This is a genomic window from Aquimarina atlantica, from assembly GCF_000626715.1.
Taxonomy (GTDB): Bacteria; Bacteroidota; Bacteroidia; order Flavobacteriales; family Flavobacteriaceae; genus Aquimarina; species Aquimarina atlantica.
Map to the genome: position 1 here is coordinate 403026 of NZ_AQRA01000002.1, position 115343 is coordinate 518368.

Genomic DNA, 115343 nt, shown 5'->3' on the forward strand with positions numbered 1-115343 from the left:
TAACGAAGCCACTAAAAATCTGCTAAGATGTTTCATATTCAATAATTTAATTTTTAAGTGTTAATTAGAGCAAATGTAATATGTTAAAAATAACTGTCAAAGATAAATCTAATAAATTTTTCTTAACAGGCCAGCATATATCGCAGCTTTGGAGAGTGTAGTTGTTTTTTCTTACAGTTTTCAAGCCCCAAAAAAAGCAATAATTTTAACCTTATTAGAGAAAAATTAAAGTATTTATCTCAGCAATTACGTTACAATTATAAGATAAAAATACCTTTTATCCTTAAATTTCTTTTAGTAATTATAAAAATGATAGTTTATTTATACGTGTTTTAAGGTGATATTATCATTAAAATAAATTAGAATTTTATCTTTTATAGTGTGTCCTATTTTTTCAAGAAGTGATGCGTATCCCTGTATTTGCAGAGTGTGAGAAGCATTATGAACTCCAGTTTTATAATCTATTATAGTGGTCCGATTATTTTTATCGACTACTATTCTATCTGGTCGAAATAATCTTCCATTAGAAATTATATCTCTTTCATTATATACTATATTATCTAAAGAAAAGTATTGAGAAAGCTCTGGATGGTCTACAATACCTTTTATTTCATCATAAAGTATTTCTTTTTCAGAAATAGTAATTTCTCCTGTTTTATGAGCTTCTTCAACAACTCTTTTTACATCCTTATATGTATCTACAGAAGCCATAAGATCATGTATCAAATTTCCTTTTTCAATTGCATTCTGTTGAGACGTATCCCATAGTTTACCAGAATTAGTTACAATATTTACTTTATATTTCCTTGAGGAATCCTCGAATCGAGAAAGTTTAATCACTTTTGGCTTATCTTCTATATCTGTATTTAAAATCTCTGGTTTTAAAGGGTGACCAAAAGTGTACACGGTTTTTTCAGGATTCCATTGATCTAGATGTTTTAGATATGCAATTAATTTCCCAGAAAAAGTATTGGGGTTGCTTTCTCCTTTAGAATTTAATTTCAAATTAGAAACAATATATAGTTGTTCTTTTGCACGAGTAAGTACTACATATAATAGATTAAACGCATCTAACTCTAATTGAGCTTGCCTGTGTAATACAATTTCTTCTGCATCTTTACCATATTCAGATATTCCTTTATTATAGTTAATAAACACTTCTTCAAAATTGCCATATTTTTCACTATCTACTGCCAGCCAAGTTTTGGGTTCTATTTCTTCATAGATATCTATATTAGCATATGGATAAATAACGCAAGGAAACTCTAGTCCTTTTGCTTTATGTATAGTCATGATCTTAATTGCCTGCTCTGTTTCTGGGGCAACAATGCTTAATTTATCTTTTTTGACATGCCAATATGCTAAAAAGCCTACAATACCTTCTGTGTGTTTTTGAGTAAATGCAAACACAACATCCAGAAAAAACTGTATATACGCTGTAGTACTATCGGCAAGAGAAAAACTGGCTATAATATATTCTACTGCATCATAAAGAGGTTTTATAGCTACTTTGGCAAGGTCAAAATCAAGCCCTAGAGTTTTAAGTTCGGAAGAAAATGTATTCTTAGTACTCTTGATCATTTTTTCCAGAAACAAATGTTTTTCCTGTATTGAAAACTTCTCGGTCAAGAAATGTAATACATTAATTTTTGATTGAAGATGATCGGGTTGTATACACCAGGTAAGCAGATCAATAATAAATACAACTTGTGGGGCATTATTAATTAATAATGTTTCTGAAGAAATTATAGACAACCCTTTTTGGGTAAGAAGATCTGCTATAACAGCTCCTTCTTTTTGTTTTCTTACGATTACACATATTTCATTAAGTGGATATCCTTTTTTGTTTAGTTCGAGTACAGCTTCATACACTTTCTCGGGATATAGGTCATTCTCTTGAGCTACATTTTTTGCTTCAACAAATGATAGATTAACGTATCCGTTTTTTTTGGAGTTAACTTCTTGTTTATTGCCCAGTACATATAATTCTCGATGTTTTTCATTTTTAAAATCACCCGATAAAAAAGTAAATAAACTATTATTGAATTTAATAATTTCTTCGTGACTACGATAATTCCTGGGGAGATTAAGAACCTGTTTTTCCTGTATTGAAAAAGGGTTTTCATCAGACGATAAATTAATAAATTGTTCTGCTTTCCCTCCTCTCCACCGATAAATTGCTTGTTTTGCATCTCCCACTATAGTAACCTGTCCTCTTTTGCCTGTTAATGTTTCTGTTGAAACCGCATTATCGATAAGAGGAATCAGATTATTCCACTGTAATTCTGAAGTGTCCTGAAATTCATCAATAAAATAATCTCTATAACGCTCTCCTAAACGTTCGTATATAAATGGAGCTGGCTGATCCTTAATTGCTTTACTTATAATTGTATTAAATTCTGATATCAATAGAATCTTTCTTTCTTTTTTGATTCCAATTAATTCTTTATTAATTGCGTTTAATACCGAAAGAGGTGTAAGGTTTTTGATAATATTCTGAAAAAAACCAATTTGTATTAATAATTGCTTTGTTGTTAGAAAAGCATCTTCTACAGAAGATCTCACATTATCGATTAGTTCTTTTTTATGAGGGTCTAACTTGGCGTTATATAAAGAGGCTTCTTGTATATTTTGTTTCCACGCTGCTTTAAAATCAGCTTTTACCTCGCCTTCTGCAAGTTTCAAAAAATGATTAGGAATTGAGCTCCGAGTAAAATCTGTATATTCTAACCCCTTGTTTTTAATTAATTGTAAAACTGTATTTGACTTAGAAATAATATCTTTTTTACATTCGGTAACCTTTTGGTTCAATTGTTTTTTTAGCACCTCAAAGTCGGCAATTGTTTTATGCGAAAGTTTATTAAGGTGTTCTCTGTCATTTTCACTAAATAACAATCTGGCTATCTTGTTAAGTTCTATAGTGATATCCCAACTTTTATCATCCTCGAGCTTGCTAATCGCAAAATCAACAATCAATCTGGTTAGTTCTTCGTTTAGTCCTATTTTGGCAACTACAGCATCTACGGCTTCTTCAATTAAAGCATCTGTATCCATTTCGATCTCAAAATTCATAGGAATCTCTAAATCATGTGCAAATGTCCTGATAACTCTATGTGTAAATGTATCAATAGTAACAACATCAAATGCCGCATAATTATGAAGAATACTTCTAAGAATTCGTTTTGCTTTTTGTTTAAGTTCGGATTCTGGAATTTTGATCTCTGTACTTAATTCACTTAACAAACCCTGATATTTTGATGGAGTATCAAGAGCGCTAATAGCAACTAAGTTCTCTAATATTCTGGATTTCATCTCGGCTACAGCTTTATTTGTAAAAGTAATCGCCAAGATATTTTTGTAACTATCTCTATACTCTCCTTTTAACAGAGCAATTAAATATGTTTTTACCAAAGTATAGGTTTTACCAGCACCAGCAGCAGCATTATAAACAACAAAAGCAGTAGTAGAATTCAATTCTTTTTTTTACTAAAATACTAAAACCCGAAATTCTTATACCCATCAAATTCTATAAAATTATAGCAACAAAAAAGGTTGTTTTTATGATCCTATAGGATTTAATCAATTTATAACAATTATAAATTTTTATTCATCATTCTAATTGTTAAATTTGATGTCGCTTTTATTTTTTATTAATTAAAATAATAACATATGTCATTCGAATTACCAAAATTAAACTACGCTTTTGATGCGTTAGAACCTCATATAGATGCTCGTACCATGGAAATTCATCATGATAAACATCATGCTGGATATACTAGCAAATTAAATGCTGCAATTGAAGGGACTGATCTTGAGGGTAAAACCATTGAAAACATTCTTATTAATCTAGATATGTCTAATGGAGCTGTTAGAAATAATGGTGGTGGATATTACAATCATAATTTATTTTGGGAGATCATGTCACCCAATGGAGGAGGAAAACCATCTGGTGAAATTGCAGATGCAATTAATGCCGCGTATGGATCTTTTGATGCTTTTAAAGAAGCATTCTCAAAAGCAGCTGGTACAAGATTTGGATCTGGATGGGCCTGGTTATGTGTACATCAGGGAGGGAAAGTAGAAATTTGTTCTACTCCTAATCAAGACAATCCTTTAATGCCTGGTGTTGGATGCGGAGGAACTCCTATCCTTGCATTAGATGTTTGGGAACATGCATACTATTTAAACTACCAAAATCGTCGTCCGGATTATGTCGCAGCATTTTTTAATGTAATTGACTGGAACGAAGTAGCTAGTCGATATGCGCAAGGAAAATAAGTATCTATATATATTAAAAAAAGAGTTACAGTATTGTGGCTCTTTTTTTATGTGAAAGTATTACGAAATGCCAGAAAATAAAAAAAGGTGGAAGAACCACCTTTTTTTGCCCCAAATCTACCATGAACTTAACCTACTTATGCTATGGCTTTGCTAATATAGAACGTTATTTCATAGTGAAAAAATGTTTTAGACGAAAGGTCAAAATACTTGTTGAAATACACAAATTAACCCTTTTTAACAACAAACATTTTTGTTTTTTTAGTAAGCTCTTTCATTTTTACCTTCAAAGAAGTTTATAAAAGCCTTATTTACAACTCTATTTCCTCCTATAGTTGGATAATCTCCTGTAAAATACCAATCCCCAAGATTCTTAGGACAAGCTTTATGAAGATTATCGACAGTCTGATAAATAATCTTTACATCAGCTTTTACCGATTTATCACTTAACAATTCTGATATTTTATCACTTATTTCCTGATCAGAGAATCCACTATAGATTTCTTTTACAAAATTTTGCACTTCTGAGTCTACCAAATTTTCCTGGGCTTTACATTTTTCATAAACCTGCTCTACCAAGTCATAATTTCCATTTTCTTTTAAAAGCTCTAATGCTGCCTGAAATGCAACTAGACCTTCTAATCTTGCCATATCGATTCCGTAACAATCTGGATAACGAATTTGTGGTGCCGAAGAAACAACAACAATTTTCTTTGGTTTCAATCTATCCATCATCTTAATAATACTCTTTTTAAGTGTAGTTCCTCTTACGATACTATCATCGATTATGACTAAATTATCTTCTTGTTTTACTACGCCATAAGTCACATCATAGACATGCGCTACCAAATCATCCCTACTACTATCTTCTGTAATAAAAGTACGAAGCTTAGCATCTTTGATTGCAATTTTCTCTGTTCTTAATCTGTATGAGAGAATTTCTGATAAACGTTCATCTGTTAATGTCTCTTTTTCTGAAAGTATAGTTTCGTTCTTCTGTTTATTTAATTCATCCTGAGCCGCTTCAACCATACCATAAAAAGAGGTTTCAGCTGTATTCGGAATAAAAGAAAATACGGTATTTACTGTATCATGATCAATTTCTTCTAAAACCTGAGGCATAAGCAATCTTCCTAAGCTCTTTCTTTCTTCATAAATCTCGGCATCACTTCCTCGTGAAAAATAAATACGCTCAAAAGAACATGCTTTTCTCTCTAATGGATCAATAATTCTATTTATCGATGTATCCCCATTCTTTTTGACGATAATTGCTTTTCCAGGATCAAGTTCTAATACATCATCAAAAGCAACATCAAATACCGTTTGAATAACAGGTCTTTCTGAAGCAACCACCACCACTTCATCATCTTTATAATAGTATGCTGGCCTAATTCCTGCTGGGTCTCTTAAAACAAAAGCATCGCCATGCCCAAGCATTCCTGCCATGGCATAACCTCCATCCCAATCTCTCGATGACTTTTTAAGGATTTTTGCGACGTTTAATCGTTCTGCAATTTGAGGAGAAGCTTCATTTTTATTAAATCCTTCTTTCTTTAGTTTTTTATATAACTTAGCTACTTCAGAATCCAAAAAGTGGCCTATTTTTTCCATTACAGTAATGGTATCTACCTTATCTTTTGGATGCTGCCCTAATCTCACAAGATTATTAAACAACACATCATTGTTAGTCATATTAAAGTTACCTGCTACGATAAGATTACGATGCATCCAATTATTTTGTCTTAAAAAAGGATGAACACTCTCTACGCTATTTTTACCAAATGTCCCATAGCGAACATGTCCCAATAGTACTTCTCCTATGTAGGGAATATTTTTTTTCTGTAGCTCGACATCGTCAGCATATTCTGGATGCTCTACCAATTCTCTATTAATTCTATCATTAATCTGAGAAAAAATATCTTGTATTGGCTGCGATTCACTAGATCGAACTCTACTTATATATCGTTCGCCAGGAGCCGTATCTAATTTAATACTTGCAAATCCCGCACCGTCCTGACCGCGATTATGTTGTTTTTCCATCATTAGATACATTTTATTTACTCCATAAAATGCACTACCGTATTTCTCCTTATAATACTCTAATGGTTTTAGTAATCTGATAAATGCTATACCGCATTCGTGTTTTAACGCATCACTCATTGTATTCCAAAATTCTAAATGTTGTTGTGTTAATCATAATCAAAAAAGCCCTAAATAATTACTTTAGGGCTATACTTTATATCAAGACAATTCTATTTCGAATTGTGTTAACTCTCTAAACTGCTGAAGTCGCCTCTGAACCTCATCTCGATTCAAATTCTCCATTCGCTCTGTACCAAATTTTTCTACACAAAAAGATGCGAGGTTTGAAGCATGAATAATTGCTTTTTTCATATTCTCGAATGAAATATCATCTGTCTTGGTCAGGTATCCCGAAAAACCTCCTGCAAATGTATCTCCTGCACCAGTAGGATCAAAAACTTCTTCTAGTGGTAGTGCAGGGGCAAAGAAAATCTGTTCTTTATGAAACAACAAAGCCCCATGTTCTCCTTTTTTAATCACAACATATTTTGGCCCCATCTTTTCGATTGCTCTGGCGGCTTTTACCAAAGAATATTCTCCACTTAATTGCCTAGCCTCTTCATCATTGATAGTAATTACATCTACTTTTGAAATTACTTTTAAAAGATCTCCTAAAAAAGCATCTTCCATCCAGAAATTCATAGTATCTAATATCGTAAGTTTTGGCTTCGTAGTAAGTTGCTCTATTACACCTAGTTGTACTAAAGGATTTAGATTTCCCAGCATTACAATATCTGCATCTTTATAATTATCAGGAACCACAGGATTAAAATCAGCAAGTACATTAAGTTGTGTATCTAATGTATCTCTAGAATTTAAATCATTATGATATCGACCACTCCAGAAAAAAGTCTTTCCTCCTTTTACAATCTCAACAGCAGAAGTGTCAATATTTTTTTCCTGAAGCATAGAAAGATAATCCAAAGGAAAATCTTCTCCAACTACAGAAACAATGGATGACGAAATGTTGAAATTCGAGGCAGAAAGCGCAATATAAGGGGCTGCTCCTCCTAATATTTTATCAGTTTTACCAAAAGGCGTTTCAATAGCATCAAAGGCAATAGAACCTACAATAAGTAATTTACTCATACAACTAGCGTAATATTTTTTTTGCAAATATACGTTTTACTTTTAAGTAGTAAGAAGATTAATAAAAGGTTATTTTCTGTTAGAATTTACAAGTATTTTTCTATAGAATATCATTCGCTATTTGATAGATCGAAGTTAAAACACCTAAAATTTTATCACTTATTTAAGAATAGTAAACAAACAATACTCTTTTTATTGATTGGCATACAACTTTAGGCTTTACCACTTTAACAATAACACACTCTAAATCAAAATTTTAACTCTATATTTTATGTATTGAAAATAATGTTGAATTACGCCCGATAATTTATGAAAATGGCAACTTTTTGGTGTGAAAATTTCAAAAAAACTATAATTTCTGAAAAAAAAATTTAAAAAATGCTAAAATAATCTTAAAAAAATACCGTTCTTTACACCAATACAAACTCAAACTTTCAATTAATTATGAAAAAATTAAATTTAGCTAAACTCGTTTTAGCTACTTCGCTGTCGGTTTTATTCTTCAATTGCGAAAAAGATTCTGAAGACATTATTGAAACTAATCAGTATGCAGATGCAAAAGCAGCTCATGTGTGTATCGAAAAATGGGATGCTAACGAGAATAACTCAAAAGCTGCCAGTGTTAAATCAAAGGAATGGCAAGCTGGTCAGACTATCCGTGTAAAATTTTTAAATGGTAATAATTTTGTACAGTCTAAAGTAAGACAATATGCTGTAGAATGGGAAAAGTATGCAAACATTAAATTTGAATGGGTATCTTCAAACAGCAGTGCAAACATCAAAATTGGTTTTAAAGAAGGTCAATTTGCAAACGAAGGTGGATCTTGGTCTTATTTAGGAACCGATTCTAATGATCATGCACATAGTATGCATTTTGGATGGTTTAATAATAATACCTCTGATACAGAGTTTAGAAGAACCACAATTCACGAATTCGGACATGCTCTTGGTTTAATTCACGAACATCAAAATCCTGTAGCAGGAATTAACTGGGATAAAGAAGCAGTTTATGCTTACTATGCTGGACCGCCAAATAACTGGAGTAGAGCACAAGTAGATCATAATCTATTCAGACGTTATGAAGCAAATATTTCTAACTATAGTACATACGATCCATTATCAATAATGCACTATCCTATTCCTGCAGAACACACTACAGATGGTGTTGCAGTTGGAAGAAATACTCAATTATCTGCTACAGATAAATCTTTTATTGCAAGAATTTATCCTGGTTCTAATACTGGTGGTGGTAACTGTGATGGTGTTGCAGAATATAATAGTAATACTTCTTATTCTGTTGGAGATAAAGTAACGTATAGAGGAACTTTATACCAAAGAACAGCTAGCGGATGGAATAATCTTGGTGCATGTGATAGCACTCCTAATAATGATATTTGTGCTGGTGTAGCAGAATATAATAGTAATACTTCTTATTCTGTTGGAGATAAAGTAACCTATAACGGAACTTTATACCAAAGAACAGCTAGCGGATGGAATAATCTTGGTGCATGTGGTAACTAAGAAAAAAGAAATCAAATAATCTAATTTATTTGCTACATTAGATTAAAGTCTTATTATATAAAAATGCTCCGGAAAAACACCGGAGCATTTTGTATTATACATCATTGTTATCTAGAGAATACGTCTTAAAACTACTTTCTGCCAAAATCTGCAGGTATTTCTCCCCACGCTTTGGTTTCCCATTTTACAATTGTAGTTGTATATGTATTGTCTTTGAGCCATTGCGTAGCACGATCTACCAAATCAAAGACTTCTTTGTTTTTAGCAGTTCGTTGTAGTTTTGTTTTACAGGTCTTTTGCTTTACCCATCCTATCGCTATTTTAGAATCAGAATAAATAATACGGTCACTATTTTTCTTTTTAAGATACGCGAGACCATGTACAAGTGCCAAAAATTCTCCTATATTATTTGTGCCTTGTCTAAAAGGCCCCTGGTGAAAAAGTTGTTTTTCGGTTTGAGTGTCTACTCCTCGATATTCCATCTTACCAGGATTACCACTAGAAGCAGCATCTACTGCTATTGAATACAAATTAGGTTCTCCAATTTTTGATAACTGTGCAGCAGTAAGTGTTTTTTTGGGTTTACTTTTTCCTTTATAATCTTCATAATCCCCATTATATGCTTTTTTTGCAATATCAAAAGAATCAAACGATTTATACTTTGCATTGGGATATCCCTTAACCGCCGCTTTACAATCATCCCACTTGGTATAAATCCCTGGCCTGTGTCCTTCCCAAACCACATAAAATTTTTCTTTCTTAGCCATTTTTATTCGTTGATTGTTCCTCGTTACTTATTATTCCATTTGATATCATTAACGATATTTTGGAATTCACATTGAGCTTGTTAAAATGCTTTTGTCCTACAAATTTATTTCGATAGATTCAACATGATACTTACTTTTCTTACTAAACAACTTTAGTCGTAACATTTTCAAACTACTTTTTTTCAGCAAACAGAAGTTCTTCTATAACGGTTGGAAAATGTTTATATTCTAATTGATGGATTGCCTGTGCTACATCTTCGGCAGAATCTTCTTCAGAAATTGATGTTTTAGCCTGAAAAATAATCGCTCCTTCGTCATAATGCTCGTTTACATAATGGATCGTAATCCCGCTTTCTTTTTCTTTATTTCTTACTACAGCCTCATGTACATGATGGCCATACATTCCTTTTCCACCATATTTTGGTAATAATGCAGGATGAACATTTATCACTTTATCAGGAAAAGATTCAATGATTTTTTTAGGAAAAATCCATAAGAACCCAGCTAGTACAATGATGTCAGGTTTGGCATCTTTTAAGATATTAAGTACTTCATTTGTGTCATAAAATGACTCTTTGTCAAAGTGTAACGCCTTTACTTTCAAGGCATGAGCTCTTTTTAACACTTTGGCACGCAGGTTGTTAGAGAACACATGTGTAACCTCGGCAATTTTTCGCTCATGGAAGTACTTAATTATATTTTCGGCATTGGTACCTGAGCCGGAAGCAAAAATTATAATACGCTTCATAGTATGATAAAGTTGTTAATTAGAGAGCACAAAAAAAATAATTATTATTCAATTTTAGGTAGCAAAAAGGCAATACTTCGCTATATTTGATAAAATACAAATACATTTTTATGGGATTGTGGGGTTTTAAAATAAAGTTTTTTATTTTTGCCACCTAATTAAAAAATTAAAATTAAACATTATGTCAGACATTGCATCAAGAGTAAAAGCGATAATCGTTGACAAATTAGGAGTAGACGAAAACGAAGTTGTAAATGAAGCTAGTTTCACAAACGATTTAGGCGCTGATTCATTAGACACTGTAGAATTGATTATGGAATTCGAAAAAGAATTCGATATTCAGATTCCAGACGATCAAGCTGAAAACATTGCAACAGTAGGTCAAGCAATATCTTATATTGAAGACGCAAAGTAATAACTTCACAACAAAATATGAATCTTAAGCGAGTTGTAGTCACAGGACTAGGTGCATTAACACCTATAGGTAACAATATCGATGAATATTGGGACGGATTAGTAAATGGAAAAAGCGGTTGCGCTCCTATTACATATTTCGATACCGAAAATTTCAAGACTAAATTTGCTTGCGAAGTCAAAAATTATTCTCCCACAGACTATTTTGATAGAAAAGAAGCACGAAAACTTGATAAATTCGCCCAGTATGCTATTGTATCTTCTGAAGAAGCTATAAAAGATGCTGCTATTGACCTGGAAAAAGTTGATAAATTTAGAGTTGGTGTGATCTGGGGTGCAGGAATTGGCGGAATAGAGACTTTTCAGGAAGAAGTAGTTGGCTATGCCAACGGAAATGGAACACCTCGTTTCAATCCTTTCTTTATCCCAAAAATGATCGCCGATATTGCTCCTGGTCATATTTCTATACGAAATGGCTTTATGGGACCTAACTATACCACAGTTTCTGCTTGCGCTTCTTCTGCAAATGCAATGATCGATGCACTAAACTATATCCGTTTGGGTCATTGTGATATTATCATTACAGGAGGAAGTGAAGCTGCAGTTACTATAGCTGGTATGGGAGGATTTAATGCGATGCACGCTTTATCTACAAGAAATGAAAGCCCTGAGACTGCCTCCAGACCATTTGACGCAACCAGAGATGGTTTCGTTCTGGGAGAAGGTAGTGGAGCTCTTATTCTTGAAGAATATGAACACGCAAAAGCACGAGGTGCTAAAATCTATGCTGAAGTAGTTGGTGGTGGAATGTCTAGTGATGCATATCACATGACAGCTCCGCATCCCGATGGAATAGGGGTAGAACGCGTGATGCTTAATTGTTTAAGAGATGCTGGTGTAGCTCCAGAACAAGTAGATGCTATAAACACTCATGGCACATCCACTCCATTAGGAGATGTTGCAGAATTGAAAGCTATTACTAAGGTTTTTGGAGATCATGCATCTAACATCAATATCAATTCAACAAAATCTATGACAGGACACTTACTTGGTGCAGCTGGAGCTATAGAGGCTATTGCTTCTATTTTGGCTATGCAAAAAAGTACAGTACCGCCTACTATCAATCACACTACAGTGGATGAGAACATAGATTCTTCATTGAATTTGACATTAAACAAAGCTCAAAAACGTGACATCACATATGCAATGAGTAATACTTTTGGTTTCGGAGGTCATAATGCTTGTGTGTTATTTAAAAAATTGAACGAATAAATGAATGTTATTCGAAACATACTAAATTCCCGCTCTGAAAAGAACGGGAATTTTTTTTCTAAAATTCAGAAAATAGTAAATTTTAAGCCCAAAAACATTGAACCTTATGAAAAAGCATTTACGCATAGGTCATTAAATTTAAAGGACAAAAAAGGAAATGCTGTTAATTTTGAAAGGTTAGAATTTCTAGGTGATGCTATGTTAAGTAGTGTTATCGCAGCTCACTTATTTAAAGAAGTACCAGAAGGTAATGAAGGATATTTAACCAAAATGAGGGCTAAAGTAGTAAGTAGAAAACATCTTAACGAATTAGGTAAAGACCTTAAACTAATTGAACTGGTTCGAACCAATATTCCTAAATCTCAATTTGGAATAAATATACACGGAAACCTTTTTGAAGCACTAATAGGCGCTATTTACCTGGATCGTGGTTTTGTATATTGCGAACGGTTTATAAAAGAAGCTGTAATCGATCCATATGTTGATATCGAAAGTCTCGAAGGGCAAATCATTAGTTATAAAAGCTTATTGATAGAATGGTGTCAAAAAGAGAAAAAAGTATTTAGTTACGAAGTATATGAAGATACTGGTAAAGATGAAATGAAGCATTTTGCTGTAAAACTTTGGATAGATGATAAAGTAGTTGCAAAAGCAAGAGCTACTTCAAAAAAGAAAGCAGAAGAAAAAGCTTCAAAAAGAGCTTATTTTGCATTTCAATCTAAAATAAATATCTAAATACCATTAGATTCTTTCTTATTAAATTAATCAAAATATAGGCATCCCAGAAAAACTATATTTTTTAAAAGTTAAAAGATACTAACTCAATCGTTTTCGTAAAATAACTTTATCTTTTAATTAAACTTGTTAGGTGAATTTATTTGTATATTTCGGGTTGAATCGGAAACAAAAAAAATCAAAGTGGCTGTTCAGCGGTTAGTATTAGATGCCTTTACCGATGATGATTATGAACTCATTGCCATTCATTGTTCATTAGCTTCATATCGGTTGGCCTTTTTATTGAATAAAAACCTGAATTTAAAGCTCTATAGAAAAAAAGAAGATATTAATTTTGAGTATAATGATCTTACTGCAAATTTTCCATTATATCAGTATGATGATCATTTTCAATATAGTACATATAGTCTTATCGGAAATAAATTTCAATCCAAAATAAAATCAGAAAATCAGATTTCTGATGGTCTATTTACTACTATAGAGAATACATATACTACAAAATATTTAATTCCTGAATTAAAAAATGTAGATTATTTTCTAAAAATTGAGACCGAAGCATCAAATTTTTCAAGTAAGTCTTTGCTTATAGACATGCTTACCATTTCGCAAATTATAACAGCATATCCTTTGGAATATGCTACACTTAAATCAAAGAACAACTTAATATTCGAATAATGCCAAAACGTAAAAGAACTAAAATAGTCGCTACTCTTGGACCCGCAACAAGTAGTGAAGAGATATTAAAAAAAATGTTGGAAGCAGGGGTAAATGTTTTCAGAATAAATTTCTCTCATGCTGATTATAATGATGTCAAAGAGCGTATAAAAATTATACGAAAACTAAGTGCAGAATATGGTTATAATGCATCTATACTTGGAGATTTACAGGGTCCTAAGCTACGTGTAGGTGTTATGAAAAGAGATATCATCGTCAATGATGGTGATACGATCAATTTTGTGACTGGTAAACCTTTTGAAGGCACTTCTAAAGAGGTTTATATGAATTATGAAAGTTTCCCAAAAGATGTAAAAGCAGGTGAAAGAATACTATTAGATGATGGGAAATTAATTTTTGAAGTTATCTCTTCTAACAAAAAAGATACAGTTAAGACCAAAGTAATACAAGGAGGGCCTCTAAAATCTAAAAAAGGAGTAAATCTTCCTAATACTAATATTTCTTTACCCGCACTAACAGAAAAAGATGTAAAGGATGCGATTTTTGCATGCGAACAAGGGGTGGATTGGATTGCGTTATCTTTTGTGCGTCATGCTCAGGATTTGATAGAATTACAAGATCTTATAAAAGAACATAGCGAGCACAAAATTCCGATTATTGCCAAAATAGAGAAACCCGAAGGAGTAGAAAATATTGATAAGATTGTGGCATACTGTGATGGCTTGATGGTAGCAAGAGGAGATCTCGGAGTAGAAATTCCTGCCCAGGAGGTACCACTAATTCAGAAAAAATTGGTGCTTAAAGCTAAAACTGCCAGAATACCTGTGATTATTGCTACACAAATGATGGAAACAATGATCGATAGTCTTACACCAACACGTGCCGAAGTAAATGATGTCGCTAATTCTGTAATGGATGGAGCCGATGCCGTTATGCTATCTGGTGAAACTTCTGTAGGAAAATACCCTGTGCAGGTAATCGAAACTATGTCTAACATTATAAAAAGCGTAGAACATTCTGATTTAATAAAGGTTCCTCAGAACCCTCCTCATATTCGAACCAATAGATTTATTACAAAATCTATTTGTTACCATGCTGCACACATGGCAAATGATATTGATGCCAAAGCTATCTGTACTCTTACCAATAGTGGCTATACGGCATTTCAAATTTCTGCATGGAGGCCCGATGCTCATATCCTGGTCTTTACCAGTAATCATAGAATCTTATCTCAGCTTAGCCTCTTATGGGGAGTAAAAGCTTTTTATTATGATAAGTTCGTAAGTACCGATGAAACTGTCGAGGATATTAATAAAATTGCATTAGACCGTAAATTTGTAGAACAAGGAGATATGTTAATCAATTTGGCTGCAATGCCAATTACTGCAAAAGGAATGGTAAACACACTTAGGGTTTCGCAAATCTAAAGAATTCTTGTAATACAATATTGTAGCAAAAAGCTTCTCTATATGAGAAGCTTTTTGCTATAAAGTTTTCTTTAAAAAGATAGCTTCTAAGTCCTCTATCGTAACTGGTTTTATAAGATAATCCTTTACCGTATTAATACTTTTTGCCCTCTCTATATCTACCGGATTAATTGAGGAGCTTACAATGTATAGTGTGATTGTTTTTCCGAGTTTATTTTTGATTTTAGTGAAGTTATCCAAAAATTCCCATCCATCCATTACTGGCATGTTTAAGTCAAGAAATATGATTTCGGGAATTGTCTTTTTATTTAAATTAGTCAAAATAGCCTCAAAATAATTAAGAGCATCCTTACCATTTTGAAATACCATTAGGTTATTACAAAGGTTTTTTGCTTCTACAATCCTTTTTACAAGATTTACATACATATTGTCGTCGTCAATAATACAAGCTAATCCTATTTTATGACTCATGATTTATGAGGGGTTTTTATTATTAAAATTCAATTATAAAAGTTGTTCCTTTATCTACTTCACTTTCTACAGTAATTTTTCCATCGAGTGATTCTACCTGGTTTTTTGTTAAAAACAGTCCTATTCCTACTGCATCCTTATTGTAATGAAATGTTTTATACATGCCAAATATTTTATCTTTAAATAGTTTCATATCAATTCCCCTGCCATTATCTGTAACCTTTAAGTATGCCTTGCTACCTTTAGAATAGCTTTTGATTTTTATTACCGGATCTCTATTCTCGTGCTTATATTTTATAGCATTCGTTATTAAATTTAACAGGATGCTTTCTAAATATGCAGGAATATAATTAATTGTATTTAATTCTTTAAAATCAGTCTTGATTTTGGTTTTGCTCATAGAAATCATTTGCCCGATTCCACTTGCAACCAAATTAAAAGCATCCTGAAATTTGACTGGTTTTTTTTCCTGATCCTTATTTGTATGTATGGCTACAATCTCATTAAGATGCTCGATGGTTGTATTTAAACTATATGATATTTGTTTAATTTCTTTAACCAACCCAATCTTTTCCTTAGGATCATCTATATCTTCGATCAACTGTACTAATAAAGATAGATTGCTGGTATGAGATCTAAGGTTATGAGATACGATATGAGCAAAATTGAATAATCTAGAGTTCTGAGATGCTATAATATCAATCGATTTTTGCAGACTTAATTCTTTTTTTTTGATTTCATCTATATCCTGAAAAACACCTCTAATCCCAATTATTTCTTTATTTTCATTATATACAGGCTTTCCTATGGCTCGCACCCAAAATTCTCTTTTGTTGGCCGTTACCATTTTAATTTCGGTATTAAAAGGAGTACCTACCATGGCACAATTAAAAAATAAATCTGCCGCCTGTTGCCTTGAATCTTCTGCATAGTAGTTGGCAGAATCTTTAAGTGAAGGAATATAGTCGTCGGCATATTCTAAAATTCTTCTGGTTTCAAAATCCCAGAAACTTTTCCTTTCCTGAAAATCTACATACCAACTCCCGGTAGCTGTCATTTGAGCAGTTTCTTTATAGTAGAAATTATCTTTTGTAATATCCTGCTCTGGCTCTAGTTTGATTTCAATGAAAAAGACAAGGCTAATCTTAGATTTTATATTTACCGGTAATTCATCATTAGTTGCACATCTAAATAGTTTATAGTTTCCTTTTTTATCGAGGATTTTTATATGCTGTTTAAAATTTATAGCATTACGTCGATAGCTAAAAAAATTATCCCTGAATAACTCAACATCTTCCTGATGTATCAGGTGTTCTAAAAAATAGTCTATTTTTGGCTCTAGTTCATTTTTTGTATACCCTAAACTATCATAAAACTTTTCTGACCAAACCTCTCTTTCTGGACCATCATATAGCTCCCAATATCCAGCATTGAAATCTTGAATTACATTATTAAAAAGTTCATTTTGAAGCATTCAGTAGTATTTATCATAACAAGATAAGGATTTCTTAGGTATTCTCTTCGATTCTATTAAGCCTAATAGCTAGTGCCTTGGTAGAGATCTGAACTTCTATAAATGATAAAAAAAGTGAAATCATAAGTAAAAAAAGACTAATCCCAAATACAATATTAGCCCAGGATATCTTTTCTACATATAATAAAAACATGGTAATCACACTGGTGAGAAAACTAGCAATAGCGATAGCTTGCATATTCCTAATCAACCATAATCGCTTTCTTAAGTTTTTGATTTGCAATACCGTGTTTTTTGATCGCGAAGTCAAATATTCCTCATGTAATTGCCGTATCAATGCTGCAATAGCTAAATACCTGGCATTATAGGCGAGCATAGTTAATGATATTGCAGGAAACAACAAGGCCGGAATACTCATAGTAAGCGTCATAAAAAAAGAATTTAGAACTACTAATTTAGATTAAAAAAACAGGACAGCAAATTATAGATGATCTCATCATTGGGATACATCATTTAACTTTTCGGGCGTATATATTTAACAAAAAAATAGTGAGCAATGCCCTTTGCATTGCTCACTATACATAATCCAAATTAACAATTGGGTATAGAGATTATTCTGGGATATTAAACAACGTTATAATTTCTTCATACGACATCTTGGTATAGTCTATCGCTGATTTTGTGGCTGAATTTGTATTTGTGGGTGCTGCAACTCCCCCAGGAATAATTACATATCTAAAATCATCAAAAAAGGTGAATATATTAGTCGACCCATCTAATGTAGCTACTTCAATTCTTAGTGAACTTCCTCCAACAAAATTTGCAACTTCAAAACTGTAAAATTCACTTTGAGAAGCATGTATAAAAGGAAGTTGTTTGATTTCAGAAACTAAGATATTTACTTCACGTCGTCCGTAGACTAATACTACATCTTCATTCAAATTAAATTCATTAAGATCAAAGGTTGTAAGAAGTTGTTCGTTAGTTTCAGCCGCCACATTAGTTTCAAAATCCCTTGCAATCCAGTCTGAATAAATTACATTAGCAGTTCCCGGTTGCCCATCTGCTCCATCTTGCCCATCGGCACCGTCGGCCCCATCATTACCGTCTGCTCCACTAGTGCCATCAACCCCGTTAACTCCATCCTGACCTGCAGGCCCAATTGCTCCATCTTCTCCATCAGAACACGAAAAGATCAATAGTGATACCATCACTATCATCATTCCCTTTACTACATTTGTTATTGCTTTCATTTTTATAATTTTTTAAAAGTTAATGGCACAAACCTAATATGGGTATGAATATGTACTATCCGAAAAGTTTGAATTTCAAAGAATCCGGACACTTTTTAAGGGGTTTCACTGTATTTATGAAGCTAAATACCTGTTGTACATTGATCAAAAAAATAGCGAATAATACTTTTTATATATTATTCGCTATATGTAATCTAAATTAATGATTGGTTATAAAGATTATTCTGGGATATTAAATAAAGATATAGCTTCTCGATATGACATCGTTGCATAATCCTTTGCTGATTTTGTTCCTACACTTTGGTTAACAGGTATTCCTCCGGGAATAAGTATATATCTGTATTCTTCGAAAAAAGGATCTCCAATAATATCACCATCAAGAGACCTGATTCGTAACTCTAACTGTCCTGCCGCTTCTGCCGTAAAAAAATGTGTATTGGTAAGAACCACAGGAATTGCATAGGTATCTTCATCGTTTAAATTTCCTATGTTTTTACCATATACCAAAATAGCTCCCGATTCTATAATGGCATCTGTCATATCTGGTGCATTAATAGTAAAATCAGCATTACTATTATTAATAAAATTTTCAAAACCAGTGGGTATCCAGTCAGAATATATCACATTAGCAGTTCCCGGTTGACCATCGGTACCATCTTGGCCATCCTGCCCATTAATACCATCTATACCATTTTGCCCTGCCGGCCCTATTGCGCCATCTTCCCCATCAGAACATGAAAAAATTATTACCGATAAAAATAGCATTATTATGCCTCTTACTATACTTGTCATTGCCTTCATTTTAGTATGTTTTAATATTGATTATGACAAACCTAGTATGAGTGAAAAAATAAAATATCCGAAAAGTTTGAATTTCAAAGAATTCGGACATTTTTTAAGAGGTTTCCCTTGTGTTTCCGAAATGAAAACAGCTGTCTCTTAAACACGATGGTTTTTCTGTATGATTGGAAAATTTATATTGAAATATAATGTATGGTAATTGATGTAGTAAAAACTCTTACATTCTTTACTATTTGTCTCTCATCTCTTTACATTCGATAACTTGTTTTACCTCTGCCTCTAAACCATGTTCTTTCCACAAAGTCATATCTTTTTTGAGCTCTAATGCATTTTGACCAGATAGGATATATCTTTTTATAGACTTTAAAATGGGGTCATCATTTCCTTTTATTTTTAACATCGACTTTCCTCCCGGAATACTATAATTATCCTCATATTCATAACAAAAAACAAGTACCCGATCTCCTTCTTTTACATCTTGCTCATAGAAGTAATCTGAAACAAAGAACTTTTGTTTATCATACCTGTTTTTTTTAAGGATCTTTGAGGTTAATACCTCATCGATATCAATAATTCCTCGTTGAGAAGTATAGAGCATATCATCATTCTCAACCGGATCATCAATATGTCGTATAGTTCCTAAAAAAACTAATGCATATGTATCACCACAATGACCAATAAAAGGACCTGATTGTGGCCACCAATATGTATATCCCACTTTAAGGGTGTCTAACGAATATATTGGTGTATTTGCTTCTTTTTTTTGTGCATAACCAGTACTAAAAAAAAGAAGAACAAAAATTACTATAGCAACTAATTTATGATACATCTGGTTCTTAATTTAATTCGTAATCACTCTCCTATTATACGTTTAAATAGTATTCCTTCTTTTTGATATACAATCGCAATTGTATTACTATTTTCTCTTTTATAGACTTGTGGTTTAGATTTTATCTGCCAATTTTGACTTCTATGAGCAATTAAATTAATTGCCCAATCTATAGGGTATTCTTTTGCATCAACTTTTATAAAATCTACTATCCAATTCTTAATCTCTGATGGTTCTACTTTAATAGCAACTTGGTAATCCCAGGATGATGATCCGGGAATTGTTGTACCTCTCGACTGGGTAAATCCGTTAACATTAAATAGCAAAAATTCTGCATCTTGAAAATCTGATTTACTAATGATTTCTCTTTTAAGAATAGCTATTCTGTCCCGAACGTCTTCTATATCCATACTGTTAAGTGTATTCTTATGAGAAGTTGCACAAGAAGTCAAAACAATACATAAAATTAGAACACTATATACTACACGCATAAGTACTATTTTAATTCTTCTATCAAAGATACGTACTCTACACTAATACTGTATTTTCTTTCGCTATACCACGGTTATAAATCTATTCTAAAACAAAGGTTACTGTTATGTAATGCTTTTGTAGTTCTTGTGATTTGTTCACATTATAATATTGTTGCTTGTAATTGGTGTCTTCTATTCTTTGTATACTTCCCACCTTTTTATTGATACTGCCTGCAATTCGATTAGCTTTATCTCTGGCATCCTGGATAGCTTTTTTATTCAACACTGTCATTTCTTCATTTGTCTTTTCTTGGGCAATAACATCTACCCAAGTAATTGTTACTCCTTTCATTTTTTGAGCATGTATTTTTTTTACTTCATCAAGGGATTTTGTTACATAAAAATAATAGGCCTGTGCTCCATAACTCGTAGAAGTAATTTTGTATAAAACATTTTCCTTAAACTTTTCAAAATCCAGGCCTATAGTATTCAATTTATTTTTATAATCTTCTTTAAGTTGTGATATACTTTTGGATTCAATATTTTGATATCCATCTGCCATAACCTCTCTGAATTCGACATTAATAATATATTTTTCGATATCAATTTTTTTAGAACATTCTCCTATTACACTTATTGTGTTATTTTGTTGCTGCCCAAACATAGGGACAGTACCTATTAGCAGAATTAGAATTAGTTTTTTCATTTGTTTTTATTTTTTTTGAATTTATTAAGTAAGCTTCTATTTCGTTTTTAATTCTAGTATCTCTTTAATGTCATATGAGATGTTGGAAGTTTTTATCATATTATTTCAATGAGAAAAACAAATAATATGGCATTCTCTTAACTCTGCCATGTATAAAAACTCCTGCCATTCTTTAAAGATTTGCCAACATGATTCTGTAGTATAAAAGCGTTTCCCGTATACAGAACTCTCTTTATAATCTTCTTTTATTTTTATAAAATCTTTGATTGTTATCTCTTTTAATCTCGAAATTAAAGTGTTGAGACGACTATGGTCTATGTATCTAAATTCAAACCCCGTAACAGTCATTGCCTTTGGGTTTATATCCTTTTCTCCAAATATGGCTTGCTCGTGTATATCATAGGGCTCTTTGCTTTCTTCAGATCTTCTTTGTTCTGAAATATGAAAAAAAATTGAATCCCAGCTTTTATTAAACTCAAAACGTTTCCCTGCAAAAGGATTCATTTTGTAAGCCTCTTTCATATCTTTTATATATTCGGTCTCAATCTTTTTTATGTTTTCATCTTCATTAAGCCATACAAATTCAAAGCATTCACAATAGGTTGTATTTAGTTTAGCTTTATCTAATATTTTTGTGTTTTTTGGTAAAGCCCATTGATCATGCAAAATCCCCATGTTTTATCTATCATTAAATTCATATTTTAGCTAGGCCCTTTTTCCCTTCTAAACATAATTTTATGTTACAAAAAAGCTAAACACTCCTCTTGGTATTTGTACATTACCATCGCTATCCAAACCTCTACCCCATACTCCTTTAAGAGAAGAGCGGGTTCCGTTTGTGATAAATCCAACCATTATCAATTCATCTGGTGCTGATTCTGTAGTTTCATATCGAATAGATAGGTTAGGACCATCTGATTGCCAGGTTCCGGTCCCCGAAAAACCCGGATCATCGGGTTTGGATAACGATAAAGTTCCATTCTCAAAAAATTGAATGTAAAATTCAAAATCGATATTAGAATAATCCGGTTCATCAGAGGTGTCATCGTTAAAACCTCCAAAAAAAACACCTTCTTTAAAAACCGTATTAATAACAACTTTTACCATGGTAGTATGAGAAGAATTAGCGGCCTTAATATCGATTTCTACTTCTCCCAGAGGTATAGATCTCTCCCATGAAATTACTCCCGTATCTTTATCAATTTTCACATCTCCTCTCGTGACCACTTCACTAGATGAACTGAAAGTTCCTTTCTCACCATCCCAGTCAACTGTAGGAGGAAGCGTGGCTCCTTCTTCAAAAAAAGTATTTTCGATTTTTGTTTCGTTATATACTACACTTATACCGGTTATGGTTAATACATTATCATCATCATTACTACAAGCTCCTATTATAAAAATCAGGAGTATAGCTATACTTATGTTTATTATCTTCCTTTTCATTTTTTTACATTTTTATTCAAAAGACCAGATATCATTATAAAAATCATCAGGGTTTCCGTTGTTCATTGCGTACCCATTAATGATCCATAATTTTTTATCAAAATACACTGATGTATGCTGAGTTCTCTCATGAAACTTTTTAACTAGATTCGCTTTTTCCCAATCTATACCGTTGGTACTATACCAGAAATCATTATAATACGTGAAGTCGTTATTCTTTGTTCCGGCAGTTAACCACATACCATTTTTATCTACTGTTACGGCATGATTTCTTCTGGGTAAAAAATCTGCATCTGGAGTAGCGAGAAACCATTGAAAACCATTTGGGGAATACCATACATCATTTAAAAAGTTATTATTGATATCATAACCGCCTATAACCCATATTTTATTATCATACACTACAGAGGCATGATCTCTTCTTGCTCCAAATGGTGCGAGGTTGGAAACTAAATTCCATTTAACTCCATCGCTACTTACCCAAATATCACCTTTTTCAACTCCATTTTCCTGACCTCCAATTACAAACATTCTTCCATGTAAATCGACCATGGTATGTCCTGATCTTGGTGAAAAAGCGGCATTACTTGTAGCTTCTTTCCAGGTTTCTCCGTCTGTACTATACCAGACATCATTCATTTCATTAACAAACCTACCACCTGTTATCCACATTTTATCTTGAGAAACGGTTGCAGCATGACTTGTTCTGGATGAAAAAGCAGCTTTTTTTATGGCTGCCATCCATGTTGTACCATCCTTACTATACCATGCATCATTATAATAGATCCCCGGACCGTTACCAGCTATCACCCACATTCTATTATCAAATACTAAGGAAGTATGACTAGCCCGACCACCAAAAGGTGTTTCTTTAAGAACTTTTTTAGGAGTTAAACTAAGGGTTTTGGTGACGAATACTTTGGTACTATTGTCTTCTATTTGCGTTTCTTCAATATCACATGATAGTACAGTCAAAAACGATAGCATCAAAATTATATAGCGATTCTTTTTCATATGCTTTATTTTAATTATTCAAAAAAATTATGAGTACAAACCTAATTGTGATCGAGAATCAGAATATCCGAAAAGTTTGAATTTCAAAGAATCCGGACGTTTTTTAGGGGATTTACCTATCGATTAAAAAAAAGGATCCCCATTATCTTTGTTAGGTTAGGTAATGAGGATCCAGGTAATGAAAAGCATGGACAAAAAAACCTAATCATTACAAACTATTTTTATCGTGTACAGGTGGTTATTCTAGTTTTACTACCCAGTAATCCCACTTACCTTTGCCAGCGCCACTAATATCTCCTCCCGGAGCATAAACATAACCGGCTACGATGTAACCATTATTGGTTTGTTGAATTGCATTTGCATAATCAGGTTCTGGGCCACCAAAGCTAGTTTCCCATGACAATTCACCAAGAGGACTTAGTTTTACCGCCCAAAAATCTGCATATCCTCCGTTATTAGTACTTGCATCAAAGTCGCTTGCTCCCGAGTTACCAGCAAAGACATATCCTCCATCTGTAGTTTGTTGAATAGAACGGGCGACATCACTCTCTGAACTACCAATGTTAACCTCCCATATCAATTCTCCCGAAGTATTTAATTTTACAATCCAGCAATCTTTTTTTCCATTATTACTGCTTACATCAAAATCTGAGGATTCTGAATATCCAGCTACGATATAGCCCTGATCTGTTGTTTGATGAACATCATATGCATAATCATCCAGTGTTCCTCCAAGGTTTGTTTCCCAAACCAGGTTTCCTAAAGCATCTAATTTTACAATCCAATAATCTTTTCCTCCATAATTTCCTCCTACATTACCATCTGAGGATTCTGAATACCCTCCAACAATATAACCTCCATCAATAGTTTGCTCAACCGATTCCGGAATGTCAAATCCAGAACCTCCAAGATTTGTTTCCCATACTAAAGCTCCCATAGTATCTAGTTTTATTACCCAATAATCTAAACCTCCATAATTTCCTCCAATATCCCCACTTGAAAAACCTGCAGAGCCAACCACAACATAACCTCCATCTGATGTTTGTTGGATGCTTCTTGCTCCATCATTTCCGCTTCCACCATAGCTCACCTCCCAAATCAAATTTCCGAATTCATCCAGTTTTACAATCCAATAATCAGAAGAAGAAGTATCACCACTAATATCCTGATCATTAGAATCGGTTGCTCCTGCCACTATATATCCGCCATCTGATGTTTGTTGTATACTTCTTCCTGAATCATCACTAGATCCTCCCAGGTTTGTTTCCCATATCAAATCGCCCGAACTACTTAGTTTAATTACCCAGTAATCTCCTCCTATATATCCATCTGCATCGTTATTACCACCTACGTCTCCATCATCAGAATTTGCAGTACCCGCAACAATATAGCCTCCATCTACTGTTAGTTGCAGCGCATTAGCAACATCAATCTCAGAACCTCCATAAGATTTTTCCCATGCTATTGATACTTCTTCGCTAATTACTAATCCTTCTTCGGTATCAAAGGCAAATGTGTTTTCTGATGTTCCTCCTTTTCCATCAGAAGCTACTACTTTACCATTGTAAGTGGTTTGGGCATCAAGTCCTTCTAACAAAAATTCTGCGGCTTGTACATCTGATTGTACTGGATTATCTCCTAAAAAAACAGTATAGGACACTTCATCATCATCTGGATCGACCGCCGGAGTCCATTCTAATAATGCGCTATTTGCTGTTATCTCATTCACCTGTATCGTAAAATCTCCTGGCACCTGATTCTCGGCAAGTGTAGGTGGTACAACTCTGTCATCATCATCTTTGCATCCTACAATCAATATGCAAAAGATGATCAAACGATATAAAAATTGTTTCTTTTTCATTTGTTTATGTTTTTGTGATTTGTTTATAAAAAACTATCCCTATTCTTAGCATACCAAAGAGCACCTAACTGCTTGAGCTAAAAACAAATATCTAGTTTGTACCTGTGCAGTACTTCGATGATAAAATTAATTAGGGTGAAGTGCACGAATGTCCAGAAAGTTTGAATTTCAAAGAATTCGGACTTTTTTAGGAGTTTTTTCTATATTCTTTTGGCGAAATACCGGTTAGTTTTTTAAATGCGCTATAAAAAGTAGATTTCGAATTAAACCCGGATTCTAAAGCGATCGATATAATAGTGTAGTTTATAAAATTAGGATTCCTTAATTTAAATTTTGCATCCTCTATTCTATATCTATTGATATAATCGGTAAAATTATGCCCGCTTAATTTATTAACCAATTGTGACAGGTAGTTACCACTTATATTTAATTTTTTGGCCATACTATCTAATCCCAAATTTGGGTCACGGTATATTTTGGCTTCTTTCATCAAAAAATCAAGTTCTTTAAAATACACATTATCATCTGTAATATGAGATTCATTTTTTGTATGAATTTGTTTTAGTTTTTTTCCGGTTAGCCTGGCAATTAACTGAAATAAAAATATATGGTCTTTATTGAAAAAATCTTTTTGAGAATGCTCAGAATCCAGAACACCTACTACCTCATCATCTATTAAAATAGGAACAGACAATTCAGACATTCTACGATCGTCATCTATGATATATCTGTGGTCATTGGTCAAATCAGGCACATACTCAAATATTCCCGATTGGGCTACTCTCCCAACAATACCTTCACCTAACGAAATTTGAATAGGACTTATAACTTTTCTTTCTCCATTATTTTTATGGCCAAATGCTGCTTTTTGTATCAAAACCTTATTTTGAGTATCCAACATATAGATTACACAGTCCTCTAGTTTAAGTTTCGAAATACAATTCTCTACAATATCCCACAACACCTCTTCAAGTTTATTTTTTTCGAACAGCGATGATGCAAAATAGGTTAGTATTCCTATGGTTTCATTTGATGCATTTTGATGTTGTACCTGGTCTTTTTCAGAAAAAATCTGATACAAGCTATCTGTGCTAAAATTTGATACTGAACTTCGCATCACATCTTTTTTAGTATTCACTTGATCAAACTTTGGTGTTAATTGTTTTGTGGTGGTAAAAACACCATCATGTGCTACTTCAAATACTTTATTAAAAAGAAGAGGGATCTTAACATAAAAATTAGAGAAATTTTTCAGGACGATACTCGAAAAGAAAAAAGTAAATACCGTAATGAGCAATACCAGGTTTAATACTATCAGCATTGCAAACATGTGCCTTGTATTAAAACCTGTACTTAGCATCTTATAACACACAGTATATATCAAGAAAAATACAACTCCACATATTAAAATTGTAGAAATCTTCACTACTAGTTTATCACCTATGTATTTCTTAATATTCATGATGATTGATTTTTTTGTCCAATCCAAATATATAATGACAATACCCTTGAAAACAAGCGAAATATCTCGATATTCTGAGAATTTCGAGATTGATTTTAAACATCAATTAATTGATTATCAATTATTTACAATGAACACACTCCAAGACATTACAAAAACAGAAAATAGTATCTTTATAGCTAGATAAATAGATCAAAAAAACCCTTGAAAGTAAAAAAAACATATCTCCTTTTCACTTCCTTTTACAAAAGGATGATTATCGTTTTTTTGCTATGTTGTGTACAAATTACTACCGGACAGGAAGAAGATTTTATAATTCCTGATTCTTTAAAAGCTTTGGATTATGAGGATTTATATAATCATTATCTAAAAGCTTACAGAGATACTTTGTCTGCAAAGATTTACCTTAATACTTATCTAAAAAAAGCAATTCTAGAAAATGATAAGATAAAAATGGCTAATGCGTATAGTCGATTATCCTATTATATTGAAGAAGAATCAGAAAAAATAGCTTTATTAGATCGTTCTATTACTTTGAGTACAGGTTTAAATCAGAATATCATAATTAGATCATACTCTTTTAAAGGAGGGTATTATTTTCGTAAAGGTAATTACACTCTTGCACTTGACAATTACTTACAAGCTCTGATGCTTGCAGAACAGGTTCAAAATATTGAATACATCTATATCACCAAGCATAATATTGCCTGTATCAAAACGGAAATAGGAAAGCATGAAGAAGCTCTACCTCTTTTTAAAGAATATTATACCTATATAACAACAAAACATACTACCGATACAATCCGATATTTAAAAGCAACTGTTCCTTTAGCAGAATCTTATCGCTATAATAATCTCCTGGATTCTGCATCAATATATCATCATAAAGCAATTAAACGATCACAAAAGTCAGAGCATTATTATAATAGGTTTTACAGCTTGATTATCATTAATGAAGGTATCAATCTCTTTTATAAAGAGAAATTTAAGGATGCTTATGATAGTATTGCTAAAGGTTTGCCTATTCTCGATAAAACCAGATCCGAAAACAAAAAAGCTTACATTTTGGGTGAGTTTTATTTGGGAAAACTACAATTATTAAAACAAGATATCTTATCTGCCAAAAAACACTTTCTTACCGTAGATTCGATTCTTCAGTACGAAAAAATTACTCCTATTGAGATTCGGGAAGGTTATGAATTTATGATCAATTTTTATAAAGCGAATGATAAAAAGGAACAACAACTCGAATATATCAATAAACTACTGCGATTTGACAGTATTATTAACCAGGAAACCTCTTCTTTATCTAATCGTTTATTTAAAGAGTTCGATACTCCCTTACTATTAAAAGAAAAAGAAAACTTGATCAATGAACTAAAAGGCAATAATAAAAACCTAAACTCATTAGTGATTTTTCTCTCATTACTTACTCTTGTAGCTATTGTTTTTTTATATCGCCAATATCAAAAGAGAAAAACCTATCAGCAAAAATTTGAGCAATTAATTGCTCAAAACAGAACGGTCGAAGCCCCTAAAGAAAAACTTCAAAGTGATATTGGGGTACCTAATGATATCGTTGAAGAAATCCTAAGTAAACTAGCTCTATTCGAGCAAAATCATCATTATCTAAAAAAAAATATTAGTACTACCTCTTTGGCCAAAGACATTAAAACCAATACAAAGTATTTGTCAAAGGTCATTAATCATCACAAGCAAAAGAATTTTGCCAATTATATCAACGATCTTAGGATTGCATATGCGGTGACCCAGTTAAAAGAAAACAAAACACTTAGGAACTATACCATACAAGGTATTGCAGAAGAAATGGGGTTTAATACTGCCGAGTCTTTTTCGTCTGCCTTTAAAAAGAGTACAGGGATCAAAACTTCTTATTTCATTAAGAAATTAGATGACTTAGATACTACGTAATTTATCGAAATTCTGTGAATTTCGACTAATAACCACCTCATTTGTAACATGTTTACTGTTTTTTATCCTATATTTATTCCTGGAATTCAAAAAAAAGTAACTTACATATCCTTTTTATACTGTTAGGCATTTTTTATCGTCACTTTGTGTGTGTTTTGATAAGAAATTGTATTGATAATATTTTGATACTGGTAGAGAAGATATATGTATAATAATCTTTAAAAACTAAAAATTATGAGAAAAGCAAAGGGGAAAAAATTAGGTCTTTCAAAATTAAAAATTACAAAACTAGAGAATCCATCATCTATAAAAGGTGGCCACGTAGATAGTAAAAATCCTTCTAGATGTCCTATATTCTATAAGCCAAAATTTACTATTATTACTTGTCCAACTAATTTTGGATGGGATTAAGAATTTTTACAAAAAAATTAATAACCCCTCAAACTATACTAAGGGAAAATATAGTTTGAGGGGTTTTTGTTTCTTCTCATAATTAAGATAATGTTTAGTTATATTTCTTTTTATACATTGGGGATTCATACAGAATAATGCGTCCTGATTTCTTGAATATCAAGAAATCAGGATAATCGTGAATTATAGATGTTGTTTTTTTAAGCAAAATTTAAATTCACATAAATAATGAAAATCAAATCACTTTTTAGGAACAAGCCTGCAATCGTTCTAATTATGGGTTGCTTAGCATTTAATTCATGCTCAGAAGATGAAAGTCTCATGCAACAACCTATTCCTGACGCAACAGTAGAACAAGGAGTTTTGGAGCAAAAACATTTGGCAACAATAACATTGCCCGAACAAGTCACTATATCTTTTATAAAAGAAGAAGATGGGATCTCTTACCTTGCTCTTGGCAAAACCGATTCGTTCCAGGGATTAGGGCCTCTAAGCAATGCAAATGTTTTAGGAATATTCCTGGCGTTAACAGATAATGATATCCCAGTACCAAAAGCTTTGTTGGATGCATCTAATGACCAGAAATCAAAATCCAATGCTAGTAAAAGAAGTATTGTAGATACACTACCAGATCCAGTTAAAGGAAAGTCCTTATATAAGGTTTTTGCTTCTTATAAAGCTATTTATGAGCCTCCATATTTTTGTCAAGAGCCTGATAATCCAGATGACTATATGAAAACTTATGATAATAATGGGATGTATTCCAGAGTATATAAGGCCTGGCCATCAGAATGGGGTTACAACAGTTTGTATTCTTCAGGTAAAAAGAATAGTAACAAATGTAAAAAACTAGGGTTTAATATTACAAATTGCGAATTTGACGAAGACATTAAAATAGCGACTTATAAAATGAACATATGGGGTAATTATAAATGGGTATCTGATATAAAAATCCCGGCTAATTACTCGGCAGTCTGGGGAAAGGAATATGACAAATACGATAGAAGGGCAATGAAAGTAAAAGCTTTTAACTCAAATACAGGTCATTTTACATATGGAGGTGTATTATATTTCAAAAACTATAAGTAAACAGCTAAGATTATGATCTCTAAAAGCTGCCTGTTCTTTTGAACAGGCAGCCTTTTTTTAAATCAGGATAAAATCAAACACCCGAAAAACATATTGAAATTATTAAATCCAACAAGAAGGGCATTCTGGATCTTCTCCGCCTGCATCATCACCCGGATCAGGTTGTATTTGCTGTATTTCATAAGTTTCATCCTGATCTGTTTCACAAGAAAAAGTAAAAACGGTTAATACCATAATCCCGATAAGGATTAAAAAGGTTTTTAAACGATTTGTGATCATTGTTTTTAATTATTAAGTTATACTATTTTGTGCTTCTCCTGTTTTGTTATCACCAGGTATAAGGAGAAACACCTTACTTTATATCTGGTGTAGATTATCGTATTATTTTTAGTTTCTAACATCTGTCCAACCACGCCAGTGAGCATACCAAACGGGTTCATGGACATCATCACTATATCTCCATGATCCTCTTTTTCTTTTTGATGCTCCGATATAGGTAACTTTTTTTCCATACCCTCGTTTAACGGTATGAGTTGCCTTACCATTTTCTTTCCAAGATCCATTTGCTTTTCTATACTTAAATTTAACGGTCATATGAGGTACCGCAGTTCCACTATCCCAAAGAAGAATAGTATATCCTTCAATTTTTCTATATTTATTTCCAGATTTCCACTCATCTATAAGAGTTGAAGCATCTGGTACACAATAATCTGCACTCACACCATCACAAAAACCACGATTAGTCGGGTATTTTTGTAACAATACCTCAGGAATTCCTTCCATCTTTATAGTAACAGGAATATTCATAGTGGGTACTATCTGTCTTTTTTCTAATAATTTCTGATTTTGAAAAGATTTGGACATATCTACCAATACCTTAGGTACAGGAATTTTTTCTGAAGTAAGTGCCAGGTATATATCCAACATAGAATGCGTATCAAAATCAATAAACATTTTGTTGTGTTCAGATCCTGATTCTATTGCAATGATAACAGGATCACCCTCTTCATCACTTTCGATAAGCTGTAATTTATTACCATTGGCAAAGGTAAAAACAGCAAATTCTCCATTATTAGTTTCCTCTAGGGTTGGCTGTACAGGTTCTGCTTCATGCTCACATGAGGTAGTAAAGAGTAAGACGTAGGTGATGCATAAAATTTGTATGAACTTAATACGTTTCATAAGATTTGTATATTAAAGATTTATGTGATAAAAATTACCCGAACTAGTAAATACACATGGGTTTATGTCTATTTTTCTCAAAATATTTTAGAAAATTGGAATCGTATCCATTTTGATAAAAAAAGCAGCAGGAGAATCAAAGTTTTTCTTCCTGCTACTTACCAAACCATCATTTCAAACTGTTGAATTACTCACTAATAAGATTTTATTTTTAGTTCCGAAAATCCGTATATCCTTTCCAATACACATATTCTGTTCCGAGACCTGTTGTTGCATTAACCCCGCTACGTGCTGCTCTTCTGTATCTTTTCATTTTCCCTGGTATTGACAATCGTTTCCATTTTCCGGGATATACCTTGTATTTCCCTTTCACATGTGTCGCCCATCCTCCCGATGCCGTTTTATATCTATGTCTTACTTCCATATACTTCCCTTCATTATAGGATTCTTTAAAAACAGAGGTATAATTTTTCATTATTTTACATCGACTACTCGATGTAATATTAGATACTTTGCTTTTTTTTCGGTTATAGCAATAATTATAACTATCGGGGATATCATCGCAAAAATCTGCTTTAGTATTGTTTTTTATTTTAAGCGTTTCAGGAATTTTTTTAACACTAAATTTTAGCGCAGCATCAAAATCCTTAACAACACTTCTATGATGTAAATGGTCGTTGTCTTCAGAGATATCTGCAATTATTTTTGGTAGAGGAGAATCATCAGGAGTTAATTTAAGATATATGTCTAATATAGAATTAGAGTCAAAGTCTATCAATTCTATATTTTTATTTGAACCAGATTCGATCGCCAGAATAACCGGGTCTCCTTCTTCCTCACTTTCTATTAATTGTAACGTATTTCCATTAGAGAATGTAAAGATCACCAATTCTTCATCCTTATTTTCCTGTAAGGTTTCATTATTAACGCTTTCGCAAGAGAATGTAGCAAACGCCAAAAGTGAAATGTATTCGATTAGTGTAATTCTTGTAGGGATAAGATTTTTCATAGTATTAGGTTTTAAGATATTTAAAAAAGGTGAGTACATTTTAAGGGCTCAAAACCTACTCACCTTATACACAAACTCAACTGTATAAAATACAAGAGAGATGCAATTCTAATAACATTAAAAATTCTAAGTGTCCTTAAAGTTTGAATTTCAAGAAATCAGGACATAATTTGTTGCTGCTGTCTATATTCTTTGGGAGAGACTCCTGTGTGTTTTTTAAATGCAGAATAAAAAGGTGATTTCGAATTAAATCCACATTCCATGGCAATACCAAGTACAGTATAGTTATCATAATCAGGGTCTTTTAATTTGGATTTTACTTCCTCGACCCTATAACTATTTATATAATCAGAAAAATTACAGCCTCCCAGTTTATTGATCAATTGGGATAGATAATTACTGCTTATTTGTAGTCTTTTTGAAATATTTTCTAGACCTAAATTAGGGTCTATATAAATTTTTTCTTCTTTCATTAAAAAATCCAATTCTTTAAAGTAGGCATTATCATTTGTAATATTGGTGAGTATTACTGTATTGGTGTTGATTTGAGAAAGTTTTATTTCTGTTAATTTAGCTATCAATAGAAATAATGCAATGTGATGTGACTTAAAATATGCTTTCTCATCGTGTTCGGCATCCAAAACTCCTACCACTTTCTCTCTTATAAATATAGGTACAGAAAGCTTTGATCTTCTTGTTATACTCTTCTTATTATCACCTGTAATTACACTTAAGTTTTCTATACATTGGTATTTCCCTAATTGCACTACTTTACTCAAAATTCCTTCGCCAATTGGGATAGGTACTTGTTTTTTTCTCTTTGTGATTTCACAATTGTTTTTGTTACTATATGTTGCTTTGGGAATTAATACCTTATTTTCTTTACATATCATATAGATATTGCATTCCTGTAACTGTAATTGAGAAATACAATTCTCTACAATATCTAATAAAACATCATCTCTCTTATTTTTATCAAACAAAGAAGTAGCAAAATAACTTAATATTCCTGTAATAGATATGGGATTAGAGTGTACTAATTGAAGTTCTCTTTCTGAAAAAATATGATCTAGTCCTGATAGCTGAAAATTTGTAATTTTTTTCTGTATTGGATCTTCTAAATTAGTAACGCTACCCGACACTTTGTTTAAATGTTTAATTCCCCAAAAGAGAAAAGCATAGCAAAAAATCATATATAACATCCAAATTGGATAATATGCAGAATGTCCTGTTATTTCTTCTTTAATAAAAAACAAAGTAATGGTAAGCATCCATAACACCGAGAGAATCACTAATGCAACAAAAATGTTCTTTATCCATTTTGTTTTTTTTCTAACATAAACAAAAGATAGTCTTCCTAAAGAATTCTCATATCTCTGTATAATACGATAATTCCATACGGAGAGTATAAAACAAAAAATAACGGTGAAATTTTCATCTATTTCATTAAGGAGAAAGGAAGCTGTGTTTTTTGAAAAAAAAGAATAATCAACCAGAATATTAATCTTTATTAGGGTATATACAACAAAAAATACCATAAATGGAATTAAGAGATAGCGTTGATATCTTTTATATATTTCCTCTTTCTCAAGATAGTAACAGGTAAATGCAGTAAAAAAAACTGGTGATAAAAATTCGAATGGAGTATACAGTATAAGAATCCAAGGGTATAACTTGGTAATTCCAAAATCTATTAATAGTATCTGAATGATTACCAAATTAGCAGTAATCAAGAAGTAATAAAAAAACTTAAATGTCTTTTCTTTTTTTTTGCAACAATATAATTTAAGGACTGCAAAAACTACAATACCCAGACACCCGATAAGCAAAATAATATTGTATGGGTTTATTTTCATTAATTATATAAATGTATTCCTATCTACACTTTATAACGTTTCATAACACACAAACCCCACCCGCTATTTCGGGCTATTTTTATAGTTAATTATAAAATTATATTAATATGGTAAGGTTTCCTGTTAATATATCATAAAATACTTACTAAATTTAAGATAATCTCCTTTTTACACTCTTAGCCCACTGAATAATATTCTGTTTTTGACAAAAAAATACAACTACATTCGAATTGTTTTCATTTTATGAAAAATAAAGCAGTCTTATTGAATAATTATCAAAATTTATCTACAAAATTTGAAATATCAACATTTAATACTCTTTGATGATGTTAGACTGAATATAGGGAAAACAAGTACTTAACAACATTACTGAAAACATAATATAACGGCAGACACACCTATATCGATAGATGTGTCAGGCTCGGCCTATACGAAAAAAACAGAGCGTGTAATCAATATTAATACAAACCTAAAACAACACTTTATGGAATAAAAATCAGACTCTACGAAGTATTAGAGTAAACTTCTCGCATAAGGGGGAAAAGAACAACAAAATCAATTTATAGAAAAACGAATTATGAATAAAAAAATCAACACTTATTTTTTGAATTCAGCAGAAATTATTAAAAATCAACTGTTTACAACCACAACAATTTTTATGTTATGTTTATCTGTGGGGCTGTTTAATGTATATGGAAATACTTACAAAGCACATAAAATTGGTGATATTCTGCAGGAAAGAGAAATAAAAGGAAAAGTAACAGATGATAGTGGTATCCCATTACCTGGGGTAGCAGTAGTCATTAAAGGATCAAACCAGGGTACTCAAACAGATTTTGACGGAAACTATATCATTACTGCCAAAGCTGGCGAAATATTGATATTTTCTTATATAGGAATGAAAACAGAAGAGAGAGTAATCGATGCTGTATCAGATACTATCAATATTAAAATGGTATCAGATACCGAAGAACTCGAAGAAATCGTTGTGCTTGGATATACTACAAGAGGTAAAAATGAAATTACTGGTAGTACTGTACAAGTCGATGCCGATGAAATTAATGATGTGCCTGTAGTAACAGTAGATCAGGCATTACAAGGCAAAGTAGCGGGTTTAAATATAGCTTCTTCTTCGGGAACACCTGGATCAACACAACAAATCCGAATCAGGGGAGTAGGCTCTATTACTTCATCTAATGCGCCGCTTTTTGTAATCGATGGGGTGCCTATGGTGAATTATAATACCTCTGGTAGTAGTTCTGCCAGTTCATTAAGTTCTCTATCCAGTATCAATAGCCGAGATGTAGAAAGTATTACCGTGCTTAAGGATGCTTCTGCAACCGCCGCTTATGGGGCAAGAGGATCTAACGGGGTTATTGTAATCACAACTAAGAATGGTAGAAAAAATAGAAAAACGACGTTTAATTTTACTTCTACTTATGGATATCAGGAACAAGCCGTAGAAGGATCCAAAGTGTTAACTGCAGCACAACGAGAAGAACTTTTTTATGACGCTGTATTTAATACCTACGGAGAAACATATAGTATAGACCGATCAGAAGCCAAAGATCTTTACGAGCGATTTCCTGGATTCTGGGGTACTTCATATACCGATTGGAATGCAAATGGAAGGCCAGAAGCAAACTGGCAGGAAGAAATCAAAACGCCGAATCCAACCTTGATGACTTATGATTTTTCTGCTACAGGAGGTAGTGAATCCTCTACTTTCTATACTTCTTTAGGATATAATAAAACTGAAGGTATTGTTAAAGGAACAAATTACGAAAGAGTCACAGCTAAGTTCAATTTCACCAAGGACATGACTAAAACATTGAAATTTACAAATAATATTAGTGTTTCTAATTTAAATCAAGATGGGTTGTTTGAGCAAGGAGCATTTTATGCTAGTGGGCTTTCTGTTCAGTTTTTTGTGCCACCAACACTACCCGCATATAATACAGACGGGACTCTGAATCTAACTGATTTCGGAACAACAACCAACTACTTCAATTATCTTTATTTAATAGAGAATGATATCATTAACAATGATGTTACTCGTGCAATGAATAACTCGTCTTTAGAATGGAAAATTCTTAATGGTTTAAAATTTAAAACCAATTTTAGTATCGATTATACTCTGGCTAATTACAAACGTTTTGCCAATAGAACTCATGGAGGAGGTGTAGAAGAAGGGGGTATTTCTGCTGCTGCAACTTCTCGTAATTTTAACTGGGTCACTCAAAATTCTTTAAATTATAAAACCAGTATAGACAAACATAATCTTGATCTTACGGTACTACAAGAATTTCAAAAGAATAAAAATGATCTTATCAGTGCTCAAGGAGAAAAGTTCGCAAAAGAAGGGTTAACTTATATAGCAGAAGCAAGTACAAATTTTTCTGCAAGTACTTCTTTTAGTGATTGGAAGAACCTTTCTTACCTGGGAATGTTAAATTACAATTATGATGATACTTATGTTTTTGATGCTACTTATCGAAGAGAGGCCTCTTCTCGTTTTTCGCCAGATCAACGTTTTGGTGACTTCTGGTCTATAGGCGCAGCATGGAATATCACCTCAGAAGAATTCTTATATGATAATACCATGCTCAACAACCTAAGATTAAGAGCTTCTTATGGGACTAGTGGTAGTGCTGGTGTAGCAATTAACAGCTATCAATCTTTATTAGCCTATAATGCAGATTATAATGCTAATCCCGGGATATACCCAATAGGATATGGTAACGATGCTTTATCCTGGGAGAAAAATAACACATTAGACATAGGAATCGATTTTGGTCTTTTTAACGACAAAATATCAGGATCTGTTGCTTATTACAATAAAAAGACCTTTGATATATTACAAAGTGTAGGGCTATCTCGTACTACAGGATTCTCATCTATTAATAGGAACATAGGAGAAGTTATAAATAAAGGAGTCGAAATAGAACTAAACTATAATATCATTAGTACTGATGATTTTAACTGGAATATTTTCGGAAACCTTGCTACAGTCGATAATGAAGTAACAAAGTTGGCTAAAGATGCTAATGGGGAAGATATCTTACTTACTTCAGGGACCAAAAGAACAGAAGTAGGACATCCGATTGGTGAATGGTATATGAGAAAATGGGCTGGTGTAGATCCCGAAAATGGTGACCCTTTATGGTATATTAATGGAGTAGACGGTGAAACGACTAATGTCTATAATGACGCAGAAGTAGCATACCAGGGAGCAAGTGCCATACCAACCTATAGTGGTGGCTTTGGAACTCATATTGACTACAAAGGATTCTTTATGGATGCTAACTTGTATTTTACAGGTGGTAACAAAGTATACGAAAGCTGGTCATATTATACCAAAAGTAATGGGTTAAACAGTACCTTATATTTTAATGGTACCGAAGAGCTCTTACAAAGCTGGAAACAACCAGGTGATATTACGGATTACCCTGCATTACAGTCTAATACTGCAGCAGGAAATCAAGCCTCTTCTACATCCACAAGATTTCTATACGATGGCGATTTTATACGATTAAGAGAGTTGGTACTAGGATACAATCTTACCAACAATGCACTAGATACAATAGGTGTCGATGGCATTACTTTTACCTTAAGAGGAACCAACCTATTTACCTGGGTAAAAGATGATCGATTAAAACACGATCCAGAAGTAAGAACCGATGGATTTACCAGATTAACTACGCCACCTGTAAAATCATTTGTATTTGGCGTTAACCTAAAATTTTAAATCATGACAAAAAAAATAATATACCTCGTATATAGTGCTTTATTTATAGCATTAATATCTTCTTGTAGTAATGATGATTTAGAACCCACTTTACTTCAAAATCAAAACTTAGAAGGTAATATTCGTACTGTAGAAGATTTATCTAATCTTTTAAATGGCACCTATAGTTGGATGACTCAATCTACCTATTATGGTAGGGACATTATCGTATATGGAGAAGCAAGATCAGATAATGCATATTCTACTGGTAAATCAGGTCGTTTCATTAGTATTAGCGATATGAATATGTTAGAATCAGATGGTTATGCTTTAAATACCTGGTCTGTAATTTATACTGCAATATCTACAGCCAATATTGCCATTAATGTCGAAGGGGTTGAAGGAGATCAAGATCAAATCAATCATATTAAAGGTCAGGCTTATGTCATAAGAGCATTAGGTCATTTTGATTTGCTGCGCTTATATGGCCAACAACATGTTGATAATGGCGGATTAGGAGCTTTAGGAGTTCCTTATATCGATAAGTTTAAAGATGATAATGATCTTCTGCCTGGTAGAAAAACTGTGGGGGAAGTAAAAAATTTAATCCTTGCAGATCTCGATAAAGCCTCATCTTTATTGTCTGAAGCACTTAATGGTACATCTAGTTATATAACCAGCTATGCTGCAAAAGCAGTTAAAGCAAGAGTAGCTTTATATTTTGAAGAATATGAAACAGCCAGAGATGCCGCTAAGGCTGTAATCGATTCTGGGCAATTCTCTATATTAGATTCTGCTTCATACGTAGATAGCTGGTCTAAGGATAATGAGCCTAACTCGATCTTTGAACTAGCTTTCGATAAAGATGATAATCGTGGTATAAATGGTTTAGCAAATATCTACAGGTTTGGATATGGTGATATTGTTGCTTATGATGATTTTACTTCTATTTTTGATGCTGGTGATATTAGAGGAACTGCCAGTATGATTGATACCGATGGGGATAAATTAAGAAATATTGGCAAATATCCTTCTCAATCTTTTGATGATAATGTTAGTCTAATAAGATATGAAGAAATCATCTTAATTTATGCAGAAGCATTATTAGAAACAGGAGCTATAGGTGATGCTTTAACCTGGCTAAATATGATTCCTGATAATAGAGGGGCTAACCTATATGCAGAAGCAACCAAAGAAAATATTCTTTTAGAGAGAAGAAAAGAATTATGTTTTGAAGGGTTTAGATTTGATGATTTAGCTCGAACAAGGCAAGATATTCCAAAACTAAATGTAGTTTCTGCAGGACCTGTATATGGCAGTTATAATTATGCATTTCCTATTCCTTTAGCCGAATTAAATGCCAACTCTAATATGGTACCAAATAAAGGATACTAAAGAAAATATGATTTGTTTTATATCATAAATGTTTGAATTGCTTAAACCCCATCAAAATATTTTGATGGGGTTTATACATATACGTTGTTAGAGGTTCCTTTTATTTAATTTCCCACAAAGCTTTTTCTGTTTGCTTTCCATCAGAAATTTCTATTGAATATCTTCCTGTAGGAAGGTAATATTTTCCGTTTTTTCTTTTAGAAACTTCTTCATCAGGAAATTCTTTTTCAAGTATATTTTTTCCTTTTTCAGTAATTGTAAGGTCATATTCTGCATAATTAAGCCCCTTATCAGCTTTTGTAGAAAATTTCTGAAGTACTTTTCCTGCTTCGGTAGTAATTTTAATAGAGAATTCTCCTGATTTTCCAGCATAAAACTTGATAGTAGCTGTTGGCTCATAGGGGGTAGACCATTTACTCCACGAAACACCCCATCGATCTGACCACTGCATTGCAGGTATATCAAAAACATGAAGGCTTTTGTTCATTACTTTAGCATCAAGAAGCTGCATCGCTTCTATATTTGTTTTGTATATACTTCTACCATGTGTTCCTAATAACAAATCATTAGCTTCTGGTTGGATTACAATATCGTGCACTGCCACATTAGGCAATCCATTAGAAAAAGCCTGCCAGCTTGTTCCTCTATCTAATGAAACATACGCGCCATTATCTGTTCCTATATATAGTATATTTTCATTTTTTGGATCTTCTTTAATCACATTTACTGCAGATACAGGTAAGCTGCTTCCTATATTTTTCCAACTCTGTCCATAGTTTTCACTTACATAGACATAAGGTGTAAAATCATCCCATCGATATCCGTTTAATGTAACATAAACTCTTTCTTTTTTATGAGAAGAGGCAATCACTCTTGACACCCAGAGATCTTTAGGAAAAGAATCCGAAATCCTGCTCCAACTCCCACCAGAATTTTTGGTTACATACACTAACCCATCATCACTACCTGTGTAGATCAATCCAAATTGAAATATAGACTCAGTAATTGTAGTCAATGTTCCATAAGCAACATTTCCTTTTTTACCACCACCTGTTAAGTCACTAGATATCGCGGTCCAGTTATCTCCCTGATCCATTGACCTCATCAGTTTATTTCCTCCTAAATATAAAATATCCTGATTGTGAGGTGATAATAAGATCGGTGTTTGCCAATTAAATCGATAAGGAGATTCGCCCAACTCATGTTTAGGTTGAATATAGATTTGTTCATTCGTTGCACGATGTATTCTAAAATAATTTCCAAACTGAAATCCGGTATATACAATATTTGCATCTCGATTATCAATCTGTACTTGCATACCATCACCTCCCATAATACTTTCCCAGGGATAATGCCCACTTTGATGCCAGGAATCGTCTTCTTTAGCATTATGTGCTCCTACCCAAACTCCGTTATCCTGCAATCCACCATATACATTATATGGTTTCTCATGATCAATATTAATTGCATAAAACTGTCCTACACTAGGTTGGTTAGCTTTTATCCAGTTTTCTCCATCGTCATAAGAGATATTTAGTCCTCCATCATTACCATTTACCAAATGCATAGGATTTTTTGGATTGATCCACAACGAATGATGATCGGCATGAACATTTTTTCCATTAATATTGGTAAATGTTTTTCCGGCATCTTTAGATTTCAAAATGGGGACTCCAGAAATATAAATATGGTCTTTATTAACAGGGCTTACCTGTATCTGGGCAAAATAATATCCATAGCTATAAAATAGATCATCAATATAGTCTTTATGGGTCTTAGCCCAGGATTTACCACCATCATTGCTTCTATATACCTCTGCTCCTATAACCGGAGTATCAAATAACATTGCATTGGCATTTTCGAGATATCTAGCAAGATCTATTGGTTGTACTGTACCCGAGCGAACAAGTTGTTTTACGTTATCTGCTCTATACTTTTCTTGAAACCCATTGGTTTTTAAAAATGCATTTAATTTTTTGTTTTCCAGTTTTAAAAAAGCTTCTGATGACATCGTTTTAAAATCCTCTTTGGTTAGTCCGGTGTCACTTCTTTTGGTATCATTGTCCTTTCTTCTATACTGGTTATCATGTACAGCATATACTGTATTTTCATCAAAAACGGCAAGGCCGATTCTCCCTACTCCTTCTCCCGTAGGAAAACCACTTCCTTCTATAGATATTTTATTCCAGGTAGTTCCTGCATCAATACTTTTATAAATCCCAGATCCTAATCCATTACCTTCAAAGTTCCAGGCTTTACGATCTTTATCCCATGCCGCTGCATACATAATATTAAAATTACCAGGTGCATATGCCAAATCAATGATACCCGTTCGATCGTTAATAAACAACGTTTTTTTCCAGGTAGCTCCTCCATCTGTTGTTTTATAGACTCCTCGTTCTTGATTAGAAGAATATAAATGCCCGGTTACCCCCACTACAACCTCATCTGGATTATTAGGGTTAATAACAATTCTACCAATATGATGTGAGTCGAATAGTCCTACATTTTTCCATGTTTTACCCTTATCTGTAGATTTTAGAATCCCTATCCCTGCATAGGACGATCTAGACGAATTATTTTCACCGGTTCCTACCCAAATAATATTATTTTTCCAGTCTACTGCAATATCACCAACATTAATTGTCTCTGCAGCATCCAGAACAGGCTCAAAAGTAGTTCCATTATTTACGGTATGCCATAACCCTCCAGAAGCATATCCTACATAAAACTCTGTAGTATTTTCTGGATTTACATCAACATCTACTACACGACCACTCATTACGGTTGGGCCAATATTTTTAAAAGGAACATGTTTCATTAAAGAAGACTTTTCCATTTGCTTTTTATCCAGCAATCCTTTCTGTATCAATTCTGCATTGGTTGCTGGTTGTTGAGAAAAAATTAAAGAAGAAAAAAAGAAGAAAAATAATGATGATGTAAATGTTTTCATTTTGATGGGTGTTTAGTGCGCTGAAAGTAGATATTGTTATAACAAACTCAAAATTTTTAGATATTGTTTAACAATCATGTATTTCAAAAATAATATTCATGAAACACAAATGATTATGTTTATTTTTTGTGTTTTTCATAATTTTTTAGTTAATTTATTAAGTAATAATTATTTAATTAATAGGACCGCGGGAAGAAACATCGCAGACTCATGATTAAAGAAATACAATACATAAATAAAATATATTCATATTAGCAAAAAAAGTAAGGTAAATTCAATATTTAAAAAGGAACTCAAAATCTTATGAGTTCCTTTTTTTATTACGTAAATAATAATCATATTTTTGAAGAAAATCAATATTCTTCATCCTCGTTTGGTCTAGAGGACTTATGAGGTTTGTAATTAAACAACATATCACACAATGAAATATCACCAGATCGATAGCAATCTCTTCATCAAAAATCGTAAAAACTTCATGGGGCAAATGAAACCCAATAGCATTGCTGTATTTAATAGTAATGATATTTACCCCATTAGTGCAGATAGTACTATGCCTTTTGAGCAGCATAGAGATATTTTTTACCTAAGTGGTGTTGATCAGGAAGAAAGTATATTGTTGCTTTTTCCTGATGCTCCTAAGGAAAAGCATCGTGAGATTTTATTTTTAAAAGAAACCAATGAACATATTGCAATTTGGGAAGGTGAAAAACTAACCAAAGAACGAGCTTTTGATGTTTCGGGAATCAAAACCGTATATTGGCTTCAGGATTTAGAGAAGATTTTCTTTGAAGTGATGACACAGTGTGAAACTGTGTATGTAAACACTAATGAACACTACAGATCAAATGTAGAAACAGAAACTCGTGAAGATCGTTTTACCAAATGGTGGAAAGCAAAATATCCTGCACATGCTGTAGCAAAAAGCAATCCTATTTTACAACGATTACGAGCAATAAAAGATCCTATCGAAATTGAGCTTATGCAAACAGCTTGTGATATTACTGAAAAAGGATTTCGAAGACTTTTAAACTTTGTAAAACCTGGTGTTTGGGAATATAATATTGAAGCCGAATTATTACATGAATTTATCAATAATAGATCCAAAGGTTTTGCGTATACTCCCATAATTGCAAGTGGAAACAATGCTAATGTGCTTCACTACATAGAAAACAATCAACCATGTAAAGCAGGAGATTTAATCCTTATGGATGTTGCCGCAGAATATGCCAATTACTCTAGCGATTTGTCTCGTACAATTCCGGTATCCGGAAAATACTCTAAACGCCAACGAGATGTTTATGATGCTGTACTTCGTGTTAAAAATGAAGCTACCAAAATGTTAATTCCGGGGACTATCTGGGCCGATTATCATGTTGAAGTTGGTAAAATTATGACTTCAGAATTATTAGGATTAGGACTTATAGATAAGGCCGATGTGCAGAAGGAAGATCCAGAATGGCCTGCATACAAAAAATACTTTATGCATGGTACTTCCCATCATATAGGATTAGACACCCACGATTACGGTATCCTTACCGAGCCTATGCAAGCCAATATGGTGTTTACTGTTGAGCCTGGGATTTATATTCCTGATGAAGGTTTTGGAATTCGCATTGAAGATGATGTCGTAATTCAGGAAAAAGGAGAACCATTTAATCTCATGGCTAATATTCCTATAGAAGCCGAAGAAATTGAAGAGTTAATGAATAAGTAATCACCTTAATTTGTTGATTTATAATTATATTATGGGTATCTATTAACATAGATACCCATTTAAAAATAACCTGCAATAAAAAGATGCTAAAAACTCTTTCTTTAATCCTTTGCTTATATCTAAGCACTTATTCTATTTTTGCTCAAGATCAAAAAGAAATAGATTTTCCCCAGTTTAAGCAGGTAATTTCTTCTCCACAAGATAGTATCGCTAAATACAAACAATTACTGACCACATCCTACCGTACTGGTGATTTGAAAGCATTTAAAAATTATAGTCAAATAATATTACACATTGCAATAGCCAATGATTTGAAGGAAGAACAAGTTTCGGCATTGGTATATATGGCTATTTATCATCAACAAATAGATCAATATGACGAATCTATAAGCAAATACCTTGAGGCCGAAAAATTAAGTGAATCTCTCCCTGAAAACTCTTTTTCGAGAATTCTTGTACAAGTTAATATGGGAAATTTATATAATCATATTCAAGATTATGAAAAGGTAAAATTATCCATGAAAAAGGTCATTGAGTTAGCCGTGTATCAGGAAAATCCTGATAAATTTATTATTTCTGCGTACAATTCTCTGGGTACAGCAAACCTCAATGAAGGTAATTACTCAGAAGCTCTGAAATACATGCATAAAGTAAAAGATCTGGCTGAAAAAATGAATAGGAATGATAAAATCATTGGAGCCCTAATCAATATTGCCGAATGTCAGCGTTATTTAAAACAATATGACCAAGCTATAGAGAATAGCAAAAAAGCGTTAGATAAAATTGATGAAAACGAATCGGTTGAACTAATCGCCTCGGCAAATGTTATTATTGGGATTTCTCATTATTTATCGAACCAACCCATTAAAGCACTTCCTAATTTAAAAAAGGCGAGAAATATTGCTGGTGAAGGCAATTTTCTAAATATTAAAATGGAAGCCCATCAATATTTAGCAAAAACCTATGAAGCTTTAGATAGTATAAAAAAATCTTTACATGAGCAAAAAGCATATACCAATACTCGAGAAAAGTACTTAAAAACCCTCTCCAAAGCCCAGCGGTTAAAAATTGAAAAAGAGTCTGAAAACAAGTCTGATATTATATCTGAACAACAAAAATCTATTGTATTTCTAAGTAAAGAAAAACAAGTGTATGTATTTGCCGGAGTATTTTTAATGATCATATTAATCGTATCCTCAATAATTTATTGGAACAAACGTAGAAAACTTGCAGAAGAATCTTTACAGTTGCAAGATGATAAAGCTTTACTTAAAAACGAAAACGAAGCCTTAAAAGATAAATTGAATACGCTTGCCCAAAAAATTCAACAACAAGAAAGTGTAAAAGGAAGCATCAAAACTAAACAACCAAAAAAATCTTCTTTTAGTCATGAAGATCAACAAAAACATATGGATCTTATTCTAAATTACATGGAAGAGAAAAAGCCTTATTTAGACCATGAGATCAAACAATCTGATATCGCTAATAATTTAGATATGAGTGTACATCTTTTTTCTGAGATACTGAATGTGTGTTTTCAAAAAAACTTCAATAATTTCATTAATTTATATAGAGTTGATACAGCAAAACAATTGATGAAAGACCCCAAATATAAAAATTACAAAATTCTAGCTATTGGCTATGAAGCCGGCTTTCCTAGTAAAACATCATTTAATAGGGTTTTCAAAAATCTAGTGGGTCTTACGCCTACCGAATATCAAAAGAAACTATCATATTAAACTGAACTCGATTAATCTGAAATGCGTCGGTTTGAGTGAAATTCTATTAAGAATTTTGTATCGAAAACAAGCATTTCAATGCTAAAAACCTATTCTCGATACAAATTTTACTCATTTTAATCGTAAAATTCACTCGAATTGACGGTTTTTATCCTCCTTGAAACATTAATTAAACTCAGGTTATTAGTTTCAAAATGGAAAATAATTATATGCTCCATTTTATAATATGGTACTATCTTCTTCATTATTATGTATACTTTTCAAACTAAATCAAGGTATGATTAAAAATGAAAACGTTAAAAAATTTCTTGAGTGTTTTTTTGATTTTTACCCTTCTTTTTCTGGTGTTATCAATACTTACCTTTAATTATTTCTATAGTGGAGTAAGCTCTAGTAGTGGAGGTGATGGTTTAGGAGGGTTTATAGAACTTGTCTTTTTTGCAGGAGCATTCCTAATTTGCTTAATAGGATCAATAAGTATTAGTTCTATATTATTTTTACCTAAAGCTTCTAACATAATTCGATTTATAGTTGCTACATTACTTTCTGTACTTACTGTATATTTTGTTTTAGCTTATACATTTTTACCACATATCCGTTTTTGGTAGTACCAAAAACCCTCATGATCTGCGCTTTAAAGAAAGTTTATATGACTATATGTTCCAAATTATAATCTGGTACTCTTTTCTATTACTTCTAATATACATTTGATTAAATACTAGTTCAAATCAATTTAGAAACTAAAACCCAAATCTTTTTAATTATGAAATATATATTCATCAAAGTTTTTTTGGTAATTCTAATGTTATTATCCTTTTCCTGTAGTCCAGAAGATGGAAAAAATGGAATTGATGGCGTAGACGGTATAGATGGTACTACTAACGGGTATGGAACTCTAATTTTTACTGGAGATATTACTAATGAAGATGCAGTAAAAATTATAGAGGAAAGTATTGGAGAAGATACCCACACTATAGTAATCTCTAATACTACCAATTTAACCACATTAGACTTATCAGAAATTTCGGTTGTAGCAAAACTAGAGGTTATTGATAACGATAAGCTAGAAAATCTTAATTTATCTAATCTAAAATCTATTTTGGATGAAGGAATCATTAGAAACAACAATGCATTAACAAATATTAATCTTGATAACCTAACTGTTATAGAGAATCTTCGGGTTAGTGAGAATAATATATTGCCCCTTATAAATCTACCCAAACTATTAAGCAATGCAAAAAATCTTTATTTTTCTCAAAATCCCTTACTAAAAAATCTTAGCATACCATCATTGACTCAAGTACAGACATTATTTATTGCTAATCTTGACAACTTAACAAGTATAGATATCAATACTTTAGAAAATGCGAGTTCTTTAATTATTCGGGAGAATAAAAAATTAACGACTATTAATCTACTCAATTTGGTTACTGCGTTTAGAATAGTGATTAATGATAATGATATGATCCAAAGTATTACATTTTCAAACTTAGAACATGTAACTAGCAGTATAGATATAAGAGAAGATCTCTTAGAAGTTATCGAATTTAGTAAGCTTAGTGCTTTTCCTACCCTTAATATTGATTCTACAGTATTATTAACTGCTCTTGATTTTCCTTTAGCTCAGGATTTTAGCAGATTACAATTAAATAGCCCTGGTAAGCTTTCTACAGAGGCCATAGATCAAGTTATAACCACACTGGTAAATATCACTCCTGCTATTACAGAAACAGTAATTTCAATTAATGGTGTAGCATCTGCACAAGCGTTAATAGATGCAGAAACCTTAAGAACTAATGGTAATACAGTGAACATTATAGAATAGTTTTTAATCCGGAATATGTTCGAAAACTATTGACTTCAATTTTAAAAAATAGCACCAAATTCTTTTAATTATGAAACATATATTTCTTTTAATAACCCTGACAATAATAACTATATCTTGTAGTCTAGACGGAGCAGATGGTATTGACGGAGCCAACGGTATTAATGGTACTGGTGGAGAAAATGGATTAGGACTTCTTGTATTTTCTGGAGATATTACTGATGAAGATGCCGCAAAAATCATAGCAGAAAATACTGGAAAAAATACGCATACCATTATAATCAAAAACACTACAAATTTAACAACAATAGAAATCTCCGAAATCTCAACCTTGGTTGAACTAGAGGTAATAGGAAATGAAAAATTGCAGACACTCACTATAGCTAATCTCGAATCTATTTTCGGAGAAGCAAAGATTCAAACAAACGCAGCACTAACCTCTATTAATTTTTCTAAGCTTACTACTGTAGGAAGCTTTGCCATTAGCGGAAGCCCTTTATTAGAAAATTTAAGTTTCCCCTCACTAATTGATTCTAAAAATAGTTTGTCTATATCAAATCTAGATAACTTAACAACTTTAGATCTATCCTCTTTGGTATCTGCTAATTTTATGCAAATTAATCGTAATGAAAAACTACCTAATATTGATTTACCAAAACTAACCGTTCTAGGGAAGGCCTTGATTTCAGATAATATAGCCATACAAACCATAAATTTACCTGTACTTAATACTATTGAGGTTACCGAAGACAAAAACATTAACGGTAGCCTATCTATTGAACGAAATACAACTCTAACAGCAATACATCTTAATGTTCTCACTTCTATAAATATACTTGCTATTAGAAACAATGAAAACCTAGTAACAATACATCTAGATAAATTAGTGTCTTTGGGGTCTGTTTCTTTTGGTTCAAACCCAAAAATAACCACAATATCTTTTCCTAATATAACAACTATAAAAAACATTAATTTTTCTGAAAACGATTTAGTAACAAATATTGCATTTCCCGATTTAAGAAACCTGGAATCTAATCTTACAATTACTGGTAATGACATACTAGAGACATTGTCATTTCCTATGTTAACTTCTATTGGAACTGAAAATCGTTATAGTTTCAGGGTTAGAGATAATATGATCAGAAATATCACATTTCCAAATTTAGAAACTGTTAATGCTACTACTATAAATATTGGTGAAGATCTGTTAGAAGCCGTAGACTTCCCAAAACTTGCTACTTTTTCTGTTTTAGATATAGATTCTACAGTTTTACTTAATTCAGTTATTCTTTCTTCTATTCAAGATTTCGAAAGATTAGATCTCAATAGTTCAGGTAAACTTTCTACTGCGGCAATAGATGGTATATTAACCCGATTAGTAAATATTACTCCTGCGATTACTAATAAAACAGTTTCAATACAAGGGATAGCATCTGCACAAGCACAAATCAATGCAGATACATTAAGATCTAATGGTAATACTGTGAATATTACCGAGTAGTTTTTACAACCGTTTAATTTTAAAAAACCTAAATCATTTAATTATGAAATATATATATCTTATACTTTTTTTGTTAACGCTAGCAATAACTACTATTTCATGCGAGGCAGAAGATGGCACAAATGGAGTAGATGGCGCCAATGGGCGTAATGCAGGATTAGAGTTTTTGGTATTTGCAGGGGATATTACAGATGAAGATGCTGCGCAAATAATCTCAGAAAACTTTGGAAAAACTACAGTTGCTATTTTAGTAACAAATACCATAAATTTAACAACATTAGAGTTACCCGAAATAGCTACAATGACTAAGGTGATACTAACTAATAATAAAAAACTACAGCGTATTGTCTTACCAAATCTAGAACATGTTTCAAATAAAATTGTTATAGAATCTAATCCTTCTTTGACTACAGTCGACTTAGAAAATTTGATTAGCGCAGGAAATATCTATTTTGAAAATAATAAAGCATTGACCTCAATCAATATAAGTAAACTAGACAGAGCACAAAATTTTATTTTTGATCAAAATCCTTTATTACAAAGTATTAATTTACCCAAGCTTATCAAAATAACAGACGAATTTAAAATATTAAATCATGAGAATTTATCGACTCTTGATGCAAGTGCTCTAATAATTACAAACGAAATTTTTGTTAGAGAAAATGTAAATCTACTTACTATTGATTTCTCTAGTCTAACAAATACAGGTAAAATATCAATATCTCAAAACCCAATATTAGAAACTGTCAATTTATCGCAACTTACAAGAAATACTGATGCTATAAATCTTAATATTAATCCCAAATTAACAACAATAGCTCTGCCTAATTTATCCTATTCTGAGAGTTTAGGTATTGCTAACAATGCAGATCTACAAACTGTTTCTTGTGCTGCTTTGATCAAATTAAACGGAGAACTAACAATTTCTAACAATCCTAACTTAGCATCATTACATTTTCCTAGAATTACCTCAATTGGTTCTGAAACCAGAAGATCACCCATTAATATTAGAGGAAATAACATGATAAAAAACATAGATTTTTCAAGTCTAGAAACTTTTTTTGCCAATATTGTTACTATTGAATCTGATGTTTTAGAAATGGTAAACCTTAATAGTCTCACTACTTTTTCTGACTTACGTATTGAGTCTGATGCTACATTAAACTCAATGAAAATTTCTTCGGTTCTGGATTTTACAAACCTACAACTACCCAAAACACCTACAGAAGATATTGACACTCTATTTACAAGGCTAGTAAATATTACGCCTGCAATTACCGGAAAAAGAATTTCGGTGGGAGGAACTGCATCTACACAAGCACTTATAGATGCTGAAACATTAAGAACCAATGGAAATACAGTTGTTATCAGACCTTAGCTTTATGAGGTAAAAAACATAGGTCAAAAATTTAAGACCAGGAATATGTATAAATCTAAATACAATTTCAAAACCAAAATTTAAAACCATATAAATATAGTTAAAGAATATATTGTATAAGACATGAATTAAATTGCTTATCAGAAACCGATCGTTAAAGTGATTATGGTAATTGAAACGACACGATGCACAAGTGAGTATCTTTTTTTCTTTTTCTAAAAAATCACAGAACTTATCTATGAAGATATAGGTAAGTACATTAAAATATCATATTGGATTACAGAGATCAAAGAAACAGCAGAAGAGCTGAAAAAAAGTTTAAAAACCTATAAATAAAGCTATTGAAGCTTTAACAGTTTTTCTTGCTGTTCTTATTGATTTTTATTCAGAAATCAAAAATAATCAATGAGTTTGAGGCTCATTGATAATAACAAAATATTAATTAACAGAAATTTATCCTGAAAATACCAGATACCGGAGATTTGGTAGTGATCATGACTAAAATATACTGAATAATTAAACATGTTTTTAGAACATGATAATTTATTAGTAATAAAAATAAAAAAGGCGGTAAAGCCATAAAATAGTTTCTCTTATTTTTTTTAGTTTAGTCGAACACAACTCTAAAACCTGCTTTATTATGAAAAAGCTTCTTCTATGTTTTTTCGTCATTACTTTTTGCAATGCTTGCACTAAAAAAAAGAAATCACCATTGGTTGGTAAATGGAAACTAACACACGTGCTGGTAGATCCAGGAAATGGAAAAGGAGCCTTCCAAAAAGTGAACCAGAAAAAAGTTATTGAGTTCTTTGATGATGGCACCTTAAAAACAAACGTATCGTATTGCCCATTAGATGATGATAAAACTATTGGAATGTCTGGAACCTATAATATGAATCATACGTTGCTTATCATGCCTTGTACATCTTCAGGTTCTAAAATAAATTTTGAAATAAATGAATCTATACTAATCATCGATTACCCAACCCAATGTATGGAGCCTTGTAAAGAAAAATATACTAAAATTGATTGATAGCTTTCTTGTTTTAAACAACCGAATTAAATCTACAGTTTGCATAAAATCTTATCATTGTCAGGAAAAAGTCTCTCGATTTATTATATAGAAATGAATGAAGAATTTCTCGTAATTGATAAAAACCGTATTTCTTTTGTTGACTTTGATATCAGTATTTAAATACTTTTGATTCTTAATTTGAAATTCTAAATGATATGGTATGTATTTAAAACTGCTTAGGAACATTTTCATTCTTTCTGTTTCATTTATTGGGTATGGGCAATCTTTTCGTGTCCCCGACTCCTTGATGCAAAAAACATATAAACAGCTTAGTGAAAACTTTCATGCAAGTTTAGATAGTAATATACCAGCAGCAAGGTTATATGCCCAGGCTTATTTTAACAAAGGGAAAAATAGCAAAGACAGTAGCCGTATAGCTTGGTCTTATGTCTATAAAAGTCTATTGTATAATGATTCGAAAAACAGAAAAATAGAAGCTTTAGACAGTGCTGTTTTTTTTGGAAAAAATATAGTTAAAAAGAATCATCCAGAGGTTTTCTACAATAAAAGAGCGATTGCATATGGGGAGTTTGGTGATCTTAATAGCAGCCTTAAAGATTACTTAACGGCATTAGATTACGCTAGAAAAAATAATAATATACCATTTATATACCTTCTAAAACATAATATTGCAAATCTAAAAAGGAAACTAGGAAAATATAATGAGGCCAAAAAACTATACAACGAATGTATAGTTTATGAAAAAAGTATCAAAAACAAAACAAAACGAGATACTATTTCTTATCTATTAACGCTAACAGAACTCGTCTCTGTATACAGGTTAAATAATCAAATAGATTCTGCAAAAATTTTAAACGAAGAAGGAGTTAAATTATCTAAAGGCAAACCCGTTGAATTCCTATTCGATCTAAATGATGGTATTCTAGAGTATTACGACCAGGAATATAGTATGGTTATCAAGAAAATTAAGCCAATATTACCTAAAATTATTAATCCGGAAAGAGGATATGAAAGTACTACAGATTTAATTAACGCATATCTATATTTAGGAAATTCTAATAAAAGCTTAGGTAAAATCTCAGAGTCTATTACTTATTTTAAGAAAATAGACTCTATTTCTAACACTTTAAATCATTTTTTACCCGAAAGTAGAGCTGCCTATATAGAGTTGGTTGATTATTACAAATCTATTGGTGACCATACCAATCAATTACTGTATATAAATAAATTACTAAAGGCAGATAGTGTTTTAATAAAAGATTATTGGATCATTAATGATAAACTTTTAAGAGAGTTTGACACCAAAGAACTTCTTGAACAAAAACAGAAAATTATAGCTTCATTAGAAAAAGAAAACAATAAGATATCCTCTCAAAATATTATCATATCCATCCTTCTGTTATTAAGTATAATCGGTATTGGTTACTATTATTATCGACAACAACTCTATAAAAAGAGATTTTTAAAACTCTTACATCAAATCTCTGATCAAAACCAAAAAAAAGATCAATCTACTAATGATCCTACTCCTTCATCAATTAACAAAGAAACCATAGATAAGCTGCTTGATAAGCTTCAGCAATTTGAAGAAAAAAAAGAGTTTTTAAAACCTCTAACCTCAAAAGATCTTGCCAAAAGTTTTGGGTCAAATTCTAGTTATCTCTCTAAAGTGGTTAACACTTTTAAAGAAAAAAGTTTTAGTAATTATATCAATGATTTACGAATCGATTTTGTAATCGATAAATTAAACGGGGATTCGATATTTAGAAGATATACAGTGCAGGCCATTGCGCAAGAAATTGGCTTTAATAATTCTGAAGCATTTTCTAAAGCATTCTATAAAAAGACTGGGATTTATCCTTCCTATTTTATTAAAGAGCTAGAAAAGCAAAAAAATGGTAAAACTAATCAGCCTTCTCGTTGATATTTTTATACCTCTATAGAATATTTTCTATACTTCTTTCGTTGAATACAAAAACTCTCTTTTATATTATGCAACGAATGAAAATCACAGCTGGTCACCAGCAAGCTATGCCATATATAGTAGTCGAAAAAGCTGAAGATTTTATTGATTTCATTCGAAAAATCTTTCAGGCACAAGAAATGATACGAAGCCTCGATGTTGATAATAGAATACAACATTCAGAAATTAGAATCGGTGATACTACTATTCTTCTTACCGAAGCTTCAAAACATAATCCTGCACATCCCGGTTGTATGTATGTCTATGTAAAAGATACTGATCAAACGTATTATGAAGCAATAGATGCAGGAGCCAAATCCTTGATGAAACCTATGGAAGAAGATTACGGAGCCAGAGGAGCCGGTTTTCGAGATCCATTTGGTAACACCTGGTGGATTGCTACATTAAATTAAGTTTGATCAAAAACAATTACGCTATATTTAGTTACATCCTAAATCTTGTTGAGATTGTACATCATTAACCGGAAAGCATAAACCTGATTTCAAAGTTTCGGGTACATATCGATTAAGATCTGTATCCCGTAAACTGATTTCAATAAAAGCTGTAAGGTTATCTATTTCCTGATCTGTCAAATCAATAGTTCCAAATTGAGCTGCCAGATTTTCGGTAGTTACTTCGGTAGATTGAGGAACTCCCTTATTTTTATAAACGATAACATCTCTTACCGATGTAAATGTACCTCCATGTCCATAAAAACCATTATCGGTTAGATTATAAAGAGTTGGTGTTTTAAATTTATAATTATCATCTGGGTTTTTAGTAAAACCTCCTCTTCCTTTCTTTACATTTTCAAAACCTGCACTATCTAACACCAATGCTTTATCAGAATTATCAAAATCTCCCATTCCAAAAGCATGAAAACTTTTATCATTTAGTGCTGGTCCAGTATGACATTGGTAACATTTTCCGTTTCCAAAAAATGCAATTGCCCCTTTCTTTTCTTCCTCACTCATAGCATCATAATCTCCTTTTAGCCATTCTTGCCAAGGCGATTTATTGGCAAGTAATGTTCTTTCATAAGCAGCCATAGCAAGTCCTGCATTCTTGGTAGTATACCGCTCACTTTCTATAATATCACCAAAAGCTTTATCAAACATTTCTTTATATCCCAGTGTATTTACAAAATCCTCATCAATTAGTAATCTATGAACCCCCTGACCTTTTATCGCCTGGACTTCTATACCTTGAAATCCTAGAAAATTCTCTTGAATATTTGTCCAATTACTTTCTGTTCCTGCATTAGTTCCTGTACCTCCAAACTGCCCATTCCATAACATTACATCCTGGTATGCTACATTTAAAAGAGTAGGAGAGCGAAGTGGCTGGATGTCTACAGAATCCACAGGAACATTGGTATTTATTACTCTACCGTTACCATTGGTTCCAAAACCTACACCGCATTCTCCAATACCTTGCCTTAATCCAGAACTAAATCCTGCAGCAACTTGATGACATGAGGCGCAAGAATAAGTAGCTTTCATCTCATCTATTTTGGGGTTTTTGCCAAGAGCTGTTTCATGTAATAATAACTTTCCTAGCTCAACTTTTTCTTTGGTAATTGGATTTAGAGGATCTTGAGGTATCTTAAGATATTCATCGCTTTGCGGTAAGATAAAATAAGCAAGACCTTTATCTTCAGAAATGTCGGTTAAAAGAGTTTTTAAGTCTTTATCTAAACCTGATGCTATAGGCACATAGTCATCATCATTAGAACAAGAAAATAAAAGTAGTGTAATAAGTATAAGAGTAGTTATTTTTCCCATAGATTTCCCTTTAGATAAGTATTAAAATTCGTTGTTTTCTGGCGCGAATGTAACAAAAACTAACACAATACAAAAGGGGAAATTACCCCTAAAAAACTTTAATTTTTATGTTTAGAAAAATCACTCTGCTTTTGAAAAGATATTCATAACAACCAGCGTTACCAATGCTGGCAATAACCAAGCCAAACTATACACTCCTAAAGGAAGAGTTTTTAAAATCGGAGCAACATGATCCTGCATTCCTATAGACCCTAAAAAATCAGGAATACTAAATAAAATAGTTACGACAACTACAGTTCTAAATACTAATGAAGAAGTAAATCTATTAGGTAAAACATTTAACAGAATCAAAATAATAGTCAAAGGGTAAATAAACATAAGAGCTGGTATTGCTACATCAATGATATAATGTACATCAAACTGCCCCATTAATACACCTAGAATACTAGCTACAATTGCGGTAATAAGATATGCTCTTTGAGATCCATTACAAATTCCTTTTATAAAATCTGCAGTACCAGTTACAATACCTACAGCTGTAGTAAAACAAGCTAATCCAACCAGAATACTTAAAAAAACTTTACCTATACTGCCTAATGTTTTTAAACTCATTCCAGATAATAAATCTGTTCGGGAAATCGTAGTGTCAAAATCAGCACCAAATAATGCACCACTATAAATCATACCAGCATAAATAACGAAAAGACCTATTCCTGCCAAAACACCAGATCCAATAATCAGTTTTCGATTTCTATCAAAATTATTTTCTCCTTTAATTTTTAGAGATACAATAATAACTCCACCTACAACAACAGCTCCTATTGCATCAAATGTTTGATAGCCTTCTAGTAACCCTTTAATAAAAGGAGTTTTAAATTCTGAAGGATTAATCGCTGGAGTTTGCATTGAAAAAATACTAATACATATAATACTAAGTACAACAATAAATATAATAGGAGAAAGAAATTTGCCTAATAAGCTAAGAATTTTAGATCGATTAAGTACAAAAAGTAACACTAATACAAAATAAATAGTACTGGTCAACCAAGCATTTGTGCCAAAAAAGGGTTCAATCGCCATTTCATGAGTAACAGATGCAGTTCTTGGAGAAGGCAATGTGATAGAAATCAAATACACCAATATACAATAAACAAGACTAAATGTGGGAGATACTTTTTTTGCAAAATCAAGCATAGTTCCTTGTAAGCGGGCGTGCGCAAAAATTCCTAATAAAGGAATAACCACTGCCGAAATAGCAAATCCCATAATAACCAGAAACCATGCATCACCTGCTTTATATCCCAAAAGTGGAGGAAGCATTAGGTTTCCTGCACCAAAAAACATTGAAAATAATGCAAATCCTGCAACAAAAGTTTCTTTATTAAATCTCATTTGGTTAGGTATTTATGTCCCATTAATAAGCAATAATAATGAAACCATAATAAGCATACAAAATAATCGTAATAGTATTTGTAAATAGAACAGCAATAACAAGTTAAAAATTAATATATAACTACACCTAAATACTTAGCGCATTTATAAAAAAATATTCATTTACACTTCAAAAGAGTATTGTTTCTAGTTTCTTTGTTATTTAAACTAAAAAGTAAAATGATAATACCATATAAAGGGATCGAAGTAAATTATAACACTTCAGGAAAAGGCACTCCTATAGTTTTTCTGCATGGATTTTTAGAAAATTCAACTATGTGGGAAGAAACCATCGACCATTTATCAAGTACGTATCATTGCATTTCTATCGATCTTTTAGGTCACGGTCACACCGAGTGTATGGGATATATACATACTATGGAGGATATGGCACAAGCAGTCAAGATTGTTTTAGATAACTTAAACATCTCTATCGCTTCTTTCGTAGGTCATTCTATGGGTGGCTATGTTGCTCTTGCTTGTATAGATCTTTTTCCAGATACAGTTTCGGGATTGGTGCTAGTAAATTCTACTTCGTTTCCTGATAGCCTAGAGAGAAAACAAAATCGTAGTAGAGCTATTAAGATAGTTAAGAATAATCCCAACGCATACACTAGCATGGCAATTGCTAATCTTTTTGCTGAAGAAAATCGATTGCGATTTGCAGATAGAATAAATATAATTAAAGATCAAGCTTCAAAGATTTCTTTGCAAGGAATTATTTCTGGTTTAGAAGGAATGAAAGTAAGAAAAGATCATACATCTCTTCTATCTGGTTTTAATAAACCAAAAATCATCTTTGCCGGAACCAAAGATCCTATTTTACGATATGATCAAAGTATTAAAGAATCGAAACAATGTAAGATCAATCTTGTTAGTTTTGATGGAGGGCATATGTCGTATTTAGAGAATAAAGATGAATATCTTGCAGAACTTTATCGCTTTCTAAGTTCTTTTTAATACAAATCTTAGAAGATAATAAATCTATTTTTGATTTCTCTAAAAGATAGGTGATTTCATATATTTCTTAGACGAAATACTTCTTTTTGGGTCAAAAAACACCATAAAAGAAGTATTTTATCTAAAAATCAATGATTTATGGTGATTTTTTCTTACAAAAATGTGGATAATAATAAAAAAAATATTATTATTGTATTGATAATGAACCCATAACCCTTTTCCATGAATTTCTAACCCCTTAAGAATAATGAAAAAAACTACCCCAACCTCCGCATTTTCTTTTTCAAAAATTTACTGTTCTTTATTTGGCCATGACTATCTTCTTTCTAAACATGTTACTCATCACATTAAAGAATATACCTGTTCACATTGTGGTGAACAAGCCACTACTAATAGTAGAGGACGATTAGAAGCAATGACGCCTAAGTTAAAAGAAATCAACAATGCTTTAGCTTCTGTACATGCTAAGAAACAGGCAAGAACTAATCGTGATACTCCATTTCAGGCAGCTTCATAATTATTAATTATTCCCCTATCGGATTCCACCCCTGAGCTTGTATTGCTATCTTTTCGTTTGCTCTGGTCACTAATCCTATTCCACTTTTCTCATCTGTTATATGACCTATAACTGTAAGACTGGGATTTGCTTTTATTTTAGGATAATCTTCTTGCTTTATAGTAAATAATAATTCATAATCCTCACCACCATTTAGTGCCACTGTTGTGCTATTCATTTTAAATTCTTCGCACGTAGATATCACCGTAGGATCTAATGGGATTTTTTCTTCATATAAATTTACACCAACTTTAGATTGAGAACAAAGATGTATTATTTCTGAAGACAATCCATCACTTATATCAATCATACTTGTTGGTTTTACATCTAATGCTTTAAGAAGCTCTGATATGTCTTTTCGTGCTTCTGGTTTAAGTTGCCTCTCAATAATATAAGTATATTGATCCAGATCTGGTTGCGAATTAGGATTAACCTCATAAACTTGTTTCTCTCGCTCTAATACCTGAAGTCCCAAATATGCTGCTCCCAAATCACCAGTTACAACCAGAAGGTCATTTTCTTTAGCACCATTACGATATACCAAATCTTCTTCATTTGCATACCCAACAGCCGTAATACTAATAAGTAGTCCTGTTGTCGAAGAAGTTGTATCTCCTCCTACTACATCTACATTATAAATCTTTGCAGCAGTTTCAATCCCTGCATATAATTCTTCTAATGCTTCCAAAGGAAATCTGTTTGATACTGCAATAGAAACTGTGATTTGCGATGCTTTTGCATTCATAGCATAGACATCAGAAAGATTTACTACTACAGCTTTATACCCTAAATGCTTTAATGGAACATACGACAAATCAAAATGTACTCCTTCTATCAATAAATCTGTTGTTAATACGCACTTTTTATTTTCAAAATCCAAAACTGCTGCATCATCCCCAATTCCAAGAGAAGTTGTTTTTTGGTTGATATCAAAATTCTTGGTCAAATGGTTAATTAGCCCAAATTCTCCTAATTCAGATAGTTGTGTCCTTGGTGTATTCTTGTCTTCAATCATTTTGCAAAGGTAGGTAACAAAGTGATTTCAATTCATAAAAAACTTCTGATTTTTCGGCATTCTATACCTAATATAGAAGTCTTACGGCTTTGGGATATTAAAACAATACTCAAAAAAGTTTAGTACATTTATTAAAATTGAAAACAATATGAAAAGGTATTTTATGTGCAATTTGTTATTATTTACAACTCTTATAGGCTGTAGTAGTGACGATAATGGCAATGATGTTTTTAATAACCCATCTGTTGCTACAAATGATGTTAAATCTGGTCCCTGTGAAAATGGCCTTGCCGGTGGGTTTTATCCCTGTAACGGATATGATCTGATCACCAGAATATCACTAACAGAAATGTCTGCAGGTACAGCCAATGATAGTTGGGGATGGACAGATTCACAAAGCGGTAAGGAATATGCTGTGATAGGACTAGACAACGGTACAGCGTTCATAGATATTTCTACACCTAATAGTCCAATCTATTTAGGTAAATTACCAACCGCAACTGTAAATAGTCCCTGGAGAGATGTAAAAGTCTATCAAAATCATGCTTTTATCGTAAGCGAAGCTACTAATCATGGAATGCAGGTTTTTGATCTTACAAGGTTGCGAAATGTAACAAATCCTCCTCAAACTTTTAATGCAGATGTATATTTTACCGATTTTGGAAGTGCACATAATATTGTCATTAACGAAGATTCTGGATTTGCATATGCAGTAGGAACAAGTAGATCTGGAACGTATCGAGGAGGTCCTGTATTTATTAATATACAAGATCCCAAAAACCCAATAGCAGCAGGAGGGTTTCTTTCTACAGGAGATAGAGCCTATAGCCATGATGCACAAGTAGTTAATTACCAAGGACCTGATACAGATTATAGCAATAAAGAAATATTAATTGGTAGTAATGAGATCGAGGTTGTAATCGCAGATATTACAGATAAAAACAATCCTGTCACTATATCTACTATTAAATATACAGACGTAGGATATACTCATCAAGGATGGTTTACAGAAGATATGAGATATTTTATATTAGGTGACGAAACCGACGAACAAGAAGTTGGGTTTAATACAAAAACTATTGTTTTTGATTTTGAAGATCTTGATAATCCTAAGTTTCATATGAATTATACAGGTCCTACTGCAGCCGTAGATCATAATGGCTATGTAAAAGGCAACCTGTTTTATCTGGCAAACTATAGAGCTGGAGTTAGAATACTGGATATTTCTGATATCGGAAATAAAAATATGACAGAAATAGGCTTTTTTGATACTTTCCCATCTAGTGATAGTGCTAATTTTAATGGGGTATGGAATGTATATCCTTATTTTGAAAGTGGAAATATTGTAATTAGTGATATCCAAGGAGGGTTTTTATTGATTAGAAAGAGTACTCCTTGAAAACATAATACCCCTTATCTCTTTATACGAATTATATAATTCTGATTTAAAGTTCAGATCGACCTATATCAATTTTGATTAATTAAAAAAATGTACTCTTTTTAATGTAATTTCTCATTTTTTAACTCATAATTATGTGAAAAAATGTTAAAAATAGTTAAAATAATACAAACTATATATATAATTCACAAATACCTATACATAAAATCGATAAATTCGTTAATTATTTAAAAACTAAACTATTAGCATATGACATAAACTTCAATTTCTAATTAACTCTTAAAACCACAAACTCAATGAAAAATCTAATTACTCTTCTACTGATATTATCAGTAGTATTCTCTTATGGTCAGACCCCTTGTCAAAACGGGCTGGCAGGTTCTTACCCTTGTAAAGATTACGATTTAATGTCTCACATCACGCTATCTCAAATGAGTGCCGGAGCCGGTAACGATAGCTGGGGGTGGACAGATCCACAAAATGGTAATGAATACGCAATTATTGGTTTAAATAACGGAACCGCATTTATTGATATTTCGAATCCAACTAATCCCGTTTATCTTGGTAAATTACCAACAGCTACCTCTAATAGTACTTGGAGAGATGTAAAAGTGTATAAAAATCATGCTTTTATAGTAAGTGAAGCTTCTAATCACGGAATGCAGGTTTTTGACCTTACAAGATTACGTAACGTAGCAAATCCTCCTCAAACTTTTACTGCTGATAAAAGATACACAGAATTCGGTAATGCGCACAACATTGTAATTAATGAAGATTCTGGATATGCCTATGTTGTAGGGGCTCAAAGAAATTCTGGCCCTTATAAAGGAGGACCTCTTTTTATTAACATTCAGGATCCAAAAAACCCAACCAATGCCGGAGGACTTTTATCTAGTGGTCAACGCGCATATACTCATGATGCCCAGGTTATTACTTATAATGGTCCGGATAGCGACTATACAGGAAAAGAGATTCTTATTGGCAGTAATGAAATTGAAATCGTAATAGCAGATATTACCAATAAATCAAATCCTAAAACAATATCAACTATAAAATATTCTGATGTTAAATACACGCATCAGGGATGGTTTACAGAAGATCTGAAATATTTCATATTGGGAGATGAGCTCGATGAACAAGGAGTTGGTTTTAATACAAAAACTATTGTTTTTGATTTTCAAGATTTAGATAATCCAAAATTTCATTTTAATTATTTTGGCCCTACACCGGCTACAGATCATAATGGATATGTAAAAGGTAATTTATTCTACTTGGCAAATTATAGAGCAGGGATAAGAGTTCTAGATATTTCTAATATTGCAACCAAAACCATGACAGAGGTGGGGTTCTTTGATACTTATACCTCTAGTAATAGTGTAACTATGGATGGTGTGTGGAATGTATATCCCTATTTCAATAGTGGAAACATTGTTGTAAGTGATATTCAGGGAGGGTTTTTCTTAATACGAAAAAGTGCACCTGCAGTATGTCAGGCAACCGTTCCTACAGGTGTCGGATCTTCTAATATAAATGCAACTTCTGCTACTATTAATTGGACAAGTGTTGCCAATGCGACTTATGATTTAAGATACCGTCAGACCGGTACTTCTTCATGGATAACTAATGCCGTGAACGGAACTTCTAATACCATAACTGGCTTGTCTGCCAATACATCTTATGAAGCACAAGTAAGAAGTAAATGTCAAGACGGGACCTCATCTAACTACAGTAGTTCTGTTAATTTCACAACTACAGATGTACAAGTGAATTATTGTAATTCTAATGGAAATAGTGTTTCTGACGAATATATTAGTAACGTATCTATAGGGAGTATAAACAATACATCTGGTGCATCTAGTGGTGGTTATGCAGACCACACCTCTATATCTACTAATCTTGCAAAAGGCACATCACATACAATTACGATTACTCCAACATGGTCAAGTACAGTATACAGTGAAGGGTATAGTGTATGGATCGACTTTAATCAAGATGGTGATTTTGAAGATTCTGGAGAACAAGTATGGTCACAAAATGCAACGAGAACTACTCCGGTTAGCGGAACATTTTCAATCCCATCTAGTGCTGCTGCGGTATCGACCAGAATGCGTGTATCTATGAAATACAATTCTATCCCAGCACCTTGTGAGTCATTCCCATATGGCGAAGTCGAAGATTACACGGTTACAATCACAGAAGGTAGTGGTGGTGCATGTGCTGGTGGAGTATCATCATTTCCATACAACGAAAGTTTTGAAAACACTTTAGGCTTATGGACACAATCATCATCAGATGATATCAACTGGACTGTAGACGCTAATGGAACTCCATCAAGAAATACAGGACCATCAAGCGCAAATCAAGGAACATATTATCTCTATGTAGAAGCTTCCGGAAATGGAACAGGATTTCCTAATAAGCGAGCAATACTAACATCTCCTTGTTTTGACCTAAGTGGTACTTCTTCTCCCGCATTTACATTTACATATCACATGTTTGGTGCATCTGATATGGGAAGTATAGCGGTTGAAGCATCAACAAATGACGGCGCTTCATGGACAAGTATTTGGAATCAAACCGGTAATCAAGGGAATTCCTGGAACACGATTAACCTTGATCTTTCTCAATATATTGGTGAGGCTCTGAGACTACGATTTAACAGAGTTACAGGATCTACTTGGCAAGCTGATATCGCTATTGATAACATTGCTCTTACCACCAGTGCTGCTGCTAATTCATCTTTAATTTCAACAGAAGACATCTCTTTTTCGATCTTTCCAAATCCGGTTCAAGGGTCAATCATGAATGTATTTATGGGTGATAAAAGTACTGCTAACGAAACTTCAAATTTTGAAATCAAAAATTTTGTAGGACAATTAGTAGGCAAAGGAACCGTTAAAAATACAATCGATGTTTCTAATTTGAAAACAGGAGTTTATTTTTTACAAATTACCGCTAAAAATCAAGGTACAATTACCAAGCGTTTTGTAAAAAAATAATGTCTTTAAAATATACTAACAAATGAATCGCTCTAAATTCTTATTCAATATACTTATCATCTGTATTGCAACATCAATTTTGATTGCTTGTGGTAGCGACGATGAAGATAACGTGACACCCGTTCCTCCTTTAGAAGGGTTTTTGGGTGAAATAGACTGGGTAAAAACATTTGGAGGAAGTAATGAAGATAATGCCCTATCAGTAGTCGAAACTACTGATGGGGGTTATGTAATTGCCGGATATACCCAAAGCATTGATGGAGACATTACCGATAAAACTGCTCCGGATAGTGATTATTGGTTACTCAAAATAACCAAAGAAGGTGAAATTTTATGGAGTAAAACTTATGGAGGTTCTGGAGATGAAAGAGGAGAAAAAATCATTCAAACGACAGATGGTGGATATGCCATGGTAGGGTATAGCAGAAGTGCAGATGAAGATGTTACTGCAAATGCCGGATTACAAGATTATTGGATTGTAAAAACAGATGCTTCTGGAGGTATTCAATGGGAAAAAAGTTTTGGGTTTCCCGGAATAGACAGAGCTTTTTCTGTTGTACAAACTCGTGATGGCGGGTATTTTATTACAGGTTTTCTCGATGTAACAGCTAGTGGTGGAGAAGGCAATGACAACAAAAGTGGTTTTTCAAAACACGGAGTTGGAGAATTCTGGGGTATCAAACTCAATGCTTCTGGAGAAAAAGAATGGCGGCGTTTTTTTGGTGGCACCAATAATGATCGCAGTTACGATGTAGTACAAACTCAAGATGATGGTTTTATAATGATCGGCTCATCAGAAAGTGTGGATTTTGATATCACCAATAGTAAAGGAAGTTATGATTTTTGGGCTGTAAAAATTAATAAAGAAGGTACCAAGCTGTGGGAAAAATCATTTGGCGGATCAGAAATCGATGTAGGATATGCCATTGCAGCTACTGGTGACGGAAAATTTCTTATTGTAGGAGATTCCAGAAGTGTAGACGGCGATATTTCTAGTGCCAATGGAAATGCTGATCTTTGGTTGATACAAATTGACGGTAATGGTAATCTACTCTGGGAAAAATCATTGGGCGGCACAGCCTTTGATACCGGTAGAGCAATTGCCAAAATGCAAAACGGTGGTTTTGTTATTACTGGTAACTCTAGAAGTAATGATATTGATGTAGGACAAAACAAAGGACAAAGTGATGTCTGGAGCATGATCATAACTATTAATGGAGAAGTTCAATGGAAACTGGCTAGCGGTGGTAGCCAAGCAGAATTTGGAGAAGGCTGCATAGAAACAAGCGACAAAAAAGTAATTGTTGTAGGCAACTCTGAAAGTAGCGACTTTGATATCCCTGCTAATAAGGGATCTAAAGACGTACTAGTAATTAAATATAAATAAACACAATGAAAAATATCATATACATCCTCATAGCAACATTAGTAATTGTATCCTCCTGTAAAAATGATGATGATGGAGCAACAAATACTTTCGGAAATGTTATTCTTGATTTTAAAAATACAGTCAATAATAATGGTATCGAATTAACTACTGACTCTTATACCAACGCAAGTAATGAAACTTATACCATTTCAGAATTGAAATATATTATAAGCAATATTGTTTTAATTAAAGCTAACGGTCAAGAATTTGTATATCCCGTAGACCGAAGCTATTTCTTAATTAACGAAGAGGTTCTAGAAAGCAAAAAAGTGAGTCTTGCCGATATTAGTGCAGGAGAATATACTAAAATCAAGTTTGGTTTTGGGGTCGACCAATCAAAATATCCACTTAACGGAATGGCAAACTTTATTCCTACAGCGGAAGAAAGCGGAATGTTATGGAGTTGGTCTGCAGGATATAAATTCCTTAAATTTGAAGGAACATATACCGTAAATGGTGGAGCTAATACTGATTTTTTAATTCACGTTGGAAGTCATGGTACCACTCTGGACAATTATAAGGAAATTACAATCGAATTACCCAGCACTTTGACCATTGAAGAATCAAAATCACCAGAAGTAGCAATTAATGTAGACATTGCAAAGATATTTGATGGTACAAATACACATTCATTAGAAGTAAAAAATAGTATTCAGGTAGATGCAGAATTTGCACCAAAAATTGCAGAAAATATAAGTGCTATGTTTACTGCAACTAGTGTATCTAATTAAAATAATATTTTGAAATTAATATCATATATAGCAATTATCCTTATCGGAACTGCATGTAGCTCTGATAAGGATAATTATGTTCCTATCGAAAATAAAAAATTAGAATTTACTATACCCTCAAACTTTCCCGATCCTACCTATAATATAGCGCTTAATCCTCCTACCGAAAAAGGTTTCGAATTAGGAAAAAAGTTGTTTTATGATGGTCGTCTAGCTTCTGATGGTGTAATTTCTTGTGGTTTTTGTCATATTCAGGATTTTGCATTTACCCATCATACACATATTGTAAGCCATGGTGTAGGCGGTGCTTTAGGAACTCGTAACGCACAGCCATTACACAATATGGCGTTTATGAAAGAATTTACATGGGACGGAGCTGCAATGCATTTAGATCTTCAGCCTATTATACCCATCACTGCAGAGGTAGAAATGAATGAAACCTTCAATAGTATTCTTAAAAAACTAGAAGAGCAACCAGAATATGTAAAATTATTTGCAGAAGCATTCGAAGATCAAAAAATAAATTCTGATAATATGCTTAAAGCAATTTCTCAGTTTATGATTATGATGATTTCGGCAAACACCAAATACGATAAGATTGAAAGAAATGAAGGCTCTGTATTTACGGTAGAAGAAGCTGCTGGTTTCGAACTCTTTAAAACGAAATGCGCTTCTTGCCATAAAGGTACATTATTTACAGATCAATCGTATCGTAATAATGGATTACCCATTGACCCTCAATACAATGATATTGGAAGAAAACGTGTTACGGGATTAACCGAGGATATGCAAAAATTTAAAGTTCCCAGTTTAAGAAATATTGAGCTTACTTTTCCGTACATGCATGATGGCCGATTAAAAACCTTAGATGATGTTTTAAATCATTATAGTGATGGTATGGTAGATTCTGAAACTTTGGATCCATTGTTTAAAAATCAAAATGGAACTTTGGGAATCCCAATGACAACCGAAGAAAAACAGCAAATTATCGCTTTTTTAAAAACACTTACCGATGATGATTATGTAAATGATACTCGTTTTTCAGAATTCTAAAATGTTTTTCTATAGACCATTATAACTTTTACCTATTCTAATATATAGCAGATATATGTTAGGTTTTGTGTATAAAATCTACTTATGTAGTATATTTGCATTTCATTTAGAATTAATCTATATTATAAAAGTATGATTAAGGTATCAGACATAGCAAAAAACAAAGTCATCGAGTTGATGAGTGAGGATGGGTATAATGCAGTTACCGACTATGTGCGTGTAGGTGTAAAAAGTGGGGGGTGCTCTGGTTTATCATATGATTTAAAATTTGATAAAGCACAACAGGAAGGAGATAAAGTATTTGAAGATAATGGTGTAAAAATCATTGTAGATAAAAAAAGTTTTCTCTATTTAATCGGTACAACTCTAGAATATTCTGGCGGTTTAAACGGTACCGGTTTTGTGTTTAATAATCCAAATGCCAGTAGAACATGTGGCTGTGGAGAAAGTTTTTCCCTTTAATCTATAAAAAAAAGTCCTGAATTAATTCTGGGATAAAGAAAATGGCATATACCGAAGACGACTTAAAAAAAGAACTAGAAACCAAAGAATACGAGTATGGATTCTATACAGATATAGAATCTGATACTTTCCCTGTTGGTCTTAATGAAGATATAGTTCGTGCGATTTCTAAGAAAAAAGAAGAACCCGAATGGATGACAGAATGGAGGCTTGAAGCTTTTCGAGTATGGGAACAAATGGAAGAACCCGAATGGGCAAATGTTACTTATGAGAAGCCTGATTTTCAGAACATATCTTACTATTCTGCACCAAACAAAAAACCTAAATATAATAGTATTGATGAGGTAGATCCAGAATTACTCGATACTTTTAAAAGACTTGGAATCTCTTTAGAGGAACAAAAGAAATTAGCAGGAGTAGCTGTAGATATTGTAATGGATTCTGTATCGGTAGCGACAACGTTTAAAGAAACCCTTGCAGAAAAAGGAATTATATTTTGCTCTATTTCTGAAGCTATTCAAGAACATCCAGAGTTAGTTAAAAAATATATCGGATCTGTAGTTCCGCAAAAAGATAATTTTTATGCTGCCTTAAACTCTGCTGTTTTTAGTGATGGTTCGTTCTGTTATATTCCTAAAGGTGTTCGTTGTCCAATGGAACTATCTACCTATTTTAGAATCAATCAGGCAGGTACAGGACAATTCGAGCGTACTTTAGTGGTGGCAGACCAAGGGAGTTATGTAAGTTATCTGGAAGGATGTACTGCTCCTTCTCGTGATGAAAATCAGCTGCATGCTGCTGTTGTTGAATTAATAGCATTAGATGATGCAGAAATAAAATATTCTACAGTACAAAATTGGTATCCTGGTAATGCTGAAGGAAAAGGAGGAGTTTATAATTTTGTGACCAAAAGAGGGCTCTGTGAAAAAAATGCTAAAATTTCCTGGACACAAGTAGAAACAGGATCAGCAATTACCTGGAAATACCCTTCTTGTATCCTAAAAGGGGATAATTCTGTAGGAGAATTTTATTCTATTGCGGTAACCAATAATTTTCAGCAAGCAGATACTGGTACAAAAATGATACACTTGGGCAAAAACACCAAAAGTACTATCATTTCTAAGGGTATTTCTGCAGGAAAATCCCAAAATAGTTATCGAGGATTAGTGCAAATAAGTAGTAGAGCGACCAATGCGCGTAATTTTTCGCAATGTGATTCATTATTGATGGGCAATGAATGTGGCGCACATACGTTTCCTTATATAGAAACTAAAAACAAAACCGCTCAAATAGAACATGAAGCAACTACAAGCAAAATAGGAGAAGATCAAATTTTTTATTGTAACCAACGAGGAATCGATACAGAAAAAGCAATCGCCTTAATCGTAAATGGTTTTAGTAAAGAAGTATTGAATAAGCTACCTATGGAGTTTGCAGTAGAAGCTCAAAAACTTCTGGAGATTTCTTTAGAAGGTTCTGTAGGCTAATTGTAAAACCATCAAATCTACATTAATGAAAAAAACATGTATTTTAATTGCACTAAGTCTTATTCTTTTTTCCTGCAAATCCGAAAGTAAAAATGAAGAACCTAATTTAATTCGTGGCGAATTTATCCTTATAGATGATGCAGCAGTCTTAAAAGGTAACGATTTTATATATGGTGTGATAATTAATGATGTCACTCTCGAACTCGCCAAAAAAGTAGAACCTCTGCAAAGAGAAGAATACGATATGGTTCCTGTAGTAGTAAAAGGAATTATAAAACCCAATCCAGAACAGGGATGGGAAGAAATAGTAGAAATAAAAGAAATTATCGGAGTAAGTGCGCCAACTTCAGAGTTGCCCACTAAGATTAAATCTTCAGAAGAAGATAAAAACTCTGGTCCAGAAAAAGAAAAATAAATAAATTATATCTCATTAGGAGATCAAAGTTTTGTACAACATGTTAGAGATAAAGGATTTACACGCAAGTGTCGAAGGGAAAGAAATTTTAAAAGGTCTTAACCTAAATGTAAAAGCAGGAGAAATACACGCAATTATGGGTCCTAACGGTGCTGGAAAAAGTACATTAGCCAGTATCGTTGCAGGTAAAGAAGAATATGAAGTTACCAAAGGAGGAATTCTTTTGGAAGGAGAAGATATTGAAGACCTTGCAGCAGAAGAACGAGCTCATAAAGGGGTTTTTCTATCGTTTCAGTATCCAGTAGAAATTCCTGGTGTAACGGTAACTAATTTTATGAAGACCGCCATAAATGAAACAAGAAAAGCACAAGGTCTTGAAGAAATGCCTGCTAAAGACATGCTTAAAAAAATTCGCGAAAAATCCGAATTATTAGAGATTGATCGCAAATTCCTATCTCGCTCTCTTAATGAAGGATTCTCGGGTGGCGAGAAAAAACGTAATGAAATCTTTCAGATGGCAATGATGGAGCCCAAATTGGCAATCCTTGACGAAACAGATTCTGGACTTGATATAGATGCTCTGCGTATTGTAGCTAATGGAGTGAATAAACTAAAAAGTGAAGACAATGCTATTGTAGTAATTACTCACTATCAGCGTTTACTAGACTATATTGTTCCAGATTTTGTACATGTATTATATGACGGTAAAATCGTGAAGTCCGGTACAAAAGATTTAGCTTTAGAACTTGAAGAAAAAGGATACGATTGGATTAAAGAAGAAATAAATGCTTAATTCTTAGTTTTTGGTTTGTTGTTTAAAGTTTCAAATTCGCTAAAATATGGCAACTATAAAAAGATTTGAAGATTTAGAGATTTGGCAAGAAGCTCGAAGATTATGTAAAGAAATTATTCTTTTATCAAAAGCAACCGGTTTAGAAAATGATTATAAACTAAAAGATCATATTAAAGGTTCTTCTGGTTCAGTAATGGATAACATTGCTGAAGGTTTTGAACGAGGTGGAAACATAGAATTTAGACAATCTCTCTCTATAGCCAAAGCCTCTTCAGGAGAAACAAGATCTCAATTATATAGAATTTTCGATTCAGGATATATTGAAGAAAAAACATTAAAGATATTAGTTAATGACTATGAAACCTTAAGTAGAAGAATTTCTGGTTTTATTAGTTATTTAAATAAAAAGAGTCTAGAGGTGTAAAGAATAAAGAATCCCAACCTTAAAACTCGAAACAGTTTCGCAAGAAACAAAACTTGAAACTAAATATGGAATTGAAAGATAAATTGGTATCTTCTTTTTTGGCCTTTGAAAATACGGTAGATGTTGACACAGCTGTTCACGATATCAGAAGTCAAGCTATTAAAACTTTTGAAGAAAAAGGATTTCCTACCAAAAAAGAAGAAGCGTGGAAATATACCTCTCTAAATGCTGTATTAAAACATGATTACAGTATTTTTCCAAAAGAAGAGAATGCTTTAGATTTTAAGGATATAAAAAAATACTTCCTTCATGATTTAGATACATATAAAATTGTATTTATTGATGGTAAGTATTCGTCTCATTTATCTGAAACGACTCATGATAAAATCGATGTATGTTTAATGTCATCAGCATTAACGCATGAAAAATATCGACCAATCATCGAAAACTATTTTAACAAAGTAGCTCGTAAAGATGGGCTTACTTCTTTAAATACGGCTTTTTCTAGAGAAGGGGCTTATATCTACATCCCAAAAAATAAGCTTGCCGATAAACCTATACAAATTATACACTTTTCTACAGGAAATGAAGCTGCGCAAATGTTACAACCTCGTAACTTGATTATTGTTGGAGAAAATTCTCATGTGCAAATCATTGAGCGCCATCAGAGTTTAACAGATAACCCTGTTCTTACAAATTCTGTAACCGAAATTTTTGCAGATAAACGAGCATTTGTTGATTACTATAAAATCCAGAATGATAATCAAAATGCTTCATTGATTGACAATACATATATCGAACAGCATGCACAAAGCGTAGCATCTGTTCATACTTTTGCCTTTGGTGGAAATATCACCAGAAATAACCTTAATTTTTATCAAAAAGGAGAAGGGATTGACTCTATTCTTAATGGCATAACCATTATTGAAGGAAAACAGCATGTAGATCATAATACCCTGGTACATCATACAGAACCAAATTGTGAAAGCCATCAGGATTATAAAGGAATTTTTGGAGAAAAAGCCACAGGGGTTTTTAATGGTAAAATCGTTGTAAATAAAGAAGCACAAAAAACAAATGCTTTTCAGTCTAATAACAATATCTTGTTAAGTGATAAGGCAACTATCAATTCTAAACCACAGTTAGAGATTTTTGCAGATGACGTAAAATGTTCACATGGTTGTACTATAGGGCAATTAGATGATAATGCATTATTCTATATGAAATCCAGAGGTATAGGAGAAAAAGAAGCTAGAGCCTTATTGATGTATGCATTTGCAAACAATGTATTGTCTAGTGTAAAAATACCTCAGTTAAAAAGTAGAATTAATAAACTAATTGCTACTAAGCTTGGTGTAAACATTGGTTTTGATTTGTAAAACAATTGTTTCAACAACAAATAAAAACACCAAAGCCAAATCGTAGAAGATTTGGCTTTGGTGTTTTTATTTCATTCTATCGAGTCAACCATATCCTTTAAAAACGTATTAAAATCTACTCCTGCATCTCCAATGAGTCCAAACCGTACAATAACCAAATCTTTAGAAGGAATAATAAACACTCGTTGTCCCTGAAATCCATTTGCAGAAAACATATCCCTAGGAGCATCTGGATAAAACCCTCCTGCATTTAACCAAAAATGTCCTCCATAATCTCCTTCTGATGTAGGACTTGGTGTAGTCACATAATCCACCCAAGAAGATTCAAAAATCTGCTCTCCGTTCCAATTCCCTTTATGTAGATATAACAATCCAAATTTACCCCAATCCCTTACTGTTGCCCAGGCATAAGAAGAACCTACATAATTACCAGTCATATCTGTTTCTATAAGCATAGAATTCATTCCTATTTTATCAATAAACTCTCGATATGGGTAATCAAGATATTCCTGGTAGTTTTTAAACTGTTTTCTCAAAATCCCAGATAGCAAATTAGACACACCAGAAGAATAGTACCAGTATTCATTGGGTTTATAAATCGCTTTTTTATGAATTTGGGGAATTGTCATATCTCTATCTACATATAACATCTTTGTAACATCAGAAATAGAGCCATAATCCTCATCCCATTCTAACCCACAATTCATTTGTAAGAGATTATTAATTGTTATCTCTTTTCTTGCATCATTTTGCCATTCAGATACCGGGGCTTTATCATGTATGTTAATAGCTCCTTGTTTTTGTAACACTCCGTAAACCGTACTAAGAACACTTTTGGTCATAGACCATCCTAATAGTTTAGAATCTTTATCCAATCCATCTATATATTTCTCGGCAATAATCTGATCTTTATAAAGTACAAGAACAGCTCTTGTTTTCTTTATATACTCTCCATTAGAATCAAAAATTGAAGCAACGGTTTTATTTACCTTATCATAATCAACTGTAGTAAAAACTGTATCTTTTTGTTCCAATTCTCCATATGGATATGGCAGTCTTGTTTCTGTTTTAGTCCTATGTGGTATTAAAACGGGTGTGTTTTCATCAAAATCATCATCAATGAGAACACTACCTAAGCCTTCTCTATAAATCGCTTTTCTCTCTTTTAGTCCAAAAACAGAGGCAACAGATGTTTTGTTTTTTAAATTTACCTCATCATCTGCCAGATCAACCGGAGCAAAATTATTGTCGTTTAAATCTGTAAACTCTAAAGTTCTGTTTGCAATAAAAACCGACGAATTCATATGCTTGGCAGAATATCCCGTTAGAATTGTAAGTTTTGGGTAGTTGAGTACAAATGCAATACAAATTCCTGCAAACAGAATAAGAAATGTAATTCCAATAATTTTTTTAAATCGTTTCATTATAAAAAGGGTTAAATCATTCTAAAAATAAACAATCCTAATTAGAAATACTTACTACTTTTGTAGAAAGAAATTAATATGTTAGATGTACAGAAAATACGAAACGATTTCCCAATACTCACCAGAGAAGTAAACGGAAAACCTTTGGTATATTTTGATAATGCGGCCACATCTCAAACACCGCAGGTAGTTATAGATGCTATTGTAGATTATTATAGTAGTTACAATGCGAATATTCATCGTGGTGTTCATACCTTATCACAAGAGGCCACAGACGCATACGAAATCGCTCGTAAGAAAATACAGGAGCATTTTGGTGCAAAACGTGCTCATGAGATCATTTTAACTTCGGGAACAACGCATAGTATTAATATTATTGCTACCGGCTTTACCTCTCTTCTTTCTAAAGGTGATGAAATTATCGTTTCTGCCTTAGAACATCATTCTAATATTGTACCGTGGCAAATGTTATGTGAACGTACTGGTGCTATTCTTAAGGTCATCCCAATGAACGAGGATGGCGAATTAGTAATGCATGTATATGATCAATTACTTTCTAACAGAACTAAACTCGTTTTTACAAACCATATCTCTAACGCATTAGGAACTATAAATCCTATTGAAGAAATTATTGAAAAAGCACATCGTGTGGGTGCAGCTGTGTTGATCGATGGTGCACAAGCGTGCCCTCATGTTAAACCAGATGTTGAGGCTTTGGATGTAGATTTTTATGTTGCCTCTGCACACAAACTCTGCGGACCCACAGGAGTAGGTATGCTCTACGGAAAAGAAGATTGGTTAAACAAACTACCTCCTTATCAAGGTGGTGGTGAAATGATCGAACAAGTCACTTTTGAAAAAACCACCTATGCCGGATTACCACATAAGTTCGAAGCCGGAACTCCTAATATCTGTGGTGGTATCGCTTTTGGAGTAGCACTTGATTATATGAATAGTATCGGTTTTGATAATATTGCAGCATATGAGAACGAACTTCTTGAATACGGGACACAAAAATTATTAGAAATAGAAGGATTAAAAATTTATGGTACCTCTAAAAACAAAACTTCTGTTATCTCTTTTAATTTAGATAATATCCACCCCTATGATGTAGGAACTATTGTAGATAAACTTGGCATTGCAGTCCGTACAGGACACCATTGTGCGCAACCTATTATGGATTTTTATAACATACCAGGAACAGTTCGTGCTTCTTTTTCATTTTATAATACTAAAGAAGAAATTGATGCTTTGGTCGAAGCCGTTAAAAAGGCTAAGATGATGCTCTCATAAATTATTTTTTATAACATTTGGTTTTGTACAGCGTTATTTAATGATCATACCACCTGTTAAATAAAAACAAGCAATCTATGAATAAGTTTTTTTTCTTACTGGGTATCGCTATTTTGTTTTCTTCATGTCAGGAAACCAAACGAGTATTTATAGCAAATACTCTGGTAGATTGTGTTGGTGTGGGTCCTCAAAAATGCATGTTATATAAAGAAAACTCAAACGATGAGTGGACTTATTTTTATGATACAATCGAGGGTTTTGAGTATGAAGAAGGATATGACTATGAAATTGAAATTGCCGTTACCAAAATAGAAAATCCTCCGGCTGATGGTTCTTCATTACATTATAGTTTAGTCAAAATAATATCAAAAGAAAAAAATCAATCTGTAGCTCAAAACATTTCTCTAAGGCATAAAAAACCCCAGAGTAATATAGTCAATATCGAATATCAGGCACTCTCCAGGGGCTCTTTTTTTCAAATCAAAATCAATAAAGATCGTATTGAAAAGACTACCGATAGAAACTTAGAGAATAGTGTTTCGAAAAAATGCTCAAAAAAAGATTGGGCCACTATTACTTCACTCCTCGAAACTATAGATATTGATAAAATAAGTGAATTAAAAGCACCTACAGAAAAAAGGCTCTTTGATGGCGCTCCACATGCACAGCTAAAAATCGTTTCTTCTACCAAAACATTTGTTTCGAACGGTTTTGATCATGGATATCCTCCTCAAGAAATACAAGAATTAGTTAATACTATGCTATCATTGACAGAAAGTATTGAATAGCAATTATTCTTGTTGTATTTTTGTTGAAAATTTGTACGTAATGACAATACAAGAAATTCAGGAAGAAATTGTTGACGAATTTAGCATGTTTGATGATTGGATGCAACGATATGAATATATGATTGAGTTAGGAAAATCGCTACCTCTTATTGAAGAAAAATATAAAACAGACGACAATATCATAAAAGGATGCCAGAGTAAAGTGTGGGTACATGCCGAAATGAAAAATGACAAAGTTGAATTTACTGCAGATAGCGATGCCATTATTACCAAAGGTATTATTGCAATATTGATACGTGTTTTTTCTGGGCAACACCCTTCGGCTATTATTGAGGCTGATACCGATTTTATCGATGAAATTGGCTTAAAAGAGCATTTATCCCCAACACGTGCTAATGGTTTGGTAAGTATGATTAAACAGTTAAAAATGTATGCTATCGCTTATCAAACACAATTGAATTAAATCAATTTTTGTCGTACAATGCTTGTAAAAGCAATATTAAAACTAGAAAAATGAGTGAAACTATAGATACAAATGATTTAGGAGAAAAGATTGTAAGAGTACTAAAAACTATTTATGATCCCGAAATTCCGGTTGATATATATGAGCTAGGATTAATCTATGACGTCTTTGTTAATGAGGATTATGATGTAAAAATCCTAATGACACTTACTTCGCCCAACTGTCCGGTCGCAGAGTCTCTTCCTGAAGAGATTCGAGAAAAAGTAAAATCTCTTGATGCAGTAAATGATGTAGAAATGGAGCTTACTTTTGATCCACCATGGTCACAAGATTTAATGAGTGAAGAAGCAAAATTAGAATTGGGCATGCTGTAACTGATACTATAATGATTTTGAAATAACTTTCTTAACTAAATAAATAAGGAAAATGAATCCTGATCATTACAGCAAATTAGAAAGAATGTATCTGCAGGCAAATATTAATACTGCACTCTATGATACTACTACCGTTAAAATTTCTGAAGGGTTAGCCCAAATCGAACTTAAAATTTCGGAAAAGTACTTTCATGCATTAGGGGCAATACATGGTTCTGTTTATTTTAAATTGCTTGATGATGCTGCTTTTTTTGCAGTAAACTCTATCATAAAAGATGTTTTTGTCCTTACTACTTCATTCAATATTAACCTAATACGACCAGTCGATAAAGGAATAATTACAGCCATTGGAAAAATAAAATTTAAATCCAAAAACCTGTTTGTTGCAGAATCAACATTATACAATGAAAACGGTAAAGAAGTTGCATTTGGAACTGGAAATTTTGCAAAAAGCAAAATAGAGCTTTCAGAAAAAATAGGGTATAAATAGTTTTTATAAAAAGAAATAAGACTTCACTTATATATTTATATCGCTGTGATGTATACTCTTTATCTACATTTATTCACAGGTATTTTACTGTTTTTTGAAATTTTCTAATATCAAAAAGGATTCTATGCATTGTAATTGCCGACAATTCACCCATTGATCAATTACTACTTACCATCTATCAATTAAAAAAAAGAATATCATCAAAGACATTTTATGTTTGTGCTTAAAAAAGCAAAAAGCAGACAAAATCTAATTGATTACGTTATGCTGGTTTTTTATCACACGATCTTTTAACTCTTATGATATATGAACCAATGTTAAAGTGAATAGATTATGATCAATCTAAAAAAACATCTTAGTTTAAACCAGGATCAGTTTGAAGATATTTTAGTGTATTTTTCAAAATCACTTTTGGGTAAAAAAGATGAAGAAGCAATTCTTTGGGATCTAGCTAAAAACTGTATTTCTAAGTTAGGTTTTATAGATTGTGTGATCTACCTGATAGATCAGAAAAGTAAATCATTAATTCAAAAAGCAGCTTATGGTCCTAAAAATCCTAAGGATTATTTGGTATACAATCCCGTAGAAATCAAATTAGGAGAAGGTATTACAGGAAGTGTTGCAATTTCTGGGAAAGCCGAAATTATTCATGACACTTCAAAAGACCCCAGGTATCTTGTTGATGATGAAATACGTTTATCAGAAATAGCAGTACCTATTGCAACTGATAATGTCATTTATGGAGTTATTGATTGTGAGCACCCTGATAAAGGTTTTTTTACCAATCAACATCTAAAAATGTTGTCTGCTATCGCTTCAATATGTGCAATAAAAATTAAAAGCGTTAGAGATACTAATGCTCTATTAGAAGAGCAGCAAAACTTGCTACAACTTAAAGAGGAAATGCTTGATTTAAAATTAAGGGTTTTTAAATCCCAAATGAATCCCCATTTTGTATTTAACGCCCTTAATGCTATTCAATATTTTATCGTTTCAGAAAACAAAAAAATAGCTTTACGGTATTTATCCGTTTTTAGTAAACTTATACGATTTTATTTAGTTCATTTAGAAAAAGAAACCGTTGATTTAACCGAAGAAATTACTATGCTTAATTGGTATTTAAAACTTCAAAAACTACGCTATAATAATACATTTGATTATAGTATTTCGTTTAACCAAAAGCCTTCTAAGCATTTAAAAGCAAAAATTCCTTCATTCGTTTTACAAACTTTATTTGAAAACTTAATAGAGCATGCAGTCCATAATCAGCATAAAAATCAGACTATAAATATAATTTTTGAGATAAACCCGCACAACATTATTGTAAACATAGATTATAACTATATTTCTGAAAGTATTGACAAAATCAGATATACACCAGAATATAGAAAACAAATTGTACAATGCCTGGATCTTATTAGGTCTGTAAACAGGATTAAAAAGTATAAGATTAAGAAAAAAGTAACCCCTATTCTTAATACTAAGAAGAACATTTTTGGTAATAAAATTACTTTAACTTTACCAAACATCGAATAGGCTCTGCAAATCAATATATTTTTAATCAGGTTATTGGTCAGAAAAATTTAAATTTCATTTTTCAAAAAAGAAAAATATCTAATTTGCGAAGTGATAAATAATGGTTAGGAAGAAAAGCTTCAAATTCTAGAAATATCATGATACCTATTCTTTAAAATATATTCATAACATGAATTTAAAAGCAGTAATTGTAGAAGATGAAAAACATAGTCGAGAGAATTTAAAACAATTTTTAGAAGAGTTCTGTACCGATATAACGGTGACAGGTATGGCTACTTCTGTATCTGAAGCTGTCACAATCCTTTCATCGACCAAACCAGATGTTGTTTTTTTAGACATAGAATTACAAACCGGAACCGGTTTTGATGTCCTTAACCAATTGGCAAATTTTAATTTTGAAGTCGTTTTTACCACAGCTTTTGATCAATATGCTATTAAAGCAATAAAATTTAGCTCTCTTGATTATTTATTAAAACCTATTGATCTTGAAGAATTACAGAATGCAGTTGAAAAAGTACGGAAGAAAAAAAACCAGGAAATCTATAGAAAACAACTGGAAACTCTAATGCTAAATCTCAAACAACAAAAACCAAAGCTTAATAAAATATGTTTAGCCACCGCTGAAGGTTTTGAGTTTGTAAATATTGAGGATATCATATTTTGTAAAGCTAATGGTTCTTATACCTCGTTTATTATGAAAAATAAATCAGAATTATTGGTTAGCAAGCACTTAAAAGAATATGAAAATCTATTACTTGAGCAAGATTTCATGCGTGTACACAATAGCTATTTAGTAAATTTAAAAGAGGTCAGAAAATTTGTGAAATCAGATGGTGGCTATATTATAATGAATAATGAAATCTCTGTGAGTATTTCTCGCTCAAAAAAGGAGGATTTTCTTAAGGTAATGTCTACTTTTACAAAGTAATAATTTCTTGTTTATTTTTTGATACTATTAATCTAGTATTATAAAGTGGTATCTTAATGACTTTTAGACTTATATACTGTTTAAAATATTCATAAAACCATAGGTTCAAAATGTAAACAAGTAATAAAAATGACTATGTAATGGCCGATGAAATTATAAATAGAGTTGCAAATAATAAAAATCTCATCACTTTTGATTTAGAAGAGTATTATCCTAAAGGTAACCGTATTCTTTTTGATATTAAAGACTGGCTTTTTGAAGGGTTAATTTTACGTGAAAAAGAGTTTAGAAAACATATTTTAGATCATGACTGGAGTCAATATCGAGACAGTTATGTTGCCTTAACTTGTTCTACAGATGCTATTATTCCCGGATGGGCATATCTTTTATTAACAAGTGCATTACAACCTTTTGCAAAAAAGGTGGCAGTCGGATCTTTAGAGGCCTTAGAAACTATACTCTATGCAGAAATTATAAATACTATTGATGTTTCAGAATATCATAACAAGTTTATTATTATAAAAGGATGTACAAACAAACCTGTTCCTAATGGGGCTTATATCGATTTGATTCAAAAATTACAACCTGTAGCCAAGAGCATTATGTATGGAGAGGCATGTTCTTCTGTTCCTCTATACAAAAGGAAATAAACCCTTTTATCTGTTAATGTTGTTGTTTGTCGAAAAATAATGCCCTACTAACATACTTTTAAAGCAAAAAACGTTTCTTAAAATATATTTGCCAACATAAAAATTTACACGGGTTATTTGTACTAAGTAATAAATTATTGAACCCTTAAAATAACCTGATTAAATTCCTTAAAACTATCATCAAATGAAAAAAACATTGCTTACTGTAGTTCTATTAATTAGTTCTACAATTCTATTTGCACAAGAAGAAACAAAAAAAGACGAAGCTCCTAAAGAAGGATGGACCAAAGGAGGAAACATTAGCCTTCTAATAAATCAATCTGCTTTTAATGCAGAATGGCTTGGAGGAGGAACATCTAATATTGCAGGAAATCTCTCTGTATCCTATGATTTTAATTACCGCAAAGGAAAACTTACTTGGGACAATAAAATTCTTGCAGATTACGGGCTTACCAAGCTTAAAGATCAAGAGTTTATACGCAAAACCAATGATCGCTTAGAGTTAAATTCATTATTAGGTAGACAAATCAAAGAATCATTATGGTATTATTCTTTTTTCTTAAATTTTAGAACACAGTTTGATAAAGGATTTGAATATGGAGAAGAACCTATTCTAGATACAACAACCGGAAATGTTATTGGCACAAGAGAAATCAGAACAGAAACTACTCGTGTTTTTTCTCCAGCATATTTACAATTAGGTCCAGGCTTACTATGGAAAAAAAGTGACAATCTCAAAGTTAATATAGCACCTGCCACAGCACGATTTATTTTTGTACATGATATGTTTACAGATGTAGGTAATGATCAGGCAGCAATAGACGCTTTTAATGATGCCGGAGGGTACTTTGGGGTAGATGCAAATGATACATTTCGTTTTGAATTTGGTGCAGCACTTAATGGGTATGCCAAATTTGACATTATGAAAAATGTATCTATGGAAAACATTTTAAATCTGTATTCTAACTACTTAGAAGATCCACAAAATGTAGATATCGATTATACTGCAAATATCGTGATGACCATTAACAAATATTTATCTACTAATCTAACCTTTCAGGCGATCTATGATGATAATGCTGTTGGTGCTTTTCAGATTAGAGAAGTATTTGGTCTGGGCATAAATTATGGGTTTTAGAAACAAAAAAATATAATTCCTAAAAAAAGCATCTTTTATACGATAAAAGATGCTTTTTTCTTTACTGAACTTACTACCAATTTTTATGTTTTATTAGGTATTAATTGCATATGAAATTCATAATTATCCTCATCAACAGTATTAAAACCTATACGTTCGTATAAATACCTCGCCGGGTTTTCTTTTAGTACTTTTAGAATTATATTTTTATTTGAAGTTTTAGCAGTTTCTATTAGGTCTTTAATCACACTCTTTCCTATTCCATGACCTTGATATTCGGGTAATACTTGTATTTGTAGTATTTCTATTAAATGTTCTGTTTCAATATACTTCAATACTCCTGTTTTTTGGTTTGACTTTAATAGTATATATGCGCTATCAAATTGAAAATTTATTCTAGATAAATGCTCTTCATCAGATAAAAAAATCCCCATTTTTTCTAAGTGCTCGACCATTGTCGCTTTTCTTAATTTGAATAAGAAATCCTTATCCGATTCTTGCGCTTTAATCAGTTCTAATTTTTCCATAGCAAATCATATAATAATACAGTATTACGAATATACCTTAATTTATCAAACACATTTTTGATATTACATATCTTATAAAAAATAAAAGCGAGAGGAAAGAATATCCTCTCGCTTTTATTATATATCTCTTTTACAAACAAATTATTTAGAACGATCTTCTGCCGCTGGCACTTTGATTTTTGGATTTTTGTCGTTTTCTTTAAGTGTTTTCAGTACTTCATTGATAGCTCGATCCAGTTGCACATCTATGCCTTGAGCATCTTTTCCTGGGTTTTCTGGAACATGGATATCTGGTTCTACACCATGTCCTTCTGCAAACCAGGTTCCATCGGGATTATACATTCTAAATGTAGGCACCGTTACATATCCACCGTCTATTAATTCTGGTGATCCCGAAATTCCTATTAGTCCTCCCCAGGTTCTTGTACCAATAAGCGGTCCTATTTTTCTTTTCTTGAAATAATCGGGAAAAGCATCACCTCCACTACCGCTCCATCCATTGATTAGCATAGCCTTAGGACCATAATGTCCTCTTGGAGGCCAGGCCCAGTCTTTTCCTTCCCTTACTTTGTAATAACTCAATAATGGTCTGTTTAACAATTCTACAAATCTATCTGGTATTTGCCCACCATTATTAAATCTTTCATCAATGATTAATCCATCTTTATGGTGTTGGGCATAAAACATTCTAACTAATTCTTCTTGCCCATCCATTCCTGTACTTGGCACATAAATATACCCTATTCTTCCTCCTGATTTTTCGTCAACATATTTTCTCATTTTTTCAATCCAGGCAAGATTTCTCAGCCTCGCTTCACTTCTTATAGGTTGTACAAGATATTGCTTGCTGTTTTTACCATCGGGAGTTTTGCTAACTGTAATTTCTATTGTTTCATTTGCTTTTCCTTCTAATGCTACATAAGGATCTGCATATTCTGTTAATTCGATTCCGTTAATACGTAATATATAATCACCTTCTTCAACTACAACTCCCGGCTTTCTAAGAGGAGATTTAACTTCTGTATCCCAGGGAGCTGGTGTAATAATTTTTTTTATTCTATATTTTCCCTGGTGTATCTCCCAGTCAACACCCAGATAGCCTGTAGTTTTATTAGAGCTTGATACTACATCTCCTCCACCTCTATATGTATGAGAAGCATTTAGTTCTGCAATTAATGCTCCCGTAATTTTATTTAAGTCATTTCTACTTGCTGCATATTCAATTAATGGCTCGTATTTCTTTTTCATAGCCTCCCAATCCAATCCATGCAGGTTTTTATCATAGAAAAAATCTCTTTCTAAACGCCATATATCTGTAAAGATTTGTCGCCATTCTTCTTTTGGGTTAACGGTCATTTCCATTTTAGAAGTATCTATATGATCCTCTAGAGACTGATCTTTTGCGACTTCTATAATGCCCATTTTTTCTTCGCTAAACACCAAAATACTATTGTTATCAAACGAAAGTTTATAATCATCTACATTTTCAAGAATTGTATTTTCTTCATCTTCTTCAAAATCATAATATTTTAAAACTGATTTTTCGTCTTTTGATCCTGTTCTGGGGTGTTTCAAGAAAATGACTTTACCTTTGGCAGCACTTATTCCTCCTGTATTTCCTAGCTCTACAGGCAAAATAATCATTCTGGATTCTATATTGTCAAAATCTATGCGTATTGGTTTTATCTTTTGATCTTCCTTTTCTTCTTCTTTCTTCTTGTCTTTGATATCCTCTTTTTTATTATCACCTTCATTTATGGCAACTTTATCATTTTTTAATTCAATAGGATGTACTGCATCTTTTGTAAGCGGAATGATTCCTATTTTGGTAGCATTAGGGTATGCCCAGCTATTATCATAATCACTATATACCGGATCAAAGACTCTATTCGTAGTACAATAGATATACTTGTTATCGACAGAAAAAACAGGGCTGCCATCATCATAAAAAGCAGAAGTGATCGTGTGTTTTTTCTTTTTATCTATATCATAAATAATGATATGTTGATTTCCATTTTCGTGAGAATTTGCATAGGTAATATATTTACTGTCATTTGACCAACTCACAGAAAAACCAGATAATCCTCCTTGAAACAATTGTATTTCCTGATCTATTTTGGTAATCGTATTATTAGTAATATTTGCGAGTTTTATATGCATTTCCTGATCTACAAAAATTAACTTTTTACTATCAGGAGACCAGAATAGTTGGTATCTAAATCCCGGACCTTGCTTTGAGATTTGTTTCTCTGAATCATTTTTAAGATCTCTCACCATTAATTCATATTCGCCTGTTTTATCACTCCAATATGCGATATATCTTCCATCTGGAGACCAACTGGGATAGCGTTCTGCAACACCACTGGTACGTGTTAGGTTTTTAGTAATTCCATCTTTTTTAGGGACAGAAAAAATGTCTCCTCTGGCACCTACAATAATTCTGTTGCCATCTGGGGCAATACCAACACTATGAATGTATTTTTCTGCTTTCTTTACCTGAGGTTTTAATCCGGTAAAATCACCTATTGCACTTATAGATATTTCTTTTGTTGTTTTTGTTGCTATATCTAAAAGATATAGTGTTCCCCCAGCTTCAAAAACAATTTCAGATTTTCCTATAGACGGGCGTTCAATATCAAATTCTTTAAAAAATGTAATTTGCTCATGTTGTTTTGACTGTAAGTTATATTTCCAGATATTAAACTTTTTTGAAGCGTCTTTATCCGAAAGATAATAGAGGTCATCATTATTCCACATGGGTAGTTCATCATTACTATCGTTATTAGTAATGTTTTCAGATGTTAATGTTTTCAGATTAAAAAGGTAGATATCAGACGCCATTCCTCCTCGATATCGTTTCCAGTTTCTGCTAAGTCTTGATTTATCTGTCATAGCAACTAGATCACCATTTACATGCAGATCTAATTCTTCGACTTTGTTTATCGGTATTCTTATTGGCAATCCACCATTAACAGATATTTTAAATGCTTTAGAAAAACGTTGTTTACCGCTTTCCATTCTAGAGGTGTAGATTAAAAATTTTCCGTCATTGGTCCATGCCTTAATGTTGTCAGACATTCCGTGAGTTGTAATTCGTTTAGGAATGCCTCCGGTTACCGGGATCGTATATATGTCATTATTACCATCATAATTAGCATTAAACGCAATGGTTTTTCCATCTGGAGAAAATTTTCCCATTGTTTCTCGACCGGGCTTAGTTGTTAATCGATGTGCAGTGCCTCCTCGCTTATTTACAATCCATAAATCATCTGCATAAGTAAAACAGATATGAGAATCGGAAACATCGGGATATTGAATCATTTTTGCAGGCAGCTGACCATAATTTATGTTTGGCAGCCAATACAATAAAAACAGTGTAATAATCTTTGTGAGATTTTTCATGACATAAAAGTTTTTTGATTGATATATGTTGTTTTTACTATGACCTATGAGTATTTAATATGTTACATCAAATGATCTAATTATTTACTTGATTTATTCATGTGTCATGATATCAAAAGTATTCTAAATGACTTTTCTTTTTATGCGATTTTGACACATTAACCTACTGTTAACGTTAATATAGTATGTAATTATCAAATAATAAGGGTTTAACTAGTCTATGTTAATAGATCAGTAAATACAAATTAAAACCGGTATAACGCTAATGAAGAAGTAATCTTCTACAAGTTGTTTTTTGATAGAAATATCATTGGTTTGAAAAAACTAAAAGCATACCGTATCTTTGTATTCTACCCTTGCAACAAAGGATCAAATGAGTAGATTTTTTTTAGCTATTTTTCTGCTTTTGTTAGTAACAAAAATTTCTGGGCAGGATAAAGAAAAAACAAAACAACTGGATTCTATTCAGGTAAACTTAAAGAGATCGCTGGATAGTATTTTAAAACATACCACAACAGAGCTAAATATTATTGTTTTAAAGCAAAAGTTAAAAGAGCTTACTCCAAAAAAAAATAAAGAAGAACATATCGGATGGAAAGACATCGCCAGTTATTCTATGCTCTTTAATCAATCTGCGTTTAACTATGACTGGCAAGGTGGGGGAACATCTAATATTGCAGGAAATGTTACATTAAACTATGAATTTAACTATAAAAAAAATAGTTTAACCTGGGATAATAAAATTATTGCGGATTATGGGCTTACTTTTTTAAAAGATGAGAATTTTCCCCGTAAGACAAGTGATAGAATTGAGTTTAATTCTAGACTAGGGCAAAAAATAGGTAAGAGTTTCTGGAATTATTCTTTGTTTACCAACTTCAGGTCTCAGTTTGATAAAGGATATCGATTTACCAAAGATCCTGATACAGAAGAAACTATTCGTACAGAAGAAACTCATTTCTTTTCCCCTGCATTTGTACAGATTGGTCCTGGATTACTATGGAAAAAAAGTAATAATCTGCACGTAAATATAGCTCCGGTCACATCTCGTATGATATTTGTAGATAAAGAGTTTACCAATGTACCAGATTATAAAGATGGAGATTACTTTGGAGTAGATACAGGCGAAAGTTCTCGTTTTGAGTTTGGTGGATCATTAGCTGCCTATGCCAAATATACTTTAGCAAAAAACATTACATTAGAACAAATTTTAAACCTATACTCTAACTACATCGAGGATCCAGAAAACATAGATATTGATTATACATTAAATATTAACTTGCAGGTCAACAAGTACATAACCGGTAGTTTTGCATTCCAATCTATTTATGATGATAATGCTACCAGTGGATTTCAGATACGAGAAGTAATTGGGTTAGGGCTTAAACACAAGTTTTAAGCCTATTCTTCAACAATCTCGGGATATAAAAAGTTATTATAAGGAAAACGGGTTACATGTATATTTCGTGTTTCTTTATATACTCGTTTTCTGAAATCATCAATATTCTCTTTCTTGATAGCAGAAATAAATAAGGCATTATCTCCTATTCTACTCATCCAGGTTTGTTTCCATTCTTCTAGAGTATAATGAGCTTTGGTTTTCTCTGTTGTTAAATCATCCTCATCTATTGTTTCGTGTTGATAAGCATCAATTTTATTAAAAACCATAATAGTTGGCTTATCTGTGCAATCTATTTCTTTCAGAATTCTATTTACAGACTCTATATGATCTTCGAACTGTGGATGAGAAATATCTACGACATGTAATAATAAATCGGCTTCTCTTACTTCGTCTAATGTGCTTTTAAAACTCTCTACAAGTTGAGTAGGTAGTTTTCTAATAAAACCTACGGTGTCACTAAGTAAAAATGGAAGGTTACCAATAACTACTTTTCTTACTGTAGTATCCAGAGTAGCAAAAAGTTTATTTTCTGCAAAAACCTCACTTTTGGCTATTACATTCATCAATGTAGATTTACCTACATTGGTATATCCTACTAAGGCTACTCTAACTAGTTTTCCACGATTACCGCGCTGTGTTGCCATTTGCTTATCAATGGTAAGCAATTTCTTTTTAAGCAAAGAAATTCGGTCTCTAACAATACGACGGTCTGTCTCGATCTCTGTTTCTCCCGGACCTCTCATCCCAATACCCCCACGCTGTCTTTCTAAGTGAGTCCACAATCCTGTTAATCTAGGTAATAAATACTGATATTGTGCTAATTCTACCTGGGTACGGGCATAGCTGGTTTGAGCACGTTGGGCAAAAATATCAAGGATCAAATTCGTTCGATCTATAATTTTAGCTTTAAGGATACGCTCTATGTTACGTAGTTGCCCTGGTGATAATTCATCATCAAAAATGACAGTACCTATATCATGTTGTTCTACATAAATTCGCACATCCTCCATTTTCCCAGATCCTATAAACGTTTTAGAATTAGGCATATCCATCTTTTGGGTAAATCGTTTTACCACCTCGCCTCCAGCTGTATACGTAAGAAATTCTAACTCATCCAAAAACTCTTCAAGCTTCTCTTCATCCTGATTTTTGGTTATGATTCCTATCAAAACCGTTTTCTCGTATGCTATTTTTTCTCTTTCTAACATTAGCTACCTAATCTTCTATATCTTAATTTATTATATTGTGCTTTTAAACAAGTGTACAAAAGTACAACATTTATACACTCGGGAACCAACATTATAGCTGGTTTCTTATAAAAATTAAATGCGATGGCCAATAAATTTTATTTCAGCAAAAAAAACACAAATCACTTTACCATAGCATTTTATAACCTAGAGAATTTATTCGACACCAAAGATGATCCTAAAACCTTAGACAATGATTTCTTGCCTGATTCTGAAAAAAAATGGAATCGAAAACGGTATGAAAAAAAAATATTCAAACTTGGTACTGCTATCTCAAATATTGGATTTTCAAAAACAAGAAAAGCTCCTGTTTTGGTTGGTGTTGCAGAAGTAGAAAATAAAACAGTTCTCAACGATCTTATTAACTCTAAGCATTTAAAACAAAAAGAATATGGTCTTGTGCATTATGATTCTCCTGATGAACGAGGTATTGATGTAGGGTTACTATATCAAAAACAATATTTTGAAGTAAAAAATTCTAAAACTATTACTGTTTTGGTGAATAATGAAATAGGAGAACGAGATTATACTCGCGATATTCTATGGGTGACCGGTGCTTTAAATCAAGAAGAAATCCACATCTTAATAAATCATTGGCCGTCGCGAAGAGATGGTGCAGAAAGTACGGCTTATAAACGTATTGCTGCAGCAGAAAAAAACCGTGAGATTATTAACCAGATTACTGATCAAAACTCTAATGCGAAAATTATCATTATGGGAGATTTTAATGACGACCCTTCTAGCGAAAGCATAAAAAATTTGGTGCAGCAAGATCTTTTTAATCCAATGGAACGCCTCCTTACCAGATACAGAGGTAGTACCAACTACAGAAGCCAATGGAATCTGTTTGACCAAATAATATTTAGCCACAATTTTCATCAATATGCAAAAGGAAAGCACAGTTTTTCTAACGCTGCCATCTTTGATGATGACTTCTTAAAGATTCACAAAGGTCGCTACAAGGGTACTCCTTTTAGAACGTATGCAGGTGGAAAATATAAAGGAGGATACAGTGATCATTTTCCTGTATCGGTACGATTAAAGCTAAACTAAAAGACAGAAAAACAATATTATTTTTCTGCCTTTTAATGACAACTTATCTATTTGCTAATAGACTAAAAATCGTATCTCCCATTTTTGTTCGTAGTTTCATGGTCATCAGTATGGAAACTATCCCAAAGATTACTTGCACTACTGTCTAACCATAAATTGGGCTTTGAATTCAATCTTGTATAATCCTCATCCCCAGTAGAGACTATATCAATCTCTTTTAAGAACCAACCATCTGTTCCTTTTAATCTAATTAAAGCTGCATTAATCTCTATCCACTTAATATCATATGGTAGATTCAATCCTAGATAATAGTAATCAAAAGCACCTTCTTCTCTATCATTTCCTGGGTTGTCCAATTTCATATTATGTTTAACTATTTCTCCAGCATCGGTAAGAAAACCAACATCAAGCCTTACGGATCCATTAGTACCACAATGATTTGAGCCAGTATCTTGATATTTACCCGTTACAGTAACCACTCTGTAATACCATGGTTTAGTGGGACCAGAAAAAACTGACCCTTTGTTTTCATTATTATTTTTACTATGATATTTTGCAATAGCTTCATCAAATTTGGCTAATGCTTCTGATTTACTCGTTTCAGCACTAAAACTCATATGAATTATTGGTTGTATTGCTTCTGATTGATCATCTGTTATAATAACATTACTGTTCCCTGTCGTACTCATAAAACCTTCTTTCTCATTAGCATTTACAACTTCGGCATCTACTGTAGATTTTTCGCAAGAAGCGGTCATCAAAATACACACTGCTACAAACATGTATTTTTTAAATTTTAGTACTGTTTTCATTTTGCTTTTAAAAGTTTAGTTATAAAATATTTATCTATTATGCAGCAAATGTAAACTCAAGTACCTTATATAATAACTCGTAGTTGATGGTCCGTAATTTTGAATTGATCAAAAATAAATTTCAATTGATAGTTTGTAATCTTTACCTGCTCATTTACGGAAAAATCATGAGGTCTAAGCGATACTTTATGACTAAGGAAACTAGAATATTTTTAAATAAAACACTGTTTAATAGACAATTACACAAGATGTGTATTTGCTATTTAACTCATCGATAGTTTTCTTTTGGTTAGATTTTGTATAATAAAAATCCCCGAGGCAAAGTAGAGTCATCGAGGATTTCTATGAATTAACTAAAGATAATATCTCCCTGTTTTCACTGTAGTGTCAGAATCGTTAGTATGAAAAAGATCCCATCCATTATTTGTGTTATTATCTAACCAGATTTCAGGTTTTGAACTCAAACTTGTATAATCGTTTTTATCGGCTACTACTGTTAGTCTTTTTAAAAACCAACCATCCTTACCTTTTAACTTAATTCCGGCTGATGCGATCTCTATCCAATTAACTGTATTTCCATTTTTTTTGGGGTTTAAGCTTAAGTAATAAACATCCCAACCTCCTTCTCTATCATCACCTGGATTATTTAGCACTATATCATTTTGATAGATAAACCCTAAATTGGTACGAAAATCTATAGAAATTCTTACCGACCCATCTGTACCACAATAATTTGAGCCAGAATCTTCATACGTACCTGTTTTCGTATATACTCTATAATACCAGGGTGGTGTACCAGGCCAATCTAATAAATCTAATTTTGAGTTATTATTAAAGTATTTGGCAATTGCTTTATCAAATTTTGCAAGTCCCTCTTCTTCACTTACTTCTGGTCCAAAATGCATATGCAATATTGGCTGAATTTCTTTTGATTGATCATCTGCTACAGTAGTATCACTATTTCCTGTAGTACTCATAAAACCTTCTTGCCCTTTTATGTTTAATATCTCGGTATCTGTTTCTGTTTTTTCGCACGATACGATCCCAAGTATACATAATGCTAATACTACATTTTTCTTAAAATTTTTCATTGTTGTTTTAGATTTTAAAATTAATTCCTAAATGTATGTACTGAAGTATTGTTTTATGATAATGAATATATAGAACACCCTTTGGGATTTATGGATCATGCGTTTCTTTTGATAATGCTACAACACTCTATAAATCCACTAGAGATATAAAGAGTTTCAAAGCCATGAAATTAAATTTCTTAACCTTTTTTTTAACATCGCTACACAGTAATAATCATTCTAATCCCCTAACTTGCATTACGCAAAAAAATCACACAAATAAACTAATAGTCATGAAATTAAAATTACTCTTAATTCCATTCGTCATTTCCTGCCTTTTAGGGACTCAGAATGGGTTTACTCAATCCGTATTTATTAACGAAATACACTATGATAATGCAAGTACAGATGTAGAAGAAGCTATTGAAATTGCTGGAACAGCAGGAACCGATCTTTCTGGTTGGAGTATTGTTTTATATAACGGGTCAAATGGTACCGTTTATAATACAATTTCTATTTCGGGAGTGATTCCTGATCAACAAAATGGTTTCGGAACAATTGTAGAAATTCTTCCTGTTAATGGGTTACAAAATGGTGCCCCCGATGGAATCGCATTAATTGATAACAACAATGCAGTTGTTCAGTTTTTAAGCTATGAAGGTGTTATTACAGCAACAAATGGCCCTGCATCTGGATTAACAAGTACCGATATAGGTGTGTCAGAATCTAGTAGTACTCCTGTTGGAGCTTCATTACAACTATCAGGAACGGGAACATCTGCAACAGAATTCACCTGGGAAGTATCTACGACCAACTCATATGGTGCCGTAAATATTAATCAGGTTTTGGGAACACCTGTTATCATACCAATAATTAATGAGTTTGTATGTAATCATACCGGATCAGATACCGATGAATTTGTAGAAGTATTAGCTGGTATAGAAACAGACTTAAGCGAATATTGGTTGCTAGAAATTGAAGGAGATAGTAACGCATCTGGAGTTATTGACGAAGTAATACAATTAGGCACTACAGATGTTAATGGGTATTTCACTACTCCTTTTGGTAGTAATGTATATGAAAACGGCACACTCACTCTTCTTTTGGTAAAGAATTTTACCGGTAGTTTAGGGCAAGACCTTGATACAGATGACGATGGGGTTTTTGATATCACTCCCTGGGAAGAACGAATTGATGATATTGGAGTTAACGATGGTGGTGCATCTGATCTTAACTATGCCAATGTTACCTTACTACAATCTTTTGATGGAAGCTCATTTACTGTAGGAGGAGCATCAAGGTTTCCGAATGGTCAAGATACCGATGCTGTCACCGATTGGAAAAGGAATGATTTTGATGGAAGTGGATTGCCAAGTTTCCCTACAGTGATAGCAGAACCAGGAGAAGCTGTTAATACGCCTAATCGAGAAAATGTAGTTATCGATGATACTAATCCAACAGCGGTAATAGTAATTAATGAAATTGATGCAGATACCGATGGATCTGATGTTTTAGAATTTGTAGAGCTGTTTGACGGTGGGGCCGGAAACACATCTCTCGACGGACATACATTAGTGTTCTTTAACGGATCTAATAATCAAAGTTATGCAGCTTATGATTTAACAGGTTCTACCACAAATGCTAATGGATATTTCGTTATCGGTAATGCAGATGTTGCTAATGTTGGGATAACATTTCCTGGTAATGGGTTACAAAATGGAGCCGATGCTGTAGCGCTTTATAAAACTGCAGCCTTTAATTTTCCTAACGGAAGTGCTGTTACTACAGATAATCTGGTAGATGCGATCGTATATGATACCAATGATAGTGATGATGCAGAACTATTGGTGTTACTAAATAGTGATCAACCTCAAATAAATGAAGACGAGAAAAATGATAAGAATTTCCATTCCTTACAACGTTTTCCTAATGGATCAGGGGGGTTAAGAAATACCTCAACATATACACAGGCAATCCCTACACCGGGAAATGCAAATACAAATGCAACAGAAATAGTTAACCTTATTATTAACGAGCTGGATGCAGATACACAAGGTTCTGACGCTTTAGAATTTGTAGAACTATATGATGGTGGGGTCGGAAATACCTCACTTAATGGTTATGTATTGGTAAATTATAATGGTAGTAATAATACCAGCTACAATGCCATTGATTTAGATGGTTTTACTACTAATGCAGAAGGATATTTTGTTATTGGTAATGCAGATGTTGCCAATGTAGGTCTTGTCGTTCCTGGAAATACCTTCCAGAATGGCGCCGATGCCGTGGCTCTATATTTTGATGATGCCACGAGTTTCCCTAACGGAACAGCGATTACTACAGAAAACATCATTGATGCTATAGTATATGATACTAATGATGCCGATGATGTAGAACTATTAGTGTTATTAAACACAGGTCAACCTCAGATCAACGAAGATGCCAACGGAAACAAAGATGCTGAATCCTTACAACGAAGTCCTAATGGACAAGGAGGAGCTAGAAATACTACTTCGTATGTAGCTAAAGCTCCAACACCAGGAGTAGATAATGATGGGGTAATAGTAACACCAGGTGATCCGATAAGTATTGCAGAAGCAAGAGCAACTGCCGAGGGCACACCAGTTACTATTGCCGGAGTATTAACGGTTACTAATAGTTTTAATGGTCCTGCATTTATACAAGATGCTACTGGTGGTATTGCTGTTTTCGACGAACAAGTACAGGCTAATGCTGCTTTAAAAGTTGGGGATTCTATTACCCTAACTGGTGTTAGAGCTGCATTCAATGATCAGGTACAAATAAGCGGTGTAGTTGAGGTGGTGAATAACGGGCTTCCGCAAAACCCAATTACACCTATAGACATTACACTTGCAGAGCTTGCAGATCATCCGGGAGAACTGGTAAAAGTACTTAATACCACATTCCCTAATCCGGGAGATCTTTTATTCGGTAACTCTAACTTTACTCTTACCGATGCCAGCGGAAATGGAGAACTACGCATTGATAATGATGTAGCTTCTATAGTAGGTAAAGCACAACCTGTTACTTGCCCTGAAATTACTGGTGTAGTAGGTCGTTTTAGAGAATTCTACCAGTTACTTCCAAGGCAAGCTTCGGATATCCCTTGTGCAGTAGAGTTTATTCCACCAGGAGATACAGTAGGTTTTCCTAAAGAAGACACTTTTGATGTAGTAACCTGGAATATCGAATGGTTTGGTGATGAAAACAACTCGCCTGTAGGCCAAAACCCTATGTCTGATGAAATTCAAAGAGATAGCACTGCTACAGTACTTAAAAAGTTAAAAGCAGATGTATATGCTGTAGAAGAAATTGCCGACGATGCATTATTTGCAGAGTTAGTAAACCTATTGCCTGGTTACGAGTATATTTTATCTGATGCTGTCTCTCGACCAGGATCAGGAGGAGTATCGCAAAAAGTAGGATTTATTTATAATACCGAAACCGTTTCTGTGGTCGAAACAAGAGCAATGTTTACATCTATTCATCCGCTATACAATGGTGGTGATGCATCTGCACTAGTAGATTATCCTAGCGAAACAGATCGTTTCTATGCTAGTGGGAGATTACCATTTTTAATGACTGCAGATGTAACGATTAATGGCGTTACAGAGCGTATTGATTTGATCGCACTACATGCCAGGGCAAATAGTAGCAATGGCCCTCAAAATCGATATGATATGCGTAAATATGATGTAGAAGTATTAAAAGATTCGCTAGATGCTAATTTTGCAAACAATAAGGTTATTCTTTTGGGGGATTATAATGACGATGTAGATGAAACCGTAGCAGACATCCCATCTACCATCTCTAGTTTTCAGGAATATGTAAATGATACTGCTAATTACACGATTGTATCTTCTGCGTTAAGCGAAGCAGGATTGCGATCATTCATTTTTAGAGAAAATATGATTGATCATATTATGGTAACCAATGAACTTAATGAGGCCTATATCGAGAATTCTGTAACTGTTCATTACGATGTATACGACAATGATTATGCATTTACTACATCAGATCATTTACCTGTTTCTGCACGATTCTTACTAGAACCAGAATTTGTAAACAATAATTGTTCGGGAGCATCTGTAGTAGCTTTTAATCAAGGCAAAAGAAAAGATGGTGGAAGAATATCCAGGCTTAGAAGTAAGACTAAACGTGCCTTAGGAACTCCTAGAGAAAAACGGTATTTTAATTTTGTGAGTTTAGGATTTGGTGGATCGATTACCATAGAACTAAACAATGAAGTTTTTGATAACGTAGACACCAATGAATTTGCAGTATTCGAATCTACAGGGTTCTTTGATAATATCCCTTGTAATTACTATCCAGAATCTGCAGAAGTTTTTGCCTCACAGGATGGTATTGAGTTTGTTTCTTTAGGAACAACTTGCCAGGATGGTGAATTTGATCTTGCAACAGGTAACTTACGTTCTGCAAAATATATCAAAGTTGTGGATACAAGTGACAAATCTATTTTTCCCTGGTTTGCAGATGGGTATGATCTGGATGCAATTGTATGCCTTGAGAATGGTGAGCGTATCGCTACAAAAAATACTATGGTCTATGCAGAAAATCCTACTGCTCTAGAAAGTGAATTACTTCCTGAAGATTTTGGATTAGAAGAAACAAGTATTATTGTTTCTCCAAATCCTTTTAAAAATCAGTTATCTATAGATTTTAAAACTCTTGTTGAAGGAGATGTAGATATTACAATTACCGATGTAACAGGCAAAACTGTATATACACAAACGATACGACTTAATGCCGGACAATCTAAATTATCTATTGATATGAATCGGTATACAAAAGGGTTTTATGTAGTACATGCTTCTAGTACAAATGGAAAACTTAATATAACCCAAAAGATAATTAAAGAATAATTGAATTATACCATTTGTATTTTGAATTTACTAGTAAAGAAAATTAAGATTTTTTTGTTTCAGTAAAGAAGAAAAATCAAGCATAGCTCGGCTACGGTTTAGTTGCAATTCTGAAACTGAGATGAAAAAAGAACATTTTATTCCAGTAGATTTAAAGTGCAAATGGTATTAGAAAGAGGTTATTTAGATAATCTCCTAAAACCATACTAGATCAAAAAAGGCTGAATCAAATAATTCAGCCTTTTTACTTTTTGTTTATTCTTTAGATAAATAAAAGTGTTCAAAACCGAACATCAATAAGCTATAATCCAGTACAGAAGAGTCGGGGTAAAACATATAAACAAATTTATTATCAAGGATTTCAGATCCAACTCTTATCTAATACTAGGATTATAGCTTAACTGTTAATTCTTTCTGAATATAGGAGAGGTTTGATGGTCTAAGGCATTACTCTTTAATCGCTATTCCTTTAAAAAAAGTATAGCAAAATGTACCTCCTCCTTCGGCAGTTTTAGACAAATCATTAATACCTCTGTTCATTTCTTCTTTGCTAATAATTTTCTTTGCTAATGCTTCTTCTGCAATCCCTCTGACCATTGCGGTAAACGTATTTTTAATAAACCCATCTAGTAATTCGGGTTTCGAATCATCAACATATACTTGTCTCGGAGAAATAGTGATATTCTTAAATCCAGAATCAAATAACAATGGGTATAGCGATCTGCCTATATTGGCATTCCCTCCCTTTTGTTCTTGCAAAGTTACTTGTGCCTGTACCACTTTTTGCGCAGATAGACTATCTGGATAAAAGTATGCAGAACCATGATCTCCTTCTATTATCATAAGGGTTCCCCCGGGTTTAAGAACCCTCTTTAGTTCTTGTATAGCTTCTTTTGGTTGGGATATATGTTCTAAAACAAAGCAAACAAAAATATGATCAAAATGATTGTCTTTAAAAGGTAAGTTTAACAAATCGGCAACCTTAAATTCTACATTTTTAATGTCGTGCTCTTTGATTGATGCCTCTGCTTTTTCTAATGAGGCAGTAGACAGGTCTACAGAAACAAAAGTCGAATCTATGTTGTTTTTTGCAATAATTTTGGTTTGTGCCCCAACGCCACAACCCGCCTCAAGAATTAGGGAGCCTTCTTTCCATTTTGAGTCCCAGTGCAAAAGTTCTGCAATAGAATTAGCCTGGTCATTTAATCGAGTTGTTTCTTCCCGAGAATATCCATGGATATAATCCTTCATATGATCTTGATCTATTTCCTGGATAGTACTCTCTGCCTGTTTTAACCGTTCGAGTATTTCTTTACTGGCATCTCTTAATTCTTTACCAGATGTAGTAAATACCAATTGATTATTAACTCTATAAAATATCTGGGTGCCTAGACGAGATTCTAATTCTTTAAGTTGATGACTTAATGCCGATTGTGTAAGAAAAAGTTTTTCTGCTGCATTTTTTAGGGTTCCTACTTCTGCAACCGTATCAATAAGTTTTAAATGACGGATTTCTATACTAGCCATTAGTTCTGCTTTTTTTATGCAAAATACAATGCTTTGCTAAAAGCTAACGACAAAAGAATATGAAAAAAAATAATAGGGTACTTGAATAGAATTCAATCGTTTATAAAAATTATCTTTAATCTTATTTTCCGGTAATTTTTATATTATCAATATGGTATCGTGTAGTAGCTCTGGGATCACCACCAATATATCGAAAACCTATGCGAATGGTACCTTCTAAACAAGATAATCCAATAGGTCCTGCTGGTGTAGAATTGCCAAAAGCATTTAATGGTCCTCTAGGGATCATAGCATCAAGCTTTGCCCACGATGTAGTTGTAGGGTCTCCAGTAAAATTATCCGTCGCAAAAACCTCAAGGATATTTCCGTTATCATATCCCGCCTGAAGATCAAAATATAAAACCTCATCTGTTGAGGTGCTTATATCAATATCAGGAGTAATAAACCATACTTCATATAAACTTTCTTTTGACCTATATCCTGTTATTTGTGCATATTGATTTTCACCAAAATTACCTGTCTTATACTTTAACTTTCCTCCTGTGATATTACTATTCGTCCATCCTAAATCTTCCAGATCACCGATTTTGAGATCTGTAAAATCTTCTTCGAATACTATTGTAGTTCCTTCAAGAACTGCCGGGCATTCTAAAACTATGGGATCACATCTCGTTTCATTATCAAATACTAACCCTAGTGGATCGTTAAGCACTAAGTTATATGAGTTTCCTAAAAAATTTTTAGTTAATATTCCTTCAAAACTTCCTTGTTGATTTGGTAGTTTAAGTCCTTTAAAGTCAGAAAAAGTGCTAGTGCTTAGTATTGTATTTCTTCCTGTTGTACAACTCTCTACAATACGCTCTCCATCAAACTTATCATGGTTTTCTGCCGCAAAAGTAAAGGTGTTATCTTCTAAAATGAGATTTTTAGTAAACTGTATATGGTTTACTTTGATGTATACGTTTACCAGCTTATCAGTAAAATCTTCAATTGTGATTTCCAGCGGAGTTATGGCAGCCGTTTCTGTAGACCTTATCACAACTTCTTCTATAGAAAAAGAGGGAATTGCACCAATAGTATTTCCTTCTGAAATTCCGAGAGTCGGAATTCCATTTTCTATCCCAAGAGACAAACCATTTAGTTTGATATATACTTTACGTCCAAATTCATAGGTAGTATATAATGGATTATCATCAATTAATACCCGAACACCTGCAGAAGGGTTGGTATGTTTATCCTGAAGCACCAATTCTTTAAAAAAATTACTGGCTTTATCGCTGGATACTACATAACCCTGAATAAAATTGTTAGTGTCTTCAAAAACTACTTTAGCATTTTCTCCATCTTCAATAAGTTTCTGTCCCAAAATACCGAGTATTGCATCAATTGTAATTAGTGTACCTTCAATTTGGGGTTCATCTATGGTAACCGGAGATATTTTAAATTCATCTTCTGGTGAGCAAGCCACAATTGTACATGATACAATTAAAATCCAAAAAAAATTCTTTGTGTTCATTTTATAGTATATTTTTTGTTGTGTTTATTGTTCTTATTATGAAAGTAGACCTCACAGGTCTTAGAGACCTGTGAGATTTGAAACTAAAATCTTACATATACATTAAGGTAGTAGGAAGTGCCATATCCATAAAAGTACTTTGACCCATAAACAGGAGTATCCCGTTGTGACTCTTCTAAAGCCAGTCGGTAATTTGCTTTTCTGGCTTGTTCAAATCCTCCTGTTTTATATTCTTGATTAAGAATATTATTTATAGAGGCTAAAAAACCAATATAGTATTTCTTGATTCTCCAGGATTTACCCCCAATAGCATTTACAAGAAAATAGTCTTTAAACTGCTCTTGTTGTAAAAGTTGTTTTGCAACATCCTCATCATAATCATTAAAAGGTAATCCATCAGTATCTCGATAAAAATTAGCTGTTCTTGCAAAAGGGCTTATGTTGATATACGCGTTAGAAAAATAATTTGTGGTAGCTCCAAACCACCAAAAATCAGGATCACGATACTCAAAACCTAACTGCCCTGCCCGTTGAGGTCCTCCTGCAATGTGATATCCTTTTAATGCTGACTTTCCAAAACTTTGTATCCCTGCAATATCTGAAAATGCTTCGCTAGTACTGGTTAAAACCAAGTCTGGATCATTATCGAACACAAAACTACCGGCTGCCGCTGCTCCTTTAATTTTAATAGTAGGCGTGATTTGATATTCGATCCCAAATTCTCCTCCGATATATCGTTTATCTATGTCGGTAAGTATTTCCTGAACAAACCCTACATCTGATCCTGAAATAGCTTCGGTAAAAAAGAAAGAAATATTGGTAGCATCCAAAATCTTAGAATAATACCCTGTTAATCTGGCTTTGATCTTAGGGGAACGAAATATATAACTACCATCTACAGATTGGATTTTTTCACTTTCCTGATGTTCTCCTATTAATTGCGCTATGGTACTATTATTATATCTTGCATTTGCAAAAGCGTTACGAATTGTAGGTGGTTTATTGAAATAGGCACCTTGAAGTTTAATAAAATGATGCCCATTGATCGCAATGGTAGTTCCTGCTTTTACTCCATAATTCATAAAATTTAAAGCTTCACTTTTTCCAAAGGAATCGTTTCCGGGAAAATATCCATTTTCAAACAAACCATTTCTTTGATATGATGTTTGCGAAACTGTTCCGCCTAAAAAGAAATTAACTCTTTTCAACTTAAATTGTCCCTGAATAAATCCATTAATCGCAGAAGCCTCAATCTCATAATTATAATCGTAGCGATCTCCTACCTCTACAATACGATTCGGATTGCGCAAATCACTCTGTGCTCTACTAGCTAATTCGGAAGAAGATAATCCTGTTGAAGATAACGCAAACATGTCAACATCCAGAAAACCAGTACCACCCAAAAGATCTGTTACCTCAGCAAAATTTTGACTCTTTAAATTCTTATAACCAATTGCTGCATTTAATGTAATGTATGTATTGAATTGACTATTTAGTATCATATTACCACTCAATAAGGTATCATCTGTTCTATCCTCATATAAGATATATGTTGAGTTACTACCTTTTTGTGCATTTTGTTGATTGGTTTGCAATATAGCATCCCAGTTTAATTGCCCATTGTTGATAAAGTTTTGTTGTGCCAAAAAAGCATTTTGATAATCCAGAGGAGTTGGATTAGGATCTTCTAAAAAAGAACTTGGCATATTATCTGGATGCACAGGATTGGTGTCTGCGCTTCTTCCTCCTCCAATATAGGTTTGTTGACCGCTTGGACCAGTTATTAAATCACTTCCTCCATTGTCTATTCTACTATTAGCAATTTTACCCGTTTGAAAAGCGATATTAGTTTGTAAATGAGTTTTTTTTGATATATCCCAATAATGGTTTAACATAAAGACAGGCTCTTCTATTTTCCGTTCTTTAGAGTTTCTTATTTCTCCGTTCAGGTATCCCCAGTTAGGATTATATTTGTTTCCTTTAAGACTAAATACTTCATCGGTAATTGCTGTAGATCTTCCTCTACGGTTTGGAGTATAAAAACCTGTTAGATTTAAGCTATGTTTGTTCCCTAATTTTTTTTCAATCGAAACAAAAAATGAATTTGAATCGTATAAGGTTCCTTCAACAAAACCTTCTTTTCCATATCTTCTTGATAAGGATACAGAGAAGGCCCATCCTTTTGCGGTAACCCCAGAATTATACGTTCCTATTACTCTTCCCTGGTAACTACGGTTAGAAAAAGCATAAGATATTTTGCCTCCTTTGCGGTATTTAGAAGCTCTCATAATGATGTTAGAAGTTCCTAAAAGATCTCCAAATGTATAGTCGTTTTCTGAAATCCCCAGTGAAAATTCCTGGTTACGTTGTACATCATTTAGTCCTCCCCAATTGCTCCATTGTGGTCTTCCATTAGAAAATTTGTTCATTTCAACCCCATTGATCAGGATTTTTCCGTTCTCATTTCCTAAACCTCTCGGGCGAAAAAAAGTTGAGCTAAAATCAAATGCTGCCGCAGTAAGAAATACATCTCTGGTAGATTGAAGTAATCCCGAAACACTAAAAGATATATCATTATCCTCATCTAATTCGTGATCCGAAAGGCTAATCGTACCTATTTGTTGTTGTTCGGTATTAAAATCAAACTGTAAGTCTATTTTTTTAAGATCAAGGACATTTCCTTCATTAATTGTAATAGGAAAACGCTTAGTTATATATCCTTCCTTAGATATTATTAATACTTGCTCTCCCAAAGGAAGCATAATATCATTAAAATTAAATTCGCCAAAAGCATTAGTAAGCACAGTAGTCTTTGTTTCTTTAATATGCACCGTAACTTTTTCAATGTTTTCTCCAGAAATAGCATCAATAATTTTCCCTTTTAACTCGGTTTGTTGTGCATGAATACTAGAGATACTACAAAAGAAAATCAATAGTATATATTTTGGATCAAAAGAATAATATGTCATTTTATTAGATGTGTGAGATTAAACAACTCGAAACCATACTGATTTATAGGTTAATAAAGGCAAGTATAAAATATCCCAGTTTCATTTTTCGAAACTGGAAAAACCAATATTTGTAATTGATTTATAAATAGTATTAGCTCCCGGATAATCTCGAGATTCTAATCGTGGTATGCCAGGGGCATTAATCCTAGACTTCACAGGTTTTAAAACCTGTGAAGTCTCACAAAAAGCAATCTTATGTTTTCAAAAGACATCTTCGTAACACTCGTTTTCATTTTATTATTCACCTCATTGCTTTTTGCACAGGAAAAAAAGGAGTATATGATTCATACCATAGCATTTTATAATCTCGAAAACCTCTTTGATCCCGAAGATGACCCTATAACCTTTGATGATGACAGAACTCCTAAAGGAAAAGATCATTGGACGTATAAACTGTATATACATAAGGTAAAAAATATGGCCAGAACAATCTCTGAAATAGGTAAGGGTTTAGCCATCAACTCTCCTGCCATTTTAGGTGTTGCAGAAATAGAAAACAGAAAAGTGCTCGAAGACCTTGTTAGTGACCCAAATCTTAAATCTAAAGATTATGGTATTGTGCATTTTGACTCACCTGATAGAAGAGGTATAGATGTGGCTTTACTCTATCAAAATACACTCTTTAAAGTGAAAGACTACAATAAGCATGAATTGATAATTTATGACAAAAACACTGATAAACGAGTATTTACAAGAGATCAGTTATTGGTAAGTGGTTATCTGGATGGTGATCTAATTCATATTATTGTAAATCATTGGCCATCAAGAAGAGGAGGAGAAGCTAGAAGTAGCTATAAGAGAGAAAAAGCAGCAGCATTAAATAAAAAGATAATGGATTCTATATTCGCTACAGATCCATATGCAAAAATCATCACAATGGGTGATCTTAATGATAACCCTAATGACTCGAGTGTAAAAAAAATACTGAAGGCAAAACAGCATAGAAAAAATATCGAAATTAAAGGGTTTTACAATCCTATGGCAAAATTGGCAAAAAAAGGGTTGGGATCTCTTGCATGGAGAGATCAATGGAGCCTGTTTGATCAAATTATTATTTCTAAAAGTTTTTTAGACACCGATTACTCTTCTTATCGATATTATAAAGCAGGAATATTTAATCCAGAATACCTGATTACACGAACCGGTAAGTATAAGGGATACCCTTTTCGCAGTTATACTAATAATGCGTATACAGGGGGGTATAGTGATCATTTTCCGGTATACATATTTCTTATTAAACAAAAAAGGTGATCGTTTTTGATCACCTTTTTATCTGTTTTTTATTAAGACACTATCAAATTATTTACAATCTGAAAGTTCTACATATTTTTCAAAAGGAACACCAGTATCTCTAGGAGTTAATACTCCCTGGTGAAACTCTTGTATAAATGCATTTCCGTTTTCTCCCCTACATACCCGCAGAGTAATATCATTATTAGTACAATTCAAGCAAGTTTGTCCTCCAAACTTACAATCTCCTAATATTTTTAATTGCTCTTCATAAACTTTAATAGTTTCATCATCGGAAGCGCAACCGTTATTTAAAACTACTTCTATTGCTGTTTTATAGGCAGTACAAGCTTCTGTAGAACCAATGTTTTGACTATATGCAGCTGCAGCTTCTGATAAATCGACATTAGCTTTGGCACAATCTACGTCATCATCGCTTCCACATGCTGCAAATCCCAGGGCAAGGGTATAGGCAACGACATACACAAGTTTTTTCATTTCGATTCTTGATTTTTAGGTTAAGTGAGTTCAAAAATAAGAAAATTAAACTGGACTAGGTAATACCCTCTCATAATCAAGTTGTGTTACAGTCTTATAAATATGCAGTAGCAAGTAATTATTTTATCTCTTCGATATCAATAGGTTTACCAATTTTTCAAACTAAATCACTTTTTTAAACCAAACATTCCTGGTTCGACCATTTGACATACGTAAACCATTAACTTTTCCTTCTTTATCTCTTTCTATTTCAATAATACCAATAGGCCAGCTCCCAGAGAAGATATTGTAATATAACTGCTTGATTTTAATTTTTCCATGCCTTATATGTTCACAATAAACATCGGATTCTTTCAGTAAAATTGAGTATGTGGTTTTTAATTCTGAACTGTAATAATCTCCAACAAGCGCAGTAAGATCATTTGTGTTTTGCTGTTGATGACTTTGAAGAAATTCAAAAACTCCAGGTAATCCGTTTGAAAATGTTATAATCATTTGATGTGTATCGCTATCAAATTTAACAATAGGATTTTCGTATTGGTGTAATACCATTTCGAAAGTATTCTTGCCTATTGCAACCAAAGGCCATTCATTTGTTTCTGAACTTGAATATCGTAATGTATCATTTTTTATATAAACTTTGCGACCGATTTTCTCTATATCACTCCAATAAATACCTTCAAACTGTTTCAATTTTTTATTAGATTGTCTGATAAATGAGTTAGGAATCTCAGATTTTTTAGTTACACTTGTTAATTGTGGTTTTTGATTACTTTCAAAAATAATCTCAGCAATCTTGTCAATCATAGATCCTACATTACTTTTTGAAAAATTAGATAGAATTACGATTTGAAGTTGTTCTTCTGGATAAACTCTGGCAACTGCTCTAAATCCACCGACAGCTCCTCCATGTTGAATCATTTTCTTTTCAAAATGGTTTTCTATTCGAACTCCAAAACCATAATTAGTTTTATACCCATTATTAAGTGGTGTAGTGGATAGTAGTTTATTAAAAGCTGTTACCCATTTTTCTCCTGGGTTTATAAAATTGTGTAGCCATACGTTAATATCTTTTGTAGTTGAATGCATGTTTCCAGATCCAAAGTATCCCCAACTTTCTATAGCTCGTTTAAACTCCTTCTGAGAATAGTATGACGTTGCATTATTTGTAACAACCCGGCCATATTGATCCTCGACATAGGTGTTTTTCATACCTAAGGGATCAAATATATTTTTCTTCATCCAATCACTGAATGGTAATTTACTTTTTCTTTCAATAATTTGAGCTAAAAGTATATATCCTGTATTGCAGTACAAAAACTCTTCTCCAGGCTTAAAATTGAGTTCTTTCTGATTTTTAATAATTCTATAGAGATCTTCGTTTGTTTCTAAATCATTTCTTCTCCATCCAGCAAGCCCAAGCAAACCATGTAAATCTCTTAATCCACTTGTATGATGTAGTAAATGACGAATGGTAATGGTTTCTCTAAAGTCAGGAAGTTCTGGGAGGTGTTTTCTTACATCATCTTCAAAAGAGAGTTTATTTTGCTCTTCCAGCAATACTATCCCCATTGCTGTAAACTGTTTTGATATTGAACCTATATTGAAAAGAGTATTCGTTGAGTTAGTTACATTATACTCTATACTTGCTAAACCGTAGGCTTTTGAGAATATAGTTTTGTTATTCTTTACTACCATTATCGAACCCCCTGGGTGATTAGGAAAATTCCAGGAAGTAAACAGGCTATCTATTTTTTGAGTGTGCTGGCCAAAACTATTAAAAACGGATAAGAATATGATAAACACGATGGAAGGATACTTTTTTATTTTCATAGAATTATAAATATTTTGTTCTGTAAGATGAGAAAGACAAAAATCAATAATTAATGAAAGAAAGCTGAAGAAAACGACTTGCCAAAAACACGCCAAAAACCTGTCAATAGCCGTCAATGTTCAAGAAAACTATATGATACTAAACTTTAATTTAAAATAAAGCTTGTTGTTTTTATGTAGCTCGATACTATTTCTTAAGATAATCAAAACATTTGCAAGTAGTAGAAGTAAGAGTAACGCTATAACAATATTACGCCCTAATTCTCCTAAATCTATAATATTTCCGGTTAGGTATACTACGATCATTATTACAGACCAAAGTATTTGAATAGTTATTATCTGCGCAGTTAATGCATTCAATTGTTTTTTGATAAGTGTTATTACTAAGGGTATAAGAAAACATACAACAGGAATAAAAACAACGATTAAAGAAGAAAGATTAATTATATTGACTAAGTTATAATTGGGTTCGACAGTGAGGTTGTCTTTATTAAGTAAATCTATTTCGTCTACATCCAGAGCTTTAGCCAGAGCTTTCAACGTATATCCTTTTGGGTCTATTCCAGACTCAATTCGCTGAATAGTTCGTACAGAGATTCCAGACTTTTTCGAAAGTTCTTCTTGCGTTAAATTAAGTTTCTCTCTATATGCTACTAATTTTGACATATTTAAAATGGAGGACTTTTGTACGACATGCAACAAGTAATTATTCTATAAAGGATATCATACTTTATTTTACCTCTTCGATATCTATAGGCTTACCAATATAGGCCAGAAAACTTCCTTCTTCTACCTGTTCTATTTCTTCACTAAACGAAGATATGATTCTAATATTTTTATGGGTGTCTTTTATAAATAACGGAATAATATCTTGATCTTCTTTGGTTAGCTCAATTAATGCTCTATACTGCTTTTTATCCTTAATTTTTATTTCCTGTATTCCCGGATACTTTTCTGTGAGTTCAATAAGCTTATAATAATCATCGGTATGAGAAAACAATCCTTCATGAGGAGTTTTTTGAGGGTCTAACATTTCTTCAGAAGTAATTAGTCTAAAAGCTCCATGTTCTCCAAATTGATCTTTATACTTATCAATCACGTACTTATTTATATCATTGTTACCGGTAAGTGCCATTAAATACCCAATATCGTTTAATTCGATATTGTCTTTAAGCTGATCACCATAAATATTCCCTTCGATCGCTTCTAGGCCTAGATCTTTGGCTTTATTGATATTATCTCTATTACTATCTACCAAAACGACATGACGATTATTATTTTTGATATACGCTGCGATCAATCTCGAAATTTTGGAAGCACCGATAATCAAGATTCCCTCAGATTTTTTAAGAAAAACACCTACCAATTTGGCAAAAAGACGTGCTGTAGTAGCATTAAGTAAAACAGTCCCCAATACAATCATAAACACCAGGGGTGTAATATATTCTGCTCCCGGAACTCCTTCTTTATATAGCTTTAACCCAAATAATGATGCAATACCTGCTGCTACAATACCTCTTGGTCCTACCCAGCTAATAAATAATTTTTCGTTGGTTTTAAGTCCAGAATTAAGAGAACTCAAGAATACACCTGCGGGTCTTACTATAAAAACAACAATAACAAAAAGTAAAACAGCCTGCCAATTATAGATTAGTTGTAAATCTTCGATGTTGATATTTGCTGCGAGAAGGATAAATAATATCGAGATCAAAAGTACACTTAGAGATTCTTTAAAATATAGAATCTCATCAATATGAGGAAGATTTATATTTCCTAATACCATACCCATAATTACTACAGAAAGTAATCCAGATTCATGAGCAAAAGTATCTGATAATACAAAAACACCTAATACCAATGCAAGGGTTACTACATTAAGTAAATAATGTGGGATAATTTTTTTCTTTAGAGAAAATGCCAACGCGTGAGCAAATGTAAAACCAAATGTAAAACCAACAAGTATAATTTTTCCAAATTCGATTAAAGCCGTTAGCGTAAATCCTTCACCACCACCTACTCTAATAAACTCAAATACCAAAACGGCCACCAAAGCACCAATAGGATCAATCAAAATACCCTCCCACTTTAGAACAGCAGATACATCTTTTTTAAGAGGAATATTTCTTAAAATTGGAGTTATTACTGTAGGACCAGTTACAATAATTAATGAAGAAAATAAGAACGAGATGGGCCAGCTTAGATCAAAAATATAGTGTGCTGCCAATCCTGCGCCAAAAAAAGTAACAATAACAGCAATCGTGATTAATTTTATAATCACTGGGCCTACATTAAGAATTTCACTTCTTCTTAAGGTAAGGCCACCTTCAAAAAGAATAATACTTATCGCTAAAGAAACAAAATAAAATAAACTCTCCCCGGGAAAAAGACCTTCTATCCCGTTCCAGATAGGTTGTATCAATTTAGTGCCGTCATTAGTAAATAATGTAGCAAAAGGACCAACCAAAAGTCCTATAAGAATTAACGGTAAAATTGCGGGTATTTTAAATTTCCATGCCACCCATTGAGCCAAAATTCCTAATATAATTATTCCTGCAAGTTCTAACATGCTTTATTCTTAAATCAAATTAATGTGAGAAAGATCGGGATTTTTTTAAAAATAACAGAAATAAGTGCTATTTTCTGATTTTAAAAAAATAAGTTTATATTTCGCGACTTAAAATTAGTACAAAATAAATCTTTGAACGAATTACCTCATCATAAATTTAATACTATCCTTATTGGTGTAGCTTTTTCTCCAAACCTTAAAAATAATATTTTTGAGGCTATGCGAATGGTCGATTTTTTTGATTCTAAAATGATCATTGTTCATGTAGGCGAAAAAACGAATGAGAAAGAAGATAATATAAAAAAGCTAATTTCAGGATTTTCTGACGATGATGAAAAAGTAAATGTTATTTGGAAACAAGGGGATCCAGTTACAGTAATTATTGAAACAGCCAGAGAAAATAATGCTGATCTTATCATGCTTGGTGCTATCCCAAGAGAAGATTTTCTTAAATTTTATATTGGGTCAATTGCACGAAAAATCACCAGAAATGCACATTGTTCTGTTTTGCTGTTAATAAAACCATCAGAAGACTTACGACCTTGTAATCATATCGTAGTAAATGGTCTTAAAGATGAAGCAACCCAAAAAACGATACTGGATTCGTTTGAAGTGGCCCAGAATCTTGGTGCACAAAAACTCACTATTGTAGAAGAGATTTCTCGTCAAGAAGTTAAGGTTATTGTAGAAGATGATCAGTCTTTGCTTAAAGACACATTAATAAAAGAACAATTAGCCCAAAAAGAAGATCTTAGAGTACAGCATATCTTAAACGATGTTCCTGAAGATCTTAAAACAGGTATTTTAATAAAAACACAATCTATATTTGGAAAAAGAGGATATTCTATTGGTCATTATGCAAAAGTGGTCGCTGCGGATCTTCTTATTATGAATGCTCCGAAAAGAACAACGTTTTTAGATCGTATTTTTCTTCATGATCTTGAGTATATTTTATCAGAATTACCAACAGATGTTTTAATTATGAGATAAATGAAGAAAACGAATAACACTACATCTGGTTTTTTATCTCAGTTGCCAAAGAATATTTTTTCGGGTTTTGTAGTCTCACTAATCGCACTACCACTGGGATTAGGATTGGCTTTAGCTTCAGAAGCTCCACCTATCTCTGGTGTAATTGCTTCTGTTGTTGGAGGGATTATTGTAAGCATTTTTGGAGGATCTAAAGTTACAATTACGGGTCCAGGTAATGGATTGGTTGTTGTTTTACTAGGGGCTATAACAACTCTTGCTAATGGTGATCTTTATCAAGGTTATATCTTTACATTGGCTGCCATTATATGCTCGGGAGCATTAATGATCATTATTGGGCAATTGCGATTAGGGATTCTGAGCGACTTTTTCCCTTCTTCGGCAATTCAGGGAATGCTTGCTGCTATAGGAATAAGTATTTTTGCAAAACAGTTTCATGTGATGCTTGCTAATACAAGCATTAAAGGAGATACTATTTCTTTGTTAACAGATATTCCTCATAGTATTTCGTTATTATTTAAACCCGAATATAGTGCTATTGCTGCATTAGTTGGAGTTGTGAGCCTATTGATTATGTTTTTTTATGGTAAAATCAGAAATAAATATTTTCAATTGGTACCTGCTCCTATGTGGATCGTTCTTATTGCTGTTGGTTTAAGCTATTATTATGAATTCTTTTCAAGCGCTCCTTATCCTATAGATGACTCCTTATTGGTACAAATACCCAATGATGTTTTTTCAAACTTCCCTACTCCAGATTTTTCATTAATTCTTGATTTTAAATTTATAGGAGTAGTTATTGCAATAACTTTAATTTCGAGTATTGAATCTCTACTAAGTATTAAGGCTGTAGATAAGCTGGATCCTTTAAAAAGAAGGTCAAATATAAACAAAGATCTTACTGCCTTAGGTATTGCATCGATTGTTAGTGGTTTTTTAGGAGGGCTTAATGTAGTTACTGTAATCGCCCGTAGTTCTGTAAATGTTAATAACGGAGGTACTAACCGAACTTCTAATTTCTTTCACGCTGTATTCTTAATATTATTTGTAGTTTTATTTCAAGATCAACTTAAAAGAATTCCACTTACAGCGCTGGCAGCTATTTTGGTGTATACGGGATATAAGCTGGCGGCCCCTAAAAACTTAAAAATTGTTGCCAAAATTGGTAAAGAACAGCTTATTATTTTCTTTGCTACAATTATAGCAACGATAACAACAAACTTAATCACAGGAATCCTTATCGGAATCCTAACAACGATTATTATACATTTTATCCTTAACAAAAGTGTACTCTTTTTTATCAGAAATCTTTTTAAACCTAATGTTCTTATGTTTAAAGAAGGTTTTAACGATACTTATTTTGTTAGTATAAAGAATTTTTCAAGCTTTCTTAATTATTCTCGATTAAAAAGAAAATTAGATACAATTCCTGAGAATCAGGATGCTATAATAGATTTTTCTCTTTGTGATTTTGTAGATTATACTGTACAGGAAAGTTTATTGGGATATCAAGAAACTTTTAAGAGAAAAGGAGGTTCTTTTGAGATTACAGGACTAGATATTCATGGTACTTCTTCAGAACACCCTTTAGCAATAAGAAGTTTGATTCCTTTTTCTAAAAAAATTAAAATAGGAGCAAAATCAAACCTTACCAAAAGACAAAAAGATTTACAAAATATTGCGAATAACTTTTCCTGGAAATATGACCCTAAAAAAGATCATGATGTTTCTGGTTTGCATGATTTTGTGTTCTTTAAAACTAAAAAAATCAATTATCTAAATAATTCTATTTATGACTCAAAGTCTATTTTTAGAATTTCTGATACCGAATTTTCTGAAGGTGAATTTATTGCCCGAACTTTGGTGAGAACCACAATCATGACGATAAAATTAAAAACTGAAGTTCCTAAATTTACATTAGACAAAGAGGGATTATTAGAATTTATATATAAATTCTCAGGATTTAAAGATATTTTAATTTCTGGCCATCCTGATTTTTCTAAACGGTTCTTTCTTTTAGGAGAAAAACCCGAAAAAATTAAGTTGTTCTTTACTAATGAATTAGTGCTGTTTTTAGAGAGTAATCCATATTATCATATAGAATGTAATGGTAGCTATTTGTTGGTGATGAGAAAAGAACGTTTGGCTAGCATTAAAGAGATCAAAGCTTTATTAGATTACGGAACTCGCCTAGAAAAAGTGATATCAAGTATACAATATGAGGAATTATTGTTAAAAAGTCCAAAAATTAAATCTTGATCCCTGCCATTTTTTCTATTTTGCAAAGATTTTTAATTAGTACCGAAATAAGCTATTGGATTAGATATACAGAAAATGTCTTAAAAACACTTTTGACCCCAGAAAATAATTTGTGCTTTAGACATGTATATCTAAATAACTTTTGGCGATAATCATATTAATTAAAGACAGAATTAAAAATAAACAAATGAATCTACATCCCATAAACGCAGGAAATTTTAAACTTGATGGAGGCGCTATGTTTGGAGTGGTTCCAAAAGTTTTATGGAACAAAACCAACCCTGCAGATGAAAAAAACCTAATTGATATTGCAGCAAGATGCTTACTGATTGAAGAGGGAGACAGGTTAATTCTTATTGACTCTGGAATGGGAGATAAGCAATCTGAAAAATTTTTCAGTCATTATTCACTTTGGGGAAATGATAGCTTAGATACCTCTTTAAAAGCAAAAGGATTTCACAGAGATGATGTTACCGATGTTTTTATTACTCATCTTCACTTTGATCATTGTGGTGGTGTAGTGCAATGGAATAAAGCCCGAACGGGATATGAATTAGCTTTTAAAAATGCTCGCATATGGAGCAATGAAGAACATTGGCAATGGGCTACACAGCCTAATGCTCGAGAAAAAGCTTCTTTTTTAAGCGAAAATATTATGCCGATACAAGAAAGTGGACAATTAAATTTTATTTCCAGATCAGGTACATCATTCCAAAAAAGCACAGAATTGGGTTTTGGCGTACTATTTGTTAATGGACATACTGAAAAACAAATGATTCCGCATATAGAACATAAAGGAAAAACAATTGTGTTTATGGCAGACCTTCTGCCTACAGCAGGTCATGTTCCTTTGCCATATGTAATGGGTTATGATACAAGGCCTTTATTAACCTTGGATGAAAAAAAGCTGTTTCTTGATAATGCCGCTACTAATGGATGGTATTTATTCCTGCAACATGATGCTCATAATGAAATAATAACAGTACAACACACCCAAAAAGGGGTACGATTAAAAGAAGTTTTTACTTGTCATGAAATATTTAATTAAAATAAAAGATCAAATGATTCCCTCATCTAATAAAATTATTACCACCATTGCCTCGTCTATGATTTTGGTAAGCTGTGGTGCTCCAACCATTATTTCTACACCTATAGAGAACATAGACACAATTCCTTTAAAAAATATAGATCTAACAGATGCTCAACTTAAAGGATGGAATTCGCTTGATTTGGTTTCTGATACCGTTCCTGGGATGAGTGTAAATAAAGCTTATAATACTCTTATTAAAGGTAAAAAAGGTAAGACTGTTATTGTTGGTGTTATCGATAGCGGTGTAGATATTGAGCATGAGGATCTGGATGGAGTGATCTGGACAAATCCGAAAGAGATTAAAGGAAACGGAAAAGATGATGATAACAATGGTTATATTGATGATATTCATGGGTGGAATTTTTTAGGGGATTCTGAAGACGAAAATCTTGAGTATGTGAGAATCATAAAAAAGTTTAAACCAAAGTACGCTGGTAAAACTCTTGCTTCTATACCCGAAAATGATCGAAGTGAATACCAAAATTATATTGCAGCCAAAGCAGAATTCGAAAAAGAATATCAGGAAAACTCTGCCCAAAAAACGCAATACGAACAAATACTTCAACAATCAAAAATTTCGCACAAAGCAATTACAGATGCACTAGGAAAAGAAGACTATTCTCGAGATGAGCTTTTAAAAGTAGAAGCAAAGACTCAAGAGATGCAACAGCATGTTGCTTTTCTTGCCCAAATGTTTGGGTTTATGGATCCTGGTGATACTGTACCCGATTTTATAAAAAATCTTAAAGAAGGGGTTGATCATTTCACAGATCAGTTAAATTATAACTTAAATCCCGAATTTGATGGTAGAACTGTAGTAGGAGATAATGTAGATGATATCACAGATGTCAAATATGGAAATAACAACGTTATGGGACCAGATCCAAAAAAAGAAGGTATCAAACACGGGACTCACGTTGCCGGTATAATCGCTGCAGAGAGAAATAATGGAAAAGGAATGAATGGTATAGCACAAAATGTGAAAATAATGGCAGTTAGAGCAGTTCCTAATGGAGATGAATACGACAAGGATATTGCGCTTGCCATACGATATGTTGTAGATAATGGAGCCAAAGTAATTAATACTAGCTTTGGTAAATACTACAGTACACATCCAGAATGGGTAAGAGAAGCTATTACTTATGCAGCCTCAAAAGATGTATTGATCGTAAATGCAGCAGGAAATGAAGGAACAGATCTAGATAAAAAGGCAGTATATCCTAATGATCAAACTAATAATGGTTCTGAAATTGCCGATAATTTTATTACCATTGGTGCTTTAAATTATGCTTATGGCTCTAATTTGGTAGCTGATTTCTCTAATTATGGTAAAAACAATGTTGATGCATTCGCTCCTGGAGTTAAAATATGGTCAACAACACCTAATAATTCATACGAATATCTGCAAGGAACTTCTATGGCGGCTCCGGCTGTAGCAGGAGTTGCAGCGTTAATTAGATCATATTATCCTAATCTAAAAGCTCCTCAGGTAAAACAAATACTTATGGACAGTGGATTAAGTACAAAATCCTCTGTAGTTATTGGTGGAGAACAAACTAATGTAGGAAGCTTTTCTGGGTTATCTAAATCGGGTAAAATGGTTAATTTGTATAATGCCCTTATTATGGCAGATAAATTGTCTAAATAATTCATTTATTATGTTTAAAAAAATTGGTTTTGGCTTTTTAGTTGGTATTTTTTGTGTCACAGCACAAAACAATACTTCGTATTGGCAACAACAGGTAGATTATACGATGAATGTGGATATGAATGTTGAAAATTTTCAATATGAAGGGACACAAGAGCTCATCTATTCTAATAATTCTCCTGATACGTTATATCAAGTATTTTATCACTTATATTTTAATGCATTTCAACCAGGAAGTGAAATGGATATACGTTCTCGTAATCTTCCCGATCCCGATCCCAGAGTTGGAAGCAGAATAAGTAAACTTACTCCCGAAGAAATTGGATATTTAAAAGTTTCTTCCTTAACGCAAAACGGAAAACCATTAACATATAAAACTGCGGGAACTGTTTTAGAAGTATCTCTAGATAAACCTATTGCACCAGGAGAAAAGGTTACTTTTTCTATGAAATTTAACGGTCAAGTACCTGTACAAATACGCCGTTCAGGAAGAAATAATAAAGAAGGTATTGCATTATCAATGACACAGTGGTACCCAAAAATTGCAGAATATGATTTTGAAGGATGGCATGCTGATCCTTATATCGCAAGAGAATTTCACGGAGTTTGGGGTAATTTTGATGTGACCATAACTATTGATAAAGATTATATTTTGGGTGGTACTGGATATTTGCAAAACCCACAAGAAATAGGGTATGGATATGAAGAACCCGGTACAAAAGTAAGTAGAAAAGGCAAGAAGCTTTCGTGGCACTTTAAAGCGCCTAATGTGCATGATTTTGCATGGGTTGCCGATCCAGAATATTTACACGACACTGTGAAGGTGCCTAATGGTCCTACACTTCATTTTTTGTATAAAAACAAGAAAGAAATTATAGAAAACTGGAAAGATCTACAGCCCAAAACTGTAGAGTTGATGAAGTATTTTAGTGAAAAAATAGGAAAGTACCCGTATGATCAATATTCTGTATTACAAGGTGGTGATGGCGGTATGGAATATGCCATGTCGACTCTAATCACAGGAGAAAGAAATTTTGGTAGCCTTGTTGGCGTTACAGCGCACGAAATGGCACATTCATGGTTTCAACATATTCTGGCTACTAACGAAGCTAAACATGAGTGGATGGATGAAGGATTTACCAGTTATATTTCTACTCTGGCAATGAATGATGTAATGAAACAGAATAATCCTAATTCGCTAAGAGGGATGTACCAGGGGTATTATCAATTAGCTACTTCTGGTATAGAACAACCACAGACGACTCAAGCAGATCACTATTCGCACAATGCCGCTTATGGAGCTTCTGCATATACAAAAGGAGCTGTTTTTCTATCACAATTAGGATATATTATTGGAGAAGATAATCTTGCAAAAACGATTAAAAGATATTTTGATGAATGGAAATTTAAGCATCCTACTCCTAATGATTTTAAAAGGATAGCAGAAAAAGTGTCTGGAATACAATTAGATTGGTATCTAACAGATTGGACACAAACCACAAATACCATAGATTACGGAATCAAAGATGTAGTTGCTAATAACAACACGACCAAAATCACTTTAGAGCGTATCGGATTAATGCCAATGCCTATTGATCTTTATGTAGAATATAAAGATAGCACTATAGAATCATTCTACATTCCTTTAAGAGTGATGCGTAATGAAAAAGAAAACCCAATCCCATCGATGAAAAGAACTATATTACCCGATTGGCCCTGGACAAACCCAACTTATTCTTTAGATCTTTCTAAACCAAAATCTGAAATAAAATCGATAGGAATCGATATTACAAATACTATGGCTGATGTAAATCCTAAAAATAATAGTTTTTCAGAATAGTTGTTATTAACA

General features: G+C 32.8%; 92 protein-coding genes (1 of these 92 only partly in view). 52 read left to right on the forward strand and 40 right to left on the reverse strand.

Features of this window, described 5'->3' with window-relative positions:
• Nucleotides 1-36, reverse strand: partial view of an OmpA family protein gene (locus ATO12_RS06250; RefSeq protein ID WP_034240201.1) — the beginning only. Its footprint begins 1362 nt before the window's first position; only the first 36 of its 1398 coding nucleotides appear in the window; its start codon is at nucleotides 34-36; its stop codon lies beyond the left edge, outside the window.
• A gap of 285 nt (nucleotides 37-321) precedes the next feature.
• Nucleotides 322-3474, reverse strand: coding sequence for a UvrD-helicase domain-containing protein (locus ATO12_RS06255; protein ID WP_034240204.1), 3153 nt, complete (start codon nucleotides 3472-3474; stop codon nucleotides 322-324).
• A gap of 195 nt (nucleotides 3475-3669) precedes the next feature.
• Here ATO12_RS06255 and ATO12_RS06260 point away from each other — a divergent pair, with 195 nt between their 5' ends.
• Complete coding sequence (locus ATO12_RS06260; RefSeq protein ID WP_034240207.1) at nucleotides 3670-4278, forward strand: superoxide dismutase; 609 nt, start codon at nucleotides 3670-3672, stop codon at nucleotides 4276-4278.
• A gap of 261 nt (nucleotides 4279-4539) precedes the next feature.
• On the opposite strand, the gene ATO12_RS06265 is transcribed toward ATO12_RS06260, so the two are convergent.
• Nucleotides 4540-6438 carry an amidophosphoribosyltransferase gene (locus tag ATO12_RS06265; protein WP_034240209.1) on the reverse strand — a complete coding sequence of 633 codons (1899 nt, stop codon included), beginning with the start codon at nucleotides 6436-6438 and terminating at the stop codon, nucleotides 4540-4542.
• 81 nt (nucleotides 6439-6519) lie between these two features.
• Nucleotides 6520-7449, reverse strand: a complete 930-nt coding sequence (locus ATO12_RS06270) for a PfkB family carbohydrate kinase (RefSeq protein ID WP_034240211.1) — start codon at nucleotides 7447-7449, stop codon at nucleotides 6520-6522.
• 444 nt (nucleotides 7450-7893) lie between these two features.
• On the opposite strand from ATO12_RS06270, the gene ATO12_RS06275 reads away from it, so the two are divergent.
• Entirely contained in the window at nucleotides 7894-8970 is a 1077-nt protein-coding gene (locus ATO12_RS06275) for a carbohydrate-binding protein (RefSeq protein ID WP_051575647.1), read from the forward strand.
• A gap of 131 nt (nucleotides 8971-9101) precedes the next feature.
• Here the strand turns inward: ATO12_RS06275 and ATO12_RS06280 are convergent, their stop codons facing one another.
• Together ATO12_RS06280 and purN are read right to left on the reverse strand one after the other, a co-directional pair.
• Complete coding sequence (locus ATO12_RS06280; RefSeq protein WP_034240214.1) at nucleotides 9102-9737, reverse strand: ribonuclease H1 domain-containing protein; 636 nt, start codon at nucleotides 9735-9737, stop codon at nucleotides 9102-9104.
• 172 nt (nucleotides 9738-9909) lie between these two features.
• Nucleotides 9910-10485: a phosphoribosylglycinamide formyltransferase gene (gene purN / locus ATO12_RS06285; protein ID WP_034240222.1), complete on the reverse strand. Its 576-nt coding sequence runs from the start codon at nucleotides 10483-10485 to the stop codon at nucleotides 9910-9912.
• A gap of 181 nt (nucleotides 10486-10666) precedes the next feature.
• Here purN and ATO12_RS06290 point away from each other — a divergent pair, with 181 nt between their 5' ends.
• The 5 genes from ATO12_RS06290 (at nucleotide 10667) to pyk (ending at nucleotide 15008) form a co-directional block, all read left to right on the forward strand.
• A complete protein-coding gene (locus ATO12_RS06290) occupies nucleotides 10667-10900 on the forward strand; it encodes an acyl carrier protein (protein ID WP_024768509.1) in 234 nt (77 codons plus the stop codon).
• A gap of 17 nt (nucleotides 10901-10917) precedes the next feature.
• Nucleotides 10918-12171 carry a beta-ketoacyl-ACP synthase II gene (fabF, locus tag ATO12_RS06295; protein WP_034240225.1) on the forward strand — a complete coding sequence of 418 codons (1254 nt, stop codon included), beginning with the start codon at nucleotides 10918-10920 and terminating at the stop codon, nucleotides 12169-12171.
• Complete coding sequence (gene rnc / locus ATO12_RS06300; RefSeq protein ID WP_034240228.1) at nucleotides 12172-12906, forward strand: ribonuclease III; 735 nt, start codon at nucleotides 12172-12174, stop codon at nucleotides 12904-12906. It begins immediately after the preceding gene.
• Between the two features lie 183 nt (nucleotides 12907-13089).
• A complete protein-coding gene (locus ATO12_RS06305) occupies nucleotides 13090-13581 on the forward strand; it encodes an IPExxxVDY family protein (RefSeq protein WP_034240491.1) in 492 nt (163 codons plus the stop codon).
• Nucleotides 13581-15008 (forward strand): pyruvate kinase, encoded by a 1428-nt coding sequence (pyk, locus tag ATO12_RS06310; RefSeq protein ID WP_034240230.1) that lies wholly within the window; start codon nucleotides 13581-13583, stop codon nucleotides 15006-15008. The genes ATO12_RS06305 and pyk overlap by 1 nt, the downstream gene beginning before the upstream one ends.
• Nucleotides 15009-15065: 57 nt before the next feature.
• On the opposite strand, the gene ATO12_RS06315 is transcribed toward pyk, so the two are convergent.
• From ATO12_RS06315 to ATO12_RS24650, 13 genes are all read right to left on the reverse strand, one after another.
• Nucleotides 15066-15479, reverse strand: coding sequence for a response regulator (locus ATO12_RS06315; protein WP_034240233.1), 414 nt, complete (start codon nucleotides 15477-15479; stop codon nucleotides 15066-15068).
• A gap of 22 nt (nucleotides 15480-15501) precedes the next feature.
• Nucleotides 15502-16953 (reverse strand): PAS domain-containing sensor histidine kinase, encoded by a 1452-nt coding sequence (locus ATO12_RS06320; RefSeq protein ID WP_034240236.1) that lies wholly within the window; start codon nucleotides 16951-16953, stop codon nucleotides 15502-15504.
• Nucleotides 16954-16987: 34 nt separating this feature from the next.
• Nucleotides 16988-17383, reverse strand: a complete 396-nt coding sequence (locus ATO12_RS06325; protein ID WP_034240238.1) for a DUF2721 domain-containing protein — start codon at nucleotides 17381-17383, stop codon at nucleotides 16988-16990.
• Nucleotides 17384-17564: 181 nt separating this feature from the next.
• Nucleotides 17565-18206: a collagen-like protein gene (locus tag ATO12_RS06330; protein WP_034240240.1), complete on the reverse strand. Its 642-nt coding sequence runs from the start codon at nucleotides 18204-18206 to the stop codon at nucleotides 17565-17567.
• Nucleotides 18207-18425: 219 nt separating this feature from the next.
• A complete protein-coding gene (locus ATO12_RS06335; RefSeq protein ID WP_131248781.1) occupies nucleotides 18426-18998 on the reverse strand; it encodes a collagen-like protein in 573 nt (190 codons plus the stop codon).
• A gap of 238 nt (nucleotides 18999-19236) precedes the next feature.
• Nucleotides 19237-19836 (reverse strand): hypothetical protein, encoded by a 600-nt coding sequence (locus ATO12_RS06340; protein ID WP_034240245.1) that lies wholly within the window; start codon nucleotides 19834-19836, stop codon nucleotides 19237-19239.
• Nucleotides 19837-19859: 23 nt separating this feature from the next.
• Entirely contained in the window at nucleotides 19860-20327 is a 468-nt protein-coding gene (locus ATO12_RS06345) for a hypothetical protein (protein WP_034240248.1), read from the reverse strand.
• 82 nt (nucleotides 20328-20409) lie between these two features.
• Nucleotides 20410-21015: an SIMPL domain-containing protein gene (locus ATO12_RS06350; protein WP_117590005.1), complete on the reverse strand. Its 606-nt coding sequence runs from the start codon at nucleotides 21013-21015 to the stop codon at nucleotides 20410-20412.
• Between the two features lie 105 nt (nucleotides 21016-21120).
• Nucleotides 21121-21690: a DUF1877 family protein gene (locus tag ATO12_RS06355; protein WP_034240253.1), complete on the reverse strand. Its 570-nt coding sequence runs from the start codon at nucleotides 21688-21690 to the stop codon at nucleotides 21121-21123.
• A gap of 60 nt (nucleotides 21691-21750) precedes the next feature.
• Nucleotides 21751-22458, reverse strand: coding sequence for a hypothetical protein (locus ATO12_RS06360; protein ID WP_034240256.1), 708 nt, complete (start codon nucleotides 22456-22458; stop codon nucleotides 21751-21753).
• Between the two features lie 12 nt (nucleotides 22459-22470).
• The gene (locus ATO12_RS06365; protein ID WP_034240259.1) at nucleotides 22471-23472 is read right to left on the reverse strand and encodes a Kelch repeat-containing protein; all 1002 of its coding nucleotides are present in this window, start codon (nucleotides 23470-23472) and stop codon (nucleotides 22471-22473) included.
• Between the two features lie 238 nt (nucleotides 23473-23710).
• On the reverse strand, nucleotides 23711-25333 hold the full coding sequence (locus ATO12_RS06370) for a fibronectin type III domain-containing protein (protein WP_051575649.1): 1623 nt from the start codon (nucleotides 25331-25333) through the stop codon (nucleotides 23711-23713).
• Nucleotides 25334-25520: 187 nt separating this feature from the next.
• Entirely contained in the window at nucleotides 25521-26795 is a 1275-nt protein-coding gene (locus ATO12_RS24650) for a helix-turn-helix domain-containing protein (RefSeq protein WP_051575650.1), read from the reverse strand.
• A 252-nt stretch (nucleotides 26796-27047) separates the two neighbouring features.
• Here ATO12_RS24650 and ATO12_RS06385 point away from each other — a divergent pair, with 252 nt between their 5' ends.
• The 3 genes from ATO12_RS06385 (at nucleotide 27048) to ATO12_RS06390 (ending at nucleotide 30227) form a co-directional block, all read left to right on the forward strand.
• Nucleotides 27048-28727 carry an AraC family transcriptional regulator gene (locus tag ATO12_RS06385; RefSeq protein WP_034240271.1) on the forward strand — a complete coding sequence of 560 codons (1680 nt, stop codon included), beginning with the start codon at nucleotides 27048-27050 and terminating at the stop codon, nucleotides 28725-28727.
• A gap of 234 nt (nucleotides 28728-28961) precedes the next feature.
• A complete protein-coding gene (locus ATO12_RS25980) occupies nucleotides 28962-29138 on the forward strand; it encodes a hypothetical protein (protein ID WP_165583345.1) in 177 nt (58 codons plus the stop codon).
• A 228-nt stretch (nucleotides 29139-29366) separates the two neighbouring features.
• Complete coding sequence (locus tag ATO12_RS06390) at nucleotides 29367-30227, forward strand: hypothetical protein (protein WP_131248782.1); 861 nt, start codon at nucleotides 29367-29369, stop codon at nucleotides 30225-30227.
• Nucleotides 30228-30329: 102 nt separating this feature from the next.
• On the opposite strand, the gene ATO12_RS25985 is transcribed toward ATO12_RS06390, so the two are convergent.
• The 4 genes from ATO12_RS25985 to ATO12_RS06405 form a co-directional block, all read right to left on the reverse strand.
• Nucleotides 30330-30506, reverse strand: a complete 177-nt coding sequence (locus tag ATO12_RS25985) for a hypothetical protein (protein WP_165583346.1) — start codon at nucleotides 30504-30506, stop codon at nucleotides 30330-30332.
• A gap of 108 nt (nucleotides 30507-30614) precedes the next feature.
• A complete protein-coding gene (locus ATO12_RS06395; RefSeq protein WP_034240275.1) occupies nucleotides 30615-31409 on the reverse strand; it encodes a hypothetical protein in 795 nt (264 codons plus the stop codon).
• A 211-nt stretch (nucleotides 31410-31620) separates the two neighbouring features.
• Nucleotides 31621-32418 (reverse strand): hypothetical protein, encoded by a 798-nt coding sequence (locus ATO12_RS06400; protein ID WP_131248783.1) that lies wholly within the window; start codon nucleotides 32416-32418, stop codon nucleotides 31621-31623.
• 158 nt (nucleotides 32419-32576) lie between these two features.
• Nucleotides 32577-34274, reverse strand: coding sequence for a helix-turn-helix domain-containing protein (locus tag ATO12_RS06405; RefSeq protein WP_034240278.1), 1698 nt, complete (start codon nucleotides 34272-34274; stop codon nucleotides 32577-32579).
• A 577-nt stretch (nucleotides 34275-34851) separates the two neighbouring features.
• Here ATO12_RS06405 and ATO12_RS06410 point away from each other — a divergent pair.
• Both ATO12_RS06410 and ATO12_RS06415 read left to right on the forward strand, forming a co-directional pair.
• The gene (locus ATO12_RS06410) at nucleotides 34852-38022 is read left to right on the forward strand and encodes a SusC/RagA family TonB-linked outer membrane protein (RefSeq protein ID WP_051575651.1); all 3171 of its coding nucleotides are present in this window, start codon (nucleotides 34852-34854) and stop codon (nucleotides 38020-38022) included.
• 3 nt (nucleotides 38023-38025) lie between these two features.
• Nucleotides 38026-39396 carry a RagB/SusD family nutrient uptake outer membrane protein gene (locus ATO12_RS06415; RefSeq protein WP_034240280.1) on the forward strand — a complete coding sequence of 457 codons (1371 nt, stop codon included), beginning with the start codon at nucleotides 38026-38028 and terminating at the stop codon, nucleotides 39394-39396.
• A gap of 100 nt (nucleotides 39397-39496) precedes the next feature.
• Here the strand turns inward: ATO12_RS06415 and ATO12_RS06420 are convergent, their stop codons facing one another.
• The gene (locus ATO12_RS06420) at nucleotides 39497-42349 is read right to left on the reverse strand and encodes a VPS10 domain-containing protein (protein ID WP_034240282.1); all 2853 of its coding nucleotides are present in this window, start codon (nucleotides 42347-42349) and stop codon (nucleotides 39497-39499) included.
• Between the two features lie 421 nt (nucleotides 42350-42770).
• On the opposite strand from ATO12_RS06420, the gene ATO12_RS06425 reads away from it, so the two are divergent.
• From ATO12_RS06425 to ATO12_RS06465, 9 genes are all read left to right on the forward strand, one after another.
• On the forward strand, nucleotides 42771-44063 hold the full coding sequence (locus tag ATO12_RS06425) for an aminopeptidase P family protein (protein WP_034240283.1): 1293 nt from the start codon (nucleotides 42771-42773) through the stop codon (nucleotides 44061-44063).
• Between the two features lie 83 nt (nucleotides 44064-44146).
• Nucleotides 44147-45802: a helix-turn-helix domain-containing protein gene (locus ATO12_RS06430; protein WP_034240285.1), complete on the forward strand. Its 1656-nt coding sequence runs from the start codon at nucleotides 44147-44149 to the stop codon at nucleotides 45800-45802.
• Between the two features lie 287 nt (nucleotides 45803-46089).
• Nucleotides 46090-46410, forward strand: a complete 321-nt coding sequence (locus ATO12_RS06435; protein WP_034240287.1) for a hypothetical protein — start codon at nucleotides 46090-46092, stop codon at nucleotides 46408-46410.
• 155 nt (nucleotides 46411-46565) lie between these two features.
• Nucleotides 46566-47627 (forward strand): hypothetical protein, encoded by a 1062-nt coding sequence (locus ATO12_RS06440; protein WP_034240288.1) that lies wholly within the window; start codon nucleotides 46566-46568, stop codon nucleotides 47625-47627.
• Nucleotides 47628-47697: 70 nt separating this feature from the next.
• On the forward strand, nucleotides 47698-49128 hold the full coding sequence (locus ATO12_RS06445) for a leucine-rich repeat protein (RefSeq protein ID WP_034240289.1): 1431 nt from the start codon (nucleotides 47698-47700) through the stop codon (nucleotides 49126-49128).
• A gap of 43 nt (nucleotides 49129-49171) precedes the next feature.
• Nucleotides 49172-50506 carry a hypothetical protein gene (locus tag ATO12_RS06450; RefSeq protein ID WP_034240290.1) on the forward strand — a complete coding sequence of 445 codons (1335 nt, stop codon included), beginning with the start codon at nucleotides 49172-49174 and terminating at the stop codon, nucleotides 50504-50506.
• A gap of 640 nt (nucleotides 50507-51146) precedes the next feature.
• On the forward strand, nucleotides 51147-51539 hold the full coding sequence (locus ATO12_RS06455) for a lipocalin family protein (protein WP_034240291.1): 393 nt from the start codon (nucleotides 51147-51149) through the stop codon (nucleotides 51537-51539).
• 202 nt (nucleotides 51540-51741) lie between these two features.
• A complete protein-coding gene (locus ATO12_RS06460) occupies nucleotides 51742-53466 on the forward strand; it encodes an AraC family transcriptional regulator (protein WP_081801983.1) in 1725 nt (574 codons plus the stop codon).
• Nucleotides 53467-53534: 68 nt separating this feature from the next.
• Nucleotides 53535-53918, forward strand: a complete 384-nt coding sequence (locus ATO12_RS06465; protein ID WP_081801984.1) for a VOC family protein — start codon at nucleotides 53535-53537, stop codon at nucleotides 53916-53918.
• Nucleotides 53919-53945: 27 nt separating this feature from the next.
• On the opposite strand, the gene ATO12_RS06470 is transcribed toward ATO12_RS06465, so the two are convergent.
• The gene (locus ATO12_RS06470) at nucleotides 53946-55289 is read right to left on the reverse strand and encodes a cytochrome-c peroxidase (protein WP_034240295.1); all 1344 of its coding nucleotides are present in this window, start codon (nucleotides 55287-55289) and stop codon (nucleotides 53946-53948) included.
• Between the two features lie 120 nt (nucleotides 55290-55409).
• Nucleotides 55410-56681, reverse strand: coding sequence for a branched-chain amino acid transport system II carrier protein (gene brnQ, locus ATO12_RS06475; RefSeq protein ID WP_034240297.1), 1272 nt, complete (start codon nucleotides 56679-56681; stop codon nucleotides 55410-55412).
• A gap of 219 nt (nucleotides 56682-56900) precedes the next feature.
• Here brnQ and ATO12_RS06480 point away from each other — a divergent pair, with 219 nt between their 5' ends.
• Nucleotides 56901-57680, forward strand: coding sequence for an alpha/beta fold hydrolase (locus ATO12_RS06480; RefSeq protein WP_034240298.1), 780 nt, complete (start codon nucleotides 56901-56903; stop codon nucleotides 57678-57680).
• 247 nt (nucleotides 57681-57927) lie between these two features.
• Nucleotides 57928-58197 (forward strand): hypothetical protein, encoded by a 270-nt coding sequence (locus ATO12_RS06485; RefSeq protein ID WP_034240299.1) that lies wholly within the window; start codon nucleotides 57928-57930, stop codon nucleotides 58195-58197.
• Between the two features lie 7 nt (nucleotides 58198-58204).
• Here ATO12_RS06485 and thiL read toward each other — a convergent pair whose 3' ends face one another.
• Nucleotides 58205-59251: a thiamine-phosphate kinase gene (gene thiL, locus ATO12_RS06490; protein ID WP_034240300.1), complete on the reverse strand. Its 1047-nt coding sequence runs from the start codon at nucleotides 59249-59251 to the stop codon at nucleotides 58205-58207.
• Nucleotides 59252-59399: 148 nt separating this feature from the next.
• Between thiL and ATO12_RS06495 the strand changes: the two genes are divergently transcribed.
• The 11 genes from ATO12_RS06495 (at nucleotide 59400) to sufD (ending at nucleotide 71822) form a co-directional block, all read left to right on the forward strand.
• Nucleotides 59400-60650 carry a choice-of-anchor B family protein gene (locus tag ATO12_RS06495; RefSeq protein ID WP_034240301.1) on the forward strand — a complete coding sequence of 417 codons (1251 nt, stop codon included), beginning with the start codon at nucleotides 59400-59402 and terminating at the stop codon, nucleotides 60648-60650.
• Nucleotides 60651-60946: 296 nt separating this feature from the next.
• Nucleotides 60947-63649 (forward strand): choice-of-anchor B family protein, encoded by a 2703-nt coding sequence (locus ATO12_RS26690; RefSeq protein ID WP_051575652.1) that lies wholly within the window; start codon nucleotides 60947-60949, stop codon nucleotides 63647-63649.
• A gap of 22 nt (nucleotides 63650-63671) precedes the next feature.
• Nucleotides 63672-65036, forward strand: coding sequence for a hypothetical protein (locus tag ATO12_RS06505; RefSeq protein WP_034240302.1), 1365 nt, complete (start codon nucleotides 63672-63674; stop codon nucleotides 65034-65036).
• A gap of 5 nt (nucleotides 65037-65041) precedes the next feature.
• The gene (locus tag ATO12_RS06510) at nucleotides 65042-65809 is read left to right on the forward strand and encodes an MbnP family protein (RefSeq protein WP_034240303.1); all 768 of its coding nucleotides are present in this window, start codon (nucleotides 65042-65044) and stop codon (nucleotides 65807-65809) included.
• A gap of 6 nt (nucleotides 65810-65815) precedes the next feature.
• Nucleotides 65816-66862 carry a cytochrome-c peroxidase gene (locus ATO12_RS06515; RefSeq protein WP_034240304.1) on the forward strand — a complete coding sequence of 349 codons (1047 nt, stop codon included), beginning with the start codon at nucleotides 65816-65818 and terminating at the stop codon, nucleotides 66860-66862.
• A 132-nt stretch (nucleotides 66863-66994) separates the two neighbouring features.
• On the forward strand, nucleotides 66995-67324 hold the full coding sequence (locus ATO12_RS06520; RefSeq protein WP_025666177.1) for a HesB/IscA family protein: 330 nt from the start codon (nucleotides 66995-66997) through the stop codon (nucleotides 67322-67324).
• A gap of 41 nt (nucleotides 67325-67365) precedes the next feature.
• Nucleotides 67366-68811, forward strand: coding sequence for a Fe-S cluster assembly protein SufB (gene sufB, locus ATO12_RS06525; RefSeq protein ID WP_034240305.1), 1446 nt, complete (start codon nucleotides 67366-67368; stop codon nucleotides 68809-68811).
• Nucleotides 68812-68836: 25 nt separating this feature from the next.
• A complete protein-coding gene (locus ATO12_RS06530; RefSeq protein WP_051575653.1) occupies nucleotides 68837-69226 on the forward strand; it encodes a hypothetical protein in 390 nt (129 codons plus the stop codon).
• A gap of 40 nt (nucleotides 69227-69266) precedes the next feature.
• A complete protein-coding gene (sufC, locus tag ATO12_RS06535) occupies nucleotides 69267-70019 on the forward strand; it encodes a Fe-S cluster assembly ATPase SufC (protein WP_034240306.1) in 753 nt (250 codons plus the stop codon).
• Between the two features lie 46 nt (nucleotides 70020-70065).
• Nucleotides 70066-70443 (forward strand): four helix bundle protein, encoded by a 378-nt coding sequence (locus ATO12_RS06540; protein WP_034240307.1) that lies wholly within the window; start codon nucleotides 70066-70068, stop codon nucleotides 70441-70443.
• Between the two features lie 65 nt (nucleotides 70444-70508).
• The gene (gene sufD / locus ATO12_RS06545) at nucleotides 70509-71822 is read left to right on the forward strand and encodes a Fe-S cluster assembly protein SufD (RefSeq protein ID WP_034240308.1); all 1314 of its coding nucleotides are present in this window, start codon (nucleotides 70509-70511) and stop codon (nucleotides 71820-71822) included.
• 71 nt (nucleotides 71823-71893) lie between these two features.
• On the opposite strand, the gene ATO12_RS06550 is transcribed toward sufD, so the two are convergent.
• Entirely contained in the window at nucleotides 71894-73246 is a 1353-nt protein-coding gene (locus ATO12_RS06550; protein ID WP_034240309.1) for a serine hydrolase domain-containing protein, read from the reverse strand.
• Nucleotides 73247-73324: 78 nt separating this feature from the next.
• Here ATO12_RS06550 and ATO12_RS06555 point away from each other — a divergent pair, with 78 nt between their 5' ends.
• The 9 genes from ATO12_RS06555 (at nucleotide 73325) to ATO12_RS06595 (ending at nucleotide 80906) form a co-directional block, all read left to right on the forward strand.
• Nucleotides 73325-74539, forward strand: a complete 1215-nt coding sequence (locus ATO12_RS06555; RefSeq protein WP_034240310.1) for an aminotransferase class V-fold PLP-dependent enzyme — start codon at nucleotides 73325-73327, stop codon at nucleotides 74537-74539.
• A gap of 77 nt (nucleotides 74540-74616) precedes the next feature.
• Complete coding sequence (locus ATO12_RS24660; RefSeq protein ID WP_051575654.1) at nucleotides 74617-75327, forward strand: DUF4377 domain-containing protein; 711 nt, start codon at nucleotides 74617-74619, stop codon at nucleotides 75325-75327.
• A 40-nt stretch (nucleotides 75328-75367) separates the two neighbouring features.
• A complete protein-coding gene (locus ATO12_RS06565; protein ID WP_025666169.1) occupies nucleotides 75368-75790 on the forward strand; it encodes a SufE family protein in 423 nt (140 codons plus the stop codon).
• Between the two features lie 50 nt (nucleotides 75791-75840).
• Entirely contained in the window at nucleotides 75841-76164 is a 324-nt protein-coding gene (locus ATO12_RS06570) for an SUF system Fe-S cluster assembly protein (protein ID WP_034240311.1), read from the forward strand.
• A 52-nt stretch (nucleotides 76165-76216) separates the two neighbouring features.
• The gene (locus ATO12_RS06575) at nucleotides 76217-76654 is read left to right on the forward strand and encodes a PaaI family thioesterase (RefSeq protein ID WP_034240312.1); all 438 of its coding nucleotides are present in this window, start codon (nucleotides 76217-76219) and stop codon (nucleotides 76652-76654) included.
• Nucleotides 76655-76987: 333 nt separating this feature from the next.
• The gene (locus ATO12_RS06580; protein ID WP_034240313.1) at nucleotides 76988-78190 is read left to right on the forward strand and encodes a histidine kinase; all 1203 of its coding nucleotides are present in this window, start codon (nucleotides 76988-76990) and stop codon (nucleotides 78188-78190) included.
• Nucleotides 78191-78359: 169 nt separating this feature from the next.
• Entirely contained in the window at nucleotides 78360-79118 is a 759-nt protein-coding gene (locus ATO12_RS06585; protein WP_034240314.1) for a LytR/AlgR family response regulator transcription factor, read from the forward strand.
• A 140-nt stretch (nucleotides 79119-79258) separates the two neighbouring features.
• Nucleotides 79259-79768 carry a DUF2480 family protein gene (locus tag ATO12_RS06590; protein ID WP_034240315.1) on the forward strand — a complete coding sequence of 170 codons (510 nt, stop codon included), beginning with the start codon at nucleotides 79259-79261 and terminating at the stop codon, nucleotides 79766-79768.
• Nucleotides 79769-79952: 184 nt separating this feature from the next.
• Entirely contained in the window at nucleotides 79953-80906 is a 954-nt protein-coding gene (locus tag ATO12_RS06595; protein WP_034240316.1) for a DUF3078 domain-containing protein, read from the forward strand.
• An 83-nt stretch (nucleotides 80907-80989) separates the two neighbouring features.
• Here ATO12_RS06595 and ATO12_RS06600 read toward each other — a convergent pair whose 3' ends face one another.
• Together ATO12_RS06600 and ATO12_RS06605 are read right to left on the reverse strand one after the other, a co-directional pair.
• Nucleotides 80990-81433 carry a GNAT family N-acetyltransferase gene (locus ATO12_RS06600; RefSeq protein WP_034240317.1) on the reverse strand — a complete coding sequence of 148 codons (444 nt, stop codon included), beginning with the start codon at nucleotides 81431-81433 and terminating at the stop codon, nucleotides 80990-80992.
• 141 nt (nucleotides 81434-81574) lie between these two features.
• The gene (locus tag ATO12_RS06605; protein ID WP_034240318.1) at nucleotides 81575-84835 is read right to left on the reverse strand and encodes a S41 family peptidase; all 3261 of its coding nucleotides are present in this window, start codon (nucleotides 84833-84835) and stop codon (nucleotides 81575-81577) included.
• Between the two features lie 373 nt (nucleotides 84836-85208).
• On the opposite strand from ATO12_RS06605, the gene ATO12_RS06610 reads away from it, so the two are divergent.
• The gene (locus tag ATO12_RS06610) at nucleotides 85209-86234 is read left to right on the forward strand and encodes a DUF3078 domain-containing protein (RefSeq protein WP_081801986.1); all 1026 of its coding nucleotides are present in this window, start codon (nucleotides 85209-85211) and stop codon (nucleotides 86232-86234) included.
• 2 nt (nucleotides 86235-86236) lie between these two features.
• Here ATO12_RS06610 and hflX read toward each other — a convergent pair whose 3' ends face one another.
• Nucleotides 86237-87445 (reverse strand): GTPase HflX, encoded by a 1209-nt coding sequence (gene hflX, locus ATO12_RS06615; protein ID WP_034240319.1) that lies wholly within the window; start codon nucleotides 87443-87445, stop codon nucleotides 86237-86239.
• 123 nt (nucleotides 87446-87568) lie between these two features.
• Between hflX and ATO12_RS06620 the strand changes: the two genes are divergently transcribed.
• Nucleotides 87569-88537: an endonuclease/exonuclease/phosphatase family protein gene (locus tag ATO12_RS06620; RefSeq protein ID WP_034240320.1), complete on the forward strand. Its 969-nt coding sequence runs from the start codon at nucleotides 87569-87571 to the stop codon at nucleotides 88535-88537.
• A gap of 62 nt (nucleotides 88538-88599) precedes the next feature.
• Here the strand turns inward: ATO12_RS06620 and ATO12_RS06625 are convergent, their stop codons facing one another.
• The gene (locus tag ATO12_RS06625; protein ID WP_034240321.1) at nucleotides 88600-89349 is read right to left on the reverse strand and encodes a hypothetical protein; all 750 of its coding nucleotides are present in this window, start codon (nucleotides 89347-89349) and stop codon (nucleotides 88600-88602) included.
• Between the two features lie 353 nt (nucleotides 89350-89702).
• Nucleotides 89703-90440, reverse strand: a complete 738-nt coding sequence (locus ATO12_RS06630) for a hypothetical protein (RefSeq protein WP_034240326.1) — start codon at nucleotides 90438-90440, stop codon at nucleotides 89703-89705.
• Nucleotides 90441-90712: 272 nt separating this feature from the next.
• Between ATO12_RS06630 and ATO12_RS06635 the strand changes: the two genes are divergently transcribed.
• On the forward strand, nucleotides 90713-95323 hold the full coding sequence (locus tag ATO12_RS06635; protein ID WP_081801987.1) for a T9SS type A sorting domain-containing protein: 4611 nt from the start codon (nucleotides 90713-90715) through the stop codon (nucleotides 95321-95323).
• Nucleotides 95324-95770: 447 nt separating this feature from the next.
• Here the strand turns inward: ATO12_RS06635 and ATO12_RS06640 are convergent, their stop codons facing one another.
• The 3 genes from ATO12_RS06640 to ATO12_RS06650 all read right to left on the reverse strand — a co-directional run bounded on the left by ATO12_RS06640 (nucleotide 95771) and on the right by ATO12_RS06650 (nucleotide 101335).
• Nucleotides 95771-96850: a methyltransferase domain-containing protein gene (locus ATO12_RS06640; protein WP_081801988.1), complete on the reverse strand. Its 1080-nt coding sequence runs from the start codon at nucleotides 96848-96850 to the stop codon at nucleotides 95771-95773.
• Nucleotides 96851-96971: 121 nt separating this feature from the next.
• Nucleotides 96972-98366, reverse strand: coding sequence for a DUF5689 domain-containing protein (locus ATO12_RS06645; RefSeq protein WP_034240327.1), 1395 nt, complete (start codon nucleotides 98364-98366; stop codon nucleotides 96972-96974).
• An 83-nt stretch (nucleotides 98367-98449) separates the two neighbouring features.
• Nucleotides 98450-101335 (reverse strand): carboxypeptidase-like regulatory domain-containing protein, encoded by a 2886-nt coding sequence (locus tag ATO12_RS06650; RefSeq protein ID WP_051575656.1) that lies wholly within the window; start codon nucleotides 101333-101335, stop codon nucleotides 98450-98452.
• Nucleotides 101336-101572: 237 nt separating this feature from the next.
• Here ATO12_RS06650 and ATO12_RS06655 point away from each other — a divergent pair, with 237 nt between their 5' ends.
• Nucleotides 101573-102628 carry an endonuclease/exonuclease/phosphatase family protein gene (locus tag ATO12_RS06655; RefSeq protein ID WP_034240328.1) on the forward strand — a complete coding sequence of 352 codons (1056 nt, stop codon included), beginning with the start codon at nucleotides 101573-101575 and terminating at the stop codon, nucleotides 102626-102628.
• A 48-nt stretch (nucleotides 102629-102676) separates the two neighbouring features.
• On the opposite strand, the gene ATO12_RS06660 is transcribed toward ATO12_RS06655, so the two are convergent.
• From ATO12_RS06660 to ATO12_RS06675, 4 genes are all read right to left on the reverse strand, one after another.
• Complete coding sequence (locus tag ATO12_RS06660) at nucleotides 102677-103105, reverse strand: hypothetical protein (protein WP_034240330.1); 429 nt, start codon at nucleotides 103103-103105, stop codon at nucleotides 102677-102679.
• A 162-nt stretch (nucleotides 103106-103267) separates the two neighbouring features.
• A complete protein-coding gene (locus ATO12_RS06665) occupies nucleotides 103268-104938 on the reverse strand; it encodes a serine hydrolase domain-containing protein (protein WP_034240331.1) in 1671 nt (556 codons plus the stop codon).
• A gap of 129 nt (nucleotides 104939-105067) precedes the next feature.
• Nucleotides 105068-105604, reverse strand: a complete 537-nt coding sequence (locus ATO12_RS06670) for a helix-turn-helix domain-containing protein (RefSeq protein ID WP_034240333.1) — start codon at nucleotides 105602-105604, stop codon at nucleotides 105068-105070.
• 64 nt (nucleotides 105605-105668) lie between these two features.
• On the reverse strand, nucleotides 105669-107504 hold the full coding sequence (locus ATO12_RS06675) for a cation:proton antiporter (protein ID WP_034240335.1): 1836 nt from the start codon (nucleotides 107502-107504) through the stop codon (nucleotides 105669-105671).
• A gap of 132 nt (nucleotides 107505-107636) precedes the next feature.
• Between ATO12_RS06675 and ATO12_RS06680 the strand changes: the two genes are divergently transcribed.
• From ATO12_RS06680 to ATO12_RS06700, 5 genes are all read left to right on the forward strand, one after another.
• The gene (locus tag ATO12_RS06680) at nucleotides 107637-108494 is read left to right on the forward strand and encodes a universal stress protein (protein WP_034240336.1); all 858 of its coding nucleotides are present in this window, start codon (nucleotides 107637-107639) and stop codon (nucleotides 108492-108494) included.
• On the forward strand, nucleotides 108495-110753 hold the full coding sequence (locus tag ATO12_RS06685; RefSeq protein ID WP_034240337.1) for a SulP family inorganic anion transporter: 2259 nt from the start codon (nucleotides 108495-108497) through the stop codon (nucleotides 110751-110753).
• 187 nt (nucleotides 110754-110940) lie between these two features.
• Nucleotides 110941-111801, forward strand: a complete 861-nt coding sequence (locus ATO12_RS06690; RefSeq protein WP_034240338.1) for an MBL fold metallo-hydrolase — start codon at nucleotides 110941-110943, stop codon at nucleotides 111799-111801.
• A complete protein-coding gene (locus ATO12_RS06695; RefSeq protein ID WP_081801989.1) occupies nucleotides 111785-113491 on the forward strand; it encodes a S8 family peptidase in 1707 nt (568 codons plus the stop codon). Before ATO12_RS06690 ends, ATO12_RS06695 begins: the two co-directional genes overlap by 17 nt.
• Nucleotides 113492-113501: 10 nt before the next feature.
• A complete protein-coding gene (locus ATO12_RS06700) occupies nucleotides 113502-115331 on the forward strand; it encodes a M1 family metallopeptidase (protein WP_034240525.1) in 1830 nt (609 codons plus the stop codon).
• Nucleotides 115332-115343: the final 12 nt, after the last annotated feature.

Excerpts from the sequence above, each read along its gene's own strand:
- ATO12_RS06260 (WP_034240207.1), top strand. The coding sequence starts at position 3,670 with ATGTCATTCGAATTACCAAAATTAAACTACGCTTTTGATGCGTTAGAA.
- ATO12_RS06265 (WP_034240209.1), bottom strand. The coding sequence starts at position 6,438 with ATGAGTGATGCGTTAAAACACGAATGCGGTATAGCATTTATCAGATTA.
- ATO12_RS06270 (WP_034240211.1), bottom strand. The coding sequence starts at position 7,449 with ATGAGTAAATTACTTATTGTAGGTTCTATTGCCTTTGATGCTATTGAA.
- ATO12_RS06275 (WP_051575647.1), top strand. The coding sequence starts at position 7,894 with ATGAAAAAATTAAATTTAGCTAAACTCGTTTTAGCTACTTCGCTGTCG.
- ATO12_RS06280 (WP_034240214.1), bottom strand. The coding sequence starts at position 9,737 with ATGGCTAAGAAAGAAAAATTTTATGTGGTTTGGGAAGGACACAGGCCA.
- purN (WP_034240222.1), bottom strand. The coding sequence starts at position 10,485 with ATGAAGCGTATTATAATTTTTGCTTCCGGCTCAGGTACCAATGCCGAA.
- ATO12_RS06290 (WP_024768509.1), top strand. The coding sequence starts at position 10,667 with ATGTCAGACATTGCATCAAGAGTAAAAGCGATAATCGTTGACAAATTA.
- fabF (WP_034240225.1), top strand. The coding sequence starts at position 10,918 with ATGAATCTTAAGCGAGTTGTAGTCACAGGACTAGGTGCATTAACACCT.
- rnc (WP_034240228.1), top strand. The coding sequence starts at position 12,172 with ATGAATGTTATTCGAAACATACTAAATTCCCGCTCTGAAAAGAACGGG.
- pyk (WP_034240230.1), top strand. The coding sequence starts at position 13,581 with ATGCCAAAACGTAAAAGAACTAAAATAGTCGCTACTCTTGGACCCGCA.
- ATO12_RS06315 (WP_034240233.1), bottom strand. The coding sequence starts at position 15,479 with ATGAGTCATAAAATAGGATTAGCTTGTATTATTGACGACGACAATATG.
- ATO12_RS06320 (WP_034240236.1), bottom strand. The coding sequence starts at position 16,953 with ATGCTTCAAAATGAACTTTTTAATAATGTAATTCAAGATTTCAATGCT.
- ATO12_RS06325 (WP_034240238.1), bottom strand. The coding sequence starts at position 17,383 with ATGACGCTTACTATGAGTATTCCGGCCTTGTTGTTTCCTGCAATATCA.
- ATO12_RS06330 (WP_034240240.1), bottom strand. The coding sequence starts at position 18,206 with ATGAAAGCAATAACAAATGTAGTAAAGGGAATGATGATAGTGATGGTA.
- ATO12_RS06335 (WP_131248781.1), bottom strand. The coding sequence starts at position 18,998 with ATGACAAGTATAGTAAGAGGCATAATAATGCTATTTTTATCGGTAATA.
- ATO12_RS06340 (WP_034240245.1), bottom strand. The coding sequence starts at position 19,836 with ATGTATCATAAATTAGTTGCTATAGTAATTTTTGTTCTTCTTTTTTTT.
- ATO12_RS06345 (WP_034240248.1), bottom strand. The coding sequence starts at position 20,327 with ATGCGTGTAGTATATAGTGTTCTAATTTTATGTATTGTTTTGACTTCT.
- ATO12_RS06350 (WP_117590005.1), bottom strand. The coding sequence starts at position 21,015 with ATGAAAAAACTAATTCTAATTCTGCTAATAGGTACTGTCCCTATGTTT.
- ATO12_RS06355 (WP_034240253.1), bottom strand. The coding sequence starts at position 21,690 with ATGGGGATTTTGCATGATCAATGGGCTTTACCAAAAAACACAAAAATA.
- ATO12_RS06360 (WP_034240256.1), bottom strand. The coding sequence starts at position 22,458 with ATGAAAAGGAAGATAATAAACATAAGTATAGCTATACTCCTGATTTTT.
- ATO12_RS06365 (WP_034240259.1), bottom strand. The coding sequence starts at position 23,472 with ATGAAAAAGAATCGCTATATAATTTTGATGCTATCGTTTTTGACTGTA.
- ATO12_RS06370 (WP_051575649.1), bottom strand. The coding sequence starts at position 25,333 with ATGAAAAAGAAACAATTTTTATATCGTTTGATCATCTTTTGCATATTG.
- ATO12_RS24650 (WP_051575650.1), bottom strand. The coding sequence starts at position 26,795 with ATGAATATTAAGAAATACATAGGTGATAAACTAGTAGTGAAGATTTCT.
- ATO12_RS06385 (WP_034240271.1), top strand. The coding sequence starts at position 27,048 with ATGATTATCGTTTTTTTGCTATGTTGTGTACAAATTACTACCGGACAG.
- ATO12_RS25980 (WP_165583345.1), top strand. The coding sequence starts at position 28,962 with ATGAGAAAAGCAAAGGGGAAAAAATTAGGTCTTTCAAAATTAAAAATT.
- ATO12_RS06390 (WP_131248782.1), top strand. The coding sequence starts at position 29,367 with ATGAAAATCAAATCACTTTTTAGGAACAAGCCTGCAATCGTTCTAATT.
- ATO12_RS25985 (WP_165583346.1), bottom strand. The coding sequence starts at position 30,506 with ATGATCACAAATCGTTTAAAAACCTTTTTAATCCTTATCGGGATTATG.
- ATO12_RS06395 (WP_034240275.1), bottom strand. The coding sequence starts at position 31,409 with ATGAAACGTATTAAGTTCATACAAATTTTATGCATCACCTACGTCTTA.
- ATO12_RS06400 (WP_131248783.1), bottom strand. The coding sequence starts at position 32,418 with ATGAAAAATCTTATCCCTACAAGAATTACACTAATCGAATACATTTCA.
- ATO12_RS06405 (WP_034240278.1), bottom strand. The coding sequence starts at position 34,274 with ATGAAAATAAACCCATACAATATTATTTTGCTTATCGGGTGTCTGGGT.
- ATO12_RS06410 (WP_051575651.1), top strand. The coding sequence starts at position 34,852 with ATGAATAAAAAAATCAACACTTATTTTTTGAATTCAGCAGAAATTATT.
- ATO12_RS06415 (WP_034240280.1), top strand. The coding sequence starts at position 38,026 with ATGACAAAAAAAATAATATACCTCGTATATAGTGCTTTATTTATAGCA.
- ATO12_RS06420 (WP_034240282.1), bottom strand. The coding sequence starts at position 42,349 with ATGAAAACATTTACATCATCATTATTTTTCTTCTTTTTTTCTTCTTTA.
- ATO12_RS06425 (WP_034240283.1), top strand. The coding sequence starts at position 42,771 with ATGAAATATCACCAGATCGATAGCAATCTCTTCATCAAAAATCGTAAA.
- ATO12_RS06430 (WP_034240285.1), top strand. The coding sequence starts at position 44,147 with ATGCTAAAAACTCTTTCTTTAATCCTTTGCTTATATCTAAGCACTTAT.
- ATO12_RS06435 (WP_034240287.1), top strand. The coding sequence starts at position 46,090 with ATGAAAACGTTAAAAAATTTCTTGAGTGTTTTTTTGATTTTTACCCTT.
- ATO12_RS06440 (WP_034240288.1), top strand. The coding sequence starts at position 46,566 with ATGAAATATATATTCATCAAAGTTTTTTTGGTAATTCTAATGTTATTA.
- ATO12_RS06445 (WP_034240289.1), top strand. The coding sequence starts at position 47,698 with ATGAAACATATATTTCTTTTAATAACCCTGACAATAATAACTATATCT.
- ATO12_RS06450 (WP_034240290.1), top strand. The coding sequence starts at position 49,172 with ATGAAATATATATATCTTATACTTTTTTTGTTAACGCTAGCAATAACT.
- ATO12_RS06455 (WP_034240291.1), top strand. The coding sequence starts at position 51,147 with ATGAAAAAGCTTCTTCTATGTTTTTTCGTCATTACTTTTTGCAATGCT.
- ATO12_RS06460 (WP_081801983.1), top strand. The coding sequence starts at position 51,742 with ATGTATTTAAAACTGCTTAGGAACATTTTCATTCTTTCTGTTTCATTT.
- ATO12_RS06465 (WP_081801984.1), top strand. The coding sequence starts at position 53,535 with ATGCAACGAATGAAAATCACAGCTGGTCACCAGCAAGCTATGCCATAT.
- ATO12_RS06470 (WP_034240295.1), bottom strand. The coding sequence starts at position 55,289 with ATGGGAAAAATAACTACTCTTATACTTATTACACTACTTTTATTTTCT.
- brnQ (WP_034240297.1), bottom strand. The coding sequence starts at position 56,681 with ATGAGATTTAATAAAGAAACTTTTGTTGCAGGATTTGCATTATTTTCA.
- ATO12_RS06480 (WP_034240298.1), top strand. The coding sequence starts at position 56,901 with ATGATAATACCATATAAAGGGATCGAAGTAAATTATAACACTTCAGGA.
- ATO12_RS06485 (WP_034240299.1), top strand. The coding sequence starts at position 57,928 with ATGAAAAAAACTACCCCAACCTCCGCATTTTCTTTTTCAAAAATTTAC.
- thiL (WP_034240300.1), bottom strand. The coding sequence starts at position 59,251 with ATGATTGAAGACAAGAATACACCAAGGACACAACTATCTGAATTAGGA.
- ATO12_RS06495 (WP_034240301.1), top strand. The coding sequence starts at position 59,400 with ATGAAAAGGTATTTTATGTGCAATTTGTTATTATTTACAACTCTTATA.
- ATO12_RS26690 (WP_051575652.1), top strand. The coding sequence starts at position 60,947 with ATGAAAAATCTAATTACTCTTCTACTGATATTATCAGTAGTATTCTCT.
- ATO12_RS06505 (WP_034240302.1), top strand. The coding sequence starts at position 63,672 with ATGAATCGCTCTAAATTCTTATTCAATATACTTATCATCTGTATTGCA.
- ATO12_RS06510 (WP_034240303.1), top strand. The coding sequence starts at position 65,042 with ATGAAAAATATCATATACATCCTCATAGCAACATTAGTAATTGTATCC.
- ATO12_RS06520 (WP_025666177.1), top strand. The coding sequence starts at position 66,995 with ATGATTAAGGTATCAGACATAGCAAAAAACAAAGTCATCGAGTTGATG.
- sufB (WP_034240305.1), top strand. The coding sequence starts at position 67,366 with ATGGCATATACCGAAGACGACTTAAAAAAAGAACTAGAAACCAAAGAA.
- ATO12_RS06530 (WP_051575653.1), top strand. The coding sequence starts at position 68,837 with ATGAAAAAAACATGTATTTTAATTGCACTAAGTCTTATTCTTTTTTCC.
- sufC (WP_034240306.1), top strand. The coding sequence starts at position 69,267 with ATGTTAGAGATAAAGGATTTACACGCAAGTGTCGAAGGGAAAGAAATT.
- ATO12_RS06540 (WP_034240307.1), top strand. The coding sequence starts at position 70,066 with ATGGCAACTATAAAAAGATTTGAAGATTTAGAGATTTGGCAAGAAGCT.
- sufD (WP_034240308.1), top strand. The coding sequence starts at position 70,509 with ATGGAATTGAAAGATAAATTGGTATCTTCTTTTTTGGCCTTTGAAAAT.
- ATO12_RS06550 (WP_034240309.1), bottom strand. The coding sequence starts at position 73,246 with ATGAAACGATTTAAAAAAATTATTGGAATTACATTTCTTATTCTGTTT.
- ATO12_RS06555 (WP_034240310.1), top strand. The coding sequence starts at position 73,325 with ATGTTAGATGTACAGAAAATACGAAACGATTTCCCAATACTCACCAGA.
- ATO12_RS24660 (WP_051575654.1), top strand. The coding sequence starts at position 74,617 with ATGAATAAGTTTTTTTTCTTACTGGGTATCGCTATTTTGTTTTCTTCA.
- ATO12_RS06565 (WP_025666169.1), top strand. The coding sequence starts at position 75,368 with ATGACAATACAAGAAATTCAGGAAGAAATTGTTGACGAATTTAGCATG.
- ATO12_RS06570 (WP_034240311.1), top strand. The coding sequence starts at position 75,841 with ATGAGTGAAACTATAGATACAAATGATTTAGGAGAAAAGATTGTAAGA.
- ATO12_RS06575 (WP_034240312.1), top strand. The coding sequence starts at position 76,217 with ATGAATCCTGATCATTACAGCAAATTAGAAAGAATGTATCTGCAGGCA.
- ATO12_RS06580 (WP_034240313.1), top strand. The coding sequence starts at position 76,988 with ATGATCAATCTAAAAAAACATCTTAGTTTAAACCAGGATCAGTTTGAA.
- ATO12_RS06585 (WP_034240314.1), top strand. The coding sequence starts at position 78,360 with ATGAATTTAAAAGCAGTAATTGTAGAAGATGAAAAACATAGTCGAGAG.
- ATO12_RS06590 (WP_034240315.1), top strand. The coding sequence starts at position 79,259 with ATGGCCGATGAAATTATAAATAGAGTTGCAAATAATAAAAATCTCATC.
- ATO12_RS06595 (WP_034240316.1), top strand. The coding sequence starts at position 79,953 with ATGAAAAAAACATTGCTTACTGTAGTTCTATTAATTAGTTCTACAATT.
- ATO12_RS06600 (WP_034240317.1), bottom strand. The coding sequence starts at position 81,433 with ATGGAAAAATTAGAACTGATTAAAGCGCAAGAATCGGATAAGGATTTC.
- ATO12_RS06605 (WP_034240318.1), bottom strand. The coding sequence starts at position 84,835 with ATGAAAAATCTCACAAAGATTATTACACTGTTTTTATTGTATTGGCTG.
- ATO12_RS06610 (WP_081801986.1), top strand. The coding sequence starts at position 85,209 with ATGAGTAGATTTTTTTTAGCTATTTTTCTGCTTTTGTTAGTAACAAAA.
- hflX (WP_034240319.1), bottom strand. The coding sequence starts at position 87,445 with ATGTTAGAAAGAGAAAAAATAGCATACGAGAAAACGGTTTTGATAGGA.
- ATO12_RS06620 (WP_034240320.1), top strand. The coding sequence starts at position 87,569 with ATGGCCAATAAATTTTATTTCAGCAAAAAAAACACAAATCACTTTACC.
- ATO12_RS06625 (WP_034240321.1), bottom strand. The coding sequence starts at position 89,349 with ATGAAAACAGTACTAAAATTTAAAAAATACATGTTTGTAGCAGTGTGT.
- ATO12_RS06630 (WP_034240326.1), bottom strand. The coding sequence starts at position 90,440 with ATGAAAAATTTTAAGAAAAATGTAGTATTAGCATTATGTATACTTGGG.
- ATO12_RS06635 (WP_081801987.1), top strand. The coding sequence starts at position 90,713 with ATGAAATTAAAATTACTCTTAATTCCATTCGTCATTTCCTGCCTTTTA.
- ATO12_RS06640 (WP_081801988.1), bottom strand. The coding sequence starts at position 96,850 with ATGGCTAGTATAGAAATCCGTCATTTAAAACTTATTGATACGGTTGCA.
- ATO12_RS06645 (WP_034240327.1), bottom strand. The coding sequence starts at position 98,366 with ATGAACACAAAGAATTTTTTTTGGATTTTAATTGTATCATGTACAATT.
- ATO12_RS06650 (WP_051575656.1), bottom strand. The coding sequence starts at position 101,335 with ATGACATATTATTCTTTTGATCCAAAATATATACTATTGATTTTCTTT.
- ATO12_RS06655 (WP_034240328.1), top strand. The coding sequence starts at position 101,573 with ATGTTTTCAAAAGACATCTTCGTAACACTCGTTTTCATTTTATTATTC.
- ATO12_RS06660 (WP_034240330.1), bottom strand. The coding sequence starts at position 103,105 with ATGAAAAAACTTGTGTATGTCGTTGCCTATACCCTTGCCCTGGGATTT.
- ATO12_RS06665 (WP_034240331.1), bottom strand. The coding sequence starts at position 104,938 with ATGAAAATAAAAAAGTATCCTTCCATCGTGTTTATCATATTCTTATCC.
- ATO12_RS06670 (WP_034240333.1), bottom strand. The coding sequence starts at position 105,604 with ATGTCAAAATTAGTAGCATATAGAGAGAAACTTAATTTAACGCAAGAA.
- ATO12_RS06675 (WP_034240335.1), bottom strand. The coding sequence starts at position 107,504 with ATGTTAGAACTTGCAGGAATAATTATATTAGGAATTTTGGCTCAATGG.
- ATO12_RS06685 (WP_034240337.1), top strand. The coding sequence starts at position 108,495 with ATGAAGAAAACGAATAACACTACATCTGGTTTTTTATCTCAGTTGCCA.
- ATO12_RS06690 (WP_034240338.1), top strand. The coding sequence starts at position 110,941 with ATGAATCTACATCCCATAAACGCAGGAAATTTTAAACTTGATGGAGGC.
- ATO12_RS06695 (WP_081801989.1), top strand. The coding sequence starts at position 111,785 with ATGAAATATTTAATTAAAATAAAAGATCAAATGATTCCCTCATCTAAT.
- ATO12_RS06700 (WP_034240525.1), top strand. The coding sequence starts at position 113,502 with ATGTTTAAAAAAATTGGTTTTGGCTTTTTAGTTGGTATTTTTTGTGTC.